Raw genomic sequence first — 115343 nt, forward strand, 5'->3', positions numbered from 1 at the left:
TCTCCTGCCCGGATGAGGGAACCGGCGGACACAGCGAAGATCACGGGCGATACGCTGCACACTCAACTCGGCTGTCTCGCAGAGGCAATGACGGCCCGGCCTGGACGTTCGGCCGAATCACGATGGGGGCGCGAACAGCCATGATGGGACCGGCACACTCTCTGTCAGGGGCGGCGGCCTGGCTGGGGGTGGGTGCCGCGGCGGCCGCCGCGGGCCACACCATGCCCTGGCCCGTCCTGGTCGTCGGCGCCCTGATCACCGCGGGCGCGGCGCTCGCCCCCGACCTCGACCACAAGTCGGCCACGATCTCGCGGGCCTTCGGCCCCGTCTCCAAGGCCCTCTGCGAGATCGTCGACAAACTCTCCTACTCGGTCTACAAGGCGACCAAGGGCCCGGGCGACCCTCGCCGGACCGGTGGCCACCGCACTCTCACGCACACCTGGCTCTGGGCGGTGCTGATCGGTGCCGGCTGCTCCCTCGCCGCCGTCACCGGTGGCCGGTGGGCGGTCCTGGCCATACTCTTCGTGCACCTCGTCCTCGCCGTGGAGGGGCTCCTGTGGCGGGCGGCACGGGTCTCCAGCGACGTCCTCGTCTGGCTGCTCGGAGCCACCAGCGCCTGGATCCTGGCGGGAGTGCTCGACAAGCCGGGACAGGGTTCGGGCTGGCTGTTCACCGAGCCCGGCCAGGAGTACCTGTGGCTGGGGCTGCCGATCGTCCTCGGGGCGCTCGTCCACTGCGTCGGCGACGCGCTCACCGTCTCCGGCTGCCCGATCCTGTGGCCGATCCCGCTGGGACGCAAGCGGTGGTACCCGCTCGGACCCCCGAAGTTCATGCGCTTCCGGGCCGGCAGCTGGGTGGAGATCAAGGTGCTGATGCCCGCCTTCATGATCCTCGGGGGAGTGGGCGCCGCGGCGGCGCTCAACGTCATCTGACGCCCGAGCCCTCTCCGCGAGCGCCCCGGCCGCCGCCGTAGGACCATGGCCGCATGCTGCTCGCCCGGCTCGCCCACGTGTCCCTGGAGGTCGCCGCGACCTCGGCCCGGACCCGCAAGACCACCCTGCTGGCCGCGCTCTTCCGGGAGGCGGGGCCGGAGGACGTCCCGGTCGTCATCCCGTATCTCGCCGGACGCCTCCCGCAGGGGCGGCTCGGGATCGGCTGGAGCGCTCTGCGCGGCCCGGTGGAGCCGGCCGCCACGCCCACGCTCACCGTGACGGAGACGAACACGGAGCTGACGGCGATCGGCGCCCTGTCCGGTCCGGGCTCGCAGTCCGCCCGCAAGGACCGTCTGACGCGGCTGCTCGGAGCCGCCACCGAGGACGAACAGAGATTCCTGCGCGCTCTGCTCACCGGAGAGGTGCGCCAGGGCGCGCTCGACGCCGTCGCCGTCGACGCCCTGGCCGATGCCGCCGGAGCCCCGCCCGCCGAGGTGCGGCGTGCCGTCATGCTCGCCGGATCCCTCGGGCCCGTCGCCCGTGCGCTGCTCGCCGAGGGCCCCGTGGCCCTCGCGTCCTTCCGGCTCACCGTCGGCAGGCCCGTCCAGCCCATGCTGGCGCACACCGCGCGCTCGGTCACCGAGGCGATCGACCGGCTCGGACCCTGCGCCGTGGAGGAGAAGCTGGACGGCATCCGCGTACAGGTGCACCGGGACGGGCCCCAGGTGCGCGTCTACACCCGGACACTCGACGACATCAGCGACCGGGTCCCCGAGCTCGCCACGGCGGTGAGCGGCTTCCCGGCCGGCCGGTTCATCCTCGACGGCGAGGTCATCGCGCGCGGCCCCGACGGGAGACCCCGGCCGTTCCAGGAGACCGCCGGCCGGGTGGGCTCCCGCCGCGACGTCGCCACCGCCGCGGACGCCGTCCCCGTGGTCCCCGTCTTCTTCGACATCCTGTCCGTGGACGGACGCGAACTCCTCGACCTCCCCCTCGCCGAACGCCACCGTGAGCTGGCCGGCCTGGTCCCCGAACCGATGCGCGTACGGCGCGTCGTCGTGGAGGACCCCGCCGACGAGGCGCAGCGCGGGGCCGCCGTGGCGTTCTCCGAGGCCACGCTGGCCCGCGGGCACGAGGGTGTCGTGGTCAAGGGGGCCACCGCGGTGTACAGCGCGGGCAGGAGAGGTGCCTCCTGGCTGAAGGTGAAACCCGTGCACACCCTGGACCTCGTGGTGCTGGCAGCCGAGTGGGGCCACGGCCGGCGCACCGGGAAGCTCTCCAACCTCCACCTGGGGGCGCTCAGGGAGGACGGCACGTTCGCGATGCTGGGCAAGACCTTCAAAGGGCTCACGGACGCCCTGCTCACCTGGCAGACCGAACGCCTCCAGGAGCTGGCCACCGGCGACGACGGTCACGTGGTGACAGTGCGTCCGGAGCTCGTCGTGGAGATCGCCTACGACGGACTGCAGAACTCTACCCGCTACCCGGCGGGCGTCACACTGCGGTTCGCCCGTGTCCTGCGCTACCGGGAGGACAAGCGGCCGCAGGAGGCGGACACGATCGACACGGTGCTCTCCCGCAGGACGTGACACCGGCCCCCTGCCCGCGCGGCGCAAGCCGGGGGAGAGGGGGCCGGAGCGAGGCGGCCCGGCCTCAGGCGTCCGCGCCGGCGGTGTGCGCGCGGATCTCCTCCGGCGTCAGGTAGGCGTCGGTGTACTCGAAGTCGCGCAGGGTGGCCTGCTTGCGGGCCTGGAACCCGGTGCGCACGAAGTCGTCCCCGGCGATCGCGTTGAGCAGCCAGTTGGTCATGACCCGGGTCTTGGCGACGTTGGTCCGCAGGGCCGCCCAGTGGTAGCCGCGCGCGGCGGCCTGGGCCGGCATGCCCCTCAGCTCGATCCCCAGCGGCTTGGACACCGCGTCCCGGCCCCCGAGGTCCACGACCAGACCGAGGTCCTTGTGCACGTACGGCTGCATGGCCCGGCCGCGCAGGGACGCGATGATGTTGTCCGCCAGCTTGCGGCCCTGGCGCATGGCGTGCTGAGCGGTGGGCGGGCAGATCGCCCCGTCGTCCTTGGTCAGGTCGGGGACCGCCGCCGCGTCGCCGAGCGCGAACACCCCGTCGGCGCCGGGCAGAGCCATCTCCGGCGTCACCGCGAGCCGGCCGCGTACGGTCTCGGCGCCGAGGGTGGCGACGAGCGGGCTCGCCGCGACCCCCGCGGTCCAGATCAGCGTGCGGCAGGGCAGTACCCGGCCGTCCGTGAAGGTCACCTTGTCCGGGCCCGCCTCCGCCACGGAGACGCCGAGCGAGACCTCGATGCCGCGCTTGCGCAGGATCTCGAGGGCGCTGGTACCGAGCTTGTCGCCGAGCTCGGGCATGAGCTTGGGCGCGATGTCGATCAGATGCCACTTGATCAGCTTGGGGTCCAGCCGGGGATAGTGCTTGACGGCGTTGGTGGTCAGCAGTTGCAGACACGCGGCCGTCTCCGTACCGGCGTAACCGCCGCCCACCACGACGAACTGAAGCCTGGACGCCCGCTCCTCCTCGTCCTGACTGGCATCGGCCAGATCGAGCTGCGAGATGACGTGGTCCCGGATGTAGGCCGCCTCGGCCAGGGTCTTCATGCCCCGGGCGTTGTCCACCAGCCCGGGGATGTCGAAGGTCCGGGTGACGCTCCCGGCGGCCATCACGATGTAGTCGTACGGCTCGTTGACGATCTCGTCCGTGATCTTGCGGACCACACAGACCTTCGCCTTGGTGTCCACTCCGATGGCCCCGCCCGGAACGATCCGGGTGCGGTGGCGCCGGCTCCGCCGCAGGGAGACGGCGACCGACTGAGGGGTGAGCACCCCTGATGCGACCTGAGGGAGCAACGGCAGGTAGAGCTGGTACGAGAACGGGGTGACGAGCGCGATCTCCGCCTCACCAGGAGCGAGGGTGCGCTCCAGCCGGCGTACGCACTCGACCCCGGCAAAGCCGGCGCCGACAACGAGAATCCTGGGTCGTGCCACGGTGTGCGTCCCTTCTCGGGCTTACGCGGTCATCGCTCGCCTGCCCCGGATCCGGGGCCAGTCACTTCCTCATCCTCACCGCAGGGGACCGAGTCCGCCTCTTGTGACCGGGCCGTCCCTTCGCTGGCCGATACCGGGCCGGGCCTCGGAGGGACGGGGGGAGACTCGGCGAGGACGCGCACGTGGGACCTGATCACCCGGCCCTCGACGAAGCGGTACCGCCCCGGAGCCGTACCGGACGCCCGGCAGCGTGCCCCCGGCCGGCAGGGTGTTCCCGCGCCGGCAGCGTGTCCCCCGGCCGGCGCGACGCCGGAGCGGACGGACCCCGGGCCCATGACGCCATGAGGGCCCGGGGTCCTCGGCGGATCACCCGTGCCAGGACCGCCAGAGCGCCGCGTACGCGCCGTCCGCGGCCACCAGCTCGTCGTGACTGCCCAGTTCGCTGATCCGGCCGTCCTCCACGACCGCGATCACATCCGCGTCGTGCGCCGTGTGCAGACGGTGCGCGATCGCGATGACCGTACGGCCCTCCAGCACCCGCGCCAGCGAGCGCTCCAGATGACGCGCCGCCCGCGGGTCGAGCAGCGAGGTCGCCTCGTCCAGCACCAGCGTGTGCGGGTCCGCCAGGACGAGCCGCGCCAGGGCGATCTGCTGCGCCTGCGCCGGGGTGAGGGCCAGACCGCCCGAGCCGACCTCCGCGTCCAGCCCCTCGTCGAGAGCCTTCGCCCAGCCGTCGGCGTCCACCGCCGCCAGCGAGGCCCACAGCTCCGCGTCCTCGGCATCCGTCCGCGCGAGGAGGAGGTTGTCCCGGAGCGAGCCCACGAACACGTGGTGCTCCTGGTTGACCAGCGCCACATGGCTCCGTACGCGCTCCGCCGTCATCCCCGACAGCTCGGCGCCGCCCAGCGAGACCGAACCCGTGCGGGGAGCGTAGATCCCGGCCAGCAGCCTTCCCAGCGTGGACTTGCCCGCGCCGGAGGGCCCGACCAGTGCCATCCGGGTGCCCGGGGCGACGTCCAGCGAGACCTCACGCAGGACGTCGACGCCCGTGCGGTAGCCGAACCGCACCTGCTCGGCCCGTACCTCCCGGCCGTCGGGGCCGACGCTGTCGTCACCCGCGCCGGGTTCGATCTCGCGTACGCCGACGAGCCTGGCCAGCGACACCTGGGCGACCTGCAGCTCGTCGTACCAGCGCAGGATCAGGCCGATCGGGTCCACCATCATCTGCGCCAGCAGAGCCCCCGTCGTCAGCTGCCCGACGGTGATCCAGTCCTCCATCACGAACCAGCCGCCGAGCAGCAGCACCGCGCCGAGGATCGTCACGTAGGTCGTGTTGATGACCGGGAAGAGCACCGACCGGAGGAACAGGGTGTACCGCTCCCAGGCCGTCCACTCCTCGACCCGCCGGTCCGACAGCGCGACCCGTCGCGCCCCCAGCCGGTGCGCCTCCACGGTCCGTCCCGCGTCCACGGTCTCGGCCAGCACGGCCGCGACCGCCGCGTACCCGGCCGCCTCCGAGCGGTAGGCGGAGGGAGCCCGCTTGAAGTACCAGCGGCAGCCGGTGACGAGCACCGGGAGCGCGATCAGGACGGCCAGGGCCAGAGGCGGCGCGGTGACGGTCAGCGCACCGAGCAGCAGCCCGGCCCAGACCACGCCGATCGCCAGCTGCGGCACGGCCTCACGCATCGCGTTGGCCAGCCGGTCGATGTCCGTGGTGATCCTGGACAGCAGGTCCCCGGTGCCGGCCCGCTCCAGTACACCGGGCGGCAGCCCGACCGACCGTACGAGGAAGTCCTCGCGCAGGTCGGCGAGCATCTCCTCGCCCAGGACCGCCCCGCGCAACCGCATCATCCGCGTGAACACGGTCTGCACGACCAGGGCGAGAGCGAACACCGCGGCGGTCCGCTCCAGATGGAGGTCGGTCACCCCGTTCGAGAGATCCTCGACCAGCCCGCCCAGCAGATACGGCCCGGTGATCGATGCCACCACAGCGACCGCGTTGACGGTGATGAGCAGTGCGAAGGCCGTGCGGTGACGCCGCAGCAGGGAGCGGACGTACTTCCGCACGGTCGTGGGCGAACCGACCGGCAGGGTCGTAGCCGACTGCGGTGCGGCCGGGTCGTACCCCGGTGGTGCCACGCCGATCATGCTCGCTCCTCGATTTCCTCGACCGCACGGGCCATTTCCTCGACCGCCGGAGCCGTCCGCAGCCCGCCGATCACGCTGAGACCGTCCCGAGCGGCGGCCGCCGCGGCCTCGTCCTCGGTCTCCCGGGTCACCACCGCCCGGTACCGCGGTTCGTCCCGCAGCAGTTCGCGGTGCGTGCCGGCTGCCACGACGGTGCCCTCGTGGACGAGCACGACGCGGTCCGCGACGTCCAGCAGCAGCGGGGACGAGGCGAACGCCACCGTCGTACGGCCCCGGCGCAGCTCCTCGATACCGGCGGCGACCCCGGCCTCCGTGTGGGAGTCGACGGCGGACGTCGGCTCGTCGAGCACGAGTGCCTCAGGGTCGGTGACGAGGGAGCGGGCCAGCGCGAGACGCTGCCGCTGACCGCCGGACAGCGACCTGCCGCGCTCGGTGATCCTGGTGTCCATCGGGTCGCCGCCGGCGTCCACGGACGCCTGGGCCAGCGCGTCGAGGACATCACCGCACCGGGCCGCGGCCAGCGCGTCCTCGGCCGCCACGCCGCCGGAGGACGGGACGTCCAGCAGCTCCCGGAGCGTGCCCGAGAGCAGCACCGGGTCCTTGTCCTGCACCAGCACCGCGGTCCGCGCCGAGCCGAGCGGCAGCTCGTCCAGCGGCACACCGCCGAGCAGTACCGAGGGGACCGGTCCAGCCGCGTCGTCCGCCTCGGCGTGGCCACCGAGCCGTTCCGCCAGCCGCCCCGCTTCGTCGGGATCGCCGCAGACCACGGCCGTGAACAGGCCCTGAGGAGCCATCAGCCCGGTCACCGGGTCGTACAGATCCCCACGGGGGTCGGCCGCGGCATCCACCGTAGGGGGACGGGTGCTGCGCCGCAGGGACAGCACCCTGACCGCGCGCTGCGCGGACGGTCGCGAGAAGGAGTACGCCATGGCGATCTCCTCCACGTTGCGCAGCGGGAAGAGCATCAGGGTCGCCGCGCTGTACACGGTGACCAGCTGACCGACGTCGATCCGGCCGTCCCTGGCCAGCGTGGCGCCGTACCAGACCAGCGAGATCAGCAGCACGCCCGGCAGGAACACCTGGATCGCCGAGATGAGCGCCCACATCCGCGCACTGTGCACGGCGGCCTTGCGGACCTCCTGCGAGGCACGCCGGTACCGGCCGAGGAACAGCTCCTCGCCGCCGATGCCACGCAGCACCCGCAGACCGGCGACCGTGTCGGAGGCCAGCTCCGTGGCCCGGCCCGCCTTCTCCCGCTGCAGATCGGCCCGGCGGGTCGCCCGGGGGAGCAGCGGCAGGACGGCCAGCGCGAGGACGGGAGTGGCGATCGCGACCAGCACACCGAGCGAGGGGAGATAGAGGACCAAGCCCACGCAGATCAGCACGAGTGCCGTCGCGGCGGCGAGGAAGCGCGACAGCGCCTCGACGAACCAGCCGATCTTCTCGACATCGCCCGTACTGACGGCGACCACCTCGCCGGCCGCCACTCTCCGGGTCAGCGCGGAGCCCAGTTCGGCCGTCCTTCGGGCCAGCAGCTGCTGCACCCGGGCGGCCGCGGTGATCCAGTTGGTGACCGCCGTCCGGTGGAGCATCGTGTCGCCCACGGCGATGAGGATGCCGAGGACGACGAGGAGGACGCCGGCCGTCGCGAGGTCCCGGCCGGAGTCGTCGATGACGGCCTGCACCGCCAGGCCGACGGCGAGCGGGAGGCCCGCGATCGCGCAGTGATGGAGCAGCCCCCAGGAAAGGGACTTGAGCTGACCGGCGAGCTGACGTCGCCCGAGCCAGAAGAGGAAGCGAGGGCCTGACCGTACGTCGGGATCGCCGGGATCCGAATACGGAAGATCGCGAATCTGCATGACGTCCCAAGGGATCGGAAGCGGAGATCCGTGGCGGACCTCGTGGAACAGTGGGGGACCAAACCGTGCAAGGTTCGCTTCCTGCCCCCGTCCGAGGCAAGCGATTATTTCCCGGCCCCGGAGTCATCACCCACCCCGCCGGGGACCGGCCGAAGCGGGTCGCGCTCGCGGGGCGTGTTCGCGGGGCGTGTTCGCGGTGCGCTTGCGGTGCGCTTGCGGTGCGTGTTCGCGGGGCGCTTGCGGTGCGCTTGCGGTGCGCTCGCGGGCGCGGTACTCCGCCTTCGGGGGCGTGTCCGTCGGTGCCCGTGTTCCTCGGGTGCCCGTGCCCCCCCAGTCAGAGAACGGGACGGGTCGCGCGCTCGAGCTCGATGAGTGCCGAGTGGTAGCGGTGCCCGGTCGCCCGGTCCATCCCGATCTCGCACGTCCTGTTCGCCGACAGATAGACGTCGTACTCCCGGGTGTTGACCTCTGCCGCCTCCTTGGCGGTCGCCGAGTCGGTGAGCTCCTTGTGGAGCATGCCCCGGTCGCCGGCGAACCCGCAGCAGCCCACGTCGTCCGGCACGACGACCTCCTCGGCGCACGCCTCGGCCAGCGTGCGCAGGTGCGTCACATCCCTCAGATGCTCCATCGAACACGTGGGGTGCAGGACGGCCGAACCCGTCCTGCGGAACACGGTCAGGGAAGGGAGCAGTTCGTCGGCGGCCCAGACCAGTGAGTCGACGACCGTGAGCTCCTGGTGCAGGGCCAGATTGTCCTCGGTGAGGTAAGGCACGACCTCGTGCGCCAGACCCAGCGTGCACGACGACGCGTCGACCACCAGAGGCAGCGAGCCGCCGGCGGTCCAGCCCCACGCGGCCTCCACGATCCGGTTGGCCATGACGGCGTTGGCGACGTCGTACCCCTTGGAGTGCCAGATCGTCGCGCAGCAGGTCCCGGCGACGTCCTCCGGGATCCAGACCGGCCTGCCGGCCCGCGCGGACAGGGAGACGACGGACTCGGCGAGTGACAGCGCACCGGCGTCGTCCGGGCCGGCGAAGATGCGGTTCACGCAGGCCGGGTAGTAGACGGCGCTCGCGCCCGCCCGGGAGGTCGGCGGCAGTCCTCGGGGAGCGGCACCGGGGATCTCGGGCAGCCATTCCGGCACCAGATCCGGGTCCACGGCCTTGCGGGCCAGCCGCGTCACGGCCTCGAGCAGCCGGTCGCCGGCGTGGCGTGTCACCAGGCCGGCGACGCCGAGGGCGACCCGCGCCGAGGCCTCGACGACCTTGAAGTGCTGCGCCGTCAGGGCCGCCACGCGCTCCTCACGCGGGGAGTGCCGGTGATGGCGGAAGTCCTTCATCATCGCCCCGGTGTCGATGCCGACCGGGCACGCGAGTTTGCACGTGGAGTCGCCGGCGCAGGTGTCCACCGCGTCGTAGCCGTACGCGTCGAGCAGCCCCGCCTCCACGGGTGAGCCACCCGGCTGACGCATCATCTCCCTCCGCAGCACGATCCGTTGACGCGGAGTCGTGGTGAGGTCCTCGCTGGGGCAGGTCGGTTCACAGAACCCGCACTCGATGCAGGGGTCGGCGACCGGTTCGACCTTGGGGATGGTCTTGAGACCCCGCAGATGTGCCTTCGGATCCCGGTCGAGGACGACCCGGGGTGCGAGGACGCCGTCGGGGTCGATGGCCTGCTTCGTACGCCACATCAGATCCGTCGCGGTGGGGCCCCATTCCCGCTCCAGGAAAGGCGCGATGTTGCGGCCTGTTGCGTGCTCCGCCTTCAGCGACCCGTCGAAGCGGTCGACGACGAGTGCGCAGAACTCGTCCATGAACGCGGCGTACCGGTCGACGTCGGCCGGTCGCGCGGCGTCGAAGGCGAGCAGGAAGTGCAGATTCCCGTGCGCCGCGTGACCCGCCACAGCGGCGTCGAAGCCATGGACGGCCTGGAGGGTGAGCAGTGCCTCGCAGGCTTCCGAGAGCCGGGACGGGGGGACGGCGAAGTCCTCGGTGATCAGCGTCGTGCCCGAGGGGCGTGAGCCGCCGACGGCGGTGACGAACGCCTTACGTGCCTTCCAGTAGCCGGAGACGGTGGCGGCGTCGCGGGTGAACCGATTGGTCACGGAGACCGCCGGAGCCACCAGATCGAGGTCCGCGACGACGGAGGCCGCCGCCTGCTCGCAGGCGGCCAGCGCGTCCTCGTCCGGGGCGCGGAACTCCACCAGGAGCGCGGTCGTCTCCTGCGGGAGCCCCGCCCAGTCCGAGGGGACGCCGTCGACCCGGACCGAGGCGCGCAGGGTGTTGCCGTCCATGAGCTCCACAGCCGACGCCCCCGCCTCGTTGAACCGAGGCACCGCCGCCGCTGCCGCCGTGAGCGAGGGGAAGAACAGCAGGGCGGAGGCGACACGGCGGTCCAGGGGCAGGGTGTCGAAGACGACCTCGGAGATGAAACCGAAGGTCCCCTCGGAGCCGACCATCAGACCGCGCAGGATCTCCACGGGTGTCGAGCCGTCGAGGAAGGCGTCGAGGCGGTAACCGTTGGTGTTCTTGATCTCGTACTTGGCGCGGATCCGGGCGGTGAGCGGCTCGTCCGCCTCGATCTCCGCCTTGAGGGCCAGCAGCTCGTCGCACAGGTGTGGTTCCGCGTGACGCAGCAGCTCGTCGGCGTCCGGCTCGCCGGTGTCGACCACCGTGCCGCTCGGCAGGACGAAGGTCAGCGAGGAGACCGTGCGGTACGAGTTCCGGGTGGTGCCCGCGGTCATCCCCGAGGCGTTGTTCGCCACGACACCGCCGATGGTGCAGGCGATGGCGCTCGCGGGATCGGGCCCCAGGGTCCGGCCGTGCCGGGCCAGCGCGGCGTTGGCCCGCATCACGGTGGTCCCGGGCCGGATCCGGGCCCGTGCGCCGCCGTCCAGGACCTCGATGCCCGTCCAGTGCCGGCGTACGTCGACGAGGATGTCCTCGCCCTGCGCCTGGCCGTTGAGGCTGGTGCCCGCAGCGCGGAAGACGACACTCCGGCCGTTGCCGTGCGCGTAGGAGAGGATCGCGGAGACATCGTCCAGATCCTCCGGGACCAGCACGACCTGCGGGAGGAAGCGGTAGGGGCTGGCGTCGGAGGCGTACCGCACCAGGTCGGAGACCTTCCACAGCACCTTCTCCGGGCCCAGCAGAGCCGTCAGGCCGGCCCGCAGCTCCGCAGGGGTCCCCGAGGCCTTCCAGCCCGGCACCCGATCGGGGGACGGCTCCCGTGTCGTACGAGGGCGCAGGGATTCCGGCTTCGGCTCCAGCAGCGGCATGTCAGGGTCCCCTCGACGGCGCGGTGCGGTGGCCGCACCGCACGCCTCAGCAGCGGCGGCGCTCCGGCATCCCGTCGACCAGAGCGGTGAGCAGACCGCCGAGCACCTCACGCTGTCCGGCGGTCAATGGAGCCAGGATCTCCTCTGCGGCCGCCTTCCGCGCGTCGCGCATCGAACGGAGCACCGCGCGGCCCTCCTCGGTGATCTCGATACGCACCACCCGGCGATTGGTCGGATCCGGGACGCGCCGCACACGGCCGCTCGACTCCAGGCCGTCGACCAGGGTGGTCACCGCTCGGGGGACGACGTCCAGGCGCTCGGCGAGATCGGCCATACGGGGTGGACCGTCGTAGTGCGCGGTCGTGCGCAGGAGGCGGAACTGCGCGGGGGTGATGCCTATCGGCTCCAGCTGCCGGCTCTGGATGCGCTGGAGCCTGCGGGTGAGCCGCAGCAGTTGCTCGGCGAGCATGCCGTCGGAGTCGGGGGATTCCATACGGGAACAATATCAGGACCTTGTTCATTGTGAATAGAGGTAACAATGAGCTAAGCTCCCGAAAGTGGCGCGCGCCGACCTCCGAAGCCTTCAGACGCGAGACCCGGCTCTCACGCCCCGCATGCTTCCGTCCCACACTCCCGAAGGAGCTCATGAAACCCGAAGAACCCGACTGGACACCTCCGGCGTCGGACAGCGGGCAGCCGCCCGCCGAGCTGCGCCGCATCTTCCGGCTCTTCCGCCCCTACCGCGCCAGACTCACCGTGGTCGGACTGCTGGTCGGCGCCTCGTCGCTCGTGTCGGTCGCCTCACCGTTCCTGCTGCGCGAGGTCCTGGACACCGCGATCCCTCAGGGGCGCACGGGGCTGCTCACGCTGCTCGCGCTCGGCATGATCCTCACCGCCGTGATGAACAGCGTCTTCGGTGTCCTGCAGACCCTGATCTCCACGACGGTCGGCCAGCGTGTGATGCACGACCTGCGCACCGCCGTCTACACCCAGCTGCAGCGGATGCCGCTCGCCTTCTTCACCAGGACCCGCACCGGCGAGGTCCAGTCCCGCATCGCCAACGACATCGGCGGGATGCAGGCGACGGTCACCTCCACGGCGACCTCCCTGGTCTCCAATCTCACCTCCGTCGTCGCCACCGTCGTCGCGATGCTCGCGCTGGACTGGCGGCTCACCGTCGTCTCGCTGCTCCTGCTGCCGGTCTTCGTCTGGATCAGCCGCCGTGTGGGCCGGGAGCGCAAGAAGATCACCACTCAGCGCCAGAGGCAGATGGCGGCGATGGCGGCGACGGTCACCGAATCGCTCTCGGTCAGCGGAATCCTGCTCGGCCGGACCATGGGCCGCTCCGACTCCCTCACCAAGGCCTTCTCCGAGGAGTCGGAGCGCCTGGTCGACCTCGAGGTGCGCTCCAGCATGGCGGGGCGCTGGAGGATGTCGACCATCGGGATCGTGATGGCCGCCATGCCCGCGGTCATCTACTGGGCCGCGGGCCTCACGCTCCAGTCGGGTGTCACGGCCGTCTCCATCGGCACGCTGGTCGCCTTCGTCTCGCTCCAGCAGGGGCTCTTCCGGCCGGCCGTGAGCCTGCTCTCCACCGGCGTGCAGATGCAGACGTCCCTCGCCCTGTTCGCGCGCATCTTCGAGTACCTCGACCTCGACGTGGACATCACCGAGCCCGAGAAGCCCGTCCGCCTGGAAGAGGTCCGCGGCGACCTCGCCTTCGAGGACGTCACCTTCGGCTACGACCCGAAGAGCCGCCCGACCCTGAGCGGCATCGACGTGACCGTGCCCGCGGGGAGCAGCCTGGCCGTCGTCGGTTCCACCGGATCGGGCAAGTCCACGCTCAGCTACCTGGTTCCACGGCTGTACGACGTCACGGCGGGCCGGGTCACGATCGACGGCGTCGATGTCCGTGACCTGGACTTCGACACCCTCGCCCGGGCTGTAGGCGTGGTCTCCCAGGAGACCTATCTCTTCCATGCCTCGGTCGCCGAGAACCTCCGCTTCGCCAAGCCGGACGCCACCGACGAGGAGATCGAGGCCGCGGCCCGCACCGCACAGATCCACGACCACATCGCCGGACTGCCCGACGGCTACGACACCCTCGTCGGCGAACGCGGGTACCGATTCTCGGGCGGCGAGAAGCAGCGTCTGGCGATCGCCCGGACCATCCTCCGTGACCCGCCGGTGCTGATCCTCGACGAGGCGACCAGCGCCCTCGACACCCGTACGGAACACGCGGTGCAGCAAGCCATCGACGCCCTGTCGAAGGGCCGCACCACGCTCACCATCGCGCACCGGCTCTCCACCGTTCGCGACGCGGACCAGATCGTCGTCCTGGACGACGGCCGGGTGGCAGAGCGTGGCACACACGAGGAGCTGCTCGCGCGGGACGGACGCTATGCCGCCCTGATCCGCGGCGACAGTCATCCGGCTCCGGTCGTTACCTGAGGCGTCGCATCGCACGCCGCCCGCTCTCGGGGGACCCGGGCTCCTCGACAGGCTGATATGCGGCAGCGCCGCCGCTCCCGTGGGACGGGGAGCAGCGGCGCCGTGGTGCGGTGACGGTCAGACGAGCCAACCCACGAAGTGGACTACGCCGGCAAGCAGGTTGGTCAGGAAGTTCATCTCGGTCGTTCTCCTTGTTGCGTGGTGCATCTGTGGGACATGCGCAGTAGCGGTCTGCAGCCCGCCGTGTGCGTGTAGTAATCATCAACCGCCGTACGGCAGTTGAGCGGTCAATCCCGGAACGGCCACGCGTTCGAGCGAACACCCGATCCCCTGTTCGTGTGTTCTGGTATCGCCCCGATGCGCTCAGGCCCGCGCGGACTCCCTGTCCGGCAGCCGGGTGCTCAGGCCCGGGCGGACGCCCTGTCCGGCAGCCGGGTGCGCAGACTCGGGCTCGGTCACCCTGTCCAACAGCCGGGTGACCGAACGGACCGCGGCCCGGCCGGCCCGGTTGGCGCCGATCGTGCTCGCGGACGGCCCGTACCCGACGAGATGGATGCGCGCGTCACGCGCCGCGCGGGTGTCCTCCACACGTATCCCGCCGCCCGGCTCGCGGAGCCTCAGTGGTGCCAGGTGATCGACAGCGGCCCGGAAGCCGGTCGCCCAGAGGATCACATCGGCCTCGACCACGCGGCCATCGGCCCAGACCACTCCGCCTGGGGTGATTCGCTCGAACATGGGCAGCGGATCGAGGATGCCCTGCTCGCGAGCGCGCCGGACGGCGTCGTTGAGCGGCAGCCCGGTCACGCTCACCACACTCTGCGGCGGCAGTCCCCGCCGTACGCGCTCCTCCACCATGGCCACCGCGGCCCGCCCCTGCTCCTCGCCGAACCGCCCCTCCCGGAACACCGGGGGCCGGCGCGTCACCCAGTACGTCTCCGCGGCCGTCCCGGCGATCTCCATCAGGTGCTGGGTTCCGGACGCGCCGCCGCCGACGACGATCACGCGAAGTCCGGCGAACTCTCCGGGCCCCGGATAGCTCGCCGTGTGCAACTGCCTTCCCCTGAAGGACTCCTGCCCCGGATAGCGCGGCCAGAACGGCCGGTCCCACGTGCCTGTGGCGTTGATCAGCGTGCGCGTGGCGTACGTACCCTCGGAGGACTCGACGAGCAGCCGCTCGTCCTCCCCCTCGCGCACGGCGTTCACGTCGACGGGGCGGTGCACCCGCAGGTCGAAGCGGTGTTCGTAGGCGTCGAAGTACGCGCCTATGACCTCCGAGGAGGGGCGGCTTTCGTCGGCGCCCGTGAGTTCCATGCCGGGCAGGGAGTGCATGCCGTGCACCTTGCCGTACGTGAGCGAGGGCCAGCGGAACTGCCAGGCGCCGCCGGGGCCGGGGGCGTGGTCCAGCACCACGAAGTCCCGGTCGGATCCGAGACCGGCGCGCTGCAGGTGATAGGCGGCGGACAGTCCCGCCTGCCCGGCGCCGATGACGACCACGTCCAGCTCACGTGTCCCGAAGTTGTTCACGCTTCTACCAACCCTGGCCGTCCCTGGGATCTTCCCCCGGGGGTGCGGCGCGCTCCCGCGGCGGGAGAATGGGGCCATGCCCGACACCTTTGCCACGCATCTGCTGAGCGTCACCACCGGACGGACCGAGACGGTCATGGACCTCACTGCGGACTGCACGGAATTCCTGGCCCGCACCGCTCACGGCAGGGACGGCCTGCTCAATGTCTTCGTACCTCATGCCACTGCGGGTATCGCCATCCTGGAAACGGGGGCCGGCAGCGACGACGACCTGCTCACCGCTCTCCAGACCCTGCTCCCCGCCGACGACCGCTGGCGCCACCGGCACGGAAGCCCCGGCCACGGCCGCGACCACGTCCTCCCCGCCTTGGTGCCGCCGCATGCGACACTGCCGGTGATCGGGGGGCAACTGGAACTGGGGACGTGGCAGTCGGTCTGCCTGGTGGATACGAATCGCGACAATGCAAACCGTCACATCCGTCTGTCGTTCTTCGGGTGAGGCTGCGTCTGCCGTCACTGCAGGAGTGATGTTCGGCCGCACCAAGTGAGAGAGGTCCAGCTCTGGGCAGGGCTGGATGAGCAGTGCTGCGCGGCGGTGTGCGCTGGGGAGGGATGCCATCCGCGAGGAACTCGGCATCCCCCGCATCGAACGCCTGCTGATCGGCAACGCGCCTGGGCCTGACCCTCGTCAGGCTATTGCTGGCAGTGGGCCGAGGTCCGCCGCTAAGGCGCCCGGGGATTCCGTTCATGGGGAGCCCCGGAACGCTTGACCTGGAGTGCACTTCAAAATGCAGACTCCCCATCGAGCCCGGACCACCGGGACGAAGGGGAGGACAACCATGAAATACCGCACCATAGGCACCGACCCTGCCCACCGGCGTGAGGTGAGCGTGCTCGCGCTCGGCGCGATGCTGTTCGGTTCGCTCACCGATGAGAAGACCTCATTCGCCCTTCTCGACCGCTACGTCGAAGCGGGCGGGAACTTCATCGACACGTCCGACAACTACGCCTTCTGGACCGACGGGGGACAGGGCGGTCACAGCGAGAACGTCCTGGGCCGGTGGCGGCGCAGCCGGGGCGTCGGTGACGAGATCGTCATCGCCACCAAGCTCGGCGCCCGTCCCCTGGCTCCCGGTACCGGCTTCGTCGACAACCCGGAAGGTCTGTCGGCCAAGGTGATCCGCGAAGCGGCCGAGGCCAGCCGGGAACGGCTGGGTGTCGACAAGCTGGACCTGCTGTACGCACATATCGACGACTATTCCGTACCGCAGCAGGAGACCGTTGAGGGGTTCGGCGCCTTGGCCGCGGAGGGTACGGTCGGACTCCTCGGCGCCAGCAACCAGGCGATGTGGCGGGTCGAACGGGCCCGGGCGCTGGCCGCCGCTGCCGGGCTGCCCGGATACGAGTTGCTCCAGTACCAGCACAGCCACCTGCGCCCCCGGTTCGACGTGCCGAGCGACCTCTTCCCGGACGGCAGCCTCGGCCACGCCGGCCCCGAATTGTTCGGCTACCTCCGGGCTGAGCCCGCCCTGACCCTCGTCGCCTACTCCCCGCTGCTCGCCGGTGCGTACGTACGCGAGGACAAGCCGCTGCCGCCGGACTACGACCACCCGGGCACCCCGGCCCGGCTCGCCGAGCTGCGTTCCGTCGCCCGGGAGACCGGCGCCACCGTCAACCAGGTCGTCCTCTCCTGGCAGATCGGCGGCGAGCTGCCGGTCATCCCGCTGGCCGGGGCGTCGTCCCTGGCCCAACTGGAGGAGAACCTGGCCGCGGTGGACCTGGAGCTGACAGTTGAGCAGCGAGCCCGGCTCGACGCCGTCCACTGATGGTCCACGCGGCAGGTCGGGGGCTTCGGCGACGAAGCCAGGACGGGTGGCCGTTCCGTTGCTGAAGAGGTCTACCGGAAGCAGCTCCGCCCCGTGATCCAGGCCGGGCCGTGGTCATGCACGGCCTCGTCGGGGCGATCGCGAGCGGTACTCACGCAGCAACGCCAGAGGGTCCAGTGCAACGTACACACTGGGCCCTCTGGCCTGGTATTTCAGCTTTCGGAACGGCGGGATTCGAACCCACGACCTTCGTCCCGAATGAGGGCCGAGCGGGATCGGTACCTGCGGGTCTCGTAAACCTGCAGTTCAGGAGGTAGGGCTCAGGTGGTTTCGAGGGGGCTCGGTTGGTATCCGGGAGAAGATCATCTCCCAGGATTCTCCCAGCGGGGGCTCCTAGGCCGAGGGCTCGCCTCTGAGGCGCAGCGGCTGGTCGCGTTGCGGAAGTAAAGTGATTGGGCGTTGCCGGAGGGGCGACCTGCTGAGGCCGAGCCCCTGACGGGCCGCCGATGTGAACTTGCGCCGCCATGGCAGCGGCACGCAGACCAGGATCGGTACCTCGATCAGCACCTCGCCTAGGCCGGATAGGGCTCAGCGCCAGTCGCGGTGAAGGCGAGCGTCGCGCTGCGGGCGTATGCGTGAGCGATCGCTTTGCCGAGCCCTCGCACCCAGTAGGCTCGGCGTGGAAGCCGATATCCGGTCACCTCGGTCCGATCATTCGCTTCCTGTCCTCTTGTGACTGTTCAGTGACATTGGCGCTGTTCCTCGCGGCAAGGCGTCTGTACAGAGGAAGTTTCGACTGCCTCCGTACGTGAGCACGAACTGCAAGGAGGAACGCACATGGTCATCTCGCGAGCCACCATCGCCGTCACCGCTGCGGTCGCTTTCGCTGCCGCAGGAACGGGGGCAGCTTTTGCATCTGACGCCACATCGTCTACGGCGCGAGCTACGCAGGAATGCCAGCCTGGCACTCTGAAGGCGACCACGACGCAGCTCGGGACCGAACAGGCGGGCATGAACCATGCCGGGACGTTCCTGAAGCTCACCAACACCGGGAACGCCACATGCGTGCTTTCCGGCTACGCGGGCCTTGCCCTGGAAGGCAGCGGCCACACCGCGCTGCCGACGCAGACCGAGCACGGCGACACCTACTTCGCCACGGACCCCCGGCCGCACGATGTCACCCTGCAGGCCGGCGACTCGGCCTACGCCGACCTCGTGTGGACGCACACCGGAGCTGATACGGCAGCCGCCCACTACCTGCAGATATCGCCCACGGGTGGCAACGCGCACAGCACCGTCCCCTTCGAACAAGACGTGGACAACGGTGATCTGTCGGTCACGGCCTGGAGCGACACCCCGCCCGCCGTCTGAGTCCCGTACCGACCGGAGGACCGGCGCCGCTCCGCGGAACGGCGCCAGTCCTCCGACCGGTTCCGGGTCCAAGCTCGTTCTTCGAACGCAGATTCGCCTGGCTCCACGGCTTCCAGGGGCCGGCAGCGTCCGTCGGCCTTGACGCGGACGTCAGCGCAAGGGCGGAGACGTCGGCGTCAAGGGCGTGCTGTCAGCTCTGCCGGGCAGCGGAGCCGGTCGGGCCGGAGGTGGTGCTGGCGCCCTTACTCGTCTCGATCACGATGTGCGCGGTGTCGTTCTCGGCGTTGTGGTCGAAGGGGCGCTCCTGGCCGGTGAAGGAGACTTCGCCGGTGGTGCGGCCTACGGCCTTGTCGATGCGCAGGACGAAGGGGTAGCTCTCGCCGCCGTTCACGTCGACCCAGGACTGGGAGGTTCCGCAGCGGTAGTGGGTCTTGGTGACCGCGTCGCAGAATCCGTGGGCCTTGACGACGGAGGTGCCCTTCGGGATGTGGACGTCGACGGTGGTGACGCTCTCGTCGCGGGTGCCCTGGATGCGGGCGGGGCCCTTGTTGGCGAACTTCACCGTCGCGGTGACCTTGTCGCCCGCCTTCCCCTTCGCCTCGGTGCCGGTCAGGGCGAAATCGGCGGTGTTCGCAACGTTCACCTCGGCCTTGGCGACGGGCCCGGGGTGGTTCTGCCGGTCGGTTTCGGTGGCCGGAGGCTTCTCCACGAGGGTGAGCGGGTCGCCTGTGCCCGGCACGGGCTCGCTGGAGCCGCCGTCGCCCGGGTCCGGCGCGTCCGTGCCGATTGTCACCCGCAGGTCCTCGCGGAACGCGGAGCCGAGCGCCTTGAGCGAGACGGGCTTCGCCGTGCCGTAGACGACACCCGGCTTCAGCGGCTGCTCGATCTTGCAGGAAGCGACGTTCGACGCGGGCATCTCGTCGTACGAGGGGACGGTGTAGTACGTGCAGTTCTTGTACGTCTCGTCCGCCTTGAGGCCCGGCGGCACGGCGTACGTCACCCAGACCGCGGGCACTTCCGCCGTCCCCTTGTTGAGGAAGGTCAGCGGGGTCGAGAACGAGCTTCCGGGCTGAACCCCCTCGACCGGGGCGATCGTTCCGACGCCGAGATCCGGCTCCGAGGCGGCGGCGAGCGCTGGCACGGCAGCCACCGCCACCAGCGTTGCGGCTACGGCGGCGGTCCCGCCGCGCAGGATACGGCTACGGGAATCTGAGATGCGCATGGAAGTCCTTCAGTCGCGGGGCTGGTGGGGCAGCGAACAACGAACTGCGGTCCCTCACCTCGCAAGACAGGCGCGGATCAAGGCGGGTTGTGCCAGCCGGACCCGTCGTGACAGAACACGGACATGAGCGATCGAAACCGGCCACGGGCGGCGGACCGGGATGTCGCCGAGGGCGACCTGATCCCGGCTCTCGCCGAGGCGGGCGGCCCCCTCTTCTCGGATCGGTGGACGGCCGACCGCGGCTCGACCTGCTGCCTCGGCCGCTCGGGATCGAGGGCGGCTTCGTGGTGGGCGAGCAGGAGTTCTGGTACCGCCGCTTGCTGATGCGCACCGGCCACAGGCCCAAACTGGTGCTCGGGGCTCGGCATTCCCTGGCCCCGGGCGGAGGCTCAGCAGAGCAGCAGATCGCGGATCGCCTCAGCACCCTTGTCGGGCGCTTTTTCGGCCCTGTAGCGTCCCGCGCCGGTCAGTCGGTGGTCCAGGTCCGACGCCCGGGCATGCCAGACTGCGGCGCCGTACCCAGTCGCGCTCCCGTCCTGCTGAAGGGCCGCCACGGGCATGGCGCGCCGGGAACGGGAGCCCTGGTCCGCCTGGTCGTGTGTGACGTCGATCCCCGCCGAGGCCCGGTAGTCCGCGACGGTCGAGGGGACGGCCGCGGCGCCCGCCCGCCCGCAGGCGGACGGGCCGGGCGAGGGCCGGTATTGCGGCCGGACTGCCGGCTCAGGTGTCGGCGCTCTTGGCGATCATCGTCTCCGGCTTCCCTGGCGGCCGCGCCATGAGGAACAGGCGGTGGCCGACCGCCGCCGGGACAGGCCGCTGACCGAGCGACGCCGTGTCAGTTGTGGTTCTCGTCGATGGTGGCGGCGATGCCGTGGTCGACTTTGACGACGACATCGATGCTCTTCTCAGCGGCGGCCTCGAGCTCGTCCTCGGTGCACTGCTTGATCTCCTCGCGGTCGCCGCAGATCAGGCCGGCTCCGTTGATGACGGTTTCGGTGGAGGTGACGAACGCCCGCCGGCCCTCGTCGTTCACGACGGAGTACTTGTTCGGGGCCAGGTATGCGAGCTTCCCGCTCCACAGACCGGACGTCTTGCCGTCATTGCTGCCGGAGTGGTCCTCGATGACGCTGACGGCGATGCCGTCCTTCAGTTTGACCGTGGCGGCGACTCCGTCCCTGGCGGCGGCCTCGAGCTCGTCCTCGCTGCAGGGCGTGGCGGCCTGGCCGGCCGCGTCCCCGCAGATCTTCCCGGCGCCCTGGATGTCGGTGTCCGTGGAGGTGAAGAACTGCTGCTTGGTGTCCTTGAGATCGGAGACGGTGTACTTGCCGGGGGCGAGATAGGAAACCGTACCGAACCAGGTACCGGTCACCTTCTTGCCGTCGGACTTGTTCCCGGTGGTGCCGTCGGCCTGTTCCTCGTCGCCGCCAGAAGCCTTGGTTTCACTGCCGGACATCGCCTTCGCTTCCGAGGACGAGGAACTGGAGGTGTTCTCCTTGTCGCCACCGGAGCCACCGTCCTGACAGGCCGTGAGGAGCGTGGTCGTAGCGATCAGGGCGGCGGCGGTGAGGAAGGACTTGCGGTGGTTGCGAAGCATGTGGCCTCTTCCCGTGGGTGCTACTGATGTGCGGCCAGCCGGCGCATCTGCGCGGCACGGCTGTGCACTCGGTCGATCAACAGCCTGCCTGCTGCGGTGATCGTGACGAAAGGGCAGTTACAAGGTGATGACACCCCTGCCGATTTCACGGGACACACAGGCACAAGACGGGCGCAACCTTCCCCCTACGGGCACATCTTCTACACGCTGTGGGATGTCCTGATGGGCGTGGAGAATGGCCTCCCGGACGCGGTCCTCGACGACCCCCCGTTTTGACACCTTCTTCAAGGACCTGGGGAAGGGGTCGTCGGGGTGCGGCGTTCACGAATGCCGAACACTTCGCAGGCAAGGCGATGGCTGTGAGGAAGGGCCAACCTGCTCGGTTTGTACCTCGACGTGCCCGACGAGGTCTCGGCCCAAGTCGGCGTGCGGTTCCTCTCCGTCCGCGAGGGTTAGGCCCATCTCCGTGTGCCGTTGGGTGGCGCATCCGCCCCGCAGGCCGCGCGCCAGGTCAGGCGGGTCGCTTGTCGACGCCCCACTTCGGAGAACCGCTGCAGCGCGTCAGAATTTGCCCCCTCAACCAGTGCCATCCGAGGCGGTCGGGGTTACGGCGCCAACTAACAGAGTGACAACGTTGTCAGCGTGGCGGGACTCGAAGGGTTTGTTGTTGGAGTGATATCCGGCCACGCCAAGTGAGACAGTCCCTGCTCTGGGCAGGGCTGGACGAGCGGTATTGCCCGGGCGTACGAATCCCGCAAGAAGCGCCTGTGCCTGCGTAAACGCGGCATCAAGGCGACCATCCCGATCCCTGCGGGCCGACTTCGCAACCGCCGCGGGCCTGGCTCGCAGGATGATCGACCGCCGAAGTTCGACAGGTTCGACTACCGCGAGCGGCACGTTGTCGAATGCGGGATCAACCGCCTCAACCGCCACTGCGCTGTAGCCACCAGATACGACAAGTTTCCTGTTCCCCATGAGGCCACGGTGTTGGTCGCGGTCCTCAACGAGCGGTCTCAACCAGCAATTTTCCGATAGGTCCTAGAGGACTCGGTTCGTCCAGGCGCCCTAGCCTGCGAGGTGCCCAGCGGCTGGCGCGGCCCGTCTTGGGGAACTCTCCGCCGAACCACCGAGGGTCTTGGCTGTTGCCAGGTCCCCCTTCGGTCGATGGCCCTGCTGTCCACGGCACGTCCGGTGACGGTGCTGATCACGCCGTGGTCCCGGGAGTACACGAACTCCTTCAGCCCCGACCGTCGCGGCGTCGCACGTACGTGAACGGCGCGCGCCGCGGGCGGCTCCACGATGCCGACGCCGCGCCGTTTCGTCGACGGGCCCAGGAAGGCGTGGCCGGTTCGAGGCCTCGTCGGGTACGCGCGTTGGCACCGCCCCGCCAAGCACTTTCGGGCACGCCGCACCGGGCCGGGCGGGCGCTCCGGGTCACGCGGGCTTGACCGGCAGCTGGAGACACGAGGCCCGGTCGCCTCCGGTGTGGATGATGTGGCGTCCGCCATGGGGTGGCGGTGTACTCGCGGTCTCCGGGCATCATCGCGCCCAGCAGGGACCGGCCCCTGACGACGAGGCGCAGTTGCTCGCCGGGGCGGAAGGTGAGTCCGACAGGGAGCAGGCCGATCTCGGCTTCCCCCTTCCCTGTGCTTGCTCTGCCTCACGGGGAGCGGGCGCTGCGACAGGAACCCTCGCGGCACCCTCTCGGGTGCCGACCGCGCGGAATCTTGCGAACCACGGGTCAACGCAAGGCGGATGGAGAGTGGCGCTCAACGTATTGACTACGAGCAAGACGAGCGACATCGTACGGGAGAGCGCTCTCCCGAGCTCTCCCTCGCTTCGAGCGGACATTCGGCACGCCCAGTTTTGGCGTGCCTCTGACAGGGTTGACAACCCTTGAACCAGGCGGCGGGGCCTTGGCCGGCTCCGCCGCCCGCATCACCGCGCACCACGCACCACGCACCACGCACCACGCAGAGATCTGTCCACCGAAGTCGCGTGCGTGTCCGCGTACACGCACGCCTCACCCCGCGTGCAGGAGATCCTCATGAGATCGAGTCCGAGAAGGCTTCCAGCACTTCTCGTCGGTACAGCTCTCGTAGCCAGTGTCCTCGGTATCGGGACCATCGCCTCCGCTACGGACACCGGCACCCCTCTCGTGACCACCGGTATGGCCGCAGCGGACCACACCGGTCACACCACGGCAGTGTCCACCCAGGCGTCAGGTGATGACACCGACGGGGACGGTTACATCCCGGCCGTTCCCCAGGTCACCGGCGTCGTCCCGTCCACGGCCACCCCGCCCCCGGCCTACCATCACGAGTTCCAGGCCGGCTGCTCCGTCACCCACACCGCCCCGGACGACCCGATCGTCTACCCGGGCCAGTTCGGCAAGTCCCATGACCACACATTCATGGGCAACACCACAACCGACGCTGCCAGCACCACTGGCTCGCTCTACGGAGGCAACACCTCCTGCAAGGTGCCCGTGGATGCCTCCGCGTACTGGATGCCCTCGCTCTATAAGGGCGATCAGAAGATTCTGCCCGCCGGACCGCAGGTCATCTACTACAAGGCGGGCGTCACCGACTACCGGAGCGTGCGGCCCTTCCCCAAGGGACTACGGTTCGTCGTCGGCAACCCGATGCAGAGCGCCCAGGAGTTCCGCAGCCACAAGGGCTTCGTCGAGGGTTGGGAATGCGGTGAAAGCTTCTTCAACACCGACATCCCGGCAAGCTGTCCCAGCAGGCCCGACGTCCAGCTGAATCTGCGCATGCAGGCCCCCAGCTGCTGGGACGGAAAGTACCTGGACACCCCGAATCACCAGACCCACATGGCCTACCCGGTCGTCAAGCCCGGCACCAACGACAACATGTGCCCGGCCTCCCACCCGGTCGCCCTACCGATGATCGAGTTCAAGATGGCGTGGCCGGTCAACGGCGACATGAGCCAGGTGCGTCTTGCGAGCGGTCGCGGCTACTCCTTCCACTACGACTTCTTCAACGCGTGGGAGGAGCGCACTCTCAAAGCCCTGGTCGACCATTGCATCGTCGGCGGCCTGCAGTGCGACACCCGCGGCTTCGACCTCTACCGGCCCGAACGGGGTGCCGCACTGAACACCGACCATCGCCTGCCTTGAACCCGGCCGACGGCTCTGCCCCACAGCCCGGCCGCTTCCCGCCTTCTCCGGGACGCTGCCGGGCTGTGCCACAAGCCCGTCCCGCTCGTACTGCACCGGCGTCGGGTGTGACTGGTAGCCAGGACAGTCGCTGATCCGCATATGAGTGGGGAACTGGGTGAGGTCACGGCGTGGGCAGCGGGTCCGGGCGAGTCGCATGGGCGGTTCGTGCGCCGATTCGCTCGGTCGGAGCATCGGGAGTCGGCGCCCGGGGCTTCGCGTACGGCCGCGGCCGTACGTGACCACGTTCCTGCCCCCGGCCGCCGGGCACGGCACGCGCGGCCGCGGCGGCGATCGCACGGCTGGAGGCGCTTGCTCGCGCCGGCATCCGGGCCGACGACCGAGCCGGCCCTGCGGGCCATGCTCGCGGTCGCCGCCATCAACGCCACCATCCGCGCCCTCCCGTGAGCCGCCGCCCGGTGTGCCGACGGAGGCCTCCGGGAACAGGCGGCCGAAGACCGGCTGCGCCCGGCCCTGGTGGGAGAACTGCTGCGGGGCGCCCCCTGCCGCCCCGTGTGGCGGCCGCCGACGTGGAGTCGGAGGGCTACCCGGCAAAGGCTGGGGACCGCCTGATCCTGATCGCACGACACGCCGCCCGGGCCCATTACTGACTGCCCGACGCCCGTAGCCCGCGCCCGCCCGGCCTTGCCCAGCTCGTCTTCGGCGCCGACGCTTGGATTTGTTCCGGCGCACGCCTGGCTCGCGCCCAGCTTGACGACGCCCTTGCCGCGCTCGCTCCCGCCGCCCCGCCGTCCTGCGCACCCGTGCCGACCGGCGCGCCGCGCGTGGGGCCCGTGTCCTGTGCCTCGGACGACGCCCCGGCCGGGTCGGCCGGCACATCCCGTAGGACGCCCTGTGACCACTGCCGGACCGTCTGAAGTTCCTGGCCGGGGCGACGGGGTGTGCCGCCTCCAGCTCTTCCCGCGCAGCCGGAGAAGCGTGCGACGGTCTGACCCCAACTCCCCGGTACCGGTGGGGGAGCGGGTGGCGAAGATCGGTGACAGCCCGGCCGCCGGATCCCCGAGCCGGGCGAACCGCATTTCCGCAGGTGCCGACGATGGCCGTTCGGTCGGGCGACCGGGACTCCGCGCGCACGCGGCACCCGGCCGGGTGCCGACGCCACCCCAGCGCAGATGTAGCGACTTAATAAAAGATGAAAGAAAAGCGCTGTCGGGATCCTTGACCGTGACTGGCGGGGCGGGCAAGGTTTCGGGAGAGCGCTCTCCCACCGCAGTTCCATTTCGAGGAGCACCCGCATGCCCGCAGTCGGCATATCCACAGCGGTCCCGGTGTCCCACGGCACCGGCCGCCGTACCCCCAGACCTAGACCGGTGACCCGCGGCATCGTCGCCGCGATGGCCACCGCTCTGGCCGCCACTCTTCTCGCCTTCGTCCCCGCCGCGAAGGCCGAGGCCGCACCCGTCCTGCTCTCCCAGGGCAAGCCGGTCACCGCGTCCAGCGAGGAGAACTACGGCACCCCGGCCACCGCGGCCGTCGACGGCAATGCCAACACCCGTTGGTCCAGCGCCGCTTCCGACCCGCAGTGGATCCGCGTCGACCTCGGCGCGACCACGAAGCTCAGCCAGGTGGTCCTGGACTGGGAGACGGCGTACGGCAAGGGCTACCGGGTCGAGCTCTCGGCCAACGGCTCCGACTGGTCCACCGCGTACCAGACCACCGACGGCGACGGTGGCACGGACACCCTGAACATCAGCGGTGAGGCCCGCTACGTCCGGGTGTACGGCACCGCCCGCGGCACCGGATACGGCTTCTCCCTCTGGGAGTTCAAGGTGTACGGCGAGTCCGGCGGCACCGGCGGCCCGCAGCTGCCCGGCGGCGGCGACCTCGGCCCGAACGTGCACGTCTTCGACCCCTCCACGCCCAACATCCAGGCCAAGCTGGACGAGGTGTTCGACCAGCAGGAGGCCTCGCACTTCGGCAACGGGCGGCACCAGTTCCTCTTCAAGCCCGGCACCTACAACAACCTCAACGCCGAGATCGGCTTCTACACCTCGATCTCCGGCCTGGGCCTCAAGCCCGACGACACCACCATCAACGGTGACGTGACCGTCGACGCCGGCTGGTTCAACGGCAACGCGACGCAGAACTTCTGGCGCTCGGCCGAGAACCTCGCCGTGAACCCCGTCAGCGGCACCAACCGCTGGGCCGTCTCGCAGGCGGCGTCCTTCCGCCGCATGCACGTCAAGGGCGGCCTCAACCTCGCCCCGAACGGGTACGGCTGGGCCAGCGGCGGCTACATCGCCGACTCCAAGATCGACGGCCAGGTCGGCAACTACTCGCAGCAGCAGTGGTACACCCGCGAGAGCTCGATCGGCGGCTGGTCCAACTCCGTCTGGAACCAGACCTTCTCGGGCGTCGAGGGCGCACCCGCCACTTCGTTCCCCGAGCCCCGCTACACCACGCTCCAGACCACCCCGATCTCCCGTGAGAAGCCGTTCCTCTACCTGGACGGCAACACGTACAAGGTCTTCGTCCCCGCCAAGCGCACCAACGCGCGCGGCGTCTCCTGGAACGGCACCCCGCAGGGCACCTCGATCGACCTGAACCAGTTCTACGTCGTCAAGCCCGGCGCCACCGCCGCCACGATCAACCAGGCTCTGTCCCAGGGCCTCAACCTCCTCTTCACGCCCGGTATTTACCACGTCGACCAGACCATCAACGTGAACCGTGCGGACACGGTCGTCCTCGGCCTCGGCCTCGCGACGATCGTCCCGGACAACGGGGTGACCGCGATGAAGGTCGCCGACGTCGACGGCGTCAAGCTGGCCGGCTTCCTGATCGACGCCGGTACGGTCAACTCCCCGACGCTGCTGGAGCTCGGCCCGCAGAACTCCTCCGCCGACCACTCCGCCAACCCCACCTCCATCCAGGACGTCTACGTCCGCATCGGCGGCGCGGGCGCGGGCAAGGCCACCACCTCCATCGCCGTCCACAGCGACGACGTGATCATCGACCACACCTGGGTGTGGCGCGCCGACCACGGTGAGGGCGTCGGCTGGGAGACCAACCGGGCCGACTACGGGGTCCGGGTCTACGGCGACGACGTGCTCGCCACCGGCCTCTTCGTGGAGCACTTCAACAAGTACGACGTCGAGTGGTACGGCGAGCGCGGCCGGACGATCTTCTACCAGAACGAGAAGGCGTACGACGCACCCAACCAGGCCGCCATCCAGAACGGCGACACGAAGGGCTTCGCCGCCTACCGGGTCGACGACTCGGTCGACGTCCACGAGGGCTGGGGGATGGGCAGTTACTGCAACTACAACGTCGATCCCACCATCCGCCAGGACCACGGCTTCAAGGCCCCGGTGAAGCCGGGCGTGAAGTTCCACAGCCTGCTCGTGGTGTCGCTCGGCGGAATGGGCCATTACAACCACGTCATCAACAACACCGGAGCCTCCACGGTCCCGGCCGGCACCTCCACCGTGCCGTCCATGGTGGTCTCGTTCCCGTGATCCGTCCCCCGCGGTGAATCACTGACCCGCGGAGGACGACTCCCCGGGCCGGGCCTGACCCCTGGCCCGGGGCATCTCCCCGCTCAACCTGCCTGGTTCTCTCCCCACGGACGGCCGCCGTCCTCCCCGACGGCGGCCGTCCGCGTCCCCTGATCCTCTCCATCTCCCTCACCCCCTTCAGGAGCCGCAATGCCTGCCTTGCCCCACCTCCGCAGACCCGCCCTGCCCTCCCTGCGCAGACCCGCGCTCACCCTGACCCTCGCCGCGCTGCTCGCCTCCTCCCTCACCGTCATTGCCGCGCCCACCGAGGCACGCGCCGCCGACCCCCTGATCTCCCAGGGCAAGCCCGCCACCGCCTCCTCGCAGGAGGGTGACGGCCTCTCCGCCGCCCAGGCCGTCGACGGCAACCTCACCGGCACCCGCTGGGCCAGCCAGTGGTCCGACCCGCAGTGGATCCGGATCGACCTCGGCAAGCGGTCCGACCTGAGCCGGGCAGTGCTGACCTGGGAGGGCGCCTACGGGAAGGCGTACGAGATCCAGGTCAGCGACAACGGCAATGACTGGACGACCCTGAAGAAGGTCACCGACGGCGACGGTGGCACCGACGACCTCGCCCTCACCGGCTCCGGCCGCTATGTCCGGATGCTCGGCACCGCACGCCCCGGCGGTTACGGCTACTCCCTCTGGGAGTTCCAGGTGTACGGTACCCAGGGCGACACCCCCGCCGCCGACCGGTGGAGCCGTCAAGGTCACCGGGGGCCAGGGCGCGTGGCAGCTCACCGTCGGAGGACAGCCCTACACCGTCAAGGGCCTGACCTGGGGACCGTCCATGGCGGACGCTCCGAGGTACATGCCCGACCTGAAGTCGATGGGCGTCAACACCGTCCGCACCTGGGGAACGGACGCGAGCACCAAGCCGCTCCTCGACGCGGCCGCCGCGAACGGTCTGCGCGTCATGAACGGCTTCTGGCTCCAGCCCGGCGGCGGCCCCGGCAGCGGCGGCTGCGCCAACTACGTCACCGACACCGCGTACAAGTCGACGATGCTCACCGAGATCGCCAAGTGGGTCGAGACCTACAAGGACCATCCCGCGACCCTCATGTGGAACGTCGGCAACGAGTCCGTCCTCGGCCTCCAGAACTGCTACAGCGGCACCGAGCTGGAAGCCCAGCGCAACGCGTACACGACCTTCGTCAACGACGCCGCCAAGAAAATCCACTCCATCGACGCCGACCACCCGGTGACCTCCACCGACGCGTGGACGGGCGCCTGGCCGTACTACAAGCGCAACGCCCCCGACCTCGACCTGTACTCGATGAACGCCTACGGGGACATCTGCGGCGTCCGGGAGGACTGGGTGGAGGGCGGCTACACCAAGCCCTACATCATCACCGAGACCGGCCCCGAGGGTGAGTGGGAGGTGCCGGACGACGCCAACGGCGTACCCGACGAGCCCACCGACGTACAGAAGCGCGACGGCTACACGAAGGCCTGGGACTGCACCACGGGCCACCAGGGCGTTGCTCTGGGCGCGACCCTCTTCCACTACGGTCTGGAGCACGACTTCGGCGGCGTGTGGTTCAACCTGATCCCCGACGGCCTGAAGCGGCTGTCGTACTACTCGGTGAAGAAGGCGTTCACGGGCTCCAACGCCGGCGACAACCTGCCGCCGGTCATCAGCGGCATGACGGTGACGCCGGCCGGATCGGACCCGGCGGGCGGGGAGTTCACCGTACGGGCAGACATCCGCGACCCCGAGAACGACCCGGTGACCAACAAGATCTTCCTCAGCGGCAACTACGCCAACGGCGACAAGCGGCTCGTCCCGGCGCAGTTCCGGTCCACGGGCAACGGCACGTTCGCGGTCACCGCGCCCGAGAAGCTCGGCGTGTGGAAGGTCTACATCCAGTCGGAGGACGGGAAGGGCAACGCGGGCATCGAGACGAAGTCGGTCAAGGTCGTCGCACCGCCGATGACCGGCACCAACGTGGCCCTCGGCAAGCCCACCACGGCGTCCAGCTCGCAGGCCTCGTACGGTGACTGCCCCTGCCCGCCGGAGCGCGCCACGGACGGCCGGCTCGACACCCGCTGGGCCAGCGACTGGAGCGACCCGCAGTGGATAGCGGTCGACCTCGGCGCACGGACGCCCGTCCGCACCCTGCAGTTGGTGTGGGACCCGGCCTACGCCAAGTCCTACCAGGTCCAGGTTTCGGACGACGGCGTTGCCTGGCGTACGGTCCACACAACGACGACGGGCAACGGTGACATCGACACCATCGCCCTGACCGAAACGGCACGCCACGTGCGGCTCCAGCTCACCGCCCGCGGCACGGGCTGGGGCTACTCACTGCACGAGTTCGGCGTCTACAGCTGATCGGCTCGAACCCCCGGGGGCCGTTCCGGCCCGGACACTGCTGGTTGATTCGGCCCTTGCTTCGCCCCGTCGAGCGTCAGCTCGGCGGGGCGAAGTGCCGCGAAGTGGCTGGTGCGGGTCCGGGCCCGTGGTGCGCCGCCGAGGTGGGCGTCGATGCGGGCGAGGTCGATCGCGGCCCCGGTGAGCTGGTGCTGGAGGCTGGTCTTCGTCATGCCCCGGTAGCGGGATCTGCGCAGACCACAGCGTCCGACAGCTTGAGAGATGGTGCCTTCGACGCCGGCTCGGATCTTGTAGCGCTCTTTCCAGCGTTACTTGCCGCTGTAGACGGGGAACGCGCTGTGCTCGCCGTAGTCCACGTGGCGCAGGGCCCGGAGGGTGTCCATGTCATCGCCGTAGATCTCGAAGTCGGTCTCGGCGTTGGAGCGCATGTGTGCGGGGTTCGCTGTTTTGGGCAGCGACACCGTGCCCAGCTGCAGGGTGTAGCGGATGCACAACTGCGGGACGGACACGCCGTACTTCTCTGCCATCGCCTGGACCTCGGCGTTCTGCAGGATCGCTCCGTGGGCGATCGGCGAGTACGCCTCGACGAGGATCTGCTTGCCCTCGCAGTAGTCCAGCAGTTCCGACGGGGTGTTGCCGGCGTGGACGAGGAGCTGGTTCACGTGCGGCACGACGGTCGCTCCCTGGAAGATGCTCTCCAGGTCCTGCTGCTGGAAGTTGGACACGCCGATGGAGCGGATCTTGCCGGCCTGGTGGGCCTCTTCGAGCGCGCGCCACGCCGCGCGGTTGCCCTCGGCGTAGTCACCGCCGCGGAAGTCGTCCCACGGCTGCGGGCTGTGGATGAGCATCAGGTCGACGTACTCGAGTCCGAGCTTCCTGAGTGAGTGGTCGATCGCGTCGACCGCCTGCGCGTAGTCCTTGATCTCTGCGGCGAGTTTGGTCGAGACGAACAGCTCGTCGCGGGGTACCGCGGCGGTGTGCACGCCCTCGCCGACGCCACGCTCGTTGCCGTAGGCCTGGGCGGTGTCGATGTTGCGGTAGCCGATCTCCACGGCCGCGCGGACCGCTTCGGCTGCCTTGTCGTCGTCGATGAACCAGGTGCCGAGCCCCAGCTTGGGGATCTCGACGCCGTTGGACAGCGTGTAGGTCTCGTCCAGGATGGTCATGCGTTCGCTCCGTTCCTCGGCAGCTCGCCGTACACCTCGTCGGTGACGGGCTCGAGCCATTCGTTGCTGACGTCCTCGCCCGGGGTGATGAAGGCGACGTGGGAGAACCACGAGTCGGCCTTCGCTCCGTGCCAGTGCTTCGTGCCCGCCGGCACGCGGACCACCGTGCCCGGCTCCATGCTGATGGGGTCCTCGCCCTCGGCCTGGTACCAGCCGCTGCCCGCCGTGCACAGCAGGATCTGGTCACCGCCGCCGCCCGTGCCGTGGTGGATGTGCCAGTTGTTGCGGCAGCCCGGCTGGAAGGACACGTTGCTGACGGGAACGCTTCCCGAGGCGAGCGGGGCCAGGTAGCTCTGGCCGGTGAAGTACTGGGCGTAGGCGTCGTTCTTCTCTCCGAGCGGGAAGATCTGGTCGAATTCGTTGACAGTCATCTGGTTCCTTCCTTCTGTTTGAGCACGCCCTGCCGGGCGGGATGCGGTAGCGGCGTCACGGGGCCGGCAAGCCGGACCGCGCAGAGCCTTAGCGGTTGACGTAGGCCATGTGCTCGGCGTCGTAGCGGTCGCCGCTGACGCCGACCCGCTGGGTGAGGCCGTCGAGGTCGGCCACCTCGTCCGCGGACAGTGCCAGGTTCGTCGCGGCGTTGTTCTCCCGGATGCGTGTCGTGCGGCGGGTGCCCGGGATCGGTACGATCCACGGCTGCCGCACGAGCAGCCAGGCCAGGGCGATCTGCCCCGGCGTCGCGCCCTTCGCCTCCGCGAGCCGCCGGACGTGGTCCACGAGCGCCTGGTTCGCGGCCAGGTTCTGCGCCTCGAAGCGCGGAACCCGGTGGCGGATGTCGCCGTCGGTGAAGGTCGTGGACGGGTCGACGGTGCCGGTGAGGAAGCCCTTGCCGAGAGGGCTGAACGGCACGAAGCCGATGCCGAGCTCGGCGAGGGTGGGCAGCACCTCGGCCTCGGGGTCCCGAGTCCACAGCGAGTACTCGCTCTGGACCGCGGTCACGGGGTGGACGGCGTGTGCGGCGCGGATGGTGGCGGCCGACGGCTCGGAGAGCCCGAAGTGCCTGACCTTCCCCTCGGCGATCAGCTCACCGACCGTGCCCGCGACGTCCTCGATCGGCACGTCGGGGTCGACGCGGTGCTGATAGAAGAGGTCGATGACATCGGTGCGAAGCCTCCTCAGGGACTCCTCCGCGACGCGGCGGATCTGCTCGGGACGGCTGTCGAGGCCGACGCTCCGGCCGTCCTTGATGTCCCAGCCGAACTTGGTGGCGATCACGACCTGGTCCCGGACCGGCTTCAGTGCCTCGCCGACCAGCTCCTCGTTCACGTAGGGCCCGTAGACCTCGGCGGTGTCGAAGAAGGTCACACGCTCATCGACCGCGGAGCGCAGCACCGCGATCATGTCGTCGCGGCTGCCGGGGTTGGGGCCGTAGCTCTGCGACATGCCCATCGCGCCGAGTCCGATCGCGGACACATCCAGGCCGTTTCCGAGTGTTCTGGTGTGCATGGTCAGCTCTCCTGGATCGTGGTCCGGTGGCCGCCGCGAGGCGGTTCGGCGGTGGGCGTCGCCACGAGGGTCGCGAGCAGCTGCAGGCGCTCCTGGCTGGGCGAACCGGGTTCGGCGGTGTAGACGAGGAAGGACAGCCCGGGCTCGGCGGTCAGCTCCATCCCCTCGTACGTCAACGTGAGGCCGCCGACATCGTGGTGGTGGAACTCCTTGGTGCCCGATCCGTGGCGACGCACGTTGTGCGCTCCCCACCGGATTCGGAACGCGTCGCTGCACGTGGACAACTCGCCGATCAGGTCGTGCAGCTGCTTGTCCCGGGGGTCCCTGCCGGCTTCGGTCCTCAGGATCGACACGGTGATGTCCGCGGCCGCCTCCCAGTCGGGGTAGAACGCCTTCGCCCGTTCGTCGAGGAAGCAGTAGCGCGCCAGGTTTCCCTGCCCGGGGCCATCGAACACCTCGTCGTAGAAGGCGCGCCCGAGAGCGTTGGTGGCCAGGACGTCCATCCGGCCGTTGCGCACGAACGCGGGCCCGAGGACGATCGCGTCCAGCGCACGGGTCAGGCTTTCCCTGGGAACCCACCCCTTCGACCTGCGCCTGCGCACCGGCCGGGCCGCGCCATTGGCCGCACGGGCGAGGTCGAAGAGGTGCTCGCGCTCGGCTTCGTCCAGCCGCAGCGCCCGGGCGAGCGACTCGAGGACGGCGTCGGAGACACCGGCCAGCTGCCCGCGCTCGATCTTGGCGTAGTACTCCGGACTCACGTCCGCGAGCATCGCCACCTCGCCGCGGCGCAGGCCGGCCACCCTCCGGTGCCCGGAGACCGGCAGCCCGGCCTGCTCGGGCGTGAGGTTCGCTCGACGGGACATGAGGAATTCCCGTGCCTCGTTCCTGGCGTCCATGCGATCCACGCTAAGCCTCGAAGCCGCTGTGAGGGATGCCCTGCCAGTACGCCCCTCACCGGGGACTCCCTCGCCCGGTGTGTGCGGCGATGTCATTGGCACTGCACCTGAGGAGATCGACGGACGCGTGTCGACGCGGACAGGGAGAGATCATGACTGACAACACGAGCACCGGCTGGACCGGTGGGAAGAACGCCTTCGGCGACTTTGCCCAGGGGATGGTCCATTACACCGACCGGGTCCTCTTCGACGAGGTCTGGGAGCGCGAGGGGCTGTCCAAGCGCGACCGCAGCCTCGTCACCGTCGCCGCGCTGACCGCGCTCGGGAAGATGGACCAGTTGCGGTTCCACCTCGCCTTCGCCCGCCAGAACGGCGCCACCGACGAGGAGCTGCAGGAAGCCCTGCTGCACCTGGCGTTCTACTCCGGCTGGCCCAACGGCATGGGAGCGACGAGCGTGCTGAAGAGCATCGTCGAACAGCAGGACTGAACCTGTCCACGCGCGGCCTCCGCATCGGCCGGATGGGCGGCGACGACATCGGCGACATGGCGCCCTTCACCGTGGCCGGGCGCGGCTTCCCGGTGGAGTCGGTATTCGGGGAGGGCCGGCCGCGGGGGTGTCTGCTGCGTGCCGAGCGGGACCGGTACACACCGGCGTAGGCGATGAAGCGGGCCGCGCAGCGTTATCACGAGCCCGCGCGGACTGCCTGATCAGCTTCGTTGCGGCTGTTTCGGGGGCCGCCACGGTCCTGACCGCGGAGAACGTGCCCCGACGAGCCGGGCGGGGGTGAGATCCTGGCCCGGGGACGGGCGATCATTCGTACGGGTGGAACCCCGCACCTGTCCTGTGGCCCGGTCGGCCTGCTGGTCCACCACTGAAGGCGTGGCGCGGCATCGCGACCCGCTGCGACAGGACGCCCCGGAGCTACCCCGCCGACTCCATCTGCGAGGCGCGGTCATCTGGCTCCGAAGCCTGAGCCCGGCATGATCGCTACGGGCGGCGGACCCTGGAGCCCGAGCTTGAACCCGTCGTGGCTGCGGATGAAGCCGAGCCCGGCATAGAAGCGGTGCGCATCCTCGCGCTGCTTGCCACTCGTCAGCTGGACCAGTCGGCAGCCACGCTCGTGTGCTCGCGCGACCGCCCGCTCCATCAGGATCCGGCCCAGCCCGCCGCCTCGCCGGTCCGCGCGGATCCGCACGGCCTCCATCAGCGCCCGCTCGGCGCCGCCCTTGCCGAGCCCGGGGATGTACGTCGCCTGCAGACAGCCCACAACCGCCCCACCGACCTGCCCGCCGGCATCCTCGACCAAGACCAACATCTCGTTGCGCGGGTCCGCGTCGATCGCCGCGAAGGCGTGCTCGTACGCCTCCGTGACCGTGACAGCGGCGGGGTCCACCACCCGCTCCTCATCAGCGAGCAGAGCGAGCACCGCAGGCAGGTCGGCGCGGGTTGCGGGACGCAATGTGAGAACGAGGGCGGGCTCAGCAGACATGACACCGACCCTAACCGGACTCCCCAACCGGACTCCCACGCGAAGCTGCCAACCCGCCCGCCCCGTGATCGCGACTTCAGACAGGCCCTGGTCCGTTGTTCAAGTCGGGACTGTAGAGGCGATGTTCGGCGGCACGGAGTCAGGGGGCGCGGAGGTCGTGTCGCCGGCTCTTCTTACTCTGCGGGCTCGACCGGAGAGCACCTTGCGCGGTACGGACCTGAATGTGATCGAACGAGGTTACGGCGGGTGCGGGAAGTGCCCGCTCCATGTGCGGCGGCTGTCGGTGACCTGAGGCTGCCATCCGAGCGGTTCCGGGTCCGAGGGACGCCCGCGGACAGCATCCTGACCGCCCCTCCGCTACGCGCAGGGCGACCATGATCAGGTGCGATCAGGTGCCCCCTGACAACAGAGAATTTCTGCCACGTCGCTTCATTCGGCGGTGCCGGATTGGATCCGTGACGTGGATGCAGTCCTAGCCGTCTGTCGCCACAAGCCTGACGCACCTGGCCGTCTCCGCGGCGCGGCGTTGACTGCCCGTTCCGTATCCGTCACTTCCGTACGGAGCATTGACGCCGCCAACTCGGGTGGCTACGTTCCCACATGGCATCGATCCCAGATCGTGGAGACGCCGGACGCAGCGGTCGGCGGTCGCGCACCGGGACCGTGCCGGACCGTCTACCCCGGGAGAGAACGTGCCGCCACCGAACCCCTCCGCTCCAAGCCGTGCCGGCAGCCCATGCCCTCACAGCTCTCCGGCTCGCCCCGCCCGCCGGGCGGTTCTCGCCGCGGGCGCCGGAGCCCTGGGTGCGCTCGCCGTGACAGGCTGCGCCACCGCCTCGGGCAGCGAGCGGGGGCTGCGCGTCGCCTATCCGTTCTGGGGCGCCGACGACATCGTGCACCGGCAGATGAAGGACACCGCCGCCGCGTACGAGAAGGCGGTGCCGGGGCGGCGGGTGGAACTCGTTCCCATCCCCGACCAGCAGGGCAACTTCGCCACCAAGATCGAGCTGATGCAACGGTCCGCGCCGAGTGCGCCGGACGTGGTCTTCCAGGACACCGTGATGACCAACGCCGACATGCAGGCGGGCTACCTCCAGCCGCTCGACCGGCACCTGAGGCAGTGGCAGGACTGGGAGCGGTTCGACGCCACCGCCCGGTCCGCCACCCGCGCGGACGACGGCCGCGTCTACGGTGTCCTCACCGGCACCGACGTGCGCGCCGTCTTCTACGACAAGCGGGTGTTCGCCAAGGCCGGCCTGCCCACCTCCTGGAAGCCGCGGGACTGGGCCGACCTGCTGAACGCCGCCCGTGCCATCCACCGCCGCGTCCCCGGAGTCGTGCCGCTCAACATCTACGCCACCAAGGCCCTCGGCGAGGCCACCACCACGCAGGGCCTGCTCATGCTCCTGTACGGGACGCGCGACGGCTTCTACGACGCCCGCACCCACACCTGGACCGGTGACACCCCAGGACTGCGCGACGCCCTCGCCTTCGTCGACACCGTCTTCCGGGAGAAGCTCGGCCCCACCCCGCAGATGTCGTTCAACCCGACCGTGCGGGACAAGATCGTCTCGGAGATGCTGCCCGCCGGGCAGGTGGGCATCGCACTCGGAGAGGGCTCCTGGACCCCGAAGACCTGGATCGAGGGAGGCTCCGCGCCCTGGGCGGGCTGGACCGAGCACATCGGAGTCGTCCCGATGCCCACGCAGGCCGGTCCGCTCCCGGGCGACAGCGGCCGGGTGAGTCTGTCCGGCGGCTGGATGCTCTCGATCGGCGGCCACAGCGCCGTGCCCGAGGAGGCGTTCCGCTTCATCACCCTGGCCACCGGCCGCCGCCGAGCCCTCCAGTACGCCGTCGAGAACGCCCAGATCCCGGTTCGCCAGGACGTCCTGAGCGACCGCTCGTACCTCGACTCCCTGCCCACCAACTCCCTCTTCGCCGATCTGCTCGAGGTGACGAGGTTCCGCCCGACGCAGGCTTCGTACCTGATGGTCTCCAGCCGGGCCCAGATCGCCATGGAGGACGTGATGACCGGGCACGCCACCCCGGCCGAGGCCGCTCGCGCGTACGCCTCCGGGCTGCGCGACGACCTCGGCGCCGGGCAGGTGAGGGACCGTGGCTGAGGCGATCCGCACCCGTCCAGCCCTCGGGAAGACAGCGCGCGGACCCGCCCCCGCGCCCCCGCCGCGCCGAGCCCGTCGCGACCTGCGCCGCTCGATCCCGCTCGTGCCCGCGCTCGCCCTGCTCACGGTGTTCTTCGTCGGGCCCGTCCTGTGGTGCGTGTACGCCGCGTTCACCGACACGGCGCTGACCGGCAGCGCGGCCCGTGACCCGCACTTCGTCGGGCTGCGCAACTTCACGCGCCTGCTCGGCGACCACCAGTTCGGCTCCTCGGTCCTGCTCACCCTGGTCTTCGCGCTGGCCTCCGGGGTCCTGGGCCAGAACGGCCTCGGACTCTCGCTCGCCCTGCTCATGAGGGGCCGCGCCCAGTGGCTGCGCACCACGCTCGGGGTGCTGCTGGTCGGCGCGTGGGTGCTGCCGGAGATCGTCGCCGGATTCACCCTGTACGCGTTCTTCTCCGACGGCGGGACCCTGGACACCGTCCTGACGTCTCTGCACCTGCCCGCCCCCGACTGGCTCGTCAGCCACGCCATGCTGACCGTGGTCCTCGCCAACGTGTGGCGCGGCACCGCCTTCTCATGGATGGTCTACACCGCCGCGCTCGACGAGATACCGCCGGAGATCGAGGACGCCGCAGCCACCGACGGGGCCGTCGGCGTCGCCCGCCTGTGGTGGGTGACCCTGCCGATGATCCGCCGCTCCGTCTTCACCAACCTCATGGTCGTGACCCTGCAGACGCTGGCGGTGTTCACACTGATCTTCGTCCTGACCGGCGGCGGCCCGAGCGGCGCCAGCGAGACGATCCCGCTGTACATGTACCAGCAGGCCTTCAAGTTCTTCCAGCTCGGGCAGGGGACCGCGATCGCACTCGTCCTCCTCGCCATCGGAGGCGTCTTCTCCTTCCTGTACCTGCGCCTCCTGAAACCGGAGCTGAACCAGTGACCTCGCCCGCGACGCCGACCACACCGTCCGCGCTCTCCCTGACCCGACTGAGCCTGCCGAGGGCCTCCGCGTCCACCACCCTCGTGTACGTGGTGCTGCTGGGCGTCGCCGTGTGCTTCGCCGCCCCGTTCGCCTGGCTGCTCGTCGCCTCGGTCGACGCGAAGGCGACAGCGAGTGCCGAGGTGCCCGACCTGACCCTCGGCAACTTCTCCGCGGTGCTGAACTGGAGCACCAGCATCCGGCCCATCCTCAACAGCCTTCTGCTGTGCGGTGGCGCGGCGCTGGTGAACATGGCCGTCTCGGTGCTCGCCGCCTACCCGCTCTCCCGCTACCGGCTGCGCTTTCGCCGCCCGCTCCTCTACGGCGTCCTGTTCGCCACCGGCCTGCCGGTCACCGCGATCATGGTTCCCGTCTACGAACTCTTCGTCCGTATCGAGCTGGTGGACTCCCTGTGGGGCACCATGCTCTTCCTCGCCACCGCCACGCTGCCGTTCTCGCTCTGGCTGACCAAGGGCTTCATGGACGGAGTGCCGGTGTCACTGGAGGAAGCGGCGTGGGTGGACGGGGCCTCGGGCCTGCAGTCGCTGCGCCATGTGGTGCTGCCGCTGATGGCACCGGGCATGGCGGTCGTCGCCGTCTTCACGTTCATCGGCGCGTGGGGGAACTTCTTCATCCCGTTCGTCCTGCTCCAGTCACCGGAGCGCGAGCCCGCCGCCGTCAGCCTGTTCACCTTCTTCGGCCAGTACGGGACGGTCGCCTACGGCCAGCTGGCCGCCTACTCCATCCTCTACTCGGTCCCCGCGATGCTCCTGTACGTCCTGGCCTCGCGCAAGCTCGGGGGCGGCTTCGGGCTCGGCGGGGGGCTGAAGGGCTGACGCCGGACGGCGCGCCCGTCGGCAGAGCAGGTATGCCCAGCAGGTCCGTCCCTCGCGTCGGCAGAGCAGGTATGTCCAGCAGGTCCGCTCCGCCCGTCGGCAGAGCAGGTATGTCCAGCAGGTCCGCTCCGCATGACGGCCATGACGAGAGGAACCCATGTCCATCGCCTCGCCTCGCCCCCGCACCCGCGGCCGGCCCCGTGCCCCGGCACCGCTCCCGGCGGTCGCCCTCCGCACCGTCGCCGGCCCATCCGGCGACGCCAACTCCCGGAAGGAAAGGGACGAATGAGTGACTCGCTGTCCTGGTACACCATGCCTGCGCCACCAGCGCGGCGCCGATGGGTCCGTCCACTGGTCGCGGCCTCCTTGGGCCTCGGCCTCCTGCTGACCCCTTCCACCCTCGCGCCGACGGCCACCGCGGCGACGCCCGCGGCACCGAAGGATCCGGCCGCCCTCGTCGACGTCTTCACCGGCACCGCGCCCAGCTCACCCGCCGTGGAGAAGGCGATGGGCGAGAACTTCTCGCGGGGCAACACACATCCGGCGGCCACCGCTCCGTTCGGAATGATCCAGTGGGGTCCGGACACGGTGAAGCCGGCGCCCGGCCAGTACGCGGCCGACGACGACCGGCTCAAGGGGTTCAGCCTCACGCACCTGTCCGGTGGCGGTTGCACCGCGTTCGGTGACGTTCCCGTACAGCCCGTGCCGGGCGGCATCGGCAGGTCGCCGGCCGCGCACCCCGACGACTACGTCAGCACCTTCGACCACGCGGACCAGGACGCGGCGCCGGGCAGTTACCACGTCCGGACCGACAACGGCGTGGACACCCGCCTCGCCGCCGCGACGCGTGCCGCGGCGGGCCGTTTCACCTTCCCCGCCGGACACGACGGCAAGGGAACCGTGCTCCTGAACACGTCCGGCAGCGCCAACGGGACAACCGGCGTCACGGCCCGCGTCGATGGCGACCGCACCGTGGCCGGCACGGTGAGCAGTGGCGGCATCTGCAGTGCGAAGGCGCCCTACGACCTGTCGTTCCGGATCGAGTTCGACCGGCCGTTCACCACCCACGGCACCTGGCAGGGCGGACAGATCCACCGGGCCGCCGACGCGCTGGACGAAAAGGGCGGCAAGGACGGGAGCGGCGTCTACCTGACCTTCGACACCGCCCGGCAGCGCGCCGTGAACGCCCGTGTCGCCATCTCCTACACGGATGTCCCCGGCGCCGCCGCCAACCTCGCCGGCACCCGGAACCTCACCTCGGTCGAGGACCTCGCCGCCGCGACGCGCGACGCCTGGAACCGTGAACTGCGGCGCATCCAGGTGGCCGGCGGTTCCGAGGAGCGCACCCGCGTCTTCTACACCGCGCTCTACCACTGCCTCCTCGAACCCCGCACGCTCAGTGACGCCGACGGCCGCTACCTCGGGTTCGACCGGACGATCCACCGGGTGCGTCCCGGTCACACCTGGTACGGGAACTTCTCCGGCTGGGACGTGTACCGCACCGAGACACCCCTGCTGGCCTTCCTCGCACCGGACCGCGCCTCCGACATGGCGCAGTCCATGGTCGACGCCGCCGACCAGTCCGGCTGGCTGCCCCGCTGGACGCTCCTGAACAACCAGACCAACGGCATGGTCGGCGACCCCGCCCCGGTGATGCTCGCCGGCACGTGGGCCCTCGGCGCGCGCGACTTCGACCTGGACGGCGCCCTGGAGTACGCGGTGAAGGCGGCGACGCGGGCGACCCCCGAGCGCCCTGACGGGTACGTGGAACGCCAGGCGGTCTCCCAGTGGCGGGCCAACGGCTTCCTGCGCAACGGCGACTCCCCGCTCGGCTCCTCGGCCGCGACCAGCCTCGAATACGCCGTGGACGACTTCGCCGTGGCGCGGCTGGCGGCGGCGAACGGCGACGCGGCCCAGCGCCGCGCCTTCATGCGCACCGCCCACAACTGGCAGAACCTCGTCGACGGCGCCGACGGCACCCTGGGGCCCCGGCTCGCCGACGGCACCCTGCAGACCGCCGTCAACCCGGCTTCCCTGGCCGGATTCCAGGAGGGCAGCGCCGCGCAGTACCAGTGGATGGCAGGCCCCGACCTGGCCGCGCTCGCCGCCGGCATGGGCGGCAATCGGCAGGCCGCCGCCCGGCTCGACGATCACTTCACCGAAGTCGACGCCGGGTCCAACACGCCGTACGCCTGGATCGGCAACGAGATCACCTTCGGTGCGCCTTGGGCCTACCACGCCCTCGGAGCGCCCAACCACACCAACGACGTGGTGCCGCGCATGCTCGACCGGTTCACCACAGGCCCGGCGGGACTGCCCGGCAACGATGACCTGGGCGCCCTGTCGGCCTGGTATGTCTGGGCGAGCATGGGCCTGTACCCGGAGGCGCCGGGTACGGACCGACTCGCGCTTTCGACACCCGCCTTCCCCTCGATCGCCGTCGACCGGGGCAGTGCCGGAACCCTGCGGATCGACGCCCCGCACGAGCGCTCCGACCAGGCCTACGTCGCGGACGTGCGACTGAAAGGCCGGACGCACGCGGCGAACTGGGTGTCGGCGGGCTCCTTGCGGGGTGACGCCCGCCTCGACTACCGGTTGACGAGCGACCGTTCGAGCAACTGGGGCACGGACGAGGCCGACCTGTACCCGTCCTACGCGGAAGGGCGTGCGCCGGCCATCGCCTCCGCCACGCCCGTCACGGCGGCGCCCGGAACCTCGGCGACGACCAGGCTGACGTTGCACCGGATCGATGGCCGCGCGGGCCGCGTGCACTGGCGGCTGCACCCGCCGAAGGGGGTCACGGTCGACCGTTCGGCCGGAGTCACCGCCCCCGGCGGGCACGAGTCCGTACGTCTGCGTGTGCCGGCGTCCACGCCGCCCGGCTCGCTCGTCGTCCCCGTCGACCTGCGCACCGCCGACGGCACGCGACTGCCCTCCGCCGCCGTACGGGTGGCGGTGCTGCCGCGAGGTGAGACGTCGGTGCTGCCCTGGGCGGACGAGGCGGGCACGTCGACCAGGAGCCGGCCCGTGGGCGACTTCAACGGCTACGGTGGAAGCTTCGTCGCCGAGGAGCTGGCCAAGGACGGCCTCGTCCCCGGGCAGGACATCACCGTGGACGGTATCGGCTACCGCTGGCCCGATGCCGCACCCGGCAGCCCGGACAACATCAACGCGCACGGCCAGACCGTCACCGTCCACGCGGCGCCCGGGCAGAGCCGCCTCGGCCTGCTCGGTGCGGGTAACGAGGGCGCCTCCACCGGCGACGTCACGGTCCATTACACCGACGGCACGACGCGGCGCGCGTCCGTCACCCTGGGGGACTGGCACCTCGACGGAGCCACCGAGCCGCCCCCGGGCAACACGGCCGCCGCGACCATGCCCGTACGGCAGATGGCCGGCGGCACCCCCGAGAAGATGACGGTCTACATCTGGGCGGCGTCGGTCCCCGTCGACCCGCACCGCACGATCGCGTCCGTCACACTGCCCGAGCATGTGACGGGAGGGCAGATGCACGTGTTCGCGGTCGGGGCGGGGGAGGGAGTGGGCTGACCCCGTGATGCCCCCTGGTTGACGCTCCGTCGGCCAGGGGGCATCGTTCTCATGTGGGATCGATCCCACAGTGTGGCGCCGCCCGTCGGCGCAGGAAGGACCGCCTGCCGTGGGCTTCACCCGCATCACCGACAACGTCTTCCGATTCGAGGACACCTGCCACGTCTACGTGCTGCGGCATGAACACGAGGCGGTACTCATCGACTTCGGGTCCGGCGGCGTCCTCGGTCACCTCGGCGAACTGGGTGTGGAACGGGTCACCGACGTCCTCGTCACCCACCATCACCGTGACCAGGTGCAAGGGCTGCCCCGGGCCGTCGCCGCCGGTGTCCGGATCTGGGTGCCGCCGGTGGAGCGCGACCTCATCGAGGCCGTCGACGAGCACTGGCGCACACGGCCCCTGGACAACGACTACGACGTACGTCAGGACCGGTTCTCGATCCTGGAACAGGTGCCGGTCACCGGCGCGGTCGCCGAGTACCGGACCGCCCGCCACGGTGCTTTCGACGTGCACACCCTGCCGCTTCCCGGGCACACCGTGGGATCCGTCGGGTACCTCGTCGACATCGACGGCCGCCGGCTCGCCTTCACCGGGGACCTCGTCCACGGGGAGGGCCGGCTGTGGTCGCTCGCGGCCACCCAGTGGGCGTACACCGGTTTCCACCCCAACGCGGGCGTGGAGGGGGCCGCCGCAACCGTGCTCTCCTGCATGCAACTGCTCGGCCAGGAACCGGAGGTGTTGCTGCCCTCGCACGGCGAGCCGGTCACCGACCCGCCCGCCGCCGTGGACCGGCTCCGTACCCACCTCCAGCAGCTGATCGACATGCGGCGCGCCACCCCCTGGCTGCCCGAGCCCCTCCTCGACAGCCCCTGGCAGGCGGTCACCCCGCACCTGCTGCGCAACACGACCAGCATGGCCAACTCCTACGCCCTGCTCTCCGAGCACGGCACCGCGCTGCTCATCGACTTCGGCTTCGACCTGACCACAGGTCTGCCCGGCGGTCACGACCGCTCCTCGCGCCGCCCGCTGCTCGCCTCCATCGAGGCGCTGCACCGCGACCACGGCATGGACCGTGTGGAGGTGGCGCTGCCCACGCACTACCACGACGACCACGTCGCCGGGTTCAACCTGCTGCGCGAGGTGCACGGCACCGCGATCTGGGCCCCGGCTCACATCGCCGCCGTCCTGTCCGCGCCGGTCCGCTGGGACCTGCCGTGCCTGTGGTACGACCCCATCCCCGTCGACCGGGTGCTCGCCGATGCCGCCCCGGTGCGCTGGCGCGAGTACGAGATCGGGGTGCACGAACTGCCCGGCCACACGCTCTACGCGGCGGCGTACTCCTTCACCGCCGACGGCCGCCGCGTCATCGCCACCGGCGACCAGCAGAACACCGCCTGGAGTCCGGGCGGCGGATCACCCGAACTGCTCAACTACCAGTATCGCAACCGCTTCCGCATCGACGACTTCGTGCGCAGTGCCGAGCTGTACCGGGCCCTGCGCCCCGAGCTGATGATCAGCGGCCACTGGTCCCCGTACGAGGTCACCGACGGCTATCTCGACATGCTCCTGGGGCAGGGCGAGAAGCTGGCCCGCCTGCACCGGGAGATCCTGCCGCGCGAGGTCGACTTCGAGGCCGAGGGGTTCGGTGCGCGCATCGCCCCGTACCGCAGTGTCGTCGCGTCCGGTGGCGTCGTCCCGATGCTCGTCGAGGTCCGCAACCCGTTCTCCGTGCCGGACCGGGCCGTCCTGCGGGCGGTGCTGCCGGCCGGCTGGCGGGCCGACCCGCCGGTCACGGAGGTGAAGCTGCGCGCCGGTGAGGTGCGTGAGGTCGAGGTCACGGTGCACGTACCCGAGGACTGCCCGCCGGCCGAGCGCATCCGGGTCGCAGTCGACCTCACCGTGGGGCGCATGGCCTTCGGACAGCAGGCGGAAGCGCTGGTGAGCGTGCGATGACCCTTGACTCGCCGCGCGTGACGGCGTCGATCAGCACCACGCCCGAGCGGTCCGGACCGAATCGGCCCGGAGCGTGACGGGCCTCGACAACACCAACACGAGGAGCGACGTGACGATCATGGACACGGCAGCCGTGCGGGCGCACCACGACGAGCAGGGGATTCATGTCACCGGCCCGGGGTGGCGGATGACCGTCGCCCCGGACGGGCTGACGGCGCTCCTGTACGGCCGGGAGGACGCCGCCCACCCCGTTCACCCCGTGCTCCTGCAACTGCATCCGGCGCTCGACCGCACCGACCTCAGCGACGAGACGACCGCCGTGGAGCCGCCCCGCCTGGAGTTCGAGGAGGGCCCACCGGGGGCCGGGCGTCCCGTCGTCACCGTCTCCCGCCGCAGTACCGCCTGGCCGGCCGCACGCACCCGCGTCGTCTGCGGCCCGCGCGGACCCGAGTTCACCTGGACCGTCGAGGGGAGCGGCGCCCTGCGGGCGTCCAGGCTGTTCGCGGTGCGGGCGGCGCTCGGCGGGCGCGGCGGCGGACTGCGTCCCAGTGGCCACGACTGGGCGACCCTGTTCACCCCGAACCCCGGACCGCCGCGCCGTCTCACCCGGACCTCGGGGGAGAGCGCCACGATCGCCGCCTGCGGTGACGCCCGGCCCGGCCGCGGGCACTGGTTCTTCACGCCCGCGCCGCTGGCGTTCGCTCTCACCGGCACCCCGGTCGCCGACGACGTCGAACCGGAACGGGCCGATGCCGCGGACGGCTGGTGCCAGCTGGGCGTCGGCGCGCCCGTCGACGCGCTCACCTTCACACGTCTCACGTACGAACCCTCCGACGGCGGCTTCCACCTCACGCTCGACCACGAGGGCCACACCCGGGTCGCCGGCACCTACAGCACACCCTCCGTCCTCGTCTCGCCCGGACACCGCGACCCGTACGAAGCCCTGCGCGCACACCACGACTGGCTGACGGAGCGCGGCTGGTCAGCCCGCCCGGTGACGGCCCCCGGCGAGCGGCCCGCCTGGTGGTCGGAGCCCATGTTCTGCGGCTGGGGCGCCCAGATGGCGCGCGCCCGCGACACCGGCCTGTCCGCCCCCCAGCTGAGCAGCCGCACCGAGTACGACGCCCACCTCGCCCTTCTGGAGAAGCACGAACTGATCCCCGGAACCGTCGTCATCGACGACAAGTGGCAGCGGGAGTACGGGCGACGGCAGCCGGACGAGCAGCGCTGGCCGGACCTGCGCGCCTGGATCGGGGAGCGGCACGCGCGCGGGCAGCGCGTGCTGCTGTGGTGGCGGGCCTGGGCCCACGAGGGCGTTCCCGACGCGTGGTGCGTGCGGACCGCCGACGGAGCGCCCGTCGCGCTGGACCCCGAACACCCGGCTGCCCGGGACCACTTGGCTGATACCGTTCGGTACATGCTGAGTCCCGAGGGCCTCGACGCCGACGGGCTGAAGATCGACTTCACGGCGGACACCCCGACGGGCGAGAGTCTGCGTCACCACGGTGACGGCTGGGGCATCGCCCTGCTGCACCGCTACCTCGGCGTCATGTACCGCGCGGCGAAGCAGGCCAAGCCGGACGCCCTCGTCATCACCCACACCCCGCACCCTGCCTTCGCCGACGTCACCGACATGATCCGGCTCAACGACATGCTGCGACTCGACGACCCCGACCCGTACGCCCCCGTCGTCCCGCAGATGCGTCAGCGGGCCGCCGTCGCCTCCGCGGGATGCCCGGAGCTGCCCGTCGACACCGACGACTGGTGCGCACCGGACCTGGAGCAGTGGCGGGCGTACAACGCCATGAAGGACGAGCTCGGTGTTCCGGCGCTGTACGTGACGGATCAGGTGGACCGTACCGGCGAGCCGCTGGAAGAGGTCGACTACGCTGCGTTGCGGCGACTGTGGGCCCGCTGGCGCACAGCGCAGGGTCACGCGGCGAGGAGAGGGTCCGACTGATGGCTAGCGGCACTGCGGGACGCGGGGGCCAGGGCGGCGGCAGGCGGATGCGCGCCACACTGCGCGACGTCGCCGAGGCGGCCGGCACCTCGCACTCCACGGCCTCCCGGGCCCTCGGCGGTCACGGCTACGTCGCCGACCACATCCGCGAGCGCGTGCGGCAGGCCGCCGAGCAGCTCGGCTACGTCCCCGACGTCAGCGCCCGCACCCTCAAGGGCCGCTCCAGTGAACGTGTCGGACTTCTCGTCTCCGACCTGCGCAACCAGTTCTACGCGGAGCTCGCCGCGGGCGTCGAGCACACCCTGTCCGCCGCCGGATTCCAGATGGTGCTCGTCGACGACCACGGCGAGGAACACCGCGCACTCGCCGGGGCGCGCGCCTTCATCGCCATGCGGGCCGACGGGGTCCTGCTCGCCCCGGTCGGCCGGGTGGCCACGGAGACCCTGGTCGGGCACGGGGTGCCCGTTGCCGAGGTGGACCGCAGGTCGGGGGTGCGCGGCTGCGACGCCGTGACCATCGACAGCGAGCGGGGCGCGCGCCTCGCCGTGGAACACCTTCTCGCCCTCGGGCACCGCAAGATCGCCCTCGTCGTCGACGAGATCCGCTGGGACACCGGCAAGGGCCGTCTCAAGGGTTACCGCGGCGCGCTGCGAGCGGCAGGGCTCCCCGTGTCGCGCAGGCACGTCCTCGACCTGAGCGACACGGCCGGACCGCCCGAGGAGGAAGTCGCCCGCTTCCTCGCCGCGAACGATGACGTGACCGCCGTCTTCGCCGCCAACAACGTGATGGCCGAGCTGGTCTGGCAGGAGCTGGCACGGCGCGGCACCTCCGTGCCGCGGGAGTGCTCCGTGATCGCCTTCGACGACCTCGGCTGGATGCGGATGGTGGACCCGGGGCTGACCGCAGTGCGCCAGCCCGTCTTCGGTATGGGCAGCAAGGCCGCGCAGGCGCTCCTCGCGCGGATGGCGAGGGACGGCGGTGGGCGTGGCGAACACCTGCGCCTGGAGCCTGAGTTGGTCGTCCGCGGCTCCACCGCGCCGCCCAAGGGCTGACCGCCCGCGCAGTCGGAGGCGGAGCGCCGGCTCCTCGGGGCGTGGATACCGCGCGTCCGCGGACCGCGCTCGCCCCGTGCCGCCCGAAATACCTACTGCTGAGGGCGGGTCGGGACCGGTCACGTCCTGGTAAAACGCCGCAGTCGGCTCCGGCAGAACCGTTGACGCACGTTCCCGATGTGGTTACGTTCTCATGTGGGAACGATGCCACATGGTGCACCCGGGGAACGGGACGCAACACCACACCCCGCGACACCCGCCGCATCGATCCCCACAGCCGGCCCGCCGCTCGAAGGAGAGACCATGGCGGCACCACCCCCTCAGACCCGCTCCCGTGCGCCCCGAAGGGCGACGGGACTCGTCGCGGCCCTCGCCCTGCTTCCCGCGCTGACCGGGTGCGGCGGCGTGAGTCTCGCCGACACCGGCTCCGACACGTTCACCACCATGGGCTTCGGCCTCGGTGACGCCCTCGCCATCGACCGCCTCGACACCGCGAGAGCCGCCCTGGAAGCGCAGGGACTGACCGTCAAGGTCAACGAAGGCGCCTTCGACGAGCAGCAGTTCCTGTCCGCCGTCGCCGCCGGTGACCCGCCGGACGTGGTGGACATGGACCGCACCCTCATCGGCGGCTACGCGGCGCGGGGTGCCCTGATGCCGCTCACCGACTGCCTGGGACGTGAGCACATCGACACCGGCGACTACTACCCCAGTGCGATCGCCGAGGGCTCACTCGACGGCACCGTCTACGCCCTCCCCGACTCCTACGACAGCCGCCTGCTGCTGACGAACGACAAGGTGCTCCGCGAGACCGGCACCGACGCCGCCCATGTGGACACCGGGGACTGGAAGGGCCTGAAGGAGCTCGCGGGCTCCGTGGCCCGGCACGAAGGCGGCAAACTCACCCGGATCGGCTTCGACCCGAAGATCCCCGAGTTCTTCCCGCTGTGGGCGAAGGCCGGCGGCGCCGACCTGATCAGCGCCGACGGCCGCACCGCCGAACTCGACGACCCCAAGGCGGTCCAGGCTCTCGCCTACGCCGTCAGCCTGATCGACGTCCAGGGCGGCTGGAGCCGCTTCAAGTCGCTGCGTGACTCCTTCGACCAGTTCGGGGCCAAGAACCAGTTCGTGAAGGACCAGGTCGGCTCCTACCCGATGGAGGACTGGTACGTGAACGTCCTCGCCGGCGCCTCACCGCACATCGATCTCGTGCCGGGCGTCTTCAGGGACCGCGACGGGAAGCTCCTCAACTGGGCCTCCGGCCTCGGCTGGGCCATCCCCAAGGGGGCCAAGCACCCCCAGGCCGCCTGCACGTTCATCAAGAACATGACGTCCACATCGTCGTGGGTGCACGCGGCGCGGGCGAAGGCGGCGGAGGTGCGCGAGTCCGGGGCGCCCTACACGGGTGACGTGACCGCCAACATCGCGGCCGACCGGATCATCGAGCACCAGGTGTGGAAGCCCACCGGCCACGCCGCCTTCGACGAGGCGGCCCGCATCCTCTTCGGGCTTTCCCGCAAGGGCTTCACCGTCCCGTCCAACGCGGCGGGCACCGAGTTCAAGACGGCTTGGCAGAACGCCGTCAACCGGGTCCTGTCCGGTGAACAGACCCCGCAACAGGCCCTCGACCAGGCGCAGCGCGAGGCGCAGAGCGCCCTCGACCTGGCCAACGAGGGGCGGAGGTGACCGGCGTGGCGCATCCCGGGACGACGACAACTCCCGCCCGGCACGGGCCGCCCGGCGCCTGGCGGCGTCGCGAGACCTGGGCCGCGTACGGGTTCATCTCGCCGTGGATCATCGGCTTCCTCGTCTTCACGGCGGGCCCGATGATCGCGAGCCTCGTCCTCTCCTTCACCGACTACGACGGCATCGGCTCCTCCCACAATGTCGGGCTCGCCAACTACCGGCAGCTGTTCCAGGACCCGGCCGTCGCCAAGTCCCTCCTGAACACGCTGATGTTCACGGCACTGCGCGTCCCACTGTCCATGGCGTTCGCCCTGCTCCTGGCGATGCTGCTGCTCAGAGCCGGCCGCGCCTCCGGGATCTTCCGCACGCTGTTCTACCTGCCGGTGATGACACCGTCCGTCGCTGTCGGCATCCTCTTCCTGCTGCTGTTCAACGGCAACGTCGGCCTGATCAACCATGTGCTCGGCTTCGTCGGCGTCCAGGGCCCGGCGTGGACCACCGACGGCTCCTGGGTCAAGCCCGGCCTCGTCCTGACGAGCCTGTGGTCGGTCGGCTCCACCGTGATCATCTATCTCGCGGCGCTCAAGAACGTCCCACAAGACCTCTACGAAGCGGCCGAGCTGGACGGCGCGGGCCGTTGGGGGCGCTTTCGGAACGTCACCCTGCCGCAGATGTCCGGCACTCTCTTCTTCACTCTCATCGTCAACACGATCGCCGCGCTGCAGACCTTCACCGAGGCGTACACCGCCTTCTTCGGCAGCTCCAACTCGCAGACGTACAACAACGACGCCGCTCTCTTCTATGTCGTCTACCTCTTCCAGCAGGCCTTTCAGTACATGCACATGGGCTACGCCTCCGCCCTCGCCTGGCTGCTGTTCCTGGTGATCCTCGTCATCACGATCGTGCAGGCCAAGGTCAGCAAGAGGTTCGTCTACTACGAGGGGGACCAGCGATGACCCAGCTGACCGCGCGGCCGGAATCCGCCAGGACGCCCTCGCCCCCTCCTGCCGTCGCGCCGGCCTCGCCGCTCCACCGGGATGCGGAACGGCCCGTGCGCAAGGCCCTGCGGGTCGTATGCCTCCTGATAGCGGCCGGCGTCTTTCTCTATCCGTTCCTGTGGCTGATCAGCGCCTCGCTCAAGCCCTCGACGGACGTCTTCGACAACGCGCTGCTCCCGCACGTGTGGCAGCTGGGCAACTACGCCGAGATCTGGCAGGCCGTCCCGCTGCTCCGGTGGGTCGGCAACAGCGTCGCCGTCACCCTCGCCGCGGCCGTCACCGTCACCGCCTCCAGCGCGCTCGTCGCGTTCGGCTTCGCCTACTTCCGCTTCCCCGGGCGCGACGCGCTGTTCGCGCTCGTCATCGGCACGATGATGCTGCCCGCCGTGGTCACCATGGTCCCGCAGTACCTGATCTGGAACTGGCTGCACCTGGCCAGCAGCCAGGTCCCGCTGTGGGCGCCGAACCTGTTCGGAAGCGCCTTCTACATCTTCCTGCTGCGCCAGTTCTTCCTCGGCCTGCCCCGTGAGCTGTTCGAGGCCGCGCGCGTCGACGGGGCCAGCTACTGGACGATGTTCCGGCGCATCGCGGTGCCGCTGTGCCGGCCCGCGCTCATCGTCACGTTCGTCTTCGAGGTGCAGGCCTCCTGGACCGACCTCGTCCGGCCCCTCATCTACCTGCGCGACCCGCAGCTCTACACCGTCCCGCGCGGACTGAAGGCCGTGCTGGACCAGTTCGGCGCGGGCGGCGAGATGCGCTGGGACATCGTCTGCGCCGCGAGCGTCGTGGTGACCGTGCCGATGATCATCGCCTTCTTCGTCTGCCAGCGGCACTTCACCGAGGGCATCGCCACCACCGGAAGCAAGGGCTGACCTCTCAATGATCCTGTACGACGACGAGGGCGCGGGCGGCCGTGCCGTGCTCGCCCTCGACATCGGCGGCACGAAACTCGCGGCCGGCGTGGTCGCCCCCGACGGGTCCGCGCGCTCCTTCGTCACCTGCCCGACGCGGGTCGAGGAGGGACCGGACGCGGCCCTGGAGCGGCTGTTCTCGCTGGGCCGGGACGCGCTGGCCGCGGCCGGGATCCCTCCGGAGAGCGCCGCCGAGCGGCTCGCGGGCTGCGGCATCGGCTGCGGCGGTCCGCTCGACTCGGAGGCCGGCGTCCTCATCGCGCCGCCGCACCTGCCGGGCTGGCTGGACATCCCCGTCACGCGACTCGCACACCAGCGGTACGGGTTGCCCACCGTCCTCGACAACGACGGCACCGCGGGCGCGGCGGGGGAGTGGCGCTTCGGCGCCGGACGCGGCACCCGCCACCTCGTCTACCTCACCGTGTCGACGGGGGTCGGCGGCGGCGTGATCCTCGACGGCCGTACGTACCGCGGCGCCACCGGAAACGGCGGCGAGCCCGGCCATGTCACCGTCCGCTCCGACGGCCGTCCCTGCCGCGGCTGCGGACGCACCGGCTGCCTGGAGGCATACGCCTCGGGCACGTCGATCGCCGAGCGCGCCCGGGAGGCACTCGCCGCAGGGCACCCGCAGAGCGTTCTCGCCGCACTGCCCCACCCCGGGCCGACCGCCGCCGACGTCGCGGCCGCCGCCCGCGACGGCGACCCCCTCGCCACGGCGCTGTGGGACGAGACCACCGACCTGCTGGCCGAGGGCCTCGCCTCCATCGTCAACCTCTACGAACCCGAGGTCGTCGTCCTGGGCGGCGGCGTCACCAGATCCGGAGAGCAACTCCTCGCCCCGGTACGGGAGAAGACCCGTCGCCTCGCCATGCACCCCGCCTCGAACGCCCGCATCGTGCGCGCCGGGGCCGGCGACCGGGCCGGAGTCCTCGGGGCGGCAGCCGTCGCCCTCGAACGCCTCGTCGACGATCCCGCACCGCTGCCGGTCGCCTGACCGCCCCGAACACCACCGCAACCGCACCAGGAGTCCCATGTCCGCCCCACCCGCCGGCCGCGTACCCGCACCGCTGCAACTCGACGACCACCTCGCCGCCGCCCGCCGTCTGGAGGAGCTGCTGCCCGCCCTGCACACGGTCGGGGACCTCCTCATCGGCGTGTTCCGGCGTGGCGGCCGCCTCTACACCTTCGGCAACGGCGGCAGCGCCGCCGACGCCCAGCACCTCGCCGGCGAGTTCATCGGCCGCTACCTGCGCGAGCGCCGCGCCCTGCCCGCCGTCTCGCTCGTCACCGACCCGTCCGTGGTCTCCTGCATCGGCAACGACTACACGTACGAGGAGGTCTTCGCCCGTCAGGTGGAGGCCCTCGCCACCGCCGACGACATGGTGGTCGGCTTCACCACCTCCGGCCGCTCGGCGAACGTGATCCGCGGTCTGGAGGAGGCCCGCAAGCAGGGCGCCGTCACGGTGCTGTTCGCGGGAGGCGAGCAGGGCGGCATGCCGGCCGCCGCCCACGCCGACCACGTGCTGATCGCACCGGCCACCGCCACCGCCCGCATCCAGGAGATGCACCTCACGCTGCTCCACCTGCTCAGTGAGCACGTCGACGCCTGGGCCGCGGGCGTCGCACCGGACCCCCTTCCCGACACCTGGCAGGAGAACGCCGTATGAGCACAGTCAACCCGACCCCGCCCGTGTCGCCCGCCTCGCGTGAGCGCACCCTCCACCTCGTCGGCAACGCCCACATCGACCCCGTGTGGCTGTGGCGCTGGCCCGAAGGGCTTCAGGAGATCCGCGCCACCTTCCGGTCCGCGGTCGACCGCATGGAGGAGTACCCCGACTTCGTGTTCACCTGTGACTCCGTCATGTACCTGGAGTGGATCGAGCGGCACGACCCCGAGCTGTTCGACGAGATCCGCAAGCGGGTCGCCGAGGGCCGCTGGCAGATCGTCGGCGGCTGGTGGATCGAGCCGGACTGCAACATCCCCTCCGGTGAGTCGTTCGTCCGCCAGGCCCTCTACGGGCAGCGGTACCTGATCGAGAAATTCGGGGTGGCGGCCACCGTCGGCTGCAACCTCGACCCGTTCGGCCACAACGCGACCATTCCGCAGCTGCTGCGGGGGGCCGGGATGGACGGCTACGTGTTCCTGCGGCCAGGACCGCACGAGCAGGTACTGCCCGGCCAGTTCTTCCACTGGGAGGCGCCCGGCGGCTCCCGCGTCATCGCCTACCGGCTGCCCAACGAGTACTGCACCCCGGGCAAGGACATCGGCAACCACATCGACAAGTCGCTCGCGATGATGCCGCCGGGCGAGCCCGAGCTGATGGTGTTCTACGGAGTCGGCAACCACGGCGGCGGACCCACCAAGGCCAACCTCGACTCCATCGCCCGCCTCGACGCCCTCGGCGGCCTGCCCCGCATGGAGCAGAGCCACCCCGAGAAGTTCCTCGACCGGGTCCGTGACCGCGAGGACATCCCCGTGCACGCGGGTGAACTCCAGCACCACGGTCCGGGCTGCTACTCCGCGCACTCCGGCGTCAAGACATGGAACCGGCGCGCCGAGAACGAACTCCAGCGCGCCGAGAAGTGGGCCGCCGTGGCCACCGCCGTCGCCGAAGAGACGTACCCGGGCGCGCAGTTGACGGAGGCCTGGAAGCTGGTCCTGTTCAACCAGTTCCACGACATCCTGGCCGGCACCTCCATCCGCTCCGCCTACGAGGACTCCCGCGACGACTACGGGCGGGCCCGCTCGATCGCCGCCGAGGTGTTCAACCGGGCCGTGCAGGCGATCGCCCGCCGCGTCGACATCCCGCTGCGCGAGGAGACCGTCCCCCTCGTCGTCTTCAACCCCCACCCGTGGACCCTGGAGTCGGACGTCGAGGCCGAGTACGCGCAGGCCGCGTCCGTACGCCTGACCGACGAGACCGGCGCCCCCGTGCCGGTCCAGCTCACCCGCTCCGAAGCCACCATGCAGGGCGGCCGGGGCCGCCTCGCCTTCCGCGCCGAGGTGCCCCCGCTCGGCCTGCGGGTCTACCACCTGCTCCCCGGCGCCGACGCGGGCGCCGAGAGCCCGGTCCGCGCCACCGGCACGACCCTGGAGAACGAGCACCTGCGCCTGACGGTCGACCCGGCCACCGGCTGGCTGTCCTCCCTCCACGACAAGGCCACCGGAGCAGAACTGCTCCCCGAGCGTCCCGGCCCGCACGCCGTCGTGGTCGACGACCCCAGCGACACCTGGGGCCACCGGGTGCGCGCCTACGACCGGGCGATCGGTTCCTTCACACCACGCCGCGTCCGCCTCGTCGAGTCCGGGCCGGTCCGCGCCGTGCTGCGCATCGACTCGGCCTACGGCACCTCCACCATGGCCGAGGAACTCGTGCTGTCCGCGGGCGCCCGGCAGGTCGAGGTACGCACCGTCGTCGACTGGCACGAGCGCCTCAAGCTGCTCAAGCTGCGGTTCCCGACCGCCCTCACCGACGTCACCGCCACGCACGAGATCCCGTACGGCCACCTGGAGCGCACCCCGGACGGCACCGAGGAGCCCACCCAGGCATGGGTCGACGTCACCGGCACCCTGCCCGGCGGCGCCCGCGCAGGACTCGCCGTCCTGAACGACAGCAAGCACGGCCACGACGTCCTCGGCGGCGAGATCGGCATGACCGCCCTGCGCAGCCCCGTCTACGCCTGGCACGAGCCGAAGATCCTCGACGAGGACGGCATCTACGACTACCTGGACCAGGGCCGCCAGGAGTTCCGCTACGCACTGCTGCCGCACGGTGCCGACTGGCGAACCGCCGACCCGGTCCGCCGCGCCGCCGAACTCAACCAGCCCCCCTTCGCCCTTCTGGAGACCTTCCACGCCGGTCCGACCGCCCAGCGCACGAGCTACGCCGACGACGGCGCGAGCGGTGTCGTGGTCACCGTCGTCAAGGGCGGTGAGGACGGCGACTTCGTGGTGCGCGCCTACGAGGCGCAGGGCCGGCCCGCCACGGCGCGCGTCGCCCTGCCCATGCTGGGCGAACGGCGTTCCGTGGAAGCCGAGTTCGGGGCACACGAGATCAAGACGTTCAGGGTGCCCCGCGACCCCGCGGCGCCGGTCGTCGAGACCGACCTGCTCGAACGGCCACTCACCACACCCGGCGGCGAGTCCGCCGCACCTGCGAACCCGCCGGCCCCGGCCGGCACCTGACGGACGCACGCCCCGGTGCGGCAGAGGGCCCCGGCGGGCGGTGACCTGGCGCGACGCACCCCCGGCGGGCGCTCCGTACTCCTGGAAGGCTGGAACACGCATGGCTACGCACTGCGCCGACGCGCGCGGGACCCACGTCGTACTGCGGACCCGGGCGCAGGGCGGCCTCGTGGAACTGCCCTATGTGGTCTCGCTGGTGACAGGAGACGGGCCTCCGGTGTCGCTGCCCGCCGCAGACGTCACCCGGGACGGCTCAGGGGCCCTCGGCCTGCGCGGCGAGGCCCACGGATTCGCCGCTCACCTGCACCTCGCCCCGCGCGGGAACGAGCCGGCGTACGACGCCACCCTCACCGTGGACCACGTCGCCGACCGGGCTACTGCCGCCGGACTCCGCGTCGAACTGCGGCTCGGCGCGGGGAACGATCCGGGCTGGCTCGTGCCCGGTGCCTTCTACGGCGAGAACCGGCGGGCCGACTGCACCCGCCCCTACCCCCGCTACAGCAACGACCCGGCCGAGTGCGCCGCCGACACCACCGATCTGACCGCGTGCGCCTGGTCGCTGCGCGCCGACCGGTGCGCCACGCCCGCCGTGTTCGCCCGTGACGCCGAGGGCGGCGCCGCGCTGGCCACCGCCGAGTACGGTCCGCTCGGCGAGCAGGGCGTGGGATTCGCCGACGGCGGCGGCCGCCCCGTGCTGCGCCTGCACTTCCCGTACCGCGAGGAGCCCGTCTCCTACTACGGCTCCGGGTCCCCGCGCCCCGCCGACACCCCCACCCATCTCTGGCAGCCCGGAGAGCGGCGCACCCTGCGCTTCACCGTCCATCTGCACGACAACGACCCCCACGCCTACGCCCCCGTGCTGCGCACCCTGCACCAGGCGACCCCCGCGCACCCGGAGCCCGCCGCGTGGACCGGCGTCGAGGAGGCCGCCCGGCTCTCCGCGGAAGGGCTGCACCGCTGGCACTACCGCGCCGACCCGCCCGTCCTGCTGGAAACCGCCGCCTTCGACCGGGAGGCGCTCGGCGAGCGCGGCGACCGGCCCGCCATGCATGTGTCCTGGGTGAGCGGCGCCCCGTACGCGCACGCGCTGCTGCTGCACGCCCGGCGCGTCGGCGACGAGGCGATGGCCGGCGACGCTGCCGCCGTCCTCGACCACATCTGCGCGAACCTCACCCCGGGCGGCACGTTCTGGGGCCAGTGGAGCGCGAGCGGCGGCTGGTCCGCCGGATGGACCGGCGACCGGCAGCGCCTGCACGCCCGTACCCTCGGCGACGCCACCCTGTTCACACTGCGCGCCCTCGTCGCCGAACGGGCCCACGGCGCGGACCACCTCGCGTGGGACCTGGCCGTGCGCTCCAACCTGGCCACCGCCCTCGCCGGGCAGGACCCGGTCACCGGGCGCCTCGCCGCCGCCCACGACACCGACACCGGAAAGCCGCTCGACCACGAGGGTGCCGCCGGGCTCGCCTGGGTCGCCGCCCTCGTCGAGGCCGCCGCCATCTTCGACGAACCCGCGTACCTCGACGCGGCACGCCGCGCCGGGGACGCGTTCGCCGGCGACGTGCGTTCCGAGTTCCTGTGCGGCGCGCCCGAGGACGTCTCCCTCGCCCCGACCTCCGAGGACGGCTACAACGCGGTCATCGCGTACACGCTGCTCCACGAAGCGGGCGACCCCGACGGCCGGTGGCTCGACCTGGCCCGCCGAGCCGCCGACTGGACCCTCACCTTCCGTTACACCTACGACGTCACGTTCGGGGAGCACACCCTGCTGGGCCGCTACGGCTTCCGCACCCGCGGCGGCGACCAGGCGTCCCCGTCCAACCAGCACCTGCACGCCTTCGGCCTGATCTGTCTGCCCGAGTGGGTACGGCTCGCCCGTCACCTCGACGACCCGTACTACCTGCGCTCCGCCCGCGAGAACCTCGACTGCTTCCGGCAGTTCGTGGCCCGCGCCGACGGTGACTTCAACGCCTACCGGGGCATGGTCAGCGAACGCTTCTACCAGACCGAGTGCTTCCAGGCGAAGGGCATGCTGCTCACCCTCTCCCACGCCTGGTCCGCCGGCGTGCTCCTGTACGCCTGCGAGCACGCCCGCGAACTGCACGAATTCCAGGAGGACCTGTGACCACCGCAGACCCCCGCCACAGCACAGCCGGCACCCTGCGCTTCCCCGACGGCTTCCGCTGGGGCACCTCCACCTCCGCCTACCAGGTGGAGGGCGCCGTCGATGCCGACGGCCGCGGTGAGTCCGTCTGGGACCGCTTCTGCCGGGTGCCCGGAGCCATCGAGAACGGCGACACCGGCGACGTGTCCGTCGACCAGTACCGGCGGCGCACCGAGGACGTGGCCCTCATGGCCGGACTCGGCACCGACGCCCACCGGTTCTCCCTCGCCTGGCCGCGTATCCAGCCCGACGGCACGGGCCGCATCGAGAAGCGGGGCCTGGACCACTACGACCGGTTCGTCGACGACCTGCTCGCCCACGGCATCACCCCGCTCGCCACCCTCTACCACTGGGACCTGCCGCAGGCCCTCCAGGAACGCGGAGGCTGGCGCGACCGCGACACCGCCCACCGGTTCGCCGAGTACGCAGCCGTGTGCCAGAAACGCCTCGGCGACCGCGTCCACGACTGGGTCACCGTCAACGAACCCTGGATCGTGGGCCTGCTCGGTCACCAGCTCGGCCTGCACGCACCGGGCGAGAAGGATCTCAAGGCATCCGTGACCGTCATGCACCACCTGCTTCTCGCCCACGGCCTCGCGGCGCGCGTGCTGCACCAGGGCGACGCACGCGCCCGGACCGGCATCGCCTACAGCCTCTTCCCCCACACCCCCGACGACCCCGACAGCGCCGCCGACCGGTCCGCCGCGCACGCCTCCGACGGCTACGTGAACCGCTGGTTCCTCGACCCGGTGCACGGCCGCGGCTACCCCGACGACATGCGCACCCACTGGGAACAGGCCGTAGGCGCAATGGACTTCATCGAGCACGGAGACCTCGACACCATCGCCGCCGCGAGCGACTTCATCGGCGTCAACTACTACACCCGGCGCATCGTCTCGGCCCGCCCGGGCGACGGCCCCTGGCCGTGGAAGGTCGAATCCGGCCGGGCCGACGTGCCCCGCACCGACCTGGGCTGGGAGATCGTCCCCGACGACCTGGCCGCGCTGCTGCTGCGACTGCACCGCGAGTACCCGGGCGTCCCACTCCTGATCACCGAGAACGGCGCCGTGTACGACGACGAGCCCGGCACGGACGGCGCCGTCCACGACGAACGCCGCATCGCGTTCCTGCACGCCCACCTCAAGGCCGTGCACCGTGCCGTCGCCGGTGGCGCTCCGGTCGAGGGCTACTACCACTGGTCGCTCCTCGACAACTTCGAGTGGGCGATGGGGTACCGGCCGCGCTTCGGCCTCGTCCACGTCGACCGGTCCACCCAGCGCCGCACCGTCAAGGACAGCGGCCACTGGTACGCCCGCGCCGCCCGCACAGGCGGCATCCCGCGATGACCCGACCGCACCGGTCCCCGGCCGGACGCCCCCGCCCCCGGACCCGCACCGGAGGCCGCCCATGAGCCCTCGATCACCGCTCCTCGCCGGGATCGACATCGGCACCACCCACATCAAGGCGCTGATCAGCGACACCGACGGCACCGTGCTCGCCCGCGCCGTACGTCGCACACCCGCAGCCCCCGGACACCGGCATCCGGCGGACGGCGTGCTGACGGCCGCCCTGGACGCCCTGGCCGAATGCGCCGACGCCGCCGGCGGGCCGCCCGACGCGATCGGCGTGACCGGCATGGCCGAGGCGGGCGTCCCCCTCGACCGCGACGGCCGGCCCCTCGGCGCCCTGCGCGCCTGGTCCGACCCGGAGCCCGCCCCGTACGCGCGGAGCCTCGGCGAACGGCTCGGCGCCGACGCCCTGCACCGTGCGACCGGCATTCTGCCGACCCTGAAGGCGCCGCTCGCCAAATGGTGCGCGCTCGCCGCCCTTGAGACACGGACCGCCGCCCGGATGCACGCCTGGGCGGGCGCCGCCGACCTGCTGGTCCACGCGCTGACCGGCCGTCTCGGCACCGACGGCACCTTCGCCCAGCGCACCATGGCCTGGGACCCGCACCACAAGCGGTGGATCGCCGAACTGCTTGCCGAGGCACACCTCGAACCCCGGCACATGCCGCCCGTGCACGCGCCGGGTGACCCCGTCGGCACCGTCACACCGGCCGTCGCCGCACGCCACCGGCTGCGCGCCGGGACCCCCGTCGTCGTCGCCGGACACGATCACCTCGTCGGCGCGTGGGCGGCCGGAGCGCACACGGCCGGACAGGTGGCCGACTCCATGGGCACCGCCGAGGCCGTCCTCACCGTCAGCGCCACGCCGCCCGACCGGGGCGCGGCCGCCGGAGAAGGCATGGCCTGGGGGCGGCACGCAGACGGCGAGCACTTCATCGTGCTCGCGGGCATGCGCGGTTCGGGCGCGCTCGTGGAGTGGTTCTGCGACCGGTTCCTGACGGGCGTGCGGGGCAGCGACCGATACGCAGGGTTCGAACGCCTCGCCAGGTCACTGCCCGCGACACCGACCGGCCTGCTCCTCACCCCGTACCCCGGCGGGCGCAGCGCGCCGCGACCCGACCCGAACGCGACGTTCGACCTCAGGGGCCTCGGGCTCGACCACGGGCCCGCCGAGCTGGCGCGCGCCGTCCTGGAGGGCACCGCGCACCACGCCCGCTGGATGGCCGACGTCCAGGCCACCGTGTGCGGCGCCGCACCGGAATCGGTGACCCTGCTCGGCGGCTCGACCCGACTGCGCGTCTGGACCGAGCTGAAGGCCGCCGTCTGCCCCTGGCCGACCCGGGTCTGCGCCGAGCCGGAGGCTCCCGCGCTCGGCGCCGCCCAGTGGGCGGGCGCCGCCCTCGGGCTGGACCCCGCCGCGGCCACGGCACCCTCGGACCCGGTCGTCCCCACCCCGACGACGGCCGACGCCCACCGGGCCTTCCACCACGACCGGTTCCTGGCGGCGGTGGGATCGACGGCACCGCCCTGACCCGGCGGCCCGGGGCCGCGCGAACCCCGCCACGCTGCCGGACCACGCCCCAGCCGTTCACCCCGCCCGAACACGCCCGCACCACCCACACGCCCGACACACACAACCGGAGACCACACCCATGACCACCCCCGCGGACCACCCCGCCCGGCTCGCCGGAGGCTCCGTCGCCCCGGGCCTGCTCGCCCGCCCCACCGGCACGTTCGCGATGGTCGCCGCCGACCAGCGCGACTCGCTGCGCACGATGATGGCCGAACGCGCCCAGGTGCCCGGCGACCGGATCCCCGACGACGACCTCACCGAGTTCAAGCTCGCCGTCGCCCGCACGCTCGGCCCGCACGCCTCCGCCCTCCTCATCGATCGCCACTACGGCTACCGCAGGCTCATCGACGAACAGGTCCTCCCGGCGGGCTGCGCCCCGATCCTCGCCGTGGACGCACTCGACCAGCAACCCGGGCGGCCCGTCGAAGGGACTTCTCTCGACCCGCACATCGAGCCCGCCAAGGCCGCCGTCGACGGCACCCGCGGGCTCAAACTGCTCGTCATCTGGCGCCGCGACGAACGCCGCGAGGAACGCGTCGCCCTCGCCGACCGCTTCGTGGACATGTGCCGCGACGCCGGACTCGCCTCGGTCCTGGAACCCGTCGCCCGGCCCACCCCCGCCGAAGAGGCCGCCGGCACGTTCCGGCTCAACGACGCCATCGTGGAGGCCGCCCGCGAACTCGCGCCGTTGCGGCCCTCCCTCTACAAGGGCCAGGTCCCCGACGGCGGCACCGGCACCCTTGCCCGGCTCACCGCCGAGTGCGAACGCGTCGACGCCGTCGTCGACGTGCCCTGGGTCGTGCTGTCCCAGGGCGTCGCCCCCACCGACTTCCCCACCGCTGTGGAGGCGGCCTGCCGCGCCGGCGCCTCGGGGTTCCTCGCCGGCCGCGCCCTGTGGACCGACGCCCTGACCGGCGACCGCGACGCCGCCCTGCGCGGTGCCAGCAGCGACCGGCTGCGCCGGCTCGCCGAGATCGTGGACGCCCACGGCCGCCCCTGGTGGCAGGCGCCCGCCGCACGCACGGAGGCGACCGCGTGAGCCACCGCCCCCGTGTGTGCGTCCTGCACACCGTCGCCGGCCTGCCCGCCGTGTTCGCGCCCCTTCTCGACGAACTCGCCCCCGGCGTCGACCCGTACCACGTCGTCGACGAGAGCCTCCTCGCCGACACGGTCGCTCACGGCCCGCTGCCCCGCACCACCGCCCGCCTCGCCGCGTACGTGACACACGCCGAGGCGGCCGGGGCCGAAGCCGTGCTCGTGACCTGCTCCTCCATCGGACCGGCTGCCGAACAGACCCGCGCGCTCACGGCGCTGCCAGTACTGCGCGTCGACGAGCCGATGGCCGACACGGCCGTCCGCACCGGAAGCCGCATCGGTGTCCTCGCCACACTCGATTCCACGCTCGCCCCCACGGCCGGCCTCGTCGCCCGCAAGGCTGCCGCAGCCGGAACCCGGATCACCTTGGACACCACGGTCTGTCCCGGCGCGTACGCCGCACGGGCCGCCGGCGACCAGGGCCGCCACGACGCGCTGATCGCCGAGGAAGCGCGCCGCCTGGCCGCCGACCACGACGTCCTCGTCCTCGCCCAGGCCTCGATGGCGGATGCGCTGGCCGCGCTGCCGGACGGCGCTCTCGGCGTGCCCGTGCTCACCTCGCCGCGCACCGGTGTCGCCCAGCTCGTCTCCCTGTACGAGGAGACCCCGTACGAGGAGACCCCGTACGAGGAGACCGCACGCCCATGACCGCACTCGGCTGCATAGCGGACGACTTCACCGGCGCCACGGACCTCGCCGGCAACCTCCTCGCCTCGGGCCGCCGCACCGTCGTCACCATCGGAGTGCCCGACGGCCCCCTGCCCGATGCGGACGCCGTCGTCGTCGCCCTCAATACCCGTACCGTGCCCGCAGGCGATGCCGTCCGGGCCGCTCTCGACGCCCACCGGGCGCTGCGGGAGCGGGGGTGCACGCGGTTCTGGTTCAACTGCCCCTCCACGCTCGACTCGGCGGAGCGCGGCAGCATCGGGCCCGCCCTCGATGCCCCGCTCGCCCAGCGGACCGGCCTCACCGCCCGGACCCGCCTCACCCCCGCAGACACCACTGAGGAGCCCGCATGAGCCGGCCCCGCACCACCGAGGAGTGGTGGCGTACCGCCGTCGTCTACCAGATCTACGTCCGCAGTTTCAGCGACAGCGACGGCGACGGCCTGGGCGACCTCCCCGGCATCACCGCCCGGCTGCCGCACATCGCGGACCTGGGCGCCGACGCCGTGTGGATCACCCCGTTCTACCGGTCACCCATGCACGACGGGGGCTACGACGTCGCCGACCACCGCGACGTCGACCCGCGCTTCGGCACCCTCCAGGACGCGGACAACCTCGTCGCGCGCGCTCACGACCTGGGCATACGAGTGATCATCGACATCGTGCCGAACCACACGTCGGACCAACACGTCTGGTTCCAAGAGGCGTTGAGCGCACAGCCCGGCAGTGAAGCCCGCTCCCGCTACGTCTTCCGCGACGGCCGGAAAGACGGCACCGAGCCGCCCACCGACTGGCAGTCCGTCTTCGGCGGCCCCGCCTGGCGCCGCGTCCCCGATGGCCAGTGGTACCTGCACCTGTTCGGCCCCCACCAGCCGGACCTCGACTGGAGCCACCCCCACGTACGGGCCGACTTCGACGGCATCCTGCGCTTCTGGCTCGACCGGGGCGTCGACGGTTTCCGCTTCGACGTCGCCCACGGCATGGCCAAGGACCTCGCCGCGCCCCTGCGCGACCTCGGCCCCGCCCAGGTCCACCACCGCATCGTCGGCGACGGCTGGCAGGGAGACCACCCCTTCTGGGACCGCGACGACGCCCACGCCCTGCTCCGCGGATTCCGCCGAATCACCGACGCCTACAGCCCCCCGCGCACGACCGTGGCCGAGTCCTGGGCGGCGCTCGACCGCCGAGCCCTGTACACCCGCCCCGACGAGCTCCACCAGGCATTCAACTTCGACTTCCTGACCACACCCTGGCGGGCCGAGGCGCTGCGCGCCACGATCGACCGGTCCCTCGCCCTGGCCGCGGGCACCGGGGCGTCTCCCACCTGGGTGCTGTCCAACCACGACGTCGTACGGCACGCCTCCCGACTCGCTCTGCCCACCGGCGTCGACCCCGACGACTGGCTCCTGACGGACGGTCGTACCCCGCACATCGACCCCGGCCGCGCCGCCCGCCGGGCCCGCGCCGCCGCCCTGCTCCTCCTGGCACTTCCCGGCTCCGCCTACCTCTACCAGGGCGAGGAGCTGGGCCTGCCGGAGGTCGCCGACCTGCCCGCGGACGTCCTCCAGGACCCGGTGCACCACCGGTCCGCCGGGCGGCGCAAGGGCAGGGACGGCTGCCGTGTCCCGCTGCCCTGGAGCACCACGGGCCCGTCGCTCGGCTTCGGCCCAGGACTCGCGTGGCTCCCTCAGCCACCCTCGTACCGTCCCCTGAGCGTCGAGGCACAACACCGTGACCCTCACAGCACGTTGGCGCTGTACCGGAAGGCGCTCGCCCTGCGGCGTACCTGTGTCCGCTCCGGCCCAGGTGCCGACGGGCCCCTGCGCTGGCACAGTGAACGGGACGCGGATCTCCTCGACTTCAGCGCCGGAGGGCTGCGCTGCGTAGTGAATCTCTCCGATGAGCCGACCGCGCTCCCGGCCGGCCCCACACCGCTCCTGACCAGCTCTCTCTCCGACGCGTCCCAGCGGAACCTGATGCCGGACGAGGCGGCCTGGCTTCCGGTGGCTTCACCGCGGTCGGGCTCGGCAACCACACGCGGTCGTTGACCAAGCGCACGACGGCCGGGCAACGGTGCTGTGCGTCGCGCGTGACGCACGACCGGTGTGCCTCGGCGTTTCGGCGCGGTTCGACAGGCTCTGGTTCGCGCCGGTGCGCACGGAGCCGTACGTGTGCGTACGCGCGCCGCCCGGGGAACCCCGCACGCCCTACCGGTGCGCCCGGGCCACGGAAATGATGAGCACATCGCACATGAACCACGTGATCCGCAGCCCCCGTCCCCCCGGTCGGGCGGACTCGCGGCGGAAGGAGTTCACGGTGTTGCTTCTCATCTCCCCTGACGGCGTCGAGGAAGCGCTCGCCTGCGCGAAGGCGGCGGAGCACCTCGACATCGTCGACGTCAAGAAGCCCGACGAGGGTTCCCTCGGCGCCAACTTCCCCTGGGTGATCCGGGAGATCCGCGACGCGGTTCCGGCGGACAAACCGGTGTCCGCCACGGTGGGCGACGTCCCGTACAAGCCGGGCACCGTGGCGCAGGCCGCGCTCGGGGCGGCCGTTTCCGGCGCCACGTACATCAAGGTGGGCCTGTACGGATGCACGACCCCCGAGCAGGGCGTCGAGGTCATGCGGGCGGTTGTCCGGGCGGTGAAGGACCACCGCCCTGACGCGCTCGTCGTCGCCTCGGGCTACGCGGACGCCCACCGCGTCGGCTGCGTGAATCCGCTCGCCCTGCCCGACATCGCAGCCCGCGCCGGTGCCGACGCGGCCATGCTGGACACCGCGATCAAGGATGGGACGCGGTTGTTCGACCACGTCCCGCCGGACGTCTGCGCCGAGTTCGTCCGCCGCGCCCACGCGTCCGGTCTGCTCGCCGCCCTCGCGGGCAGCGTGAAGCAGGCCGACCTCGGTCCGCTGACCCGTATCGGCACGGACATCGTGGGGGTGCGGGGAGCGGTCTGCTCGGGCGGTGACCGGAACGCCGGAAGGATCCAGCCACACCTGGTCGCCGCCTTCCGGGCGGAGATGGACCGGCAGGCCCGGGAGCACGCCGCCGACGTCCCGGCCCTGAACTGACCACCGCGATGCCGACACCGGAAGCCGGTCGCGCCCCTGGACACCGCGCCCCGGACCTCCCTGTCATCGACCCGGCTTCAGGGGAGACCTTCGACGAAACCCCCGACCAGCAGCCGCACGAGCTGGACGACGCGATCGACCGGGCCCGGCGTGCCTGGACCGGATGGCGCGCCGACCCCGCCGCCCGCACCGTCCGGCTGAACGCCGCCGCCGACGCCGTGGATGCTGCCGGAGACGACCTCGCTCCGTTGCTCACCCGGGAACAGGGCAAGCCCCTGGCCGAGTCGTACGCCGAGGTCGCCCGTACAGCGGCCCGGCTGCGGTACTTCGCCGCTCTGGCCCCCCGCACCCGCCGGATCGACGACGGCCGACCCGTACACAGCGAGATCCGCTGGAAGTCTCTCGGGCCTGTTGCCGCGATCGTGCCGTGGAACTTTCCCCTCCAGCTCGCGTCGGCGAAGTTCGCGCCCGCACTGGCGGCCGGCAACACCGTGGTGCTCAAACCGTCCCCGTACACCCCCCTTGCCACCCGACTGCTCGGTGCCGTCCTCGCCACAGCCCTGCCCGAGGGGGTCCTGACCGTCGTCACCGGCCGGGAACCCCTCGGTGCCCACCTCGCCTCCCACCCGGGTATCCGTCACGTCACCTTCACCGGCTCGGTGCCGACCGGGCGGGCCGTCGCCGCAGCTGCGGCGGCCTCCCTGGCCCGTGTCACCCTGGAACTCGGCGGCAACGACGCGGCCGTCCTCATGGACGACGTCGACGTGGACCGTGTCGCGGACCGGCTCTTCTGGGCCGCCTTCCGCAACTGCGGGCAGGTCTGCATGGCGGTCAAACGCGTCTACGCACCGGCCCGGCTCCACGCCGAGGTCGTCGAGGCCCTCGCACACCGCGCGAAGACCGTCGTCGTCGGATCCGGCCTGGACCCGGAGACCCGGCTCGGGCCGCTCAACAACGCCCCCCAGCTGGCCCGCGTCGAGGGGATCACGCAACGGGCGCTGGCGGCCGGCGCCCGGGCGGCGGCCGGTGGTCACCGGCTCGACGGACCTGGTTACTTCTTCGCTCCCACGATCCTCACGGACGTCCCTCCCGACGACCCGGTGGTCACCGAGGAACAGTTCGGGCCGGTCCTGCCGGTGCTGCCGTACCGAAACCTCGACGAAGCCGTCCAAGCGGCCAACGGGACCGGCTTCGGGCTGGGCGGTTCGGTGTGGGGCACCGATCTCGACCGGGCGGCGGCGACAGCCGAGCGGCTCGAATGCGGCACGGCCTGGATCAATCACCACGCCGAACTCTCCCTCGCCCAGCCCTTCGCAGGCGTCAAGGACAGCGGGGTCGGTGTCGCGGGCGGGCCGTGGGGACTCTACGGCAACCTCCGTCCGTTCGTCGTGCACCGGCCGAGGGAGGAAGGGCGATGAGGTTCCGAGCTGCCGTGCTGCGCTCTCACGAGACCCCGTTCGCGGTCGAGGAGGTCGTCCTGAGCACCGGCCCGGCCGCCGGCGAGATCCTCGTCGAGATCGTGGGATGCGGCATGTGCCGGACCGATCTCGCGGTCCGGCGATCGGCCGGCCGCACCCCGCTCCCGGCGGTCCTCGGCCACGAGGGGAGCGGAGTCGTCGTGGCGTCCGGCGATGGCCCGGACAGCGCGATCGGCGTCGGCGACCACGTCGTGCTGAGTTTCGATTCCTGCGGAGACTGCCGGAACTGCCGCAGCGCTGCCCCTGCCTACTGCGACTCCTTCGCCTCACTCAACCTCTTCGGGGGACGCGAGGAGGACGTGTCACGGCTCACCGACGCCGCCGGGGGAGCGCTGGCCCCCCGGTGGTTCGGCCAGTCCTCCTTCGCCGAATACGCCCTCGTCCCGGCGCGCAACGCCGTCAGGGTCGATGCCGCCCTGCCGCTCGAACTGCTCGGTCCGCTCGGCTGCGGCGCCCTCACCGGCGCCGGAGCCGTGCTGAACACCTTCCGTGCCGGCCCCGGTGACACCCTCGTCGTACTCGGCGCGGGAGCGGTGGGCCTGGCCGCGGTCATGGCGGCCACCGCCGCCGGCGTACGGAGCGTGGCCGTCGACCGGCATCCGGGGCGCCTGGACCTGGCCGAGCGGTTCGGCGCGGTCCCGCTGCCCGCCGTGACGGCCGGACTGGCCGAGCGCATCCGTCGGTACACCGACGGCGGCGCGCAGTACGCCCTGGACACCACGGCCTCCGCCCCGCTGATCAACGACGCGCTCCGCGCGCTGCGCCCCACCGGCACCCTCGGTCTCGTGGCACGCCTCCACACCGCACTGCCGCTCGAACCGGGCACGCTCGACGGGGGCCGCGGCATCCGGCACATCTGCGAGGGGGACGCCGTACCCGGACTGCTGATACCCCGGCTGATCGGTCTGTGGCAGACCGGCCACTTCCCCTTCGATCAACTGATCCGCACCTATCCCCTGGCCGACATCAACGAGGCCGAACGCGACTGTGACGCCGGACGCGTGATCAAGCCCGTCCTGCTGCCGGAAAGAAGAGACCGATGAGTGAAAGCTCCACCACCGAAGACCCTCGCCATCCCACCAGCGGCCCTTCCGCATTCTTCGCTCCCACCGAAGGGGACACGACCACCACGGCGACCCCGCGGACCGGCGCGGAAGGCGTGGACGCAGGCGTGGGACTGACCGCCCTCCTGGTCGCCGCCGCACGGGCGATCGAGACCCACCGCCACGACAGCCTGGCCCGGGACGTCTACGCGGAGCACTTCGTCCGCGCAGCCCCCGCCTGCGCGGACTGGCCGGTGAGCATCGAACAGGTTCCGGAAGGGGACGACAACCCGTTGTGGGGGAGATTCGCCCGCTACTTCGGTCTGCGGACCGGAGTCCTCGACGACTTCGTCCACCGGTCGGTCGGTACGGGCGTTCGCCAAGCGGTCCTCCTGGGGGCGGGACTGGACACCCGCGCCTTCCGGCTGGACCTGCCGTCCGACTGCGTCGTCTTCGAGATCGACAGGGCGGGCGTGCTGGCCTTCAAGGAACAGGTGCTGACGGACCTGTCGGCCGCCCCGAAGGCGAAGCGGATCCCGGTACCGGTCGACCTGCGCGACGACTGGGTCACCGCCCTGACCTCTGTCGGCTTCGACCCCGCCGCTCCAAGCGTCTGGCTGGCCGAAGGACTGCTCTTCTACCTGCCGGGCCCCGCCGAGACGTACCTCATCGACGCGGTGGACCGGCTCACCGCCGGGGGCAGCGCCCTGGCCTTCGAGGCCAAGCTGGAGAAGGACCTGCTCGCGTACCGCGACAGCCCGATCTACACGGCGACGCGAGAGCAGATCGGCATCGATCTGCTCGGCCTCTTCGACAGGGGGCCGCGCCCCGACTCCGCGGGCGCCCTGGCGGCCAAGGGCTGGTCCACCTCGGTGCACACGCCCTTCGACTTCACCCGTCAGAGGGGACGTGGTCCCCTGCCCGAGCCGAACGACGCACTGGAGGGGAACCGGTGGGTCTTCGCGCACAAGACCCGATCCTGACGTCCGCTCACGAATTCGTCCGCACGGGGCCGACACCGCCTTGACCTCAGGGGGCCGGCGCCCGCGCGCGTGGAGGCGATCCGGGACGGCGCGCGCCGCCGTGGAACGCTCATGTCCGGGCCGTGTCAGACGGCCCGGACAGCCACCAGTTGGTCAGCCGGAATTCCACCCATGTCCGGCGCGTAGTAGTCCTCGATGCCCCTGGCCCACGTGGTCACGGTGATGCGGTCCTGGGCGTCCGGGCCGAAGGCGTCGAAGAGCGCATGGATGTTCGGCTCCGCGAAGCCGATCGCCCTCATCAGCGACACGAAGAGCGGGCGCTCGATCAAGCCGTCGCCGTCAGGATCGCCGAGTACGGCGAGTGCCTCGGCGAACTCGGTGATCGTGGGACCGAAGCGCTCGGGGGCGAGTACGACCGGACTGAACTCGTCGACGGAGATCACACCATCGCCGTTGGCGTCCAGCTCCGTGGACAGTGTGGTCCAGTAGCGGCGGAACGCCGCCCGGATGGCCTCCCGGGCGCCGTCGTCCGATGCGACCGCCACCTCCAGAACACGTCCCGTCATGAGGTCGAAGTCCTCGGAGTCGAGGACCCCGTTGCCGTTGGCGTCGAAGAGGGAAAAGACCAGCTCGGCCCTTTCGGTGGCCTCGGTTCGCATGCCCATCACTTCTCTCCTACGGTCCTTCGGTCCAGGACTTGGCCCGATGAGTGCTCCTATGTAACCGCGTAGGGGGAGGAACGTGACGACGAGGAGAACTCCGCTACCAGAAGGAGTGAGTGCGCCGACAACCAGTTCGTACGGTCGGGCGCTTGCGCACGCAGGGCGCAGAATACGGGGACCACACCAGTTCGACGGAACTCGGTGATCAGCTGTGCTCCTCCGGCGGCACCGACTGCCCGGTCAGCTCCAGTGCCTGGGGGGCTGTCCTGTAACTATCCGCGCCACTCCCAAAGGGCCTGTCGCCACATCGAGGCAGGAGGACGATCAGTCCGGGAACGCTGGGACCAGATTCTTCGCACGTCGTCACATCTCAGCCCCGGTGCCGGGCAGCCGCCGTCCGCGACAGTCATCGTGTTGCCGACGGTGGCCTCCGCACCGGACTCCGCCCAGGCGGCTGCCCGGCAGTCGTTGTGGTTGCCCGGCAAGGGCCGGCCGACCACCACGACGAGACGGGTGTCGGCGTCGATGACCACCTGATGGTTGGGCGAGTAAGGGCTGTCCCGTAATTGATCTCTGAGTGGTTTCAGGCAGGGCGCGCCGCTGTACGGTTTGGCGGACTATCCGGCGAGGGCGAGGTTGTGCATCCGTGCGATGCCGAGCATGGCGTGGTGAACGCCGTCGCCTTTGAGGCGGCAGTCGCGGAGGATCTTCCAGGTCTTCATGCGGGCGAAGACGTGCTCGACGCGGGCGCGGACCTGCTTGTGGGACTTGTTGTGGGCCTGCTTCCAGCCGGGCAGTTCCTCGCCTTTGCGGCGACGGTGGGGCATCACGAGTCCGGTGCCCGGATAGCCACCGTCGGCGATGGTCATCGTTTTGCCGACGGCGGCCTTCGCGCCGGACTCCTCCCATGCCTTGCAGTCGTTGCGGTTGCCGGGCAGGGGCTTGCCAACGACCACGACGAGGCGGGTGTCGGCGTCGATGACGACCTGGTGGTTGGTGGAGTACCGGTAGTTCTTCGACTGCTCGGCGACGGTGTGGTCGCGGGTGGGCACCAGGGTGCCGTCCACGATCAGCACCGTGTCCTTCGCGAACCGCCTGCGGGGCTGGAGGGCGAGCATCGGCCCGAGGTGATCGATGATCCGATCTGCCGCCGACTTGGACACCCCGAACAGCGGAGCGAGCTGCCGCATGGTCAGATTCGTGCGCCAGTACGCCGCGACCAGCAGAGTCCGATCCTCCAGCGACAGGCTCCACGGCCGGCCCCTGCGGACCGTATCCGCGTCCTGACGCCGCAGAACCGTCACGAGCTTCCCGAACTGCCGCGGGCTCAGTCCGGTGAACGGGGCTATCCAAGACGGCTCCGACGCCGTGATCACACCAGCCACAACAAGATCATCTCACTGTGATCCGTCTGCTCAGGCGCCTCGCAGTCATCCTTCGCTGAAACGGCCCGCGGTCAAGCCGTACCATCCCCGCCATGACAATCGATGTCCTCGCCGAGGACCTCCAGCCCGGTGACCTCCTGGAGCTCTCGACCCAGTCGGGCACTGAGGTCCTCCGGCTGACTCATGTAGAGCGGCGTACCCACGGCATCAAGTTCATGGGGCGCAATGACCAGGGAGTCCTCTACTCCAGCGGCATGAAGTACGGCCAGCTGGCGCGGTGCGTCCGGCTGTAGACCGCCGAGCAGACCGCTAATGGCAGTTACGGGACAGCCCTTAGCGATAGTTCTTCGACTGCTCGGCCACCTTGTCGTCCCGGGTGGGCACCAGGGTGCCGTCCACCATCAGTGTTCTGGGCAAACCGCTGGCGGGGATGCAGCACGACGATGCACAGTCGACAGTCGACGGCCGTACCCCCGGCAGCCGGACAACGTCCTGACGAAGTAGCCACTTCCCACCCGCCTACCAAGCAGCCTTCGAGAGGTACCACTATGACCCGCCGACGACCGGCCCCCGGAACACGCTCCGGTCCCGCAATCGCCGCCGTCGTATTCGCCGTCCTGGCCACCACGGTCACAGGATGCGGCGCCGAAGAGGAAGTCAGGGACTATTCCGTGCCAGACACCCTCTGCGGCATACCGTTCGACACCAAGGAGCTCACTCCGTTCCTCCCGCCGGGGAAGAAGCTCTCCGTCAAGCCCGACATCTCCCCGTCAGCGACCTGGTGCGATGTGATCGTGGACGGAAAGCTTGCGGTCAGAACAGTCCAGAAATGGTGGCAGGGCGGACGCGACACGGCGTACTTCCTCCGCAGCCAGACCCTCGAACGCGTGGAGGAGACCGCGTCCGGGGGGCGGTACGTGTATTCCGTCAACCAGGCCTTCGGAAAGACGCAGGACTGCGTTGACGAGAAGTACAAGCAAGAGCTCTACACCGGAGTCCAGGCCTACGGTTCTGATCACGAGGACGCCGACGCCATGAAGCGTCTGATCGTCTCCTTCACCAAGACGGTCGAGAAGTCGGACGCGTGCGAGAAGCCGACGTCATGAGGGACAAAGAGCGCAACGTCGGTGACATCCGATGCCGTCGGCCGATGAAGGGTCGGCGTTGAACGCACCCCCGCGAATATGGCTGCTCTCCGAGAGGTTCCCCAGGCCCGAGCGCTTCCAGGCAGGAACAGTTGTGAGCCCAGGCGGCCCGCAGCCTCACGGTGCCGTCTGCCCGAGTGGAACCGTTCAGTCGCGCCAGCGGCACGGAGGCCACTGGCTTCGTTCCCGCACCCGCCGACGGGCTCTCCCCTGGACCGGGAGTCCGCGCTGTGCTTGCGCGTTCCCGGTTCGTCAGGAGATCGGGCGGGGGACAGGCTTGCGGTGAGCATCACGGCGAATCCGGAGACCCGTTCCGAAAGACGTTCATGACCACCGTTCGAATTCGACGTCGAGGCGCGTGTCGGTGCGCACCCAGACTTCGCCTTCGGCGGCCTCGTCCGGGGCGTCGACGCGTTCGAGACCGAGGAATTCGATCAGCCTGAGCAGTGCGGCTCGTTCAGCTCGGTCATCGTCGAGATCATGCGAGTCGAAGAAGACGTAGTACTGATCGCTCGGGTCTACGATGCCTGAGTTCGACCAGATTCGAGCGACTTCTTCGATTGCCGCGACTTCGGTGGTGATCGAGGCGGCACGGGTGGCACCGCGCGTCTCCGGTGACGCGTCGAGGTCGGCGAGGTCCGAGAACCACTGGCCGAAGTAGTCGAGGCCGGCGTATCCGTTCTCGAAGAAAAGCATCGCGCTCGGCATGTAGCGGTTGGCCCTGTCGACCTTGAGGTATTCGGACCGGGGTGGGTCCGACACTTCGATCCGAGCGATCACACCTTGACCGGGCATGAGCACCAGCTTTTGGCCCGCCGGTACATCTTCGATGGTGTAGGTGTCAGAATCTCGCTCCAGGAAGAACGCGGAGAATGCTACGTACGCTTCTTGAGGGTCGCCCACGGAGACCTGTTGGTCGTTGCCGTCACCGACAGCGAAGACGAACTGTTTCGGGCCTGGGTCGTAAGGGCGAGCCATCTGTGTCCTTCGTTTCGTTCAGATGTGATATCCCAGTGGCGCAGACGCGTCAGAGCGGGCGGACCCGCCGTTCATCGCCGCCGAATTACCGGAAGAGCCGGTGACGTCGGAACCACAGCCCGGACCACATCGACCGTTCTGGCACGAGTGGCCCATACTCCTCGCACGTGGCGTCGCTCTTCCGGCAGCGCTCGGGAGTCATGGAAAGAACGGGCACGCCGGCGGTTTCGCCGTTCCCGGGACGCCGACGATCAGCTCGACGTGAGTGTGTACGGGGCGTGGTCAGCGGCGGCCGACGGCCAGGATGACGAGGAACTGGCCGCCGCCCGGCTCGATGTCGGCGGTCACCGGCAGCCCCGGAACCAGTCGGGAGAACCGGTCCACCAGCCAATCCGCAGCCTCTCGCGCGTCCCGCTCGGTCGGACAACGGCCCACCATCTCGCGGCCCCCCTTGCGCTCCAGTCTCCCGGCGACGGTGATCAGGGGAGCGGGTTCGGCCACGTACAGGTGGTCCGGCCAGGCGATGGCCACCTTGACCGCGCCCTTGCGGGTGTTGCATCCGCGGTGCGCGAGCCGTTCGGCGACCTTGGCCTTCCGGTCGGCGGTGCGGCTGTCGACGCTGGGCCCTCGCGGGTCGTTCACCGACTCGTCGGGGTCGACCGCCTCGTCGCACACCCAGCATCGCCAGCCGTCGCGCTCGGCCACGTCATCAAGGAGACTCATGCCAGCAAACTAGCCTGCCTGGCCTCCATACCCCGCACCAGGGCCCTGGCAAGGTCTCAGCTTGTTCTTTACGGTCGCTGCGGCTGACCGCGACAGCTCGCGGGGTGAGTGTGCATCGCTGCCCCAGTTGCTGCGACTGTGTGGCTTTGTACTTCGGCATCCATCGTTGTGGGTCCTATCGGTCGGTCACCTGGTTCGAAGGTGGCATCCCGCCCTTCGTTGGTAGCGGAGGTGGGTGGGCACGCTCGTACTGGTCGTGCCAAGCAGCGATCGTGAAACACAGTGCAATGGCTGCCACGAACAGTTGGACTGCACCTGCGAACGGATGTGCCGAGTACAGGAAGATCACGGCGATCACGAGCACGCCCAATGTGAACCCGCCGAGCCAGAGGACCGGAACCCAGTCCATCGGGGGTGCCGCGGTTTGCTCGTCCGCACGGCCCCATCCGCGGATGACCGACGTCAGTCCCAGCAGAAAGGCGACCGGGATTTCGATGAGCAGGACGATCAGGCTTATGCAGCCACCCGCGAACCCGTCGCTACGCGAGTCTGAAGGCTGTCCAGGCCGACAGTCGTTCCCCGGCAAGCGCGGTATACGCGAACTCGGCTCGAAGGGCATGGTCACATGCTCGTACGACATGCCGTGCGTTGCATCACGGTTCACCAGGCCGAGACCGAGTCGTGGCCGTGCTGAGCACCCCGCAGACCTCCACCTGCCCTCGCACTGCAGAGTGATCGCACTCGCTCGTACGAGGGTTCCGGGAACGTGAACACGGCCTACGTCTGATCTTGTGCTCCGACCAAAGAGGCACCTGACCAGTACGAAGGACGTGGGGAATGAGTCTGCTGCATCACGATGCCGTCCGGGAGCCGTTCGCGGTGGCGTCACGCTTCCGGGACGACTTCTTCGACTGCCTGACCGCGCGCGGGGGACACGCTGTTCGAGCTGACCGATGCATTGTTGTGTGCGGACGGGCCGGTGACCGCGCCGGTGGACCTCACGCTGACGGCAGAACACCGGCGCGGGCACGGCGCGATGTATAAGGCGCTCAACTGCGGGACCGTCGAGGTGCCGCGACTGCGGCAGGTGCTGGCCGTGCCGCAGTCGCGGCCGCCGACGGACGCCTGGTCCTGGCGGTGGACGTCACCCACTGGCTCCGTCCGGACGCGCCGACCAGTCCGGACCGCCTGTTCTGTCACGTCTACGGCCGCAGCGGCTCCCCGTCTGGCTGTGGACGTCGGCCACCGGCCTGACCGGCGAGGATGTCGACCTGCGCTGGCAGGCGTTCCTGCGCAGATTCGACCTGGAACGCGCCTTCCGGATGATCAAACAGACCCTCGGCTGGACCCGGCCCGAAACTTCGCACGCCCCAGGCGGGTGACAGGTGGACCTGGCTGATCATTGCGGCCCATACCCAACTCCGTCTCGCCCGACCGCTGGTCGCGGATCTACGCCGACCCTGGGAGAAGTCGGCCGAGCCCGGCCTGCTCACCCCCGCCCGGGTACGCCGGGGGGTTCAGAAACCTGCGTCCGGACCTGCCCTGTCTGGCCCGGGCGCCGAAACCCAACCGGTCAGGCCCCCCGGTAGACCCCTCGGCTCGAAGAACCGACGTCCGGCCACCCGTTACAACATGGGCAAAACGGCCAGGATACGTGAGGCCATCGCCGAACGTGACCAGCTCAGACCATAAAGAACAAGCTCAGAAGCCGTTGCCGTACCGATCATGGAGTCCGGCGATCGAACGGGGGTCTTGATCGGGTGATCGCGGGCCCTGCCCGGCATGAGGGCAGGGCCTCGCGGTACGCGGGGGAATGCAGGCGAGCGGACGGTCGCGCGCTGCTACGGTCGGGCGCCATGAGCTGGCTTCCCGAAAACTTCGTCCACCCCGTCCTGATACCGCTGCCGGGCGGTGGCCATCACCTGAGGCCGATCCGGGAGGCGGACACCCCGCTCGACTATCCGGCTGTGATGGGTTCGCGCGAGCGGCTGTGGACCATCTTCGGCCCGGCCTGGGGTTGGCCCGCGGCCACCATGACCTACGAGGCCGACCAAGCCGAGCTGTTGCGGCACGAGAAGGAGATCGGCGCACACCAGTCCTTCAACTACGCGTTGTTCGACGCGGCGGAGACAGCTCTGCTCGGCTGTGTCTACATCGACCCACCGGAGAGGGCCGGCGCGGACGGCGAGATCTCCTGGTGGGTGGTGGACGATCTGGTGGGCGGCAAGGTCGAGCAGGCCCTCGACGCGCTGGTGCCGCAGTGGATATCCGCTGACTGGCCGTTCGAGCAGCCGCGCTTCCTCGGCCGCGAGATCTCCTGGTCGGACTGGCTCGCCCTGCCGGAGCATCCCGGCACGTAAGTGATCGTTGCCCGGGTCCCGATCTCGAAGGTGCCGAACGAACGGGAGTCCCGATCGGGAGACTGCGGCGGTTTCCGCGCGTGAAAGCAGGGCCTCCAAGCAGCTCGGGCATGCGATCCCGTTCCGAGTGGTTCCCGGAGGCCCTGTCGTCCTTGTTGTACGTGCCCGGGCGAGGAGATGAGGTGTGCGCCCCTGACCCCGACAGGAAGACCTTGGGGGTGCTCCTCGAAGCCGGGGGTACAAGGGTGAGGAGTGCCGAGTGAGGGAGGGACGATGACGAAGGACACATCGCTGCGCGCGGTGGGATGGGCTCAGTCGTTTCCGGTCTCGCAAGGCGTGCGGGCCGGCCGCCGATGGACGCAAGAGCACCTGGCATCCCTGGAGTGGATCAGGGACGCCCCCGAGACGGTCGACGCGATACTGCTCAGCGTTTCCGAACTGGTCACCAACGCACACGTGCACGCACACAGCGACGCCCAGCTGGTTCTGACCTGGGACAGTCACTGCCTGCATGTGAGTGTGCACGACTCCGATCCCCTGCCGCCCGCCAGGCAGCCCGAGGACCTCACGACGACCGGGGGGCGCGGAATGGCCATCGTCGACGCGCTTGCCGACGGCTGGACCACGCATCCACAGGCGTCGGGCAAGACCGTCACCGCGTGCTTCGTACCTCCGGGCGCGCCGAAGCCCCGGCACGGCGGGCACATCAGCTGAGTGGTGGGAGTGGTGGAGGACTGCTCTGCCCGGTGTCAGAGGCTGGTGGCACCATGCCCGCTATGAATGCCCTGTTCACCACCCCGCCGAGGCCGTTCGACGTCACCGCGCTCTTCCCTCAACTGGCTCCGCTGGCGCGCACGGCGACCCGGCTGCACCCCCAGCCTGGGGCTCCGTCAGCACGTGACAGCTCCGTCGGCGGTCCGCTCCTGTGGCCGGCCGACGAACCGTGGCCGCACTGCGAAGGACCGCACGAGCTGGACGGGGTGAACCCGGCCCTGTCGCCGGCGGACTTGAGGCTGCGACGCCGGATCCGTGCCGACGCGCAGGGCCGGGATCTGACCCCGCAGGAACGGAAGACCCTCCGACGCATAGAACCCCCGCGGACCTACCCGAGACCGAGGCCGAGCCGCCAGCCGTACGACGGGTCGATAGCGATGTTGCCGCTGGCGCAGTTGTACGTGTGTGACGTGCCGGATCTGCGCGCGCCCGCCGGGGCGGATCTGCTCCAGGTCCTGTGGTGCCCCTTCGATCACCCTCCGATGCAGTTCATGCCCAGGACCCTGCTGTTCTGGCGGTCCGCAGCCACGGTCGGCGACATCCTCGCCGCACCCCCGGAACCGCCCGTGGTGCAGTTCGACGGCTACCTGCCCGAGCCGTGCCTGCTCGCTCCGGAGCGGATCACCGAATACCCCAACCCCTTGGAGCTGAGCAAGGAAGTGCGGGCCCGGATCGGGGACTGGAGCAAGTGGGAGGCCGCCGGCGACGCGGTGGACAGCCGGTACGCGTCGTACCCGGGGGAGTTCTACACGGGCAATCTGTCCGTCGCACCCGGGTGGAAAGTCGGCGGCTGGGCCGCCTGGGGCTACACCGACCCCAGGCCCCAGTTCTGCCCGGCCTGCGACACCACGATGGTCCCCCTGCTGACCATCCCCACCTTCGAATGGGATGCCGGCAGCCGCAGCTGGATCCCGGAGAAGGATCACGAAGAACCGAGTCCCATCAGCCCGTCCTCCAACCACACGAGCCCGGAGGGTCAGGCCGTGATCGACATCTTGCGCGCCCGAGGCCTTGAAGTGCACGACCGCGGTCGCGTCCCCCGTGACGTCCGCGTCGCACCGCTCGGCACCGACCCTGTCCCAAGGCAACCGACCGCCATCCAGATCGCCAGCGGCCACAAGCAGCAGCTCTACGTCTGCCCGACATCGCCGGAGCATCCCCACACCGAGCTGATGCAGTAGCCGCTGTGGCGGAGGTCTCCACGACGGTCGGCGTTCGATCTCGAGACCTACAGGCAGCGCATCACCGTCGACCGGTGCATCAACCGCCTGAAGCAAGCGGCCACGGCATCGCCACGGGCCGCGAGAAGACCGCGACCAACTACCCGGCCCAGACTCCATATCGCTGAGATCTTCCTCTGGACTGCCGGCTGACTCAGAGAAGGTGTGTGGTGTCAGACGAGGTGGAGCGCTCGCTCACCCCGTTGTCAGACGCTGCTGGCAACATGCCCGCTATGAATGCCACGTTCACCACCCCGCCGAGGCCGTTCGACATCACCGCGCTCTTCCCCCAACTGGCCCCGCTGGCGCGCACGGCGACCCGGCTGCACCCGCGGCCCGGATCGCCGACCGTGCACGACAGCTCCGTCGGCGGGCCGCTCCTGTGGCCCGCCGACGAACCGTGGCCGCACTGCGAAGAACCGCACGACAAGCATGCGGCGCTCAGGATCAACTCCCCGGACGACATCCGGCTCCAGCGCCGCGTTCTCACCGCAGCAGCCGAGCGCCTGTACCTCGACCCCCAGGCACCCGAGTGGACCCCCGAAGAACAGGAGACCTTGGATCTGATCAGGGCGGGCCGCCCATGGTTCGACGGCCCGATCCCTCTCGTGCCCGTCGCCCAGTTGTACGCCCGCGACATCCCCTTCCCCTGCCCGCCGGACGCCGACCTGCTCCAAGTCCTGTGGTGCCCCTTCGATCACGAGATGGCGCACCCGAAGACCGCCCTCTTCTGGCGGTCCTCCGCCACCGTCACCGACGTCCTCGACGCACCGCCCGAGCCGCCGATCGTCCAGGACGGCTGGTACCTCCCGGAGCCCTGCTCATTCTCACCGGAGCAGATCACCGAGTATCCCAACCCCATGGAGCTGGACAAGGAGATCCGGGACCAGCTGGACGACATGAGCCGCTGGGAGACGATCGACCCCGCGCAGTACAACGCATACGCCGACGATCCGGGCGAGCTCTACCTGAACAACCTCTGCACCGCCCCCGGCTGGAAGACCGGCGGCTGGACCCTCTGGAGCCCCACCGACCCCGTCGACCGCGCCTGTTTGGAGTGTGGCACCGAGGCGGTCCCGCTCCTCACCATCGCCTCATGGGAAGGGGACGGTGGCAGCGCGACCTGGACCGCCAAGGAGGACCGGCCGACCCCGGGCCCGCCGCCCCTCGGCGCCCGGGACGGCAACTTCACCTTGATCGACATCACCGGCGGCAACAACCTGCAGCTCCACGTTTGCCCGTCCTCCCCCTACCACCCCCACTTCGAACTGCTCCAGTGAGCCGTCGCGGAAGTCCTCCGCACCACCGTGCAGGGCCGATCGGCACCCAGCCCAGCGGCCTTGCACAGCATGATCCAAACAAGAGTCCCTAGCCCTCGGTGCCGTCGGGGTGGATCCTCAGCAGACAGGTATCCATGATCCACCCGCGCTCGGCGCGGGCCTCGGCGCGCACCCGGCGGATGCGGTCGGAGACCTCGTCGAGCGGTCCGGAGACCAGGATCTCGTCGGGGGTACCGATATAGGCGCCCCAGTAGATCCATATGCCGCTGCCGGCAAGGTGCCTGAAGCTTTCGTGGGCGTCGAGCATGACGACGATGTCGCCGTCGTCGTTCGGGAGGCTCTCGGAGAGCCGTCGGCCGGGAGTGATGTGGACCGGCCGGCCGACCCGGTTCAGACTGATGCGGTGCCGGGCCGCCAGAGCGGAGACGCTGCTGATCCCGGGAATCACCTCGTAGGAGAACGCCACCTCCTCGCGGGCCCGGATGTCATCGAGGATCGCGATGGTGCCGTCGTACAACGAGGGGTCACCCCATACAAGGAACGCACCGCACTGCCCCGGGGCCAGTTCTTCGCGAATCAGCTCCTCGCAGACGTCGGCACGCCGACGACGCCAGTCGTGAACCGCGTCGGCATAGCCCGCGACCTGTTCCTGGGAGCGGTCACGCCGGGGATCGTCGGCCTCGACGACGCGATACGGCGTCGTCACGTGCTCATCGAGGATGTCCCGTCGCAACCGGGTGAGGGAGTCCTTCCCGTTGCCCTTGCCCAGAACGAAGAAGACATCCGCTCCGCGCATGGCCTTGACGGCGGCCAACGTCAGATGGTCGGGGTCACCGGCTCCGATGCCGATGACCAGAAGACGCCTGAGCCCGGTACTCATCCGGTGGTGTTCCTCTCATGGGCATCCTGGCCTTCCCGCCGGGGCCGCCGCACCTGGGGTGAGCCGAGGAGCGCTGTGACGACCTCATCGAGGTCGGGGGACTTCTCCACTGCTCGCTGTGCTGCGGCCGGGGCGCCTGAGGGGCGCCCCGGCCTTCGGAGTGTTCCGGTCAGCAGGCGGGCAGTTCGCCTCGGACCGTGCGTGCCGCGGTGACGAGGTTCTCGAGTGACGCCCTGGTCTCGGGCCAGCCTCGGGTCTTGAGGCCGCAGTCGGGGTTGACCCAGAGCCGTTCGGCGGGGATGGCCTTCAGCCCCTTGCGGAGCAGTGCGGCGGCCTCCTCGGCGTCGGGCACGCGCGGCGAGTGGATGTCGTACACGCCGGGACCCGCCTCGCGCGGGTATCCGTGTGCCGCCAGCTCGCGGGCGACCTGCATGTGGGAGCGGGCGGCCTCCAGGCTGATGACGTCGGCGTCCAGGTCGTCGATGGCCTGGACGATGTCGCCGAACTCGGCGTAGCACATGTGGGTGTGGACCTGGGTGTCCGGCCGTACGCCGCTGGTGGTGAGCCGGAACGACTCGGTCGCCCAGGCCAGGTAGGCGGCGTGGTCGGCCGCACGCAGGGGCAGGGTCTCGCGCAGAGCGGGCTCGTCGACCTGGATGACCGAGGTGCCCGCGTGTTCCAGGTCGTTCACTTCGTCGCGCAGTGCGAGTGCGACCTGGCGGGCGGTGTCGCCCAGAGGTTGGTCGTCGCGGACGAAGGACCAGGCGAGCATGGTGACCGGGCCGGTGAGCATGCCCTTGACGGGCCGGCCGGTGAGCGACTGGGCGTACGTCGTCCAGCGCACCGTCATCGGTTCGGGGCGGGAGACGTCGCCGGCCAGGACCGGCGGGCGGACGTAGCGGGTGCCGTAGGACTGGACCCAGCCGTGCTGCGTGGCGAGGTACCCCGTCAGCTGCTCCGCGAAGTACTGCACCATGTCGTTGCGCTCGGGTTCACCGTGGACCAGGACGTCCAGGCCGGTCTTCTCCTGGAAGGCGATGACGTCACCGATCTCGGCCTTGATGCGGTCCTCGTATCCGGCGGTGTCGATGCGTCCGGTCCGCAGGTCCGCGCGGGCGGTGCGCAGTTCGGCGGTCTGCGGGAACGAGCCGATGGTGGTCGTCGGCAGCAGGGGGAGGCCGAGGTGTGCGCGCTGGGCGGCGGCCCGCTCGCCGTAGGGCTGGGAGCGGCGGCCGTCGGTGTCGGTGATCGCGGAGGCCCTGGCCCGTACTGCCGGATCGCGGGTGACAGGAGAGTCGGAGCGGGAGGCGAGGTCGGCGCGGTTGGCGGCGATCTCGGCGGTCACCGCGCCGGTGCCCTGGGACAGCCCCTTGGCCAGGGTGACGATCTCGGCGGTCTTCTGCCGGGCGAAGGCGAGCCAGCGCAGGATCTGCGGGTCGATGTCCTTCTCCGGCGCGGTGTCCAGGGGGACGTGCAGCAGGGAGCAGGACGCGGCTACATCGACCCGGTCGGCGAGGCCGAGGAGCGTGGCGAGGGTGGCCAGGGACTTCTCGTAGTCGTTGATCCAGATGTTGCGTCCGTTGACGACACCGGCGACGAGCCTCTTTCCCGGGAGCCCGCCGACGGCGGCGAGGTCCCGGAGGTTGGCTGCGGCCGCGCCGGTGAAGTCCAGCGCCAGGCCCTCGACCGGGGCCTTCGCCAGAACAGGGAGAGCCTCGCCGAGCCGGTCGAAGTAGGACGCGACGAGCAGCTTGGGGCGGTCGGTGAGGGCGCCGAGGTCCCGGTAGGTGCGTGCGGCGGCGTTCAGCTCGGCGGATGTGCGGTCCTGGACCAGAGCGGGCTCGTCGAGCTGCACCCACTCGGCACCGGCGGCGCGGACATCGGCGAGCACCTCCTCGTACACCGGCAGGAGGCGGTCCAGAAGGGTGAGCGGTTCGAAGTCGGCCGGTGCTCCGGGTGCGGGCTTGGCGAGCAGAAGGTAGGTGACAGGGCCGATGAGCACGGGCCGGGCGGTGTGTCCGAGCGTGAGGGCTTCCTTGAGCTCGGAGACCTGCTTGGAGGAGTCCGCGGTGAAGACGGTGTCCGGGCCGAGCTCGGGCACGAGGTAGTGGTAGTTGGTGTCGAACCACTTGGTCATCTCCAGCGGGGCGACGTCCTGGGTTCCGCGCGCCATCGCGAAGTAGCCGTCGAGAGAGTCGGCGTGGACGGCCTCGCGGTGCCGCTGCGGGACGGCGCCGACCATGACGCTGGTGTCCAGGACGTGGTCGTAGTAGGAGAAGTCTCCTGTGGGGAGCTCATGGATGCCGGCATCCGCCAGTTGCCGCCAGTTGGACCGGCGCAGTCCGGCTGCCGTCTCCTGGAGGGCGGCGGCGGTGATCCGGCCCTTCCAGTAGCCCTCGATGGCCTTCTTCAGTTCCCGGTTCGGGCCCTGGCGGGGGTAGCCGTACACGGTGGCTCGTGCCGCCGCGGCCGCGGGCTTCGCTGTCACGGAAATCTCCTTCGCGAGATGACTCCTTGAGATCCCGGAGACAGGACACGGACGCGAAGGGATGACGCACCGGACGGAACACGTGCACGCCCTCGGCGTGAGGTTCTGCCTGGTATGTACGCCGACCCGCCCACGAGGTCACCGGGATATCCGTACGCGAGTGGTCGCGTACGGGCAACGGGCAGGTCTTCGGACTCGCGGGCACATCTGCCGGGGCAGACTCCTACTGGCCGTCGCTTCCCGGATCCGTCCGGATCCAGTGCTCTTGACGGCGGTCGTTCCCACTCACCGCTGCGGGGCAGTCCCGGATTCCCACCGGGTTCCCTCTTGCGACGCGTCTGCCTGGCGGGCAGGGCGAACCAGCTGCACCGGCCACCATAGAGGGTCGAGCGCTCCTCGGACGTCGCCGTCCAGATCCCCGGGACGTGACGTGAGCCACCGGGGCCGTCCGGCGGGGAGCGCAAGCGGGGCGGGCAGCAGACCACCGTCCGCCGCCCGCCCTCCTCCACAGCACCGCCGAGCCTCTCGGCCCGGCAGCGACCCGGTGTTCCTCAGGCGTGGAACCCGCGACCGATCCCGCCACCTGCCACAACGCCCGTTGCCGACCGGAGGAGATGGCCGCGGCCGTGCCCACTCGGCATCTGTGAGATCGCCCCGCCCCATGCTCACCTCAACGATCCGGGCACGGAGGCCGTCACGTGGGCAGCACGCCCCCTGCGTACCGGCCGCTCTCCGGACTGGAGAGGAACACCCGGCGGCCTGGCAGATCGACTTCCCGGACGACGACGGCAATCTCATCTCCGACCTCGAAGCCCTCTGCCGGACCCGCCGCAGGGCGCCCGTCGATCTCTCTGGACGGGACCAGCCCCAAGATTCCGTCCTCGAGCTCGACGAAGATGCCGATGGGAACCACCTTCGCAACCGTCCCGCGGAATTCCTGGCCACCCACCGTGCGTTCGGCGAAATCCTGGAAGGGGTCGCGCTCCAGTGCCTTCAAGGACAGCCTGGCCTCGGCGTTGTAGGTGTCGAACCCAAGGAACTCGCAGGCGACACGCTGCCCCACCTGAACAACATCGGTGGGATGATCGAAGCGCCGCCAGGACAGTTCGGGGATACCGAGGAACCCGACACCGGGCAGGGTGGGATGATCAGGCCCGTCGTCCAGGGCCACGAAGACCCCGAACCGTTCGACCGCCGCGACGGTGCCGGACAGGATGTCGCCGCAGTGCAGGGACTCCAGGAACGCCCAGAGTTCCGGGCTCTCAGACTGCCGATCCATACCCGCAACCCTGGCACACGACGTCATGTGCCAGCCATGTCCGCAAGCTGAAGCGACCGCCGCGGTCACGCCGTTCGATCCGACGGACCGTGGAAGGCCGGCCGCAGCGATTCACACAGGCCCTGGTGGAACTGCTGTTCCTGGGTGGAGCCGGTCAGCGCGGTGGTGGAGGAGGCCGGGTTGACTGCCGTAGAGATCTGGCCGAAGCAGCCGGTGCCGACCTCACGCTGTGCTGCACCGCGCTGAAGCCGTACTCCTGTGCTGCGAACCCGTGCTCCTGGATGTCGACGTAGGCGGTCATGCCGTGCTCGGCGTAGCCGCGGGCCAGGTGGATCATGCCGTGGACGAGGGAGTGGGATCCGGCCTGGGCGATCAAGTTCCGGACGCCGTCGGAAGCCGGAGTACCGAGAACGGGTTCAGCCTTGGAAGAACCCGATGAGCTTCGGCGCGAGTTTCTTGGGCGCCATGACCACCGCTCCGTGATTGAGGCCCTGGAGCGTGTGATGGCCGGCGTCGGGCAGCACCTCCGTGACCGCCCGCGCGGCGCTCTGGAAGCCGTCCGGGCTCTTGGACCCGGTCATGACCAGGGTCGGTGCAGTCGCGGGCGACCACATCCCGGCGGTGAGGGGTCTGCCCTGCTGGGTGTCGCCCATGACCGCGATGTCGTAGGGCAGGGTAGGGGCCATCGCCTTGAGGTTCGACCACACTCCGGGCATCAGCCGCATCGATCCGACCATGAACGCGGGCATGCCCTGGGCCTTGGTCATGAAGACCTTGACCGCCTCGCCGCGCCGGTCCTCGGCGATCAGACCGTCGATGTGCCGTGCGAAGTCCCGCGGCGGTCCGAAGTCGCCGGGGGCGACGGCGAAGGGCGGCTCGTAGAGCGCGAGGCGCTTGATGTCCAGGCCGGCCGCGGCTGCGCGCAGAGCGAGTACCGCACCGGACGAACTGCCGAACACCGAGGCAGAACCGCCCGCATGCTCGATCAGCGCCGCGATGTCGTCGATCTCGCGCCCCACCGTGTAGTCGGCGTTGTTGCCGCTCGCGCCCCGGCCGCGGCGGTCGTAGTTGACGACGGTGAAATGCGGGGCGAGGAGCCGGGCGAGTTTCCTGGTGTCGGAGCGGTCGGCCAGAGCCGAGGACACCAGGATCACCGCAGGCCCGCTGCCGGACTGCTCGAACGCGATGGGGGTGCCGTCACTCGAGACAACCGCGGACTTCACGGTGGCCGCCGGCCCGCTGGTTGCTGACATGCTCTTCTCTCCGCTTCGCGTGGAGGTGCCGTCTCCTGATGCAGATGAGACAGCGGCTCGGCGGAGAAATCATCGGTCCCGCGGGATCGAATTCCGAACCTCGTGCGCCGAGCGGCCGTGGCCTCAGTCCTCGTGGTGGCGCGACCGGTCCATGCGACGGGCGGGCCGTGCGCACGGCAGTGGTGTGCGAGCTGGCAGGAGTCCGTGCCTGGCGCCATCTGCCGCTGACGTTCGGCACATCCTCCGGCACCGCGCGTCGCCGCTTCACGAACTGGACCGAGGCCGGCTTGTGGGGTCCGCTCATCTGCGAGACCCCCGCCATCCGGTCCTGTCGGGGGCTACGGCGGCGCCGACCTGTCGAACTCCGCGCGGAGGTACCCTTTCGGGATGACCCAGCCCCTTATGCCCGCCGAGCGGCGGCCCGCGAATCACGGGCCGAAGGTGGCTGCCCGCAACCGGGACGCTCTGATCGTCGCCGCGCGAGAGATCTTCGCGTCCCACGGACTGGACGCCCCGCTCTCCGCGATCGCGCGGCGCGCCGGGGTCGGGCAAGGCGTCCTGTACAGGCACTTTCCCGACCGGTCGGCCGTGGCGATCGCCGTGCTGGAGGAGAACGTGCGGCAGGTCGAACAGGCGGCCGCGGCCGAGGGGGCGCGTTTCGCCGATGTTCTCGGCGTTCTGACCTGGCACCTGAAGGAGTCGGCTGCGTTTCTGGGCCTGCTGCACGGCAATGGGGCCACCAGCCACTCGGAAGCCCTCGCGCACGCCCTGGTCCTGTCGGGCCGCGTCGAGTCCGCCCTGCGGCAACACCTGCCCGAGGGGCACCGGCTGGGTGAGGCGAACGACCTCATGCTCGCCGTCGCCATGGTCTCCGGCGCCGTCAGCGGTCCCACGCGCGAGGTGCGGGAACGCCGGGCGAAGGCCGCGTGGCGGCTCGTGGACGTCGAAGTGGGGCCTGTCCGGCCCTTCGAGGGGTGAGCGCCGGCGGCGTCAGCCGCCGTTGGACTGCCGAGTGCCCTTCGCCAGTGCGTCGAAGGTGTACAGGTATCCGCCGGCCGGTCCGCTGACCGTCATGTACGCCTTGGTCCCGCCGGGCGTGATCGCCACGTTCGTGGCCGATTCGAGGCCCTTGGTGCGGGCCGGGATCTCGATGGTCGCGAGGTGTTCACCGTGCTTGCTGTACACGGCCATGGCCGCGCGGCCGTGGAGGGCCTGGTAGAGGTTGCCGTCCGCGTCCACGGCGATCGAGTCGGTCTGGGCGATGCCGCCGTCCACGCGCACGGCGGTGTGCCGGGAGGTCACCTTTCCCTCTCCACCGAGGCGGAGGTAGGAGATCCGGTTCTGTGTGAGTTCGCTGATCCACAGACCCCGGTAGTCCGCGTCGAAGGAGATCCCGTTCACCGAGGCGAGCCCCTCGGCGAGGACGGTGGCCTTCTCGCCGTCCCGCTCGATCCGCACCACGCGCCCCTGCGCGTCGCCGGTGGACAGGCTGCGTGAGTCGCTGACGTACAGGTTCCCCTCCGGGTCGAAGGCGATGTCGTCGGGGTTCATCCTCGCTCCGTCGACTTCTCCCGAGAAGAAGGTCCGCGGGTCACCACCGTCCGGAGCCAGGCTGACCACCTCACCGTGGGCGTAGTCGGTCAGGTACAGGCGGCCGTCGAACGGGCTGAACTGGGCTGAGGTGTAAGCCCCTCGGTCATCGGTGTGAACACCCTGCGACGTCTTCTTCCTCACGTCGACGCGCATCACCTTCGGCTTCCCTGCGGGCGCCGTGACGTCGACGACGAGCAGTCTGCCGTTCTCGTCGAACGTGGGGCCTTCGAGCAGGGTCATCCCGGTCTCTTGGTGCACCTGCGTCAACTGCATGACCTGGTGGGCGCGGATGGTCCTGTCCGCGCCACCGGCGGCCGGTGTGCCCCGGTCGGACCCGATGGTTTCCGTACCGCATCCGGTGAGGGCCAGCGTGCCGGTGATGGCGAGCGCCGCGAAGGACCGGACCGGGAGTCGTCGCATGGGGGGATCACTCTTCCTGTCTGTGGGGAGCCCGTCGGCCATCAGGTGCACGTGGTCCGTACGGGTGTGCGGACGCACCGCCCCGTGTGTGTGCGGGCGGCCCGTGCCGCAACCGGACAGTGATGTCCGGTAGTTGCTACCGTAGCGGATGGCTGCTCGATCCGGTGCGGCCGACCGATTGGAGTGAGACCCCCACATGACGACCACTCAAGCCACGGAATCCGACGGCCTCGACACCTTGAGGCAGCGCTACAGCCTCGAACGTGAACGTCGGGTACGGCCCGACGGTGCAAGCCAATACCACCAGGCTCAGGCCGAGTTCGGCTACTACGCCGCCGATCCCTACGCGGGCGACGTGACCGCGCGTGAGCCGCTGCAGGACACCGTCGACGTCGCCGTGGTCGGTGGCGGGTTCGGCGGCATCCTTGCCGGGGCGCGCATGCGGCAGCAGGGCGTGGGGCGCGTGCGGATCGTCGAGAAGGGGGGCGATTTCGGTGGCACCTGGTACTGGAACCGCTACCCGGGCATCCACTGCGACATCGAGTCCCACATCTACCTGCCGATGCTCGACGAGACCGGCTACGTGCCGGAGTGGAAGTACTCTCCCGGCGAGGAGATCCGCCGCCACGCGGTGCGCATCGCCGAGAAGTACGATCTCTACACGGACGCCCTGTTCTCCACCGCGGTCACCTCGCTCACCTGGGACGAGGGGTCGGAGACGTGGATCGTGGCCACCGACCGCGGTGATGTTTTCCGCGCCACGTACGTCGTCACGTCCACCGGCACCATGTCCGAGCCCAAGCTGCCCGGGATACCCGGCATCGAGACCTTCCAGGGCCATACCTTCCACACGTCGCGCTGGGACTACTCCTACACCGGCGGCACCCCGGACGGCGGCATGACCGGCCTCAGGGGCAAGCGAGTGGGGATCGTCGGCACCGGCGCCACCGGTGTCCAGGCCATCCCCATGCTGGCCGAGGACGCCCAGCACGTCTACGTGTTCCAGCGCACCCCGTCCAGTGTGGATGTGCGGGCCAACCGCCGCACGACCGCGGAGGACGTCGGCGCCGGTCGTGACGGCTGGGCCCGTGAGCGTCGTGAGAACTTCCTGCGCATCGTCTCCGGCGAGCCGGCCGACCAGGATCTCGTGGCCGACGGCTGGACCGCCTCGGCGGCTCTCCTGGAAAAGCTCCTGCCCAGCTTCCGTCGCGACGAGGAGGGGGCCGCCTTCGAGGCCGCTTACGAAGCGGCCGACGCGGCGAAGATGAACGAGTTGCGCGCCCGTGTCGAGCAGACGGTCGCCGACCCGGAGACCGCTGACAAGCTCAAGCCCTGGTACCGGTACGCCTGCAAGCGCCCCACGTTCTCCGACAAGTACTACGCGGCGTTCAACCGCGACAACGTCTCCCTGGTCGACACCGCCGACACGCACGGCATCGAGCGCATCACCGAGCACGGGGCCGTCGTCGGCGACGACACCTACGAACTCGACTGCCTCATCTTCGCCACGGGGTTCTCCGTGGGAGTGTCCGGAATCCTCTCCGGCAAGCTCCCCGTCCACGGACGCGGCGGCACCCAGCTCCTGCACGCCTGGGCGCGGCAGGGCCCGCGGACGCTGCACGGCTTCACCGGCAACGGCTTCCCGAACCTGATCCACATGGGGTCCCTGCACAACGCCAGCAGCGTCAACTTCACGCATGTACTCGACGAGCAGGCCGTCCACGCCGCCGCCCTCGTCGCCGCGGCCGAGACCGAGCACGCCCTCATCGAACCGTCCCCGGAGGCCGAGGACGCCTGGCTGGCCGTTCTGGCCAAGGGCGCCGCGGACCACGAGTGGTTCCACGCGGAGTGCACCCCCGGCTACTACAACCGTGAGGGGCTCGGCCGCCCGAACAGCGCGAGCGCCTACCCCCACGGAGCCGTCGCGTTCCATGAACTGCTCAAGCGGTGGCGCGAGGAGTCCATCGGCGAGGGCCTGAGGCCCAGGACCGCCCTCTAGGACTCCCACGGCCACCTCCGGCCCGTGCCGTGCTCCCGGACACGATCAGGGGCAGACGCCGGTCCGGTCTCCTCGCAGGCCGAACCGGCGTCACAAGCGCGGCCGGGCCGAGGGGCGAGGGCACGTCGTGGGCACACACCGCCCTCGGCCGGTCACTGGCCGGACCTTCTCGGTCATGCCGGCGATCACGCCGTCGGTGATCGTGGAGATCCAGGATTCGGGGATCTCCACGCCGCGCATGCCGACGAGACGCGCGGAGACATCCCTGTGCCGCAGCCCTCTCGCCGACAGCGGCAGGACCGTGTCGTGCGCACGCGGTCCTCGCGAACGCCGTGTTACGGCAACGGTGCACATCGGGGCAAGGCATTGCCGGTAGCGTGATCGCCTGCCACATGGAAGGTCCATGGGGCCGGTCGGCCCGTGCGCGGGACTCCGGTGGCGAGCGAGGGGCCGTGATGAGCGAGACGACGAAGCCCGGAGTCCAGGTTCCGGAGGGCGACGCACCCGACGAACTGACGGTCCGGGACCTCGTGGTCGGGGACGGACCCGAGGCGCGGCCGGGCAGGGTCGTCCAGGTCCACTACGTAGGGGTCACGTTCGCGTCCGGAAGGGAGTTCGACTCCTCCTGGGAGCGGGACCGGCCGTTCAAGTTCGCCGTGGGCGGCGGCAAGGTCATCAAGGGCTGGGACCGGGGAGTGAGAGGGATGAAGGCCGGCGGCCGGCGCGAGATCATCGTTCCCCCGCGTCTCGGTTACGGCAGACAGTCACCCTCTCCGCTGGTCCCCGCGGGCTCGACGCTGATCTTCGTCGTGGACCTGCTCACGGTCGTGGGCGGGCCCCCGGAACGAGGTCCTGCCTGAGCGCCTCGGCGTGGGCGTGACGTTCCTGGGGAGCCGGGGATTCGGCGTCCTCGCCGGCGGTGAGAACCGTGACACCGGTCCTCCGGCATCGCGGTCACCGCAGCCGTGAACCGTCGCTTCGTCGTGACGTGCTGTGGGGTCCGCGCGTGCGTGCGCGGACCCCACAGCCGGATCGTGCCGGTCCCCGGCAGGCGGATGTGCCGGGCGCGGCCAGGGGCTCTCGTCCGGTTCAGGCCGGGCTCGCGTGCGCGGTGCGGCCTGAACCGAACGAAATCCCTAGTTCACGTCGAAGCGGTCGAGGTCCATGACCTTGGCCCAGGCGGCGACGAAGTCCGTCACGAACTTCTGCTTCGCGTCGTCGCCGGCGTAGACCTCGGCGAGGGCGCGGAGCTCGGAGTTGGAGCCGAAGACCAGATCGGCGCGGGTGCCGGTCCACTTGACCTGGCCGGTCGCGTCGCGGGCCTCGAACTCGTCCTGCGCCGACGACGTCGACTTCCAGGTGATGCCCAGGTCGAGCAGGTTCACGAAGAAGTCGTTGGTCAGCGTGCCCGGGCGGTCGGTGAGGACGCCGTGTTCCGAGCCTCCGGCATTGGCGCCCAGCACGCGCAGACCGCCGACCAGGACGGTGGTCTCGGGGGCGCTCAGCGTCAGCAGGTTGGCCCGGTCGAGGAGCAGGTACTCGGCGGGCAGGCGGCTGCCCTTGCCGACGTAGTTGCGGAAGCCGTCGTACGCGGGTTCCAGGGCGGCGAAGGACTCCACGTCCGTCTGGTCCTGCGTGGCGTCGACCCGGCCCGCGGTGAACGGCACCTGGACCTCGACGCCTGCCTCCTCGGCCGCCTTCTCGACGGCCGCGTTGCCCCCGAGGACGATCAGGTCGGCCAGTGAGACCTGCTTGCCGCCCTTGGCGTTGAAGGATTCCTGGACGCCTTCCAGAGCGCGCAGGACCTGGGCCAGCTCCTCCGGGTCGTTCGCCTCCCAGCCGCGCTGCGGCTCCAGACGGACCCGGGCGCCGTTGGCGCCGCCCCGCTTGTCGCTGCCGCGGAAGGACGCGGCCGAGGCCCAGGCGGCCGAGACCAGCTGTGCCACCGTCAGGCCGGTGGCGAGCACCTGCTCCTTCAGCGCGGTGGTCTCCGCGGCGTCCAGCAGCTCACCGGTGCGCGCGGGCAGCGGGTCCTGCCACAGCAGCACCTCCGAGGGGACCTCAGGGCCCAGGTAGCGCTGGATGGGGCCCATGTCGCGGTGCGTCAGCTTGTACCAGGCGCGCGCGAAGGCGTCCGCGAACTCCTCCGGGTTCTCGTGGAAGCGGCGCGAGATCTGCTCGTACGCAGGGTCGAAGCGCAGCGACAGGTCGGTGGTGAGCATCTGCGGCTTGTGCTTCTTCGACGCGTCGTGCGCGTGAGGGATGGTCGCCTCCGCGTCCTTGGCGACCCACTGGTGCGCACCGGCCGGGGACTTGGTCAGCTCGTACTCGTAGGCGAAGAGGTTGTGGAAGAACTCGTTGCCCCACTTGGTCGGGGTGCTGGTCCAGGTCACCTCCAGACCGCTCGTGATGGCGTCCCCGCCCTTGCCCGTCCGGTAGGAACTGCGCCAGCCCAGGCCCTGCTCCTCCATCGGAGCGCCCTCGGGGTCCGCGCCGACACTCTCGGCCGGGCCCGCGCCGTGCGTCTTGCCGAAGGTGTGGCCACCGGCGATGAGGGCGACGGTCTCCTCGTCGTTCATCGCCATCCGGCGGAACGTCTCCCGGATGTCGCGGGCGGCCGCGAGCGGGTCCGGGTTGCCGTTGGGGCCTTCCGGATTGACGTAGATCAGGCCCATCTGGACCGCGCCGAGCGGGTTCTCCAGCTCACGGTCGCCGGTGTAGCGCTCGTCGTCGAGCCAGGTGGTCTCCGGGCCCCAGTAGACGTCCTCCTCCGATTCCCACACGTCCTCGCGGCCACCGGCGAAGCCGAAGGTCTTGAGGCCCATGGTCTCCAGGGCGACGTTGCCGGTGAGGATCAGCAGATCGGCCCAGGACAGCGACTGGCCGTACTTCTTCTTGACGGGCCACAGCAGGCGCCGGGCCTTGTCCAGGTTGCCGTTGTCCGGCCAGCTGTTCAGCGGGGCGAAGCGCTGCTGACCGGCGCCGGCACCACCGCGGCCGTCGCTGATGCGATACGTGCCGGCGCTGTGCCAGGCCATCCGGATCATCAGCGGTCCGTAGTTGCCGAAGTCGGCCGGCCACCAGTCCTGCGACGTGGTGAGTACCCCGGCGATGTCCCGCTTCACGGCGGGCAGGTCGAGCCCCTGGAACGCGGCCGCGTAGTCGAAGTCCGCACCGAGCGGATTCGCGACCGCGGGGTTCTTGGCAAGGATCTTCAGGTTGAGGCGGTCCGGCCACCACTGGCGGTTCCCACCGCCCTGTGTGGGGTGCGCCGCGCGGCCGTGGGCCACGGGGCAGCCGCTCGCCTGTGCCTCGGGCACCTCGGGGACGGCCGTCTCCGGCGAATCCGGCACGACGGGATCGAAGACGTGTGACTCGTGGTTCTCGGTCATGGCAGTCCTTCCGGACCCGGCGGGTCATGGGGGCGCTGAACAGGGGGGAGGAGGATCCGGGCCTCGCGGAGGGGCACGCTCTGCCACGAGGGTCTTGCCGCGGCCGCCCGAACGCCTCACGGGCCACCGGACCGGACGGTACCGGGCGGTTGCCGCGAGTGCGGCGCTCAACCGGCGTCGTCCATCGCGTGTCTCTGCAGCCGGACCGGAGTCTTCCTGTCTCTTGGATGTCGCCGGGATCGATCCTACGATGGACTTCATCCAAGTCAAGAAGTGCGCTAAAACGATAACGACCGGGGTGCGGCGTCGTGGGTCCTTCCGGGGCCGCGCGTCCCCCGTGAAGTGGAGCAGGTGAACGAGATGAGCGACCTCCTGCAACGACTGCGGGGCAGCGGATGGCGGTTGACCTCGCAGCGGCGTGTCGTCGCGGAGGTCCTCGATGGTGACCACGTGCACCTGACGGCGGACGAGGTGCATCTGCGGGCCGCCGAGCAACTGCCCGAGATCTCCCGCGCGACCGTCTACAACACGCTGGGGGAACTCGTCGCGCTCGGCGAAGTTCTGGAGGTCTCCACGGTGGGCCGGGCCAAGCGCTACGACCCGAACGCGCGCCGCCCCCATCAGCACCTGGTGTGCTCCCGCTGCGGCACGGTCCGCGACGTCCACCCGGCCGGCAACGCCCTCGGTGACCTGCCCGACACCGAGCGGTTCGGGTTCTCCGTCGACGCGGTGGAGATCACCTACCGCGGATTGTGCCCGGCCTGCGCCTGACCGCGGCCGGATCCACCTCCCGGGCAGGCGTACGGAGAGTGGGTGCCCGCCCGCCGCGCCGGGGGGCGGTGTCGCCCGGAGGGTGAGTGCCCGCCCGCCGCGCCCGGGGCGCACCCCTCCGCCCCGGAGCGCCGCGCCATCGGGGCGGAGGGATGCGCCCGGACGCTCCCGGCGCAGACGGCCTCGGGCGGACGCGTGATTGACAGGGGCATGACTCTTGTCTAGTTTCCTCAGCGGCTGCGGTGTCACACCAGACCCCCGCGCCTCGGGAGGATGCACATGACCGTGTCGTTCGTCACGCATCGCGCACTCGACGGCGGGACGTACCACCTGGAGGGGAGCATCGACCTCCAGGCGCCGTGCACTTCGGCCGTCGAGGTGGTGGCCGGCGGCCGGCTGGTCGAATTCACCTCCGGGCCGGCCTCCCTGGGGGACGACGTGGCCGCCTCCCTGGGGATCGCGTCAGCCGAGTCCGAGCTCACCTTCCAGAAGGGCACGCTGCGCATCTTCCGGTCGGTCGAGCGTGAGCCGCGCTCGGGGCTCGTGGAGCGGCCGTCGCTCGTCGTGTGGCGCGGCGAGCGGCATTCGCTCGTGACCCGGCTGTACGGCCTGGGCCTGGCCGCGGTGCTCGGGCTGCTCCGGTCCGTGCGCGTCGCGGAGAGCGAGTACGGGCTCACCCTCCAGCCGGATCCATCGGCCGGAAGCGCCTTCGCGCGGCCCGCGACGGTGATCAAGGAGGTGCCCGGGCTCGGGCTGCTGGAGCTGTCCCGGCGTACGAAGGAACACACCGCCCAGCTCCCGCCCTGGAAGGGGGTGGCGGTGGCGTCCGGAGAACTGTTCCGCGACACGCTCTCCGACGGCAGCCCGTTCTTCGTGCTCTCCTCGACCGAGATCTGGGCCACGCTGGTGCCACTCGCGTCCACCCCCGTCGAGCGGGTGCCCGAACTCGTGGGGCGACTCACGCTGCGGCACACCGGGTGATGCGCCGGTGACCGGTTTCTACGGCGGGCTGAGCGCCTCCGTCGTCATCCTGACCCTGTTCCTGGGTGCGGGGTCCCACGCCGCCGCTCCGGCCGCACTGGGTGACGCGCTGTGGGCCCACGGCGTGCTGGGCCCGCGGCTCCGCCGGTTCGCCGCCGTCGCCCTGCCTGTCGCGGAGGGTGTCCTGGGGGCGGTCGGCGCGATCGCGCTCCTGACGGGCCATCAGTGGGGGCTGCGGGCCGTACTCGCCCTGGGAGCCGTCCTCTTCGGGCTCTACGCCGGCTACACGCGGCACGTTCTCACTCTCGGCCGCGGGGGCCCGTGCGGCTGCTCCGGCCGGGATGTGCCCCTGAGCCGCTGGGTGACCCGGCGGGCCGTGGCCCTCGCCGTGCTCGCGACGGCCGGCGCCGCCGTCGCCGGGACGGGCCCCGTAGGGCTGCCCACGGTGGAACTGATCACCCTGACGCTCGCGGCTCTCGCCTGCACCGCGCTGCTCTGGGCCATCCCCGCGGCCATGCACGAGCCGGCCGCTGCGCCCGTCCACCCCCCGACCAGGGTCCCTGATCACCAGCAGGCCAGGACCACCGTGCACCGGACCGCCGAAGGAGTGCAGACGCCATGGACTTCACCACCAGCGCCCTGATCGCCTCGTGGGCGGCGATCGCGCTGCTCGCGCTGGTCGTCTCGGGACTGATCAGGCAGGTGCACCAGCTGTCACGGACGCAGCCGCACCGCCCCGGCCGAGTGGGCCTCGCCCCCGGTGCGCACGCGCCCGGCCTCGACGCGGCCCGGCCCGGTCCGGCAGGGCTCGACGGCCTCCTGGCGCCGGGCCGCGCCGCGCTGCTGCTCTTCCTCGACGCGGACTGCCGCACCTGCGGGCAGGTGCTCGCCGAGGCCGGCGCCTGGACCGTCCGCCAGGGCGGTGCCGCCTCCCCGCAGGTGCTCGGGCTCTACGCGGGCGCCGGGCCGCTGGCCGACGGGGGACCCGTCCCGGTCAGGGACCACCGCCCGGAGCTGTTCACGGCCTACGACATACCCGCCACCCCCTACGCCGTGGCCATCGATCCCGAACACCGGATCGTGCGTTCCGAGCCGCTCGGCTCACCCACCGCGCTGCTGCGGCTGCTCGACGACATCGCACCCGCAACGCCGAGGAGCCGGCCGTGACTTCACTGGACGATGTGCCCACGCTGCGCCGCCCAGGGGGAGCCGGCCGCCGCTCGCGGACCGGGCGAGGGCCCCTCGCGTCCTTCGCGCCGTCCCGGCGCACCGTGCTGCAGGCGGCGACCGCCGCGGGGTTCGCGGCGCTGGGGGTGTTCTCGGCCGCGCGGGAGGCCTACGCCGACGGCTACGACATCTGGACCGGCGCGTGCCCGAGCTATGCCGAGGACCACAACTGCTCCCCGGGCTGCGGGCCCAGCACCGTCTACGCCGACGCCTGCGTGACCTCGGGGGCGAACACCGGCTTCCACCGGACGGACGGAGTCACCTGGACCCTGCGGCCCAACCAGTGCTATGCCGGTACCTACGACGGCTGGCTGTGGCGCTACAGCGCGGCCTGCGGAAGCTGCGGCTGCGGTATCGAGCGGCGCTGCCACGACGGGTACCGCAACACCGGCTCCGGCTGGGTGAAGTCCATCTGCCGCTGGACCACCGACTGCGACTGCCCCGGCTCCGTCAGCTGGCCGGTCATCGGCAGCGGAGCCACCGGACCGGACGTCCACACGGTGCAGCATCTTCTCACCCACCACGGGCATCCCACGGACGTCGACGGCATCTTCGGGCCGGACACCGAGGCGCAGGTCGAGGCGTTCCAGTCGGCGAACGGACTCAGCCCCACGGGCAGCGTCAGCGCGGCCACCTGGCCGGTACTGGTCGTCACCGTGCGCCAAGGCGACGTGAACAACGCCGTGCGGGGCGCACAGCGGCAGCTCAACAAGCACGGATCCGCACTGACGGTCGACGGCAACTTCGGTTCGCTCACACGCCAGGCCGTCCTCTCGTTCCAGTCACTGCACGGCCTGACCGCCGACGGCGTGGTGGGGCAGAACACCTGGCTCACCCTGACCGGGACGGTCTAGGTGGGCGAGTCGTCCCACCGCGCGGGCCGGCCGGGCCGCGCCCGTGCCGCACGGGCGCTGTTCACCGATCCCGTCCTGCCCGTGGCGGCCCTGGGGATCGCGGCGATCGCCGCCGTCCTGCACGCTCCCGTGCTGACCTGGGCGATCACCGGTGGGCTGGCGGGCTATTCGCTCTCAGGCTCCGTTTGAACGCGTAACAGCGCGTTCGCGCTGGCCTCGCCAGGTTGGCGGGCAACGTACAGACAGGCGCTGGTCCTCGGCGTGTTCACCTGCGGTCTGCTGGCCGGCGGGGTGCTGACGGCCGGGGTGCTGTGGCTTCTGTCCGGTCTCCTCACACCGCTCCCGGCCGGCGTGCGGCAAGGGCTGATCGCGGCCGGGGCGCTGCTCGCCGCGCTGCGCGACGCGGGCAGGCTGCCGCTACGGCTGCCGCAGAACGCCCGGCAGATTCCGCAGGACGTCCTGCGCCGTCATCTGGCACGCGGTGCGCTGCAGTTCGGCTTCGAGCTCGGCACTGGCGTGCGCACCTACGTCTCGGCGAGCGCGCCGTACGCGATGGCGCTGGCGGTGCTCCTGTCCGGGGGCTCCTACGCGCCCGCCCTGGCCGCCGGACTCGGCTTCGGCGCGGGCAGGGCGCTCACCCCGGCTCTGCGCAGGCTCTCCGGAGACGGGGAACGCTGGGACGACCGGCTCGCGAGGCGCCTGAGCGGCGTGACCGTCGTGTGCTCCGTGCTGGTCGCCGCCACGGCCTGCGCGGTCTGGCGGTAGCCTCGTCGGCCGCCTCCGGCCACTGCACTCCATCGCGGAACAACCCCCGCCAGATACATATCAGTTGTGCCGGAGGTCTGGTCCTGTGGCAGATGGTGATGGTGTGGACACGCTACGGCGAGGGGCGTCAGACTCGCCTCAGCCCTCTTGCGGGGAATCGGGAAGGACTCACAACGGAGGCGCCATGTTGAGGCGTACGATCCAACTCGCTCTGGCGTTTGTCATGATCATGGCAGCAACGGTGGGGGGAGTGCTGGCAACCGCCGCCCCGGCCCAGGCCGACGAGTGCTACAGCTGGGGCCGCACCCTGTCCGAAGGGATGTCGGGCGACGACGTGACCCAGCTGCAGATCCGGGTGGCCGGACATGTCGACCACGGCGAGATCCTCTCCGTCGACGGCAACTTCGGCCCGCGGACCAAGGCCGCTGTCACCAAGTTCCAGCAGGCGTACGGCCTCGGAGCGGACGGCGTCGCGGGCTCCCAGACGTTCTCGAAGATCTACGCGCTGCAGGACCCTGACTGCACGCCCATCCACTTCACCTACGCCGAACTGAACAACTGCAACTCCGACTGGTCCGGTGGCGCGGTCAGCGCCGCGACGGCCAAGTCCAACGGTCTGCGCACGATGTGGAAGCTGGAGGCCCTCAGGCACGCGATGGGCGACGTCCCGATCTCCGTGTCCAGCGGATTCCGCTCGGCGGCGTGCAACAACGCGGCAGGCGGTGCCTCCAACAGCCGGCACCTCTACGGTGACGCCGCCGATCTGATCGGAAGCCCGTCCTTCTGCGCGCTCGCCCAGCGAGCCCGCTCCCACGGCTTCGGCGGCATCTTCGGCCCCGGCTATCCCGACCACAACGACCACACCCACGTGGACGGACGCACCAGCCGCTCCTGGTCCGCGCCCAACTGCGGCGTCTGACAGTCCCCTCGCAACCCGCACAGCAGTGCGCCTTCCCCCGGGCCGGCCGCCGGCCCGGGGGAAGGCGCACCCGCACCGTCCCCGAGTGCGCGGCCGACCGGCCGCGGGCGGGCGTCGCTCGTGGCCGGACCTGAGCCGGCCCGCCCGGCAGCGCCCCCTCACTCTCCCCCCGCGTTCGATCAGGAGTGAACCGATGTCGTCCTGGATCCCCTGGCGTGTCCGCGCCGGAACCGCCCTGCTGGCAGTGCTCGCCGGCACCGGTGCGTTCGCCGCCCCCACCCCCGCCCTGGCGGACTCCCCGCCCGAGAGCCTGCGGAGCGTCACCTACCACGGCTACCGCATCGAGGTGCCCGCCGACTGGCAGGTCGTCGATCTGGCCGAACACCCGCGAGCCTGCCTCCGGTTCGACAGACCCGCGGTCTACCTGGGAGAACCCGCCGAACAGAACGACTGCCCCGCCGGCGTCGTCGGCCGTTCGGCGGGCATCGTCGTGGAGCCCATCACCGCCCGCTCCGCCGGCCAGGCCACGGCGGCGACCGCGCGGACCCAGCGCGGCAAGGCCACAGCCCCGTCCGCCGCGTCCAGCAACGACACCATCCAGGTCGCGGTCGAGGACGCCGGCGTCCTCGTCACCGCCGCCCACACACCGGAGACCGAGAACCTCGTACGCGGCGTTCTCGACACCGGCGAGCTCACCGGGAGCGCCGAGCGCACCGCGCTGCCCCGCACCACCCAGCGGTCCGGCGTCACCCCCCTGGCCGCGGCCGGCCCGCAGCCCGGCAGCTACCAGGGCAAGGGCTTCGACGCCTGCACCGCGCCCTCGCAGGCCGCGATGAACGCCTGGCAGGCGAGCTCGCCGTACAGCGCGGTCGGCGTCTACATCAGCGGCTCCTTCCGCGGCTGCGCCCAGCCGAACCTGACGGCGAACTGGGTGAGCAGCCAGACCAGCAACGGATGGCGGCTCTTCCCCATCGACGTCGGCCGCCAGGCACCGTGCACCAACTACTCGCTGAAGATGTCCACCGACCCCGCCACGGCCAGGTCCCAGGGCGTCACCGCGGCCGCCGGCGCCATCACCGCCGCGTCGAACCTCGGCATCCCGGCGGGCAGCGCCATCTACAGCGACATCGAGGCGTACACCTCCACGGCCTCCTGCAAGGCGTCCGTGCTGTCGTACCTGTCCGGTTGGACCGAACGGCTGCACAGCAGCGGCTATCTGTCGGGCTTCTACTCCAGCGCCGCCTCCGGCATCAAGGACGCCGCCGCCGAGTACGACAACGGTGCCTACACACGCGTCGACCACCTCTTCTACGCCTGGTGGAACGGCGCCGCCGACACCAACACCGGTACCTACGTGCCGTCCTCCTACTGGTCCGACCACCAGCGGATCCACCAGTACGCGGGGGAGGTCACCGAGTCCTACGGCGGCTACTCGATCAACATCGACCGCGACTACCTGGACGTCGGCAAGGGCTCCACGCCCACGCCCACCTGTTCCGGGGCGAACCTCGACTTCGCCACGTACACCACGGTCCGGAGCGGCTCGACCGGAGACCAGGTCAAGGCGGCCCAGTGCCTGCTCAAGGCCGCCGGCTTCGACCCGGGTACCCCCGACGGGATATTCGGGCCCGACACGACCGCCGCCGCCAGGAACTTCCAGTCCGGTAAGGGACTCACGGCGGACGGTGTGGTCGGCGCGAAGACCTGGACGGCCCTGCTTTCCCGCGGGTCCACCCCGACCGTCCAGAACGGCTCGACGGGAGAGGCCGTCACCCGGCTGCAGCGCGCCCTGACCGCCGCGCTCGGCCGGACGGTGTCCATCGACGGTGTCTTCGGCTCGGGCACCGCCCAGGCCGCACGTGACTACCAGTCCTCGCGGGGGCTGGGCGCCGACGGCATCGTCGGACCTGCCACCTGGGGCGCCCTCCAGTCCGGAAAGTGAGCAGGCGAATGAACAGGAAAGTGAGGCAGAGACCGTGAGACGACTCGCACGCATCATCACGCTGTTCACCGCGTTGGCGGGCCTGCTCCTCGGAACGGGCGCCCCCGCACAGGCCTTCCCGCAGGCCGCGTTCCCGCTGACCAGCAACGGCAGCCGAGGATCCGACGTCGTCGCGCTGCAGCACCTGCTCGCCGCGCACGGCCGTCCCGTGGCGGTGGACGGCGCCTTCGGCTCGGGCACGCGGACCGCCGTGGTGGGCTTCCAGCAGTCCAAGGGCCTGACGGCGGACGGCATCGTCGGGCCCGCCACCTGGGGCGCGCTCGCCGTCACCGTGCGACAGGGCGACAGCGGGCCGGCGGTGACGGCCCTCCAGTCGCTGCTCAACGCCAAGCGGGGAGCGGGCCTCTCGGCCGACGGGGCCTTCGGACCCGCCACCGGCACCGCCGTCCGCACCTTCCAGTCCCATGCGGGAATCGGCGCGGACGGAGTCGTCGGACCGGCTACCTGGCAGATCCTGCTGTGGCACTACGAGAACATCGACTTCGGCGGCAGCGCGATGTGCGCACAGAGCCCGGACGGCAACGCCGGCGCCCACTGGGCGACAGCCGGTGCCGTCGGCCAGCTGGAGGCCGCCGCCGCCGGATTCGCCGCCACCGGCAACGGCAGACTGCCCGTCGGTGACGCGGGCTTCGAGCACGGCGGGGACATCCCCGGCCACGGCAGCCACGAGGTCGGGATGGACATCGACGTGTGGCCCGCCCGCACCGACTCGGCGCAGTGCACCGCGGGGCGCATCACCTGGCAGTCGAGCACGTACGACCGCGCGGCCACCCGCAGGCTCGTGCAGGAGATCCGGGCGAAGGCCCCCGGCCACGTCCAGCTGATCTTCTTCAACGACCCGCAGCTGATCTCGGAAGGGCTGACCACCAGCTACGCGAACCACGACAACCACTTGCACATCCGCTACCGGTAGCGAACCGGCCGCGGGACCCGGGCCCCGCCCGCGGACCCGCGGCCCTCAGCTGATCACCAGTGTCGTCCCGGCCACGGCGGGAACCAGTTCCCCCACGACCGGATGTCCGGGAACCTCCCCGGCGACCAGCAGTCCGCCGGAGGTCTGCGCGTCGGCGAGCAGGTGCAGCAGGTCCTCGCTCGCCCGTCCCGCGTCGAGGTGAGGGCGCACCCATTCGAGATTGCGCAGGGTGCCGCCGCTGACGTACCCCGCCCGCAGGGACTCCCGGGCGCCGTCCAGCACGGGGACGGCGGCGGAGTCCACCACGGCGGTGACGCCGCTCGCCCTGGCCAGCTTGTGCAGATGGCCGAGCAGCCCGAATCCGGTCACATCCGTGGCGCACACGGCGCCGGCCTCCAGGGCAGCCGCAGCGGCCTTGTCGTTGAGCGCCGCCATGCTGGCGACGGCGTGCGCGAAGACCTCGCCGGTCCGCTTGTGGCGGTTGTTGAGTATGCCGACGCCCAGCGGCTTGGTCAGGGTCAGCGGCACACCCGGCCGGCCGGCGTCGTTGCGCAGCAGCCGGTCAGGATCCACCAGGCCCGTCACGGCCATTCCGTAGAGCGGCTCCGGGCTGTCGATGCTGTGGCCGCCGCCGACGAAGCACCCCGCGTCGCGGGCCACTTCGAGCGCTCCCGCCAGGACCTCCCGGGCCAGCTCCGCCGGCAGGACGTCACGGGGCCAGCCCAGCAGATTGAGCCCGACGACGGGCCGGCCGCCCATCGCGTAGACGTCGGACAGGGCGTTGGCCGCGGCGATCCGGCCCCAGTCGCGGGCGTCGTCGACGACGGGTGTGAAGAAGTCGGCCGTCGACACCAGCGCGGTGCCGTCACCGGTGAGCACCACCGCGGCGTCGTCGCCGTCGTCGAGCCCGACCAGCATCCGGTCCTCGTCGCCGCCCGGAGCCCCTCCGGGGCCCCCGGACGGCAGCAGTCCCGCGACCATCGCCTCCAGTTCCCCCGGAGGGATCTTGCAGGCGCAGCCACCGCCGTGTGCGAACTGGGTCAGCCGTACGGGTGCGGCGGGGCCAACTGTCGTCATACGGCGATCATTTCACTCTTGCCCCAGCGGTGTGCGGGGACCACAATCTTGCTCCGGAGGCGTTGGGTGGGCTGGTGCCCCTCCCGATCTTCAACATCGGTGTGGTCCGGTATCCGGGCCAGGCGGGTTCGATTCCCGTCCGCCTCCGCTGACTTCGATCGGGGTGGCGCGGGTGGCGGACACGACGGGCGAGCCGCCCGCGGACATCCGGCGGCAGGTGCCGAGCACCACGGTGCTCCTCGGCGACCCCCGGCTGAGCGAGGCGTCGGCCCGGCTGGGCAGGACCGCCGTCAAGGCCGCCGTCGGCACCGCCCAACAGCTCGTACGCGACGGACGGATCGGCCCGGACGACGCGGTCCACGCCGCCCTGGCCGCGCTCCCCGCGCACACGGCCGGACCGGGTCCCGTGCACAACGCCACCGGAGTGGTGCTGCACACCAACCTGGGACGGGCCCCGCTGTCGCGGTCCGCGCTGGAGGCGATGGCGGCGGCCGGCGGCTACACGGACGTCGAGCTGGACCTGAGCACCGGCAGACGGGCGTCACGCGGCCGCACTGCCATGGCCGCCCTGCGGGAGGCGGTACCGGCCGCGGAGGCGGTGCACGTGGTCAACAACGGAGCGGCCGCCCTGGCCCTGGCGGCGGTGACGCTGGCCCCGGGGCGCGACATCCTGCTCAGCCGGGGCGAGTTCGTGGAGATCGGCGACGGATTCCGGATACCCGAGCTGCTCGTCTCCTGCGGCGCGCGGATACGCGAGGTCGGCACCACCAACCGGACCCGCCTCGGTGACTACGCGGACGCCGCGGGCCCGGACACCGGTTTCATCCTCAAGGTCCACCCGTCGAACTTCACGGTGAGCGGCTTCACCGGGGGAGTGGAAGCCGGGGAACTGGCCTCCCTGGGCCTGCCCGTCGTCGTCGACATCGGCTCCGGTCTCCTCGCTCCCGACCCCGTGCTCCCGGACGAGCCCGACGCGGCCACGGCCCTGCGCGCCGGGGCCACCCTGGTCACCGCGAGCGGGGACAAGCTCCTCGGCGGGCCGCAGGCGGGGCTGGTCCTCGGCCGCGCCGACGTCGTGGAACGGATGCGCCGCCATCCGCTGGCCCGTGCCCTGCGGGTGGACAAGATCACCCTGGCCGCGCTGGAGGCGACCCTGCGCGGTCCCGAGCCACCCGTGCACACGGCCGTGCACATGCCGCTGCCGCAACTGCGCGTCCGCACGCTGCGCATGGCCGAGGACGTCGCGCGCCGAGGGCTGGACGCGCGCGTCGTGTCCCACGACGCGGTGGTCGGAGGAGGCGGCGCGCCCGGGGCCGTTCTGCCGTCCTGCGCGCTCAGCCTCCCCGACGACCTCGCGGAACCGCTGCGCACCGGTGAACCGGCCGTACTGGGACGGGTGTCGCGCGGGCGCCTGCTGCTGGACCTCCGGTGCGTACCGGAGGTGTGCGACAGCGACGTCCTCGCCGCGGTGCTGCGCGCCGCGGGGCTGTGACATGCGGGTCATCGCGACGGCAGGGCATGTCGACCACGGCAAGAGCACACTGATCCACGCACTGACCGGCACCCACCCCGACCGGCTGGCGGAGGAGCGCCGCCGCGGCCTGACCATCGACCTGGGCTACGCGTGGACGGACCTGCCGTCAGGTGACCGGCTGGCGTTCGTCGACGTACCAGGACACGAGAGGTTCGTGCCCACCATGCTGGCCGGCGTGGGACCCGTGCCCGCCGTGCTGTTCGTCGTCGCCGCAGACGAGGGCTGGAAGCCCCAGTCCGCCGAACACCTCGCCGCCGTGGACGCCCTCGGCGTGCGTCACGGACTGCTCGTCGTCACCCGCTGCGACGTGGCCGACCCCGCCCCCGCCACGGTGCAGGCACGGGAACGGATCCGTACCAGCACGCTCGGCAGCGTCGAGACGGTGGCCGTCAGCGCGCGCACCGGCGTGGGACTCGCCGAGCTCCGCGCCGCCCTCGGCCGGCTGGCCGCGCGGCTGCCGGACGGGGACCCCGACTCCCCGGTGCGGCTGTGGATCGACCGGTCCTTCACCGTGCGCGGCAGCGGGCTGGTGGTCACCGGCACACTCGGGGCGGGGCGGATCCGCCGGGGAGACGTCCTGGTCACCTCCCGCTCCGGCACCCCCGTACGCGTCCGGGCCCTGCAGACCCTCGGCGAGGAGACCGACCAGGCGCGTGCCACCGCCCGGGTCGCCGTCAACCTCCGGGGCCTCGACAAGGAGTCGACGGGCCGCGGTGACGCCCTGCTCACACCCGACAGCCACCTCCCCTGCCTGAGCTGCGACGTGCGTGTCCACGGCGGAACACCTGCCGCGGAACTGCCCCGCACCGCTGTCGCCCACATCGGCTCGGCGGCCGTACCCGTACGCGTACGTCCGCTCGGTGCGGAGACCGTCCGGCTGAGCCTGCCGGAACCACTGCCGCTGCGCATCGGCGACCGCGCGGTGTTGCGCGATCCCGGCCTGCGGCGGGTGCTCGCGGGCGTGACGGTACTCGACCCCCGGCCACCGGACCTGCGGCGCCGCGGTTCCGCGGCGCGGCGGGCGGCCGAACTGGCCGACGCCCACGGGACCCCGGGGGAGGCGTCCGAGCTACGGCGCAGACTCCTGGTCACGCGCGGAGAGCTGACCGCGATGGGCGTGTCCGTGCACACCGCACCCGTCGCGGGCGACTGGCTCGCCGACCCGGCCCACTGGACCACCCTGCGTGCCCGGCTGGCCGAACTGGTGACGGCGTACCGCTGCGAGCGGCCCACCGAGGACGGCATCCCGGTGGAGGCGGCGCGGTATCGCCTGGGGCTGCCGGCCGTCTCCCTCGTCGAGGCGCTGGTCACGCCGCCCCTGCTGATGAGCCGCGGACGCGTGACCGCCGGGCCCGCGGAGCAGCCCGCCCCCGTGGTGGAGGCGGTGCGCAGGCTCACCGCGGAACTCGACGGGCGGCCCTTCGCCGCGCCCCACGCCCAGCGGCTCGCGGAGCTCGGCTTCGGCCGCCGTGAGCTCGCCGCGGCGGTGCGCCACGGAGCGGTACTGCGGCTCGCGGAGCACGTGGTGCTGCTGCCGGACGCCCCCGGGCTGGCGGCCGACCGGCTGGGCGAACTCGACCAGCCGTTCACCGTGGGATCGGCGAGCCGCGCTCTGGACACCAGCCGACGCGTCACCGTTCCCCTGCTGGAGCACTGCGACGGTCAGGGCATCACCGAGGTGCTTCCCGACAGACGTCGCCGGCTGGTGCTTCGCGACGTCCGGTGATCCCGGCCGGAGCGGGGCAGCACGCGCGGTCTACGATGCGCTGATGCAGCCCTTCGCGCCGCCGCGGATACCGGCGAACGAGCTCCGGCCCGGCCGACACTGGTACGCCACGGCGGCCGTCATCGCCGTCGTACTGACGGTGCTGGGAGTGGCCGTCGGTGTGTACCGGATCGACAAGGTGACCGACGCGGTGGACACAGGCCATCAGTTCGCCGACGGTGACACCGTCACCCTGCGCCTCTCACCGGAGAGCGAGCGGACGATCTGGATCAAGGACCGGGGGCCGTCGGCCGCCCAGCGGTGCGGGATCACCGGTCCGGGCGACCCCCGTCTCACCGATCCGGGAGTCGACGTCTTCCTCACCCGTGACGAGACCTGGAATCCGCTCTACGCCATCGACGTGCCGCGAGCAGGGGACTACGAAGTCACCTGTTCGTCCCAAGGCCCGTCCCGCTACGCCATCGGGGACTCCGGAGGCCTGGTCGCGTTCGTGGGCGTGCTGGTACTGGCCGGCGCTCTCCCTGTCCTCGGAATCGGTGTCTGCGCCGTCATCGTCCTGATAACCGCCCTCCGCCGCAGGGGCCATCGCAAGCGGCTGCTCGCCGAACGCCACGGCCCCAGGGGCGAACATCCCGCGGCAGTCCGGTGAGTGACGAAGGCACAGGAGCTCACGGCGCCGTGCGCGTGTCGCGCGGTGTGAGCCCTCCGGCGCCGTGCCAGTCCAGGACGAGGACGGTGGCGTCGTCCTTGAGGTTGCCACGGCATGCGTCCAGTACCGCCGTGGTCAGGGCGCGGACCGCCTCCCGGGGATGCGAGGCGCGGGTGCCGGCCACGAGAGCGGCCAGGTCGACGGCAGCGGCACCGCGTTCCTGCATGCCGTCCGTGAGCAGGACCAGACGGTCGCCGGGGTGCAGCTGGAGCTCCTGGAGCCGGTAGGTCGTGGGCGCCGCGACGCCGAACGGCAGGTTCACGCCGAGCTGGACCTCCTCGGCCTCGGTGGTGCCCGCCCGCAGTCGCAGAGGCCAGGGGTGGCCCGCGTTGACCAGCTCGCACATGCCCGTCTCGAGACGGATGCACAGCAGTTGTCCGGTGGCCAGCCCGCGGTTGTGGCTCAGCAGGGCCTCGTGTGCGCGATGGGCCTGACGCAGGGCGTCGCAGCCCGCGCGTCGGGCGCCACGCAACGCGGCCGTGACCAGCGTGGCCAACAGGGCGGACTCGGTGTCGTGGCCCATGGCGTCGGTGATGGACAGGTGCAGTGTGTCCTGATCGAGGGTGTAGTCGTAGGTGTCCCCGCCGATGTCGTCCGCCGGGATCAGGCCCGCGGCCAGAGTGAACTGGGGGGCCTCGCAACAGGAGGACGAGGGGAGCAGCTGATGCTGGATCTCGGCGGCGAGACTCGTCCGAGTGGTGCGCCGGCCGGCGTGGTACAGATCGGTGAAGCGGCGGTCCGTCACGATGATGTAGGCCAGCGCGTGCGCGGCGTCACTGATCTGCCCGAGGACGGTGTCGTCGGCGTACTGCAGCGTCACCTCGAGCACACCGACGCAGTCCCCGCGATTGCTCACCGGTGAGATGATCCGCCGGCCGCCCTGACCGTCCGGCTCCACGTGCTGGCGCTGGCTGCGGAGCACCGTGTCGTAGATGCTGCCCTGCAGGTCGATCTGCTCCGTGGTGTCCGCCATGTCGCCCTCGGAGGGCGCGGTCAGGCGCAACAGCCGCTCCCCCATGAGGTCGACGAACAGGAACGACACACTCTCCGCTCCGAAGCGCTTGCGCAGGTCGTGCGCGATCACGCCCACGGACTCCCCGGGCGGCGCGGACTCCGCGGCGGTCAGAAGCTCGCCGAGTTCCAGATCTCTGCCATCCATGGCACCCCTCCCATCGTCTGTCGGCACTTGTTCCCCGGGTTCGCCGACCTCATCCGGTATTTCCGTCCCGCTGGGTGAATCGACGTGACCCGGAGCCCCGACCGCACGATGTGCCGTCCGCCACGCACCGGATCGCGGTTGCGGTCGCGTCCAGCGGGCAGGAGCCCTCGGCCGAGCGTGGCGGCAGGCCGTCCCGGGCCCCGGTTCGTCACCCGCTTCGTTCCACCGCGCTGCCCTGCGACTAGTTTGTGTGCAGGACATAAACGCGGGCCCGTGGTGACTGTGGTGCACGGGGGACGGGAGGTCGGGAAGAGTGTCGCTGCGCGGAGGTGACCCAGCCGAGATCGGCGGCTATCCGCTCGAGGCGCGGCTCGGCTCGGGCGGCATGGGCACGGTCTTCCTGGCCCGTACGAGTTCGGGGCGGCCTGTCGCGATCAAACTGATCCACCAGCAGTTCGCGGGGGACGACGAATTCCGCATCCGATTCCGGCAGGAGGTGGCGGCGGCGAGGCGGGTGAGCGGCGCGTTCACCGCCGCCGTGGTCGACGCCGCTCCTGAGGCCGAGCAACCGTGGATGGCGACGACCTACATCGAGGGGCACACGCTCGCCCAGCGCATCACCGCGGAGGGCCCGCTGGACGGAGCGGAGTTGAGGAGGCTCGCCATCGGGCTGGCGGAGGCCCTGCGCGACATCCACCGGGTGGGGGTCGTCCACCGTGATCTGAAGCCTTCGAACGTCGTGCTCTCGCCCGAGGGCCCCCGCGTCATCGACTTCGGCATCTCGCGCGCCGTGGACCAGCAGACGCTGACGATGACGGGGCGGGTCATCGGTACGCCGCCCTTCATGTCGCCGGAGCAGTTGCAGGCACCGCGTGGGGTGGGGCCGCGCTCCGACGTCTTCTCGCTGGGCACGCTGCTGGTGTACTCGGCGACGGGCCACGGGCCCTTCGACGCGGACAGTCCGTACATGACGGCGTACCAGGTGGTGCACGAGGAGCCGTCGCTGGGCGCCGTCCCGGTGGCGCTGCGCGCGGTCGTCGAGTCCTGCCTGGACAAGGATCCCGAAGGGCGCCCCTCGGCGGACGAACTCCTGGTGCTGCTGCGGGACCTGCCGGCCGATCTCGGCGGCACCGACGCGAACTGGGTCGGCGCGGGCCGGACCAGCGACATGCACACCCAGCATCACCTCACGGCGGCGGCCACGCCGGCGCCGAGTGCCACGACCGCCGCCCCGGCGCCGAACGCCGCGGTCGCCCACCCGCCCGGCCCCGGGACGTCGGGCACCGCCGCCCCCGTCGGCCGCCGACCGCGCCGCCGTTGGCGGCCCGTGCTCGCGGCCGCGGTCGCGGTGGCAGCGATCGGCGGGGGAGTCGCCGCACTGAATGCGGGCGGCATCGGGAAGGACGGCGGGCGCGACAAGGGCGACAGCGTCGCGGCACCGGGCGCCGCGCTGCCCGACGGCTTCGAGCCGTGGCGCGCGACCGTGCCGGGCAGCAGCCGGGACGACATCACCGACGAACTGCGGTGCGTGGCGCGCGGCGACGCGCTGTTCTGCGGGGGCGGCGGTACCGTCGCGACCCGTATCAGAGCCCAGGACGGCACGCGGGTGTGGACGGCGAGGAGCCCGGGCGTCCCCGTCCAGGGCATGCACCTGGTGGGTGCCACGGACGACACGGTGCTCGGTTACCGCTCCGCCGCCCAGGACGCCCCGCAGGACCCTCCCAGCGAGGTGGTCGCCATCGACGCGGACAGCGGCCGGGAGCTCTGGTCGGTACCGTCCGGCGCGCAGTCGACGGCCGTCACGGGCCGGACCCAGGACGCCCTCGTGGCCGGCTCCGCCGTCGTGACGGTCGACGCCGCCGACACCCGCTTCGAGGCCCGGGACGCGCACAGCGGTGAGGTGACCTGGACGACGCCGTTCCCCGCGGGTACGCAGTGCGCTCCCGTCCCGATGGGCTCCCGGTTCCTCGCGATGTGCGCGAAGCGTACGGAGGTGGACGACCTGGAGGTACGCCACCCCACCCTGCACACCGTGGACCGTGCCACGGGTGAGCTGGGCGATCCCGTCGAGGTCGACGGCCCCGCCGTGCCGATGGGCGTCGCCGACGGCCGGCTCGTACTCCTCCGGGAACACCGGGAGGGACCGGCGCTGGCCGGCTACGACGGGGCGGTGCGTGTCGACCCGGCCTCGCGGAAAGTCACGTACTCCTCTCTGTCCAGGACGTACGAGGGGACGCCCGGCATGGCGGACGGCACCGTGTACGTCAGCGGGCAGACCGGGCTCGTCACGGCGCTCGACCCCGCGACCGGCCGGAAGAAGTGGTCACGGCAGACCGGTGTGGAAGGTGCGTCGGGTCCCGCGCAGGGAACAGGCGCGCTGTACTTCAGCTCGGCCACCGGCCGGGTGGTCGCACTGTCGCCGGAGGACGGTGGAACCCTGTGGACGACGGACCCGCGGGCCGACGGCCTGACGGGCGGGCAGGGAGCGAGCCCGCGCGTGACCGTGGCGGGACGCGCGGTCATCGTGGCGGCAGCCGAGAACACCCTCTTCGCCTTCGACGCGCGTAATCCGCCGAAGCAGGGCTGACCGGACGGTGACGCGGGATGCCGGACGCTCCCTCGCCGCACGGCCGGGGGCCGGCGGGGAACCGGCCCGCGGCCGCCGGCCTTCCGGGCCCGGTCCGGCCGTGGTCCGCCGCGGTGCCGGCGGACACTCCTGCGGATCGCGGGCCCGTCCGGCACGACTCAGCCCGAAGCGGCGTTGAGGAGGTCGAGCACGCTCTGCTGGCAGCCGTATCCGGTGGTGCCGCTGCCGCCGCTCCAGTGCGGGCCGTACTGGTCGAGAGCGTTGCGGTCGCGGTCGTAGGCGCTGTTGGCCCAGCGGGTGAGGGCAGGGGCGTAGGGGCGGTCGGACAGCTGGCGGTTCAGCGCGCCGAGCCCGCGGACGTAGGCGCCCTTGAAGCTCGGGCCGTCCCCTGTGCAGCTGTCGTCCTCGCCCGGTTCGCGCAGCACACCGTCCGTCTGGAGCCGTACCGTCGAGGCGTCGGCCAGGCCGCGCGCCGTTGTCAGGACGCCCGCGTCACCGGTGGCCCTGTGGAATTCGGTCAACGCGCCGAGGATGACGCCCTGGTTGTACGTCCAGGTCGGCTGGCCGTTGTTGCGGCAGGCGTCGTCGAGGCCGTCGTTGATCATGTGATCACCGTTGATCATGCCGCTGTTCCGGAACCATTCCCATTCGCTCTTCGCCCGGTCCAGGTACGTCGTGTCCCCGGCGATGCGGTTGTGCAGGGCAGAGGTGAGCTGGAGGAAGAGCTCGTTGGTGATGGCGTTCTTGTAGTTGCCGTTCGTGTTCCAGCGGACTCCGCCGCCACAGGTGCTGTTCCAGTTCGCGTACATGTGGTCCGCGTCCGCCCGCGCGGTGTCGAGGTACCGCCGGTCGCCGGTCAGATCGTAGGCGGCGATCCAGGCCAGGCCCCACCAGCCGGTGTCGTCGAGGTACTCGTTGCGGAACTGTCCTCCCTGGGCGTTGATGTTCCTGTCGTAGATCTCGGCGACGGCATAGGTGTAACTGCCCATGCCGCTGACGCGGCTGTTGTCGATGATCGCGGTCAGGGCGTTGGCGGCGGTCCACCATCCGTTGCCGCCGAACAGCTTGCTGCTCCGGTCGAACGACATCATCAGCGCGGTGGCCGCCGCGGTGCTCCGGCTGCCGGCGTTCCAGGTGGTCCGCGCCCATGGCGTGCACGCGATGGCCCCGCCGGCCGGCTGTCCGCAGGCCCGCAGGGCCCCGACTCCCCGGGTGTTCCAGTCGTCGACGTTGTACATCTGGGTGCGCCAGCCGTGCCCTCCGGAGGGCACGGCGGTGTCGCCCAGACGGCTTCCCGACGCCCAGGTCCGGCCGCCGTCCATGGAGCGGTCCAGCCACACCCGGTCGCCGGTGCCGCCGTTGTCGATGGACGCCCAGCCCATCGCGGCGGTGTCGTCGAAGTGCAGGGCGACCGATCGTGAGGAGACCGTGGCGGTGACGGGCACACGGTCCTTCGTGCTCAGCGCCGGATCACGCGCGTCGCAGTACGTGTTGCACACGGCCGCCGCGGGTGCCGCGGCGGCGGGTGGTGACGACGTTCCCCCGGCGATCAGGGACGACAACGTTGTCAAGGTGACGAGAGTGGCGGCTGATCCGAATCTCGGTGGCTTCACGGAGGGCTCCCGGAACGTCTGGTCGCGGTGGGGGGAGGCTGTGCGGCGGCAGGAGAGCGCTCTCAGAAGGTAGCCAGACGCCATGGGCACGTCAATGCCCCGGTGGCGGATCGGCCTGCCGCTTCCGAGGGTTCTGTGTCGAGGGCAGGGATACGGACGACAGCGGGACGGCTCGGCACGGGCGGCGGGCCCGGCGGATGTGCGAGCCGCCCGGGCCCCCGGGGCCCGGGCCCCGCACGAGCGGCGCCACGGTCGGCCCGCCGGGACCGCACCGCCTCGCCCCGCGTACCCTGCTTCCCGTGGTCTCCCGCCTGCATCGCGTCGCCGTCCTCGTGCTCGAGGGTGCGAAGCCGCTCGATGTCGGTATTCCCGCACAGGTGTTCACGACCCGGGCGAGCATGCCGTACGAGGTGCGGGTGTGCGGCGCGGCGCCCGGCCTCGTGACGGGTGGCGACGGCCTGTCGTACCACGTCGCCCACGGCCTCGACGCGCTCGAGTGGGCCGGCATCGTCTTCATCCCCGGCTACCGTCTGCCGGACCGTGACGACCCGCCGCGAGCCGTGGCCGACGCGCTGATCGCGGCACATGACCGGGGCGCGCGGCTCGCCGCGATCTCGACGGGCGCTTTCGCGCTCGCGGCCACGGGCCTGCTCGACGGCAAGCGGGCCACGACGCACTGGCACTACACGCGGGCGCTCGCCGCGCGGCATCCGCGCGTACAGGTGGACGAGAACGTCCTGTTCGTCGACGAGGGCAGTGTGCTGACGTCGGCGGGCGCCGCTTCGGGCATCGACCTGTGTCTGCACATCCTGCGCGGTGACCTCGGGGTGGCCGCGTCCAACCACGCGGCCCGGCGCCTGGTCGCGGCCCCCTATCGCAGCGGTGGTCAGGCGCAGTACGTGCCGCGCAGCGTGCCCGATCCGCTGGGGGAGCGGTTCGCCGCCACTCGCGAATGGGCGCTGCACCGGCTCGGTGAACCGCTCACGCTCGAGGCCCTCGCCCGGCATGCGGCGGTCTCGCCGCGCACGTTCTCGCGGCGCTTCGTCGAGGACACGGGGTACACACCGATGCAGTGGGTCATGCGCGCCCGCGTCGACATGTCCCGTGAACTGCTCGAGCGTTCGCAGCGGAGCGTCGAGCAGATCGCCGCCGAGGTCGGTCTGGGCACCGGTGCGAATCTGCGGCTCCACTTCCAGCGCATCCTCGGCACCACACCGAGCGAATACCGGCGCACGTTCGCACAGGGCGAGTAGCAGCAGCCCACGTCGACGTGGCGCGATCCTTTCGAACCATGGCGATCGCGCCGCTGTCACGGGCGGATGCGGCGCGCGACGCTGGTGGTGACCCGAAGGGACAGCACTCATGACTCGCATCGCCATCAACGGATTCGGCCGCATCGGACGCAATGTGCTGCGCGCACTGCTCGAACGCGACAGCGACCTCGAGGTCGTCGCCGTCAACGACCTCACGGCGCCCGCCACCCTCGCCCGCCTGCTCGCCTACGACACCACGGCCGGCCGGCTCGGCCGCCCGGTGACCGTCGACGGGGACACCCTCGTCGTCGACGGCCGTCGCATCAGGGTGCTCGCCGAGCGTGAACCGGCGCAGTTGCCGTGGGCCGAGCTCGGCGTCGACATCGTGCTCGAGGCGACCGGCCGCTTCACGTCGGCGAAGGCCGCCCGCGGGCATCTCGACGGAGGCGCGAAGAAGGTGCTCGTCAGCGCGCCGTCGGACGGTGCCGACGTCACGCTCGCGTTCGGGGTCAACAACGACGCCTACGACCCCGAGGTGCACACGATCGTCTCGAACGCCTCGTGCACCACCAACGCGCTCGCGCCGCTGGCCGCCGTGCTCGACGAGCTTGCCGGAATCGAGCACGGCTTCATGACGACGGTCCACGCCTACACCCAGGAGCAGAACCTGCAGGACGGTCCGCACCGCGACGCCCGCCGCGCCCGCGCCGCCGCCGTCAACATCGTGCCGACCACGACGGGTGCCGCCAAGGCGATCGGCCTGGTGCTGCCGAACCTCGAGGGGAAGCTGTCCGGCGACTCGATCCGCGTGCCGGTGCCCGTGGGATCGATCGTCGAACTCAACACCACCGTCGCCCGCGACGTGACGCGTGACGACGTGCTGGCGGCGTACCGTGCGGCGGCGGAGGGCCCGCTCTCCGGCGTCCTCGAGTACTCGGACGACGCGCTCGTGTCGTCCGACATCACGGGCAATCCGGCCTCGTCGATCTTCGATTCGGAGCTCACCCGCGTCGACGGCCGTCACGTCAAGGTGGTCGCCTGGTACGACAACGAGTGGGGCTTCTCGAACCGTGTGATCGACACGCTCGAACTCCTCGCCGGCTGACCGGACGCCGGGGCGGCCCCGCCTCCGGAGGCCGCCCCTCGCGCTCCGGCGTATGTGCGGACCGGAGGTCGGGCCGGTCCTCACCCGGCAGTCGCTCGTGTCCCGCGCCCTGTCGGGGAGCGGAGCGTGGTGGCACCGTCCCGCTCCCCACCGCTGCGTCGCGACGCCTCAGGACACGTTGTCCCCATGGGTCAGCGTCTCCCAGGCGACGAAGAGGTTGTTCGTCCCCATCGGGCGCCCGGCACGGGTGTAGGCCTCGGTGTTGCTCATGGCGTTGCCGAGCCGGTTGTGCAACGCGTTGTAGCCGACCTCGGTGACGGGCCCGAGCCCGCGGTTGACACTGCCTCCGCACAGCCAGGCGGGCGGGCTGTTCAGCTCGTACGTGGCGTGGAAGCCCAGCGCGTGCCGGATCCGTTCGCCGAACTCCGGGTACAGGTCCTGGCCCTGGATGCGGGAGGTCTCGGCCACCTGGGACATGGCCGCGATGCCGTAGCCGGTGTGGACGAAGTCGCGGCAGGTCTCCTGGGCGAGTCCGTTCACGAATGTGGACTGGTTGTGCCAGTACCCGATGATCTCGTCGCGGGTGTCGCGCCCGTCACCCGGCTTCGTGCGGGGCAGGGCGCCGTCCGAGGTGAGGTAGACGAAGGCGGGCACCCGGTTGCGGTAGAGCGACACCGCCCGGTCGTAGATGCCCTTGTCGTCAAGGAAGACCCCGATCCCGATGATGGCCTGGGTCATGCTCAGCTCCCAGTTGCCGTTGGAGTCCGAGCCGTTCCGGATCTCCGGGTAGTAGACGTCGCGGAGCATGGTCCCGAACCGGCCGGAGCCGGGCCAGTTGCCGTAGGCGTGCTTGATGATCTCGGCCGCCTTGGGCCAGGTGGAGGCGGCCCAGGCGGTCTGCAGCGGCGCGTTGCTGTTGGTGTGGTCCCGGACGGTGGCCGACCAGGCGTCCATGATCTGGATCGCCTTCGTGGCGTGGGCCGGGTCGCGCGTGACGTACCAGGCCAGGGCGTGGGTGTACGCGGCGATCGCGTCCTCACGCTCGTCCGTGCAGCCGTAGTCGGGATTCGAGTACGAACCGCACTCGACGACGGCGCGCGGGTGGGGGGTGTACGAGAGGGAGGCGTAGCGCGAAGCCTTCATCTGGCTGTAGGCGGCTGCCTGGGGAGCGGTGCCCGCGTCGACGCGGTTGCGCATCGTGTCCAGCTGGGCCCGGCTGACTCCGACTCCGGGGTGGGTGAACGTGGCGGGGGCGGCCTGCGAGGCCGGGACCGCGTCGGGGGCCGCGCTCGTGCCGGCGGCCGAGGCCGGCAGTGCGAGGAGGCCTGCCAGCAGCCCGCCTACGGCTGCGATCAGGGTGGAAC

At 70.9% G+C, this 115343-nt stretch carries 87 protein-coding genes, 1 tRNA gene, 8 pseudogenes and 1 riboswitch (1 of these 97 only partly in view); of the genes and pseudogenes, 63 read left to right on the top strand and 33 right to left on the bottom strand.

Features of this window, described 5'->3' with window-relative positions:
• The first annotated feature begins 140 nt into the window (after positions 1-140).
• Together ACIRJR_RS25330 and ACIRJR_RS25335 are read left to right on the top strand one after the other, a co-directional pair.
• Positions 141-932, top strand: coding sequence for a metal-dependent hydrolase (locus ACIRJR_RS25330; protein WP_403784565.1), 792 nt, complete (start codon positions 141-143; stop codon positions 930-932).
• Between the two features lie 53 nt (positions 933-985).
• The gene (locus ACIRJR_RS25335; protein WP_403784567.1) at positions 986-2521 is read left to right on the top strand and encodes an ATP-dependent DNA ligase; all 1536 of its coding nucleotides are present in this window, start codon (positions 986-988) and stop codon (positions 2519-2521) included.
• A 64-nt stretch (positions 2522-2585) separates the two neighbouring features.
• Here the strand turns inward: ACIRJR_RS25335 and ACIRJR_RS25340 are convergent, their stop codons facing one another.
• The 5 genes from ACIRJR_RS25340 to ACIRJR_RS25360 form a co-directional block, all read right to left on the bottom strand.
• Complete coding sequence (locus ACIRJR_RS25340) at positions 2586-3941, bottom strand: NAD(P)/FAD-dependent oxidoreductase (RefSeq protein WP_403784569.1); 1356 nt, start codon at positions 3939-3941, stop codon at positions 2586-2588.
• A gap of 366 nt (positions 3942-4307) precedes the next feature.
• Positions 4308-6089 (bottom strand): ABC transporter ATP-binding protein, encoded by a 1782-nt coding sequence (locus tag ACIRJR_RS25345; protein WP_403784571.1) that lies wholly within the window; start codon positions 6087-6089, stop codon positions 4308-4310.
• Positions 6086-7948, bottom strand: coding sequence for an ABC transporter transmembrane domain-containing protein (locus tag ACIRJR_RS25350; RefSeq protein WP_403784573.1), 1863 nt, complete (start codon positions 7946-7948; stop codon positions 6086-6088). The genes ACIRJR_RS25345 and ACIRJR_RS25350 overlap by 4 nt, the downstream gene beginning before the upstream one ends.
• A gap of 334 nt (positions 7949-8282) precedes the next feature.
• On the bottom strand, positions 8283-11225 hold the full coding sequence (locus tag ACIRJR_RS25355) for an FAD-binding and (Fe-S)-binding domain-containing protein (protein ID WP_403784575.1): 2943 nt from the start codon (positions 11223-11225) through the stop codon (positions 8283-8285).
• A gap of 46 nt (positions 11226-11271) precedes the next feature.
• On the bottom strand, positions 11272-11718 hold the full coding sequence (locus ACIRJR_RS25360; protein WP_403784577.1) for a MarR family winged helix-turn-helix transcriptional regulator: 447 nt from the start codon (positions 11716-11718) through the stop codon (positions 11272-11274).
• A gap of 152 nt (positions 11719-11870) precedes the next feature.
• Here ACIRJR_RS25360 and ACIRJR_RS25365 point away from each other — a divergent pair, with 152 nt between their 5' ends.
• A complete protein-coding gene (locus tag ACIRJR_RS25365; RefSeq protein WP_403784579.1) occupies positions 11871-13676 on the top strand; it encodes an ABC transporter ATP-binding protein in 1806 nt (601 codons plus the stop codon).
• 363 nt (positions 13677-14039) lie between these two features.
• On the opposite strand, the gene ACIRJR_RS25370 is transcribed toward ACIRJR_RS25365, so the two are convergent.
• Positions 14040-15200, bottom strand: coding sequence for an NAD(P)-binding domain-containing protein (locus ACIRJR_RS25370; RefSeq protein ID WP_403784581.1), 1161 nt, complete (start codon positions 15198-15200; stop codon positions 14040-14042).
• 76 nt (positions 15201-15276) lie between these two features.
• Here ACIRJR_RS25370 and ACIRJR_RS25375 point away from each other — a divergent pair, with 76 nt between their 5' ends.
• From ACIRJR_RS25375 to ACIRJR_RS25385, 3 genes are all read left to right on the top strand, one after another.
• Positions 15277-15699, top strand: a complete 423-nt coding sequence (locus ACIRJR_RS25375) for a secondary thiamine-phosphate synthase enzyme YjbQ (protein ID WP_403784583.1) — start codon at positions 15277-15279, stop codon at positions 15697-15699.
• 340 nt (positions 15700-16039) lie between these two features.
• Positions 16040-17026 carry an aldo/keto reductase gene (locus tag ACIRJR_RS25380; RefSeq protein WP_403784585.1) on the top strand — a complete coding sequence of 329 codons (987 nt, stop codon included), beginning with the start codon at positions 16040-16042 and terminating at the stop codon, positions 17024-17026.
• A gap of 837 nt (positions 17027-17863) precedes the next feature.
• Positions 17864-18397 carry a DUF4232 domain-containing protein gene (locus ACIRJR_RS25385; RefSeq protein WP_403784587.1) on the top strand — a complete coding sequence of 178 codons (534 nt, stop codon included), beginning with the start codon at positions 17864-17866 and terminating at the stop codon, positions 18395-18397.
• 208 nt (positions 18398-18605) lie between these two features.
• Here ACIRJR_RS25385 and ACIRJR_RS25390 read toward each other — a convergent pair.
• From ACIRJR_RS25390 to ACIRJR_RS25400, 3 genes and pseudogenes are all read right to left on the bottom strand, one after another.
• A pseudogene (locus ACIRJR_RS25390) lies at positions 18606-19619 on the bottom strand (peptidase); the annotation flags it as partial.
• 389 nt (positions 19620-20008) lie between these two features.
• Positions 20009-20423, bottom strand: a pseudogene (locus ACIRJR_RS25395) (alpha/beta hydrolase); the annotation flags it as partial.
• 31 nt (positions 20424-20454) lie between these two features.
• Complete coding sequence (locus ACIRJR_RS25400) at positions 20455-21213, bottom strand: hypothetical protein (RefSeq protein ID WP_403784589.1); 759 nt, start codon at positions 21211-21213, stop codon at positions 20455-20457.
• A 2047-nt stretch (positions 21214-23260) separates the two neighbouring features.
• Here ACIRJR_RS25400 and ACIRJR_RS25405 point away from each other — a divergent pair.
• The 4 genes and pseudogenes from ACIRJR_RS25405 (at position 23261) to ACIRJR_RS25420 (ending at position 30241) form a co-directional block, all read left to right on the top strand.
• Positions 23261-24352 (top strand): DUF1996 domain-containing protein, encoded by a 1092-nt coding sequence (locus ACIRJR_RS25405; protein ID WP_403784591.1) that lies wholly within the window; start codon positions 23261-23263, stop codon positions 24350-24352.
• 1295 nt (positions 24353-25647) lie between these two features.
• Positions 25648-27867, top strand: a complete 2220-nt coding sequence (locus tag ACIRJR_RS25410; protein ID WP_403784593.1) for a discoidin domain-containing protein — start codon at positions 25648-25650, stop codon at positions 27865-27867.
• Positions 27868-28056: 189 nt separating this feature from the next.
• A pseudogene (locus ACIRJR_RS25415) lies at positions 28057-28497 on the top strand (discoidin domain-containing protein); the annotation flags it as partial.
• A gap of 4 nt (positions 28498-28501) precedes the next feature.
• Positions 28502-30241, top strand: coding sequence for a discoidin domain-containing protein (locus ACIRJR_RS25420; protein ID WP_403784751.1), 1740 nt, complete (start codon positions 28502-28504; stop codon positions 30239-30241).
• On the opposite strand, the pseudogene ACIRJR_RS25425 reads toward ACIRJR_RS25420, so the two are convergent.
• From ACIRJR_RS25425 to ACIRJR_RS25445, 5 genes and pseudogenes are all read right to left on the bottom strand, one after another.
• Positions 30232-30546, bottom strand: a pseudogene (locus tag ACIRJR_RS25425) (transposase); the annotation flags it as partial. The gene ACIRJR_RS25420 and the pseudogene ACIRJR_RS25425 sit on opposite strands and share 10 nt — an antisense overlap.
• 3 nt (positions 30547-30549) lie before the next feature.
• A complete protein-coding gene (locus ACIRJR_RS25430; protein ID WP_403784595.1) occupies positions 30550-31407 on the bottom strand; it encodes an aldo/keto reductase in 858 nt (285 codons plus the stop codon).
• Positions 31404-31838: a cupin domain-containing protein gene (locus ACIRJR_RS25435; protein WP_403784597.1), complete on the bottom strand. Its 435-nt coding sequence runs from the start codon at positions 31836-31838 to the stop codon at positions 31404-31406. The genes ACIRJR_RS25430 and ACIRJR_RS25435 overlap by 4 nt, the downstream gene beginning before the upstream one ends.
• Positions 31839-31926: 88 nt before the next feature.
• Positions 31927-32913, bottom strand: coding sequence for an aldo/keto reductase (locus ACIRJR_RS25440; protein WP_403784599.1), 987 nt, complete (start codon positions 32911-32913; stop codon positions 31927-31929).
• A 2-nt stretch (positions 32914-32915) separates the two neighbouring features.
• The gene (locus tag ACIRJR_RS25445; RefSeq protein WP_403784601.1) at positions 32916-33809 is read right to left on the bottom strand and encodes a helix-turn-helix transcriptional regulator; all 894 of its coding nucleotides are present in this window, start codon (positions 33807-33809) and stop codon (positions 32916-32918) included.
• A gap of 152 nt (positions 33810-33961) precedes the next feature.
• Here ACIRJR_RS25445 and ACIRJR_RS25450 point away from each other — a divergent pair, with 152 nt between their 5' ends.
• Positions 33962-34297, top strand: coding sequence for a carboxymuconolactone decarboxylase family protein (locus tag ACIRJR_RS25450; protein ID WP_403784603.1), 336 nt, complete (start codon positions 33962-33964; stop codon positions 34295-34297).
• 32 nt (positions 34298-34329) lie between these two features.
• Entirely contained in the window at positions 34330-34467 is a 138-nt protein-coding gene (locus tag ACIRJR_RS25455) for a hypothetical protein (RefSeq protein WP_403784605.1), read from the top strand.
• 296 nt (positions 34468-34763) lie between these two features.
• Here the strand turns inward: ACIRJR_RS25455 and ACIRJR_RS25460 are convergent, their stop codons facing one another.
• A complete protein-coding gene (locus ACIRJR_RS25460; RefSeq protein WP_403784607.1) occupies positions 34764-35300 on the bottom strand; it encodes a GNAT family N-acetyltransferase in 537 nt (178 codons plus the stop codon).
• 815 nt (positions 35301-36115) lie between these two features.
• Here ACIRJR_RS25460 and ACIRJR_RS25465 point away from each other — a divergent pair.
• The 24 genes from ACIRJR_RS25465 (at position 36116) to ACIRJR_RS25580 (ending at position 68953) form a co-directional block, all read left to right on the top strand.
• Complete coding sequence (locus ACIRJR_RS25465) at positions 36116-37423, top strand: extracellular solute-binding protein (RefSeq protein WP_403784609.1); 1308 nt, start codon at positions 36116-36118, stop codon at positions 37421-37423.
• The gene (locus ACIRJR_RS25470) at positions 37416-38363 is read left to right on the top strand and encodes a carbohydrate ABC transporter permease (protein WP_403784611.1); all 948 of its coding nucleotides are present in this window, start codon (positions 37416-37418) and stop codon (positions 38361-38363) included. Before ACIRJR_RS25465 ends, ACIRJR_RS25470 begins: the two co-directional genes overlap by 8 nt.
• Positions 38364-38416: 53 nt before the next feature.
• Positions 38417-39238 (top strand): carbohydrate ABC transporter permease, encoded by an 822-nt coding sequence (locus tag ACIRJR_RS25475; protein ID WP_403784753.1) that lies wholly within the window; start codon positions 38417-38419, stop codon positions 39236-39238.
• A gap of 285 nt (positions 39239-39523) precedes the next feature.
• Positions 39524-42787 (top strand): GH92 family glycosyl hydrolase, encoded by a 3264-nt coding sequence (locus ACIRJR_RS25480; RefSeq protein WP_403784613.1) that lies wholly within the window; start codon positions 39524-39526, stop codon positions 42785-42787.
• Between the two features lie 109 nt (positions 42788-42896).
• Positions 42897-44741: an MBL fold metallo-hydrolase gene (locus ACIRJR_RS25485; RefSeq protein WP_403784615.1), complete on the top strand. Its 1845-nt coding sequence runs from the start codon at positions 42897-42899 to the stop codon at positions 44739-44741.
• A 109-nt stretch (positions 44742-44850) separates the two neighbouring features.
• A complete protein-coding gene (locus ACIRJR_RS25490) occupies positions 44851-46701 on the top strand; it encodes a hypothetical protein (protein ID WP_403784617.1) in 1851 nt (616 codons plus the stop codon).
• A complete protein-coding gene (locus ACIRJR_RS25495) occupies positions 46701-47753 on the top strand; it encodes a LacI family DNA-binding transcriptional regulator (RefSeq protein ID WP_403784619.1) in 1053 nt (350 codons plus the stop codon). The genes ACIRJR_RS25490 and ACIRJR_RS25495 overlap by 1 nt, the downstream gene beginning before the upstream one ends.
• A gap of 303 nt (positions 47754-48056) precedes the next feature.
• Entirely contained in the window at positions 48057-49436 is a 1380-nt protein-coding gene (locus ACIRJR_RS25500) for an extracellular solute-binding protein (protein ID WP_403784621.1), read from the top strand.
• Between the two features lie 5 nt (positions 49437-49441).
• The gene (locus tag ACIRJR_RS25505) at positions 49442-50392 is read left to right on the top strand and encodes a carbohydrate ABC transporter permease (protein ID WP_403784623.1); all 951 of its coding nucleotides are present in this window, start codon (positions 49442-49444) and stop codon (positions 50390-50392) included.
• A complete protein-coding gene (locus ACIRJR_RS25510) occupies positions 50389-51306 on the top strand; it encodes a carbohydrate ABC transporter permease (protein WP_403784625.1) in 918 nt (305 codons plus the stop codon). The genes ACIRJR_RS25505 and ACIRJR_RS25510 overlap by 4 nt, the downstream gene beginning before the upstream one ends.
• A gap of 7 nt (positions 51307-51313) precedes the next feature.
• Entirely contained in the window at positions 51314-52339 is a 1026-nt protein-coding gene (locus tag ACIRJR_RS25515) for an ROK family protein (RefSeq protein ID WP_403784627.1), read from the top strand.
• Between the two features lie 37 nt (positions 52340-52376).
• On the top strand, positions 52377-53012 hold the full coding sequence (locus ACIRJR_RS25520; RefSeq protein WP_403784629.1) for an SIS domain-containing protein: 636 nt from the start codon (positions 52377-52379) through the stop codon (positions 53010-53012).
• A complete protein-coding gene (locus tag ACIRJR_RS25525; protein WP_403784631.1) occupies positions 53009-55531 on the top strand; it encodes an alpha-mannosidase in 2523 nt (840 codons plus the stop codon). The genes ACIRJR_RS25520 and ACIRJR_RS25525 overlap by 4 nt, the downstream gene beginning before the upstream one ends.
• A 100-nt stretch (positions 55532-55631) precedes the next feature.
• On the top strand, positions 55632-57656 hold the full coding sequence (locus ACIRJR_RS25530; RefSeq protein ID WP_403784633.1) for a hypothetical protein: 2025 nt from the start codon (positions 55632-55634) through the stop codon (positions 57654-57656).
• A complete protein-coding gene (locus ACIRJR_RS25535; protein WP_403784635.1) occupies positions 57653-59041 on the top strand; it encodes a GH1 family beta-glucosidase in 1389 nt (462 codons plus the stop codon). The genes ACIRJR_RS25530 and ACIRJR_RS25535 overlap by 4 nt, the downstream gene beginning before the upstream one ends.
• A gap of 61 nt (positions 59042-59102) precedes the next feature.
• Positions 59103-60575 carry an L-fuculokinase gene (locus tag ACIRJR_RS25540; protein ID WP_403784637.1) on the top strand — a complete coding sequence of 491 codons (1473 nt, stop codon included), beginning with the start codon at positions 59103-59105 and terminating at the stop codon, positions 60573-60575.
• Between the two features lie 121 nt (positions 60576-60696).
• Positions 60697-61656 carry a hypothetical protein gene (locus ACIRJR_RS25545; RefSeq protein WP_403784639.1) on the top strand — a complete coding sequence of 320 codons (960 nt, stop codon included), beginning with the start codon at positions 60697-60699 and terminating at the stop codon, positions 61654-61656.
• Positions 61653-62360 (top strand): aspartate/glutamate racemase family protein, encoded by a 708-nt coding sequence (locus tag ACIRJR_RS25550; RefSeq protein ID WP_403784641.1) that lies wholly within the window; start codon positions 61653-61655, stop codon positions 62358-62360. The genes ACIRJR_RS25545 and ACIRJR_RS25550 overlap by 4 nt, the downstream gene beginning before the upstream one ends.
• Positions 62357-62731: a four-carbon acid sugar kinase family protein gene (locus ACIRJR_RS25555; protein ID WP_403784643.1), complete on the top strand. Its 375-nt coding sequence runs from the start codon at positions 62357-62359 to the stop codon at positions 62729-62731. Before ACIRJR_RS25550 ends, ACIRJR_RS25555 begins: the two co-directional genes overlap by 4 nt.
• Positions 62728-64425, top strand: a complete 1698-nt coding sequence (locus tag ACIRJR_RS25560) for an alpha-amylase family glycosyl hydrolase (RefSeq protein WP_403784645.1) — start codon at positions 62728-62730, stop codon at positions 64423-64425. The genes ACIRJR_RS25555 and ACIRJR_RS25560 overlap by 4 nt, the downstream gene beginning before the upstream one ends.
• Positions 64426-64693: 268 nt before the next feature.
• Positions 64694-65449, top strand: a complete 756-nt coding sequence (locus ACIRJR_RS25565; protein ID WP_389193095.1) for a (5-formylfuran-3-yl)methyl phosphate synthase — start codon at positions 64694-64696, stop codon at positions 65447-65449.
• A gap of 8 nt (positions 65450-65457) precedes the next feature.
• Positions 65458-66867 (top strand): aldehyde dehydrogenase family protein, encoded by a 1410-nt coding sequence (locus tag ACIRJR_RS25570; RefSeq protein ID WP_403784647.1) that lies wholly within the window; start codon positions 65458-65460, stop codon positions 66865-66867.
• On the top strand, positions 66864-67970 hold the full coding sequence (locus ACIRJR_RS25575) for an NAD(P)-dependent alcohol dehydrogenase (RefSeq protein ID WP_403784649.1): 1107 nt from the start codon (positions 66864-66866) through the stop codon (positions 67968-67970). The genes ACIRJR_RS25570 and ACIRJR_RS25575 overlap by 4 nt, the downstream gene beginning before the upstream one ends.
• Positions 67967-68953, top strand: coding sequence for a class I SAM-dependent methyltransferase (locus ACIRJR_RS25580; protein WP_403784651.1), 987 nt, complete (start codon positions 67967-67969; stop codon positions 68951-68953). Before ACIRJR_RS25575 ends, ACIRJR_RS25580 begins: the two co-directional genes overlap by 4 nt.
• Before the next feature lie 125 nt (positions 68954-69078).
• On the opposite strand, the gene ACIRJR_RS25585 is transcribed toward ACIRJR_RS25580, so the two are convergent.
• From ACIRJR_RS25585 to ACIRJR_RS25595, 3 genes and pseudogenes are all read right to left on the bottom strand, one after another.
• Positions 69079-69612 carry an EF-hand domain-containing protein gene (locus ACIRJR_RS25585; RefSeq protein WP_403784755.1) on the bottom strand — a complete coding sequence of 178 codons (534 nt, stop codon included), beginning with the start codon at positions 69610-69612 and terminating at the stop codon, positions 69079-69081.
• 374 nt (positions 69613-69986) lie between these two features.
• Positions 69987-70166, bottom strand: a pseudogene (locus ACIRJR_RS25590) (IS5/IS1182 family transposase); the annotation flags it as partial.
• Positions 70167-70232: 66 nt separating this feature from the next.
• Positions 70233-71000, bottom strand: coding sequence for a transposase (locus tag ACIRJR_RS25595; RefSeq protein ID WP_403784653.1), 768 nt, complete (start codon positions 70998-71000; stop codon positions 70233-70235).
• Between the two features lie 92 nt (positions 71001-71092).
• On the opposite strand from ACIRJR_RS25595, the gene ACIRJR_RS25600 reads away from it, so the two are divergent.
• On the top strand, positions 71093-71293 hold the full coding sequence (locus tag ACIRJR_RS25600) for a hypothetical protein (RefSeq protein WP_403784655.1): 201 nt from the start codon (positions 71093-71095) through the stop codon (positions 71291-71293).
• Between the two features lie 43 nt (positions 71294-71336).
• On the opposite strand, the pseudogene ACIRJR_RS25605 reads toward ACIRJR_RS25600, so the two are convergent.
• Positions 71337-71436: pseudogene (locus ACIRJR_RS25605) on the bottom strand (IS5/IS1182 family transposase); the annotation flags it as partial.
• 112 nt (positions 71437-71548) lie between these two features.
• On the opposite strand from ACIRJR_RS25605, the gene ACIRJR_RS25610 reads away from it, so the two are divergent.
• A complete protein-coding gene (locus ACIRJR_RS25610; RefSeq protein WP_403784657.1) occupies positions 71549-72106 on the top strand; it encodes a hypothetical protein in 558 nt (185 codons plus the stop codon).
• A 363-nt stretch (positions 72107-72469) separates the two neighbouring features.
• Here ACIRJR_RS25610 and ACIRJR_RS25615 read toward each other — a convergent pair whose 3' ends face one another.
• From ACIRJR_RS25615 to ACIRJR_RS25625, 3 genes are all read right to left on the bottom strand, one after another.
• Complete coding sequence (locus tag ACIRJR_RS25615; RefSeq protein WP_403784659.1) at positions 72470-73123, bottom strand: hypothetical protein; 654 nt, start codon at positions 73121-73123, stop codon at positions 72470-72472.
• A 282-nt stretch (positions 73124-73405) separates the two neighbouring features.
• Positions 73406-73846, bottom strand: coding sequence for a hypothetical protein (locus ACIRJR_RS25620; protein WP_403784661.1), 441 nt, complete (start codon positions 73844-73846; stop codon positions 73406-73408).
• A 175-nt stretch (positions 73847-74021) separates the two neighbouring features.
• Entirely contained in the window at positions 74022-74486 is a 465-nt protein-coding gene (locus tag ACIRJR_RS25625; protein WP_403784663.1) for a DUF6234 family protein, read from the bottom strand.
• A 197-nt stretch (positions 74487-74683) separates the two neighbouring features.
• On the opposite strand from ACIRJR_RS25625, the pseudogene ACIRJR_RS25630 reads away from it, so the two are divergent.
• The 5 genes and pseudogenes from ACIRJR_RS25630 to ACIRJR_RS25650 all read left to right on the top strand — a co-directional run bounded on the left by ACIRJR_RS25630 (position 74684) and on the right by ACIRJR_RS25650 (position 79480).
• Positions 74684-75538: pseudogene (locus ACIRJR_RS25630) on the top strand (transposase).
• Positions 75539-75702: 164 nt separating this feature from the next.
• Complete coding sequence (locus ACIRJR_RS25635) at positions 75703-76206, top strand: GNAT family N-acetyltransferase (RefSeq protein WP_403784665.1); 504 nt, start codon at positions 75703-75705, stop codon at positions 76204-76206.
• Between the two features lie 273 nt (positions 76207-76479).
• Positions 76480-76920 carry an ATP-binding protein gene (locus ACIRJR_RS25640; RefSeq protein WP_403784667.1) on the top strand — a complete coding sequence of 147 codons (441 nt, stop codon included), beginning with the start codon at positions 76480-76482 and terminating at the stop codon, positions 76918-76920.
• 62 nt (positions 76921-76982) lie between these two features.
• Positions 76983-78161, top strand: coding sequence for a hypothetical protein (locus tag ACIRJR_RS25645; protein ID WP_403784669.1), 1179 nt, complete (start codon positions 76983-76985; stop codon positions 78159-78161).
• A gap of 272 nt (positions 78162-78433) precedes the next feature.
• On the top strand, positions 78434-79480 hold the full coding sequence (locus ACIRJR_RS25650) for a hypothetical protein (RefSeq protein ID WP_403784671.1): 1047 nt from the start codon (positions 78434-78436) through the stop codon (positions 79478-79480).
• An 88-nt stretch (positions 79481-79568) separates the two neighbouring features.
• Here ACIRJR_RS25650 and cobF read toward each other — a convergent pair whose 3' ends face one another.
• The 5 genes and pseudogenes from cobF to ACIRJR_RS25675 all read right to left on the bottom strand — a co-directional run bounded on the left by cobF (position 79569) and on the right by ACIRJR_RS25675 (position 85380).
• Complete coding sequence (gene cobF / locus ACIRJR_RS25655) at positions 79569-80360, bottom strand: precorrin-6A synthase (deacetylating) (protein ID WP_403784673.1); 792 nt, start codon at positions 80358-80360, stop codon at positions 79569-79571.
• A 169-nt stretch (positions 80361-80529) separates the two neighbouring features.
• A complete protein-coding gene (gene metE, locus ACIRJR_RS25660; protein ID WP_403784675.1) occupies positions 80530-82848 on the bottom strand; it encodes a 5-methyltetrahydropteroyltriglutamate--homocysteine S-methyltransferase in 2319 nt (772 codons plus the stop codon).
• Between the two features lie 162 nt (positions 82849-83010).
• Positions 83011-83227: riboswitch (cobalamin riboswitch) on the bottom strand.
• A 315-nt stretch (positions 83228-83542) separates the two neighbouring features.
• Positions 83543-84127, bottom strand: a complete 585-nt coding sequence (locus ACIRJR_RS25665) for a S1 RNA-binding domain-containing protein (protein ID WP_403784757.1) — start codon at positions 84125-84127, stop codon at positions 83543-83545.
• Between the two features lie 125 nt (positions 84128-84252).
• Positions 84253-84500: pseudogene (locus ACIRJR_RS25670) on the bottom strand (isocitrate lyase); the annotation flags it as partial.
• A gap of 43 nt (positions 84501-84543) precedes the next feature.
• The gene (locus ACIRJR_RS25675) at positions 84544-85380 is read right to left on the bottom strand and encodes an alpha/beta fold hydrolase (RefSeq protein WP_403784677.1); all 837 of its coding nucleotides are present in this window, start codon (positions 85378-85380) and stop codon (positions 84544-84546) included.
• 387 nt (positions 85381-85767) lie between these two features.
• On the opposite strand from ACIRJR_RS25675, the gene ACIRJR_RS25680 reads away from it, so the two are divergent.
• Positions 85768-86358 carry a TetR family transcriptional regulator gene (locus tag ACIRJR_RS25680; protein WP_403784679.1) on the top strand — a complete coding sequence of 197 codons (591 nt, stop codon included), beginning with the start codon at positions 85768-85770 and terminating at the stop codon, positions 86356-86358.
• Positions 86359-86370: 12 nt separating this feature from the next.
• Here ACIRJR_RS25680 and ACIRJR_RS25685 read toward each other — a convergent pair whose 3' ends face one another.
• Complete coding sequence (locus tag ACIRJR_RS25685) at positions 86371-87393, bottom strand: SMP-30/gluconolactonase/LRE family protein (RefSeq protein ID WP_403784681.1); 1023 nt, start codon at positions 87391-87393, stop codon at positions 86371-86373.
• 196 nt (positions 87394-87589) lie between these two features.
• Here ACIRJR_RS25685 and ACIRJR_RS25690 point away from each other — a divergent pair, with 196 nt between their 5' ends.
• Entirely contained in the window at positions 87590-89392 is a 1803-nt protein-coding gene (locus ACIRJR_RS25690) for a flavin-containing monooxygenase (protein WP_403784683.1), read from the top strand.
• A 455-nt stretch (positions 89393-89847) separates the two neighbouring features.
• Entirely contained in the window at positions 89848-90252 is a 405-nt protein-coding gene (locus tag ACIRJR_RS25695) for an FKBP-type peptidyl-prolyl cis-trans isomerase (RefSeq protein ID WP_403784685.1), read from the top strand.
• Between the two features lie 276 nt (positions 90253-90528).
• Here ACIRJR_RS25695 and katG read toward each other — a convergent pair whose 3' ends face one another.
• Positions 90529-92784 carry a catalase/peroxidase HPI gene (gene katG / locus ACIRJR_RS25700; RefSeq protein ID WP_403784687.1) on the bottom strand — a complete coding sequence of 752 codons (2256 nt, stop codon included), beginning with the start codon at positions 92782-92784 and terminating at the stop codon, positions 90529-90531.
• A gap of 360 nt (positions 92785-93144) precedes the next feature.
• Here katG and ACIRJR_RS25705 point away from each other — a divergent pair, with 360 nt between their 5' ends.
• From ACIRJR_RS25705 to ACIRJR_RS25750, 10 genes are all read left to right on the top strand, one after another.
• Positions 93145-93555 (top strand): Fur family transcriptional regulator, encoded by a 411-nt coding sequence (locus ACIRJR_RS25705; protein ID WP_403784689.1) that lies wholly within the window; start codon positions 93145-93147, stop codon positions 93553-93555.
• 279 nt (positions 93556-93834) lie between these two features.
• Positions 93835-94536 carry a hypothetical protein gene (locus ACIRJR_RS25710; protein WP_403784691.1) on the top strand — a complete coding sequence of 234 codons (702 nt, stop codon included), beginning with the start codon at positions 93835-93837 and terminating at the stop codon, positions 94534-94536.
• A 7-nt stretch (positions 94537-94543) separates the two neighbouring features.
• Entirely contained in the window at positions 94544-95179 is a 636-nt protein-coding gene (locus tag ACIRJR_RS25715; RefSeq protein WP_403784693.1) for a MauE/DoxX family redox-associated membrane protein, read from the top strand.
• Entirely contained in the window at positions 95155-95703 is a 549-nt protein-coding gene (locus ACIRJR_RS25720; protein WP_403784695.1) for a hypothetical protein, read from the top strand. Before ACIRJR_RS25715 ends, ACIRJR_RS25720 begins: the two co-directional genes overlap by 25 nt.
• The gene (locus tag ACIRJR_RS25725) at positions 95700-96617 is read left to right on the top strand and encodes a peptidoglycan-binding protein (RefSeq protein WP_403784697.1); all 918 of its coding nucleotides are present in this window, start codon (positions 95700-95702) and stop codon (positions 96615-96617) included. The genes ACIRJR_RS25720 and ACIRJR_RS25725 overlap by 4 nt, the downstream gene beginning before the upstream one ends.
• Positions 96618-96806 carry a hypothetical protein gene (locus ACIRJR_RS25730; protein ID WP_403784699.1) on the top strand — a complete coding sequence of 63 codons (189 nt, stop codon included), beginning with the start codon at positions 96618-96620 and terminating at the stop codon, positions 96804-96806. It begins immediately after the preceding gene.
• A 72-nt stretch (positions 96807-96878) separates the two neighbouring features.
• Complete coding sequence (locus ACIRJR_RS25735; RefSeq protein ID WP_403784701.1) at positions 96879-97382, top strand: hypothetical protein; 504 nt, start codon at positions 96879-96881, stop codon at positions 97380-97382.
• A gap of 184 nt (positions 97383-97566) precedes the next feature.
• Positions 97567-98301, top strand: coding sequence for a D-Ala-D-Ala carboxypeptidase family metallohydrolase (locus ACIRJR_RS25740; protein WP_403784703.1), 735 nt, complete (start codon positions 97567-97569; stop codon positions 98299-98301).
• Positions 98302-98494: 193 nt separating this feature from the next.
• Positions 98495-100243: a glycoside hydrolase domain-containing protein gene (locus ACIRJR_RS25745; protein WP_403784705.1), complete on the top strand. Its 1749-nt coding sequence runs from the start codon at positions 98495-98497 to the stop codon at positions 100241-100243.
• A 34-nt stretch (positions 100244-100277) separates the two neighbouring features.
• Positions 100278-101216: a penicillin-insensitive murein endopeptidase gene (locus ACIRJR_RS25750; RefSeq protein ID WP_403784707.1), complete on the top strand. Its 939-nt coding sequence runs from the start codon at positions 100278-100280 to the stop codon at positions 101214-101216.
• Positions 101217-101261: 45 nt separating this feature from the next.
• On the opposite strand, the gene selD is transcribed toward ACIRJR_RS25750, so the two are convergent.
• Complete coding sequence (gene selD / locus ACIRJR_RS25755; protein WP_403784709.1) at positions 101262-102293, bottom strand: selenide, water dikinase SelD; 1032 nt, start codon at positions 102291-102293, stop codon at positions 101262-101264.
• 55 nt (positions 102294-102348) lie between these two features.
• Here selD and ACIRJR_RS25760 point away from each other — a divergent pair.
• The 4 genes from ACIRJR_RS25760 to ACIRJR_RS25775 all read left to right on the top strand — a co-directional run bounded on the left by ACIRJR_RS25760 (position 102349) and on the right by ACIRJR_RS25775 (position 106202).
• A tRNA-Sec gene (locus tag ACIRJR_RS25760) sits at positions 102349-102442 on the top strand.
• Between the two features lie 23 nt (positions 102443-102465).
• Positions 102466-103785: an L-seryl-tRNA(Sec) selenium transferase gene (gene selA / locus ACIRJR_RS25765; RefSeq protein WP_403784711.1), complete on the top strand. Its 1320-nt coding sequence runs from the start codon at positions 102466-102468 to the stop codon at positions 103783-103785.
• Between the two features lies 1 nt (position 103786).
• Positions 103787-105553 (top strand): selenocysteine-specific translation elongation factor, encoded by a 1767-nt coding sequence (gene selB, locus ACIRJR_RS25770; RefSeq protein WP_403784713.1) that lies wholly within the window; start codon positions 103787-103789, stop codon positions 105551-105553.
• A 43-nt stretch (positions 105554-105596) separates the two neighbouring features.
• Positions 105597-106202: a hypothetical protein gene (locus ACIRJR_RS25775; protein ID WP_403784715.1), complete on the top strand. Its 606-nt coding sequence runs from the start codon at positions 105597-105599 to the stop codon at positions 106200-106202.
• Positions 106203-106221: 19 nt separating this feature from the next.
• Here ACIRJR_RS25775 and ACIRJR_RS25780 read toward each other — a convergent pair whose 3' ends face one another.
• Positions 106222-107421 carry a PP2C family protein-serine/threonine phosphatase gene (locus ACIRJR_RS25780; RefSeq protein WP_403784717.1) on the bottom strand — a complete coding sequence of 400 codons (1200 nt, stop codon included), beginning with the start codon at positions 107419-107421 and terminating at the stop codon, positions 106222-106224.
• Between the two features lie 313 nt (positions 107422-107734).
• Between ACIRJR_RS25780 and ACIRJR_RS25785 the strand changes: the two genes are divergently transcribed.
• A complete protein-coding gene (locus ACIRJR_RS25785) occupies positions 107735-110008 on the top strand; it encodes a protein kinase (protein WP_403784719.1) in 2274 nt (757 codons plus the stop codon).
• Between the two features lie 158 nt (positions 110009-110166).
• Here ACIRJR_RS25785 and ACIRJR_RS25790 read toward each other — a convergent pair whose 3' ends face one another.
• The gene (locus ACIRJR_RS25790) at positions 110167-111705 is read right to left on the bottom strand and encodes a glycoside hydrolase family 76 protein (protein ID WP_403784721.1); all 1539 of its coding nucleotides are present in this window, start codon (positions 111703-111705) and stop codon (positions 110167-110169) included.
• A gap of 215 nt (positions 111706-111920) precedes the next feature.
• On the opposite strand from ACIRJR_RS25790, the gene ACIRJR_RS25795 reads away from it, so the two are divergent.
• Together ACIRJR_RS25795 and gap are read left to right on the top strand one after the other, a co-directional pair.
• Complete coding sequence (locus ACIRJR_RS25795; protein WP_403784723.1) at positions 111921-112874, top strand: GlxA family transcriptional regulator; 954 nt, start codon at positions 111921-111923, stop codon at positions 112872-112874.
• A gap of 109 nt (positions 112875-112983) precedes the next feature.
• Positions 112984-113979, top strand: coding sequence for a type I glyceraldehyde-3-phosphate dehydrogenase (gap, locus tag ACIRJR_RS25800; RefSeq protein WP_403784725.1), 996 nt, complete (start codon positions 112984-112986; stop codon positions 113977-113979).
• Between the two features lie 168 nt (positions 113980-114147).
• On the opposite strand, the gene ACIRJR_RS25805 is transcribed toward gap, so the two are convergent.
• Positions 114148-115343, bottom strand: the 3' portion of a protein-coding gene (locus ACIRJR_RS25805) for an alginate lyase family protein (protein WP_403784727.1). It continues 19 nt past the right edge of the window; 1196 of the gene's 1215 nt are visible here — the last part of the coding sequence; the start codon falls outside the window, past its right edge — the gene reads right to left on this strand; its stop codon occupies positions 114148-114150.

The organism is Streptomyces sp. NPDC102402 (assembly GCF_044765765.1).
GTDB lineage: Bacteria > Actinomycetota > Actinomycetes > Streptomycetales > Streptomycetaceae > Streptomyces.

Excerpts from the sequence above, each read along its gene's own strand:
- ACIRJR_RS25445 (WP_403784601.1), bottom strand. The coding sequence starts at position 33,809 with ATGGACGCCAGGAACGAGGCACGGGAATTCCTCATGTCCCGTCGAGCG.
- ACIRJR_RS25350 (WP_403784573.1), bottom strand. The coding sequence starts at position 7,948 with ATGCAGATTCGCGATCTTCCGTATTCGGATCCCGGCGATCCCGACGTA.
- ACIRJR_RS25610 (WP_403784657.1), top strand. The coding sequence starts at position 71,549 with ATGACCCGCCGACGACCGGCCCCCGGAACACGCTCCGGTCCCGCAATC.
- ACIRJR_RS25705 (WP_403784689.1), top strand. The coding sequence starts at position 93,145 with ATGAGCGACCTCCTGCAACGACTGCGGGGCAGCGGATGGCGGTTGACC.
- ACIRJR_RS25345 (WP_403784571.1), bottom strand. The coding sequence starts at position 6,089 with ATGATCGGCGTGGCACCACCGGGGTACGACCCGGCCGCACCGCAGTCG.
- ACIRJR_RS25540 (WP_403784637.1), top strand. The coding sequence starts at position 59,103 with ATGAGCCCTCGATCACCGCTCCTCGCCGGGATCGACATCGGCACCACC.
- ACIRJR_RS25375 (WP_403784583.1), top strand. The coding sequence starts at position 15,277 with ATGCCCGACACCTTTGCCACGCATCTGCTGAGCGTCACCACCGGACGG.
- ACIRJR_RS25780 (WP_403784717.1), bottom strand. The coding sequence starts at position 107,421 with ATGGATGGCAGAGATCTGGAACTCGGCGAGCTTCTGACCGCCGCGGAG.
- ACIRJR_RS25435 (WP_403784597.1), bottom strand. The coding sequence starts at position 31,838 with ATGACTGTCAACGAATTCGACCAGATCTTCCCGCTCGGAGAGAAGAAC.
- ACIRJR_RS25570 (WP_403784647.1), top strand. The coding sequence starts at position 65,458 with ATGCCGACACCGGAAGCCGGTCGCGCCCCTGGACACCGCGCCCCGGAC.
- ACIRJR_RS25560 (WP_403784645.1), top strand. The coding sequence starts at position 62,728 with ATGAGCCGGCCCCGCACCACCGAGGAGTGGTGGCGTACCGCCGTCGTC.
- selB (WP_403784713.1), top strand. The coding sequence starts at position 103,787 with ATGCGGGTCATCGCGACGGCAGGGCATGTCGACCACGGCAAGAGCACA.
- ACIRJR_RS25420 (WP_403784751.1), top strand. The coding sequence starts at position 28,502 with ATGTCCGGATGCTCGGCACCGCACGCCCCGGCGGTTACGGCTACTCCC.
- ACIRJR_RS25745 (WP_403784705.1), top strand. The coding sequence starts at position 98,495 with ATGTCGTCCTGGATCCCCTGGCGTGTCCGCGCCGGAACCGCCCTGCTG.
- ACIRJR_RS25515 (WP_403784627.1), top strand. The coding sequence starts at position 51,314 with ATGATCCTGTACGACGACGAGGGCGCGGGCGGCCGTGCCGTGCTCGCC.
- ACIRJR_RS25480 (WP_403784613.1), top strand. The coding sequence starts at position 39,524 with ATGAGTGACTCGCTGTCCTGGTACACCATGCCTGCGCCACCAGCGCGG.
- ACIRJR_RS25710 (WP_403784691.1), top strand. The coding sequence starts at position 93,835 with ATGACCGTGTCGTTCGTCACGCATCGCGCACTCGACGGCGGGACGTAC.
- ACIRJR_RS25545 (WP_403784639.1), top strand. The coding sequence starts at position 60,697 with ATGACCACCCCCGCGGACCACCCCGCCCGGCTCGCCGGAGGCTCCGTC.
- cobF (WP_403784673.1), bottom strand. The coding sequence starts at position 80,360 with ATGAGTACCGGGCTCAGGCGTCTTCTGGTCATCGGCATCGGAGCCGGT.
- katG (WP_403784687.1), bottom strand. The coding sequence starts at position 92,784 with ATGACCGAGAACCACGAGTCACACGTCTTCGATCCCGTCGTGCCGGAT.
- ACIRJR_RS25625 (WP_403784663.1), bottom strand. The coding sequence starts at position 74,486 with ATGTCGTACGAGCATGTGACCATGCCCTTCGAGCCGAGTTCGCGTATA.
- ACIRJR_RS25640 (WP_403784667.1), top strand. The coding sequence starts at position 76,480 with ATGACGAAGGACACATCGCTGCGCGCGGTGGGATGGGCTCAGTCGTTT.
- ACIRJR_RS25330 (WP_403784565.1), top strand. The coding sequence starts at position 141 with ATGATGGGACCGGCACACTCTCTGTCAGGGGCGGCGGCCTGGCTGGGG.
- ACIRJR_RS25575 (WP_403784649.1), top strand. The coding sequence starts at position 66,864 with ATGAGGTTCCGAGCTGCCGTGCTGCGCTCTCACGAGACCCCGTTCGCG.
- ACIRJR_RS25685 (WP_403784681.1), bottom strand. The coding sequence starts at position 87,393 with ATGCGACGACTCCCGGTCCGGTCCTTCGCGGCGCTCGCCATCACCGGC.
- ACIRJR_RS25460 (WP_403784607.1), bottom strand. The coding sequence starts at position 35,300 with ATGTCTGCTGAGCCCGCCCTCGTTCTCACATTGCGTCCCGCAACCCGC.
- ACIRJR_RS25355 (WP_403784575.1), bottom strand. The coding sequence starts at position 11,225 with ATGCCGCTGCTGGAGCCGAAGCCGGAATCCCTGCGCCCTCGTACGACA.
- ACIRJR_RS25360 (WP_403784577.1), bottom strand. The coding sequence starts at position 11,718 with ATGGAATCCCCCGACTCCGACGGCATGCTCGCCGAGCAACTGCTGCGG.
- ACIRJR_RS25405 (WP_403784591.1), top strand. The coding sequence starts at position 23,261 with ATGAGATCGAGTCCGAGAAGGCTTCCAGCACTTCTCGTCGGTACAGCT.
- ACIRJR_RS25555 (WP_403784643.1), top strand. The coding sequence starts at position 62,357 with ATGACCGCACTCGGCTGCATAGCGGACGACTTCACCGGCGCCACGGAC.
- ACIRJR_RS25495 (WP_403784619.1), top strand. The coding sequence starts at position 46,701 with ATGGCTAGCGGCACTGCGGGACGCGGGGGCCAGGGCGGCGGCAGGCGG.
- ACIRJR_RS25365 (WP_403784579.1), top strand. The coding sequence starts at position 11,871 with ATGAAACCCGAAGAACCCGACTGGACACCTCCGGCGTCGGACAGCGGG.
- ACIRJR_RS25380 (WP_403784585.1), top strand. The coding sequence starts at position 16,040 with ATGAAATACCGCACCATAGGCACCGACCCTGCCCACCGGCGTGAGGTG.
- ACIRJR_RS25530 (WP_403784633.1), top strand. The coding sequence starts at position 55,632 with ATGGCTACGCACTGCGCCGACGCGCGCGGGACCCACGTCGTACTGCGG.
- ACIRJR_RS25450 (WP_403784603.1), top strand. The coding sequence starts at position 33,962 with ATGACTGACAACACGAGCACCGGCTGGACCGGTGGGAAGAACGCCTTC.
- gap (WP_403784725.1), top strand. The coding sequence starts at position 112,984 with ATGACTCGCATCGCCATCAACGGATTCGGCCGCATCGGACGCAATGTG.
- ACIRJR_RS25665 (WP_403784757.1), bottom strand. The coding sequence starts at position 84,127 with ATGGATCGGCAGTCTGAGAGCCCGGAACTCTGGGCGTTCCTGGAGTCC.
- ACIRJR_RS25400 (WP_403784589.1), bottom strand. The coding sequence starts at position 21,213 with ATGCTTCGCAACCACCGCAAGTCCTTCCTCACCGCCGCCGCCCTGATC.
- ACIRJR_RS25775 (WP_403784715.1), top strand. The coding sequence starts at position 105,597 with ATGCAGCCCTTCGCGCCGCCGCGGATACCGGCGAACGAGCTCCGGCCC.
- ACIRJR_RS25615 (WP_403784659.1), bottom strand. The coding sequence starts at position 73,123 with ATGGCTCGCCCTTACGACCCAGGCCCGAAACAGTTCGTCTTCGCTGTC.
- ACIRJR_RS25690 (WP_403784683.1), top strand. The coding sequence starts at position 87,590 with ATGACGACCACTCAAGCCACGGAATCCGACGGCCTCGACACCTTGAGG.
- ACIRJR_RS25790 (WP_403784721.1), bottom strand. The coding sequence starts at position 111,705 with ATGGCGTCTGGCTACCTTCTGAGAGCGCTCTCCTGCCGCCGCACAGCC.
- ACIRJR_RS25525 (WP_403784631.1), top strand. The coding sequence starts at position 53,009 with ATGAGCACAGTCAACCCGACCCCGCCCGTGTCGCCCGCCTCGCGTGAG.
- ACIRJR_RS25720 (WP_403784695.1), top strand. The coding sequence starts at position 95,155 with ATGGACTTCACCACCAGCGCCCTGATCGCCTCGTGGGCGGCGATCGCG.
- ACIRJR_RS25600 (WP_403784655.1), top strand. The coding sequence starts at position 71,093 with ATGACAATCGATGTCCTCGCCGAGGACCTCCAGCCCGGTGACCTCCTG.
- ACIRJR_RS25510 (WP_403784625.1), top strand. The coding sequence starts at position 50,389 with ATGACCCAGCTGACCGCGCGGCCGGAATCCGCCAGGACGCCCTCGCCC.
- ACIRJR_RS25455 (WP_403784605.1), top strand. The coding sequence starts at position 34,330 with ATGGGCGGCGACGACATCGGCGACATGGCGCCCTTCACCGTGGCCGGG.
- ACIRJR_RS25740 (WP_403784703.1), top strand. The coding sequence starts at position 97,567 with ATGTTGAGGCGTACGATCCAACTCGCTCTGGCGTTTGTCATGATCATG.
- ACIRJR_RS25520 (WP_403784629.1), top strand. The coding sequence starts at position 52,377 with ATGTCCGCCCCACCCGCCGGCCGCGTACCCGCACCGCTGCAACTCGAC.
- ACIRJR_RS25695 (WP_403784685.1), top strand. The coding sequence starts at position 89,848 with ATGAGCGAGACGACGAAGCCCGGAGTCCAGGTTCCGGAGGGCGACGCA.
- ACIRJR_RS25620 (WP_403784661.1), bottom strand. The coding sequence starts at position 73,846 with ATGAGTCTCCTTGATGACGTGGCCGAGCGCGACGGCTGGCGATGCTGG.
- ACIRJR_RS25650 (WP_403784671.1), top strand. The coding sequence starts at position 78,434 with ATGAATGCCACGTTCACCACCCCGCCGAGGCCGTTCGACATCACCGCG.
- ACIRJR_RS25385 (WP_403784587.1), top strand. The coding sequence starts at position 17,864 with ATGGTCATCTCGCGAGCCACCATCGCCGTCACCGCTGCGGTCGCTTTC.
- ACIRJR_RS25680 (WP_403784679.1), top strand. The coding sequence starts at position 85,768 with ATGACCCAGCCCCTTATGCCCGCCGAGCGGCGGCCCGCGAATCACGGG.
- ACIRJR_RS25335 (WP_403784567.1), top strand. The coding sequence starts at position 986 with ATGCTGCTCGCCCGGCTCGCCCACGTGTCCCTGGAGGTCGCCGCGACC.
- ACIRJR_RS25580 (WP_403784651.1), top strand. The coding sequence starts at position 67,967 with ATGAGTGAAAGCTCCACCACCGAAGACCCTCGCCATCCCACCAGCGGC.
- ACIRJR_RS25675 (WP_403784677.1), bottom strand. The coding sequence starts at position 85,380 with ATGTCAGCAACCAGCGGGCCGGCGGCCACCGTGAAGTCCGCGGTTGTC.
- ACIRJR_RS25635 (WP_403784665.1), top strand. The coding sequence starts at position 75,703 with ATGAGCTGGCTTCCCGAAAACTTCGTCCACCCCGTCCTGATACCGCTG.
- ACIRJR_RS25430 (WP_403784595.1), bottom strand. The coding sequence starts at position 31,407 with ATGACCATCCTGGACGAGACCTACACGCTGTCCAACGGCGTCGAGATC.
- ACIRJR_RS25440 (WP_403784599.1), bottom strand. The coding sequence starts at position 32,913 with ATGCACACCAGAACACTCGGAAACGGCCTGGATGTGTCCGCGATCGGA.
- ACIRJR_RS25500 (WP_403784621.1), top strand. The coding sequence starts at position 48,057 with ATGGCGGCACCACCCCCTCAGACCCGCTCCCGTGCGCCCCGAAGGGCG.
- ACIRJR_RS25645 (WP_403784669.1), top strand. The coding sequence starts at position 76,983 with ATGAATGCCCTGTTCACCACCCCGCCGAGGCCGTTCGACGTCACCGCG.
- ACIRJR_RS25585 (WP_403784755.1), bottom strand. The coding sequence starts at position 69,612 with ATGCGAACCGAGGCCACCGAAAGGGCCGAGCTGGTCTTTTCCCTCTTC.
- selD (WP_403784709.1), bottom strand. The coding sequence starts at position 102,293 with ATGACGACAGTTGGCCCCGCCGCACCCGTACGGCTGACCCAGTTCGCA.
- ACIRJR_RS25410 (WP_403784593.1), top strand. The coding sequence starts at position 25,648 with ATGCCCGCAGTCGGCATATCCACAGCGGTCCCGGTGTCCCACGGCACC.